Origin of the sequence: Rhizobium sp. ZW T2_16 (genome assembly GCF_044987325.1) — a bacterium.
Classification (GTDB): Bacteria; Pseudomonadota; Alphaproteobacteria; order Rhizobiales; family Rhizobiaceae; genus Neorhizobium; species Neorhizobium cellulosilyticum.
This window is the reverse complement of the sequence record NZ_JBJDRG010000008.1, coordinates 1-115343: the sequence shown is the minus strand read 5'-3', so window position 1 is coordinate 115343 and position 115343 is coordinate 1. Positions and strand designations below refer to the sequence as shown.

The 115343-nt window shown below is 58.5% G+C and carries 99 protein-coding genes, 1 tRNA gene and 1 pseudogene (1 of these 101 running past the window's edge); 44 read left to right on the top strand and 57 right to left on the bottom strand.

What is annotated here, in order from left to right; all coding sequences use genetic code 11:
* From ACI3K0_RS19520 to rplU, 7 genes are all read right to left on the bottom strand, one after another.
* Nucleotides 1-896, bottom strand: the 5' portion of a protein-coding gene (locus ACI3K0_RS19520; protein WP_404946005.1) for a glutamate-5-semialdehyde dehydrogenase. Its footprint begins 385 nt before the window's first position; only the first 896 of its 1281 coding nucleotides appear in the window; its start codon is at nucleotides 894-896; its stop codon lies beyond the left edge, outside the window.
* Entirely contained in the window at nucleotides 886-2070 is a 1185-nt protein-coding gene (gene proB, locus ACI3K0_RS19515; protein ID WP_404946004.1) for a glutamate 5-kinase, read from the bottom strand. The genes ACI3K0_RS19520 and proB overlap by 11 nt, the downstream gene beginning before the upstream one ends.
* Nucleotides 2067-3128 carry a GTPase ObgE gene (obgE, locus tag ACI3K0_RS19510; protein ID WP_183829543.1) on the bottom strand — a complete coding sequence of 354 codons (1062 nt, stop codon included), beginning with the start codon at nucleotides 3126-3128 and terminating at the stop codon, nucleotides 2067-2069. Before obgE ends, proB begins: the two co-directional genes overlap by 4 nt.
* Nucleotides 3129-3415: 287 nt before the next feature.
* Nucleotides 3416-4003, bottom strand: coding sequence for a GNAT family N-acetyltransferase; N-acetyltransferase (locus ACI3K0_RS19505; RefSeq protein ID WP_404946003.1), 588 nt, complete (start codon nucleotides 4001-4003; stop codon nucleotides 3416-3418).
* Nucleotides 4000-4647 (bottom strand): GNAT family N-acetyltransferase, encoded by a 648-nt coding sequence (locus ACI3K0_RS19500; protein ID WP_404946002.1) that lies wholly within the window; start codon nucleotides 4645-4647, stop codon nucleotides 4000-4002. Before ACI3K0_RS19500 ends, ACI3K0_RS19505 begins: the two co-directional genes overlap by 4 nt.
* A gap of 130 nt (nucleotides 4648-4777) precedes the next feature.
* Complete coding sequence (gene rpmA, locus ACI3K0_RS19495; RefSeq protein ID WP_148143781.1) at nucleotides 4778-5047, bottom strand: 50S ribosomal protein L27; 270 nt, start codon at nucleotides 5045-5047, stop codon at nucleotides 4778-4780.
* Between the two features lie 29 nt (nucleotides 5048-5076).
* Nucleotides 5077-5388, bottom strand: a complete 312-nt coding sequence (gene rplU, locus ACI3K0_RS19490) for a 50S ribosomal protein L21 (protein ID WP_148143782.1) — start codon at nucleotides 5386-5388, stop codon at nucleotides 5077-5079.
* Between the two features lie 316 nt (nucleotides 5389-5704).
* Here rplU and ACI3K0_RS19485 point away from each other — a divergent pair.
* A tRNA-Ser gene (locus ACI3K0_RS19485) sits at nucleotides 5705-5794 on the top strand.
* 243 nt (nucleotides 5795-6037) lie between these two features.
* Here the strand turns inward: ACI3K0_RS19485 and ACI3K0_RS19480 are convergent.
* From ACI3K0_RS19480 to ACI3K0_RS19465, 4 genes are all read right to left on the bottom strand, one after another.
* Nucleotides 6038-7099, bottom strand: a complete 1062-nt coding sequence (locus tag ACI3K0_RS19480) for a class I SAM-dependent methyltransferase (RefSeq protein WP_404946001.1) — start codon at nucleotides 7097-7099, stop codon at nucleotides 6038-6040.
* A gap of 168 nt (nucleotides 7100-7267) precedes the next feature.
* Nucleotides 7268-10693, bottom strand: coding sequence for an error-prone DNA polymerase (locus ACI3K0_RS19475; RefSeq protein ID WP_404946058.1), 3426 nt, complete (start codon nucleotides 10691-10693; stop codon nucleotides 7268-7270).
* Nucleotides 10693-12180: a Y-family DNA polymerase gene (locus ACI3K0_RS19470; RefSeq protein WP_404946057.1), complete on the bottom strand. Its 1488-nt coding sequence runs from the start codon at nucleotides 12178-12180 to the stop codon at nucleotides 10693-10695. The genes ACI3K0_RS19475 and ACI3K0_RS19470 overlap by 1 nt, the downstream gene beginning before the upstream one ends.
* On the bottom strand, nucleotides 12152-13069 hold the full coding sequence (locus ACI3K0_RS19465) for an ImuA family protein (RefSeq protein WP_404946000.1): 918 nt from the start codon (nucleotides 13067-13069) through the stop codon (nucleotides 12152-12154). Before ACI3K0_RS19465 ends, ACI3K0_RS19470 begins: the two co-directional genes overlap by 29 nt.
* 172 nt (nucleotides 13070-13241) lie before the next feature.
* On the opposite strand from ACI3K0_RS19465, the gene ACI3K0_RS19460 reads away from it, so the two are divergent.
* Entirely contained in the window at nucleotides 13242-13679 is a 438-nt protein-coding gene (locus tag ACI3K0_RS19460; RefSeq protein ID WP_206828410.1) for a metallopeptidase family protein, read from the top strand.
* An 11-nt stretch (nucleotides 13680-13690) separates the two neighbouring features.
* On the opposite strand, the gene ACI3K0_RS19455 is transcribed toward ACI3K0_RS19460, so the two are convergent.
* Nucleotides 13691-13897 carry a DUF1737 domain-containing protein gene (locus ACI3K0_RS19455; protein WP_148143787.1) on the bottom strand — a complete coding sequence of 69 codons (207 nt, stop codon included), beginning with the start codon at nucleotides 13895-13897 and terminating at the stop codon, nucleotides 13691-13693.
* The gene (locus tag ACI3K0_RS19450) at nucleotides 13894-14787 is read right to left on the bottom strand and encodes an HpcH/HpaI aldolase/citrate lyase family protein (RefSeq protein WP_404945999.1); all 894 of its coding nucleotides are present in this window, start codon (nucleotides 14785-14787) and stop codon (nucleotides 13894-13896) included. Before ACI3K0_RS19450 ends, ACI3K0_RS19455 begins: the two co-directional genes overlap by 4 nt.
* A gap of 106 nt (nucleotides 14788-14893) precedes the next feature.
* On the opposite strand from ACI3K0_RS19450, the gene ACI3K0_RS19445 reads away from it, so the two are divergent.
* From ACI3K0_RS19445 to leuB, 3 genes are all read left to right on the top strand, one after another.
* A complete protein-coding gene (locus ACI3K0_RS19445) occupies nucleotides 14894-15121 on the top strand; it encodes a hypothetical protein (RefSeq protein WP_206828407.1) in 228 nt (75 codons plus the stop codon).
* A gap of 122 nt (nucleotides 15122-15243) precedes the next feature.
* Complete coding sequence (leuD, locus tag ACI3K0_RS19440; protein ID WP_404945998.1) at nucleotides 15244-15849, top strand: 3-isopropylmalate dehydratase small subunit; 606 nt, start codon at nucleotides 15244-15246, stop codon at nucleotides 15847-15849.
* A 108-nt stretch (nucleotides 15850-15957) separates the two neighbouring features.
* Complete coding sequence (gene leuB, locus ACI3K0_RS19435) at nucleotides 15958-17067, top strand: 3-isopropylmalate dehydrogenase (protein WP_206828405.1); 1110 nt, start codon at nucleotides 15958-15960, stop codon at nucleotides 17065-17067.
* 65 nt (nucleotides 17068-17132) lie between these two features.
* Here leuB and ACI3K0_RS19430 read toward each other — a convergent pair whose 3' ends face one another.
* Entirely contained in the window at nucleotides 17133-18830 is a 1698-nt protein-coding gene (locus tag ACI3K0_RS19430) for an MFS transporter (protein WP_404945997.1), read from the bottom strand.
* Nucleotides 18831-18948: 118 nt separating this feature from the next.
* Here ACI3K0_RS19430 and ACI3K0_RS19425 point away from each other — a divergent pair, with 118 nt between their 5' ends.
* The 3 genes from ACI3K0_RS19425 (at nucleotide 18949) to ACI3K0_RS19415 (ending at nucleotide 21330) form a co-directional block, all read left to right on the top strand.
* A complete protein-coding gene (locus ACI3K0_RS19425) occupies nucleotides 18949-19188 on the top strand; it encodes a hypothetical protein (protein ID WP_404945996.1) in 240 nt (79 codons plus the stop codon).
* A gap of 111 nt (nucleotides 19189-19299) precedes the next feature.
* A complete protein-coding gene (locus ACI3K0_RS19420) occupies nucleotides 19300-20334 on the top strand; it encodes an aspartate-semialdehyde dehydrogenase (RefSeq protein ID WP_148143793.1) in 1035 nt (344 codons plus the stop codon).
* A gap of 186 nt (nucleotides 20335-20520) precedes the next feature.
* Entirely contained in the window at nucleotides 20521-21330 is an 810-nt protein-coding gene (locus ACI3K0_RS19415; protein ID WP_404945995.1) for a lytic transglycosylase domain-containing protein, read from the top strand.
* Between the two features lie 3 nt (nucleotides 21331-21333).
* Here ACI3K0_RS19415 and ACI3K0_RS19410 read toward each other — a convergent pair whose 3' ends face one another.
* Complete coding sequence (locus ACI3K0_RS19410) at nucleotides 21334-22017, bottom strand: carbonic anhydrase (protein ID WP_404945994.1); 684 nt, start codon at nucleotides 22015-22017, stop codon at nucleotides 21334-21336.
* A 298-nt stretch (nucleotides 22018-22315) separates the two neighbouring features.
* Between ACI3K0_RS19410 and ACI3K0_RS19405 the strand changes: the two genes are divergently transcribed.
* Together ACI3K0_RS19405 and ACI3K0_RS19400 are read left to right on the top strand one after the other, a co-directional pair.
* A complete protein-coding gene (locus tag ACI3K0_RS19405; RefSeq protein ID WP_404945993.1) occupies nucleotides 22316-27076 on the top strand; it encodes an NAD-glutamate dehydrogenase in 4761 nt (1586 codons plus the stop codon).
* 13 nt (nucleotides 27077-27089) lie between these two features.
* Nucleotides 27090-28469 (top strand): MFS transporter, encoded by a 1380-nt coding sequence (locus tag ACI3K0_RS19400; protein ID WP_404945992.1) that lies wholly within the window; start codon nucleotides 27090-27092, stop codon nucleotides 28467-28469.
* A 15-nt stretch (nucleotides 28470-28484) separates the two neighbouring features.
* On the opposite strand, the gene purH is transcribed toward ACI3K0_RS19400, so the two are convergent.
* The 4 genes from purH to htpX form a co-directional block, all read right to left on the bottom strand.
* Complete coding sequence (purH, locus tag ACI3K0_RS19395) at nucleotides 28485-30101, bottom strand: bifunctional phosphoribosylaminoimidazolecarboxamide formyltransferase/IMP cyclohydrolase (RefSeq protein ID WP_404945991.1); 1617 nt, start codon at nucleotides 30099-30101, stop codon at nucleotides 28485-28487.
* An 83-nt stretch (nucleotides 30102-30184) separates the two neighbouring features.
* Nucleotides 30185-31861: a heparinase II/III family protein gene (locus tag ACI3K0_RS19390; protein ID WP_404946056.1), complete on the bottom strand. Its 1677-nt coding sequence runs from the start codon at nucleotides 31859-31861 to the stop codon at nucleotides 30185-30187.
* Nucleotides 31862-31958: 97 nt separating this feature from the next.
* A complete protein-coding gene (locus ACI3K0_RS19385; protein ID WP_404946055.1) occupies nucleotides 31959-33356 on the bottom strand; it encodes an RsmB/NOP family class I SAM-dependent RNA methyltransferase in 1398 nt (465 codons plus the stop codon).
* Complete coding sequence (gene htpX, locus ACI3K0_RS19380; RefSeq protein WP_404945990.1) at nucleotides 33347-34324, bottom strand: zinc metalloprotease HtpX; 978 nt, start codon at nucleotides 34322-34324, stop codon at nucleotides 33347-33349. The genes ACI3K0_RS19385 and htpX overlap by 10 nt, the downstream gene beginning before the upstream one ends.
* A 135-nt stretch (nucleotides 34325-34459) precedes the next feature.
* Between htpX and ACI3K0_RS19375 the strand changes: the two genes are divergently transcribed.
* Both ACI3K0_RS19375 and ACI3K0_RS19370 read left to right on the top strand, forming a co-directional pair.
* A complete protein-coding gene (locus ACI3K0_RS19375) occupies nucleotides 34460-34678 on the top strand; it encodes a DUF1674 domain-containing protein (protein WP_148143801.1) in 219 nt (72 codons plus the stop codon).
* A gap of 67 nt (nucleotides 34679-34745) precedes the next feature.
* Nucleotides 34746-35189, top strand: a complete 444-nt coding sequence (locus ACI3K0_RS19370; protein ID WP_404945989.1) for a thermonuclease family protein — start codon at nucleotides 34746-34748, stop codon at nucleotides 35187-35189.
* Nucleotides 35190-35200: 11 nt separating this feature from the next.
* Here the strand turns inward: ACI3K0_RS19370 and acs are convergent, their stop codons facing one another.
* Nucleotides 35201-37156 carry an acetate--CoA ligase gene (acs, locus tag ACI3K0_RS19365; protein ID WP_404945988.1) on the bottom strand — a complete coding sequence of 652 codons (1956 nt, stop codon included), beginning with the start codon at nucleotides 37154-37156 and terminating at the stop codon, nucleotides 35201-35203.
* 252 nt (nucleotides 37157-37408) lie between these two features.
* On the opposite strand from acs, the gene ACI3K0_RS19360 reads away from it, so the two are divergent.
* Entirely contained in the window at nucleotides 37409-38122 is a 714-nt protein-coding gene (locus tag ACI3K0_RS19360) for a DUF1013 domain-containing protein (protein WP_112455192.1), read from the top strand.
* A 62-nt stretch (nucleotides 38123-38184) separates the two neighbouring features.
* Here ACI3K0_RS19360 and ACI3K0_RS19355 read toward each other — a convergent pair whose 3' ends face one another.
* Complete coding sequence (locus ACI3K0_RS19355; RefSeq protein ID WP_404945987.1) at nucleotides 38185-40119, bottom strand: AMP-binding protein; 1935 nt, start codon at nucleotides 40117-40119, stop codon at nucleotides 38185-38187.
* A gap of 87 nt (nucleotides 40120-40206) precedes the next feature.
* A complete protein-coding gene (locus tag ACI3K0_RS19350) occupies nucleotides 40207-40866 on the bottom strand; it encodes a YggS family pyridoxal phosphate-dependent enzyme (protein ID WP_183829790.1) in 660 nt (219 codons plus the stop codon).
* 181 nt (nucleotides 40867-41047) lie between these two features.
* On the opposite strand from ACI3K0_RS19350, the gene leuS reads away from it, so the two are divergent.
* From leuS to holA, 3 genes are read left to right on the top strand one after another with little or no spacing between them, the layout of a single operon-like run.
* Nucleotides 41048-43681: a leucine--tRNA ligase gene (gene leuS, locus ACI3K0_RS19345; RefSeq protein WP_183829787.1), complete on the top strand. Its 2634-nt coding sequence runs from the start codon at nucleotides 41048-41050 to the stop codon at nucleotides 43679-43681.
* Nucleotides 43671-44231, top strand: coding sequence for a hypothetical protein (locus tag ACI3K0_RS19340; RefSeq protein WP_246712531.1), 561 nt, complete (start codon nucleotides 43671-43673; stop codon nucleotides 44229-44231). Before leuS ends, ACI3K0_RS19340 begins: the two co-directional genes overlap by 11 nt.
* The gene (gene holA / locus ACI3K0_RS19335) at nucleotides 44219-45253 is read left to right on the top strand and encodes a DNA polymerase III subunit delta (protein WP_183829784.1); all 1035 of its coding nucleotides are present in this window, start codon (nucleotides 44219-44221) and stop codon (nucleotides 45251-45253) included. The genes ACI3K0_RS19340 and holA overlap by 13 nt, the downstream gene beginning before the upstream one ends.
* A 66-nt stretch (nucleotides 45254-45319) precedes the next feature.
* Here holA and ACI3K0_RS19330 read toward each other — a convergent pair whose 3' ends face one another.
* The 8 genes from ACI3K0_RS19330 to hemE form a co-directional block, all read right to left on the bottom strand.
* Nucleotides 45320-46198 carry a ParB/RepB/Spo0J family partition protein gene (locus ACI3K0_RS19330; RefSeq protein ID WP_183829781.1) on the bottom strand — a complete coding sequence of 293 codons (879 nt, stop codon included), beginning with the start codon at nucleotides 46196-46198 and terminating at the stop codon, nucleotides 45320-45322.
* 23 nt (nucleotides 46199-46221) lie between these two features.
* Nucleotides 46222-47016, bottom strand: a complete 795-nt coding sequence (locus tag ACI3K0_RS19325; protein WP_404945986.1) for a ParA family protein — start codon at nucleotides 47014-47016, stop codon at nucleotides 46222-46224.
* A gap of 18 nt (nucleotides 47017-47034) precedes the next feature.
* Nucleotides 47035-47637, bottom strand: a complete 603-nt coding sequence (gene rsmG / locus ACI3K0_RS19320) for a 16S rRNA (guanine(527)-N(7))-methyltransferase RsmG (RefSeq protein WP_404945985.1) — start codon at nucleotides 47635-47637, stop codon at nucleotides 47035-47037.
* Nucleotides 47634-49511 (bottom strand): tRNA uridine-5-carboxymethylaminomethyl(34) synthesis enzyme MnmG, encoded by a 1878-nt coding sequence (gene mnmG, locus ACI3K0_RS19315; RefSeq protein WP_404945984.1) that lies wholly within the window; start codon nucleotides 49509-49511, stop codon nucleotides 47634-47636. Before mnmG ends, rsmG begins: the two co-directional genes overlap by 4 nt.
* A gap of 24 nt (nucleotides 49512-49535) precedes the next feature.
* Nucleotides 49536-50831, bottom strand: a complete 1296-nt coding sequence (mnmE, locus tag ACI3K0_RS19310; protein WP_404946054.1) for a tRNA uridine-5-carboxymethylaminomethyl(34) synthesis GTPase MnmE — start codon at nucleotides 50829-50831, stop codon at nucleotides 49536-49538.
* A gap of 79 nt (nucleotides 50832-50910) precedes the next feature.
* Complete coding sequence (rho, locus tag ACI3K0_RS19305) at nucleotides 50911-52176, bottom strand: transcription termination factor Rho (protein WP_112506460.1); 1266 nt, start codon at nucleotides 52174-52176, stop codon at nucleotides 50911-50913.
* 179 nt (nucleotides 52177-52355) lie between these two features.
* Nucleotides 52356-52904: a protoporphyrinogen oxidase HemJ gene (gene hemJ, locus ACI3K0_RS19300; RefSeq protein ID WP_404945983.1), complete on the bottom strand. Its 549-nt coding sequence runs from the start codon at nucleotides 52902-52904 to the stop codon at nucleotides 52356-52358.
* Nucleotides 52904-53932 carry a uroporphyrinogen decarboxylase gene (hemE, locus tag ACI3K0_RS19295; protein WP_404945982.1) on the bottom strand — a complete coding sequence of 343 codons (1029 nt, stop codon included), beginning with the start codon at nucleotides 53930-53932 and terminating at the stop codon, nucleotides 52904-52906. Before hemE ends, hemJ begins: the two co-directional genes overlap by 1 nt.
* A gap of 404 nt (nucleotides 53933-54336) precedes the next feature.
* On the opposite strand from hemE, the gene ACI3K0_RS19290 reads away from it, so the two are divergent.
* The 5 genes from ACI3K0_RS19290 to dnaQ are packed head-to-tail and all read left to right on the top strand — an operon-like array spanning nucleotide 54337 to nucleotide 57946.
* Nucleotides 54337-55158, top strand: coding sequence for a pyruvate, water dikinase regulatory protein (locus tag ACI3K0_RS19290; protein ID WP_148143815.1), 822 nt, complete (start codon nucleotides 54337-54339; stop codon nucleotides 55156-55158).
* A gap of 48 nt (nucleotides 55159-55206) precedes the next feature.
* Nucleotides 55207-55794, top strand: coding sequence for a Maf-like protein (locus tag ACI3K0_RS19285; protein ID WP_394353696.1), 588 nt, complete (start codon nucleotides 55207-55209; stop codon nucleotides 55792-55794).
* Nucleotides 55787-56647 carry a shikimate dehydrogenase gene (locus ACI3K0_RS19280; RefSeq protein WP_183829766.1) on the top strand — a complete coding sequence of 287 codons (861 nt, stop codon included), beginning with the start codon at nucleotides 55787-55789 and terminating at the stop codon, nucleotides 56645-56647. Before ACI3K0_RS19285 ends, ACI3K0_RS19280 begins: the two co-directional genes overlap by 8 nt.
* Nucleotides 56644-57249: a dephospho-CoA kinase gene (gene coaE, locus ACI3K0_RS19275; protein ID WP_404945981.1), complete on the top strand. Its 606-nt coding sequence runs from the start codon at nucleotides 56644-56646 to the stop codon at nucleotides 57247-57249. The genes ACI3K0_RS19280 and coaE overlap by 4 nt, the downstream gene beginning before the upstream one ends.
* Nucleotides 57242-57946, top strand: a complete 705-nt coding sequence (gene dnaQ, locus ACI3K0_RS19270) for a DNA polymerase III subunit epsilon (RefSeq protein WP_404945980.1) — start codon at nucleotides 57242-57244, stop codon at nucleotides 57944-57946. Before coaE ends, dnaQ begins: the two co-directional genes overlap by 8 nt.
* A 110-nt stretch (nucleotides 57947-58056) precedes the next feature.
* Here dnaQ and secB read toward each other — a convergent pair whose 3' ends face one another.
* Nucleotides 58057-58533, bottom strand: a complete 477-nt coding sequence (gene secB, locus ACI3K0_RS19265) for a protein-export chaperone SecB (protein WP_148143820.1) — start codon at nucleotides 58531-58533, stop codon at nucleotides 58057-58059.
* Between the two features lie 82 nt (nucleotides 58534-58615).
* Complete coding sequence (locus ACI3K0_RS19260) at nucleotides 58616-59140, bottom strand: FxsA family protein (protein ID WP_183829756.1); 525 nt, start codon at nucleotides 59138-59140, stop codon at nucleotides 58616-58618.
* A gap of 120 nt (nucleotides 59141-59260) precedes the next feature.
* Between ACI3K0_RS19260 and ACI3K0_RS19255 the strand changes: the two genes are divergently transcribed.
* The 5 genes from ACI3K0_RS19255 (at nucleotide 59261) to gyrB (ending at nucleotide 64570) form a co-directional block, all read left to right on the top strand.
* Nucleotides 59261-59959 carry a Tim44/TimA family putative adaptor protein gene (locus ACI3K0_RS19255; protein WP_183829752.1) on the top strand — a complete coding sequence of 233 codons (699 nt, stop codon included), beginning with the start codon at nucleotides 59261-59263 and terminating at the stop codon, nucleotides 59957-59959.
* Nucleotides 59956-61080: a murein transglycosylase A gene (locus ACI3K0_RS19250; protein ID WP_404945979.1), complete on the top strand. Its 1125-nt coding sequence runs from the start codon at nucleotides 59956-59958 to the stop codon at nucleotides 61078-61080. The genes ACI3K0_RS19255 and ACI3K0_RS19250 overlap by 4 nt, the downstream gene beginning before the upstream one ends.
* A complete protein-coding gene (locus ACI3K0_RS19245) occupies nucleotides 61077-61640 on the top strand; it encodes a Smr/MutS family protein (protein ID WP_404945978.1) in 564 nt (187 codons plus the stop codon). Before ACI3K0_RS19250 ends, ACI3K0_RS19245 begins: the two co-directional genes overlap by 4 nt.
* Nucleotides 61637-61993, top strand: coding sequence for a helix-turn-helix domain-containing protein (locus tag ACI3K0_RS19240; protein WP_183829745.1), 357 nt, complete (start codon nucleotides 61637-61639; stop codon nucleotides 61991-61993). Before ACI3K0_RS19245 ends, ACI3K0_RS19240 begins: the two co-directional genes overlap by 4 nt.
* Nucleotides 61994-62134: 141 nt before the next feature.
* The gene (gene gyrB, locus ACI3K0_RS19235) at nucleotides 62135-64570 is read left to right on the top strand and encodes a DNA topoisomerase (ATP-hydrolyzing) subunit B (protein WP_404945977.1); all 2436 of its coding nucleotides are present in this window, start codon (nucleotides 62135-62137) and stop codon (nucleotides 64568-64570) included.
* A gap of 97 nt (nucleotides 64571-64667) precedes the next feature.
* Here the strand turns inward: gyrB and ACI3K0_RS19230 are convergent, their stop codons facing one another.
* Nucleotides 64668-65267, bottom strand: a complete 600-nt coding sequence (locus tag ACI3K0_RS19230; protein ID WP_183829740.1) for a nitroreductase family protein — start codon at nucleotides 65265-65267, stop codon at nucleotides 64668-64670.
* A 168-nt stretch (nucleotides 65268-65435) separates the two neighbouring features.
* Here ACI3K0_RS19230 and ACI3K0_RS19225 point away from each other — a divergent pair, with 168 nt between their 5' ends.
* The 3 genes from ACI3K0_RS19225 (at nucleotide 65436) to ACI3K0_RS19215 (ending at nucleotide 68148) form a co-directional block, all read left to right on the top strand.
* Complete coding sequence (locus ACI3K0_RS19225) at nucleotides 65436-66731, top strand: polyhydroxyalkanoate depolymerase (RefSeq protein ID WP_404946053.1); 1296 nt, start codon at nucleotides 65436-65438, stop codon at nucleotides 66729-66731.
* A 136-nt stretch (nucleotides 66732-66867) separates the two neighbouring features.
* Nucleotides 66868-67290: a DUF2852 domain-containing protein gene (locus ACI3K0_RS19220; RefSeq protein WP_404945976.1), complete on the top strand. Its 423-nt coding sequence runs from the start codon at nucleotides 66868-66870 to the stop codon at nucleotides 67288-67290.
* 96 nt (nucleotides 67291-67386) lie between these two features.
* A complete protein-coding gene (locus ACI3K0_RS19215) occupies nucleotides 67387-68148 on the top strand; it encodes a M48 family metallopeptidase (RefSeq protein WP_148143829.1) in 762 nt (253 codons plus the stop codon).
* A 522-nt stretch (nucleotides 68149-68670) separates the two neighbouring features.
* Here the strand turns inward: ACI3K0_RS19215 and ACI3K0_RS19210 are convergent.
* A pseudogene (locus ACI3K0_RS19210) lies at nucleotides 68671-69067 on the bottom strand (cell wall hydrolase); the annotation flags it as partial.
* Between the two features lie 458 nt (nucleotides 69068-69525).
* On the opposite strand from ACI3K0_RS19210, the gene ACI3K0_RS19205 reads away from it, so the two are divergent.
* From ACI3K0_RS19205 to ACI3K0_RS19185, 5 genes are all read left to right on the top strand, one after another.
* Nucleotides 69526-70182: a phosphoribosylanthranilate isomerase gene (locus tag ACI3K0_RS19205; protein ID WP_183829727.1), complete on the top strand. Its 657-nt coding sequence runs from the start codon at nucleotides 69526-69528 to the stop codon at nucleotides 70180-70182.
* An 11-nt stretch (nucleotides 70183-70193) separates the two neighbouring features.
* Nucleotides 70194-71414, top strand: a complete 1221-nt coding sequence (gene trpB / locus ACI3K0_RS19200) for a tryptophan synthase subunit beta (RefSeq protein WP_183829724.1) — start codon at nucleotides 70194-70196, stop codon at nucleotides 71412-71414.
* A gap of 2 nt (nucleotides 71415-71416) precedes the next feature.
* Nucleotides 71417-72256, top strand: a complete 840-nt coding sequence (gene trpA / locus ACI3K0_RS19195; RefSeq protein WP_183829721.1) for a tryptophan synthase subunit alpha — start codon at nucleotides 71417-71419, stop codon at nucleotides 72254-72256.
* A gap of 148 nt (nucleotides 72257-72404) precedes the next feature.
* Entirely contained in the window at nucleotides 72405-73301 is an 897-nt protein-coding gene (gene accD / locus ACI3K0_RS19190; protein WP_183829718.1) for an acetyl-CoA carboxylase, carboxyltransferase subunit beta, read from the top strand.
* A gap of 128 nt (nucleotides 73302-73429) precedes the next feature.
* Nucleotides 73430-74773: a bifunctional folylpolyglutamate synthase/dihydrofolate synthase gene (locus tag ACI3K0_RS19185; protein ID WP_404945975.1), complete on the top strand. Its 1344-nt coding sequence runs from the start codon at nucleotides 73430-73432 to the stop codon at nucleotides 74771-74773.
* Between the two features lie 697 nt (nucleotides 74774-75470).
* Here ACI3K0_RS19185 and trxA read toward each other — a convergent pair.
* From trxA to ACI3K0_RS19125, 12 genes are all read right to left on the bottom strand, one after another.
* Nucleotides 75471-75791 (bottom strand): thioredoxin, encoded by a 321-nt coding sequence (gene trxA / locus ACI3K0_RS19180; protein ID WP_148143837.1) that lies wholly within the window; start codon nucleotides 75789-75791, stop codon nucleotides 75471-75473.
* Nucleotides 75792-75863: 72 nt separating this feature from the next.
* A complete protein-coding gene (gene addA / locus ACI3K0_RS19175) occupies nucleotides 75864-79418 on the bottom strand; it encodes a double-strand break repair helicase AddA (RefSeq protein ID WP_404946052.1) in 3555 nt (1184 codons plus the stop codon).
* Nucleotides 79411-82608: a double-strand break repair protein AddB gene (gene addB / locus ACI3K0_RS19170; RefSeq protein WP_404945974.1), complete on the bottom strand. Its 3198-nt coding sequence runs from the start codon at nucleotides 82606-82608 to the stop codon at nucleotides 79411-79413. Before addB ends, addA begins: the two co-directional genes overlap by 8 nt.
* A 3-nt stretch (nucleotides 82609-82611) precedes the next feature.
* On the bottom strand, nucleotides 82612-83349 hold the full coding sequence (locus ACI3K0_RS19165; RefSeq protein WP_183829705.1) for a nucleotidyltransferase family protein: 738 nt from the start codon (nucleotides 83347-83349) through the stop codon (nucleotides 82612-82614).
* 14 nt (nucleotides 83350-83363) lie between these two features.
* Nucleotides 83364-84878: a tRNA (adenosine(37)-N6)-threonylcarbamoyltransferase complex ATPase subunit type 1 TsaE gene (tsaE, locus tag ACI3K0_RS19160; protein ID WP_183829702.1), complete on the bottom strand. Its 1515-nt coding sequence runs from the start codon at nucleotides 84876-84878 to the stop codon at nucleotides 83364-83366.
* Nucleotides 84875-87442, bottom strand: coding sequence for an ATP-binding protein (locus ACI3K0_RS19155; RefSeq protein WP_404945973.1), 2568 nt, complete (start codon nucleotides 87440-87442; stop codon nucleotides 84875-84877). Before ACI3K0_RS19155 ends, tsaE begins: the two co-directional genes overlap by 4 nt.
* A gap of 206 nt (nucleotides 87443-87648) precedes the next feature.
* Nucleotides 87649-89049, bottom strand: a complete 1401-nt coding sequence (gene ahcY, locus ACI3K0_RS19150) for an adenosylhomocysteinase (RefSeq protein ID WP_183829696.1) — start codon at nucleotides 89047-89049, stop codon at nucleotides 87649-87651.
* Nucleotides 89050-89192: 143 nt separating this feature from the next.
* The gene (locus ACI3K0_RS19145) at nucleotides 89193-89468 is read right to left on the bottom strand and encodes an HPr family phosphocarrier protein (RefSeq protein ID WP_183829693.1); all 276 of its coding nucleotides are present in this window, start codon (nucleotides 89466-89468) and stop codon (nucleotides 89193-89195) included.
* A gap of 13 nt (nucleotides 89469-89481) precedes the next feature.
* The gene (locus ACI3K0_RS19140) at nucleotides 89482-89883 is read right to left on the bottom strand and encodes a PTS sugar transporter subunit IIA (protein WP_112459233.1); all 402 of its coding nucleotides are present in this window, start codon (nucleotides 89881-89883) and stop codon (nucleotides 89482-89484) included.
* A gap of 124 nt (nucleotides 89884-90007) precedes the next feature.
* Complete coding sequence (locus ACI3K0_RS19135; RefSeq protein WP_183829690.1) at nucleotides 90008-90466, bottom strand: HPr kinase/phosphorylase; 459 nt, start codon at nucleotides 90464-90466, stop codon at nucleotides 90008-90010.
* Nucleotides 90463-92232, bottom strand: coding sequence for a sensor histidine kinase (locus ACI3K0_RS19130; RefSeq protein ID WP_183829799.1), 1770 nt, complete (start codon nucleotides 92230-92232; stop codon nucleotides 90463-90465). Before ACI3K0_RS19130 ends, ACI3K0_RS19135 begins: the two co-directional genes overlap by 4 nt.
* Nucleotides 92233-92319: 87 nt before the next feature.
* Nucleotides 92320-93039, bottom strand: coding sequence for a response regulator transcription factor (locus tag ACI3K0_RS19125; RefSeq protein WP_112511969.1), 720 nt, complete (start codon nucleotides 93037-93039; stop codon nucleotides 92320-92322).
* Nucleotides 93040-93392: 353 nt separating this feature from the next.
* Here ACI3K0_RS19125 and ACI3K0_RS19120 point away from each other — a divergent pair, with 353 nt between their 5' ends.
* The 4 genes from ACI3K0_RS19120 (at nucleotide 93393) to ACI3K0_RS19105 (ending at nucleotide 97404) form a co-directional block, all read left to right on the top strand.
* Nucleotides 93393-95003: a phosphoenolpyruvate carboxykinase gene (locus ACI3K0_RS19120; RefSeq protein ID WP_148143845.1), complete on the top strand. Its 1611-nt coding sequence runs from the start codon at nucleotides 93393-93395 to the stop codon at nucleotides 95001-95003.
* Nucleotides 95004-95105: 102 nt separating this feature from the next.
* Nucleotides 95106-95540: an alternative ribosome rescue aminoacyl-tRNA hydrolase ArfB gene (gene arfB / locus ACI3K0_RS19115; RefSeq protein WP_148143846.1), complete on the top strand. Its 435-nt coding sequence runs from the start codon at nucleotides 95106-95108 to the stop codon at nucleotides 95538-95540.
* A 14-nt stretch (nucleotides 95541-95554) separates the two neighbouring features.
* Nucleotides 95555-96163: an alpha-ketoglutarate-dependent dioxygenase AlkB gene (locus tag ACI3K0_RS19110; protein ID WP_148143847.1), complete on the top strand. Its 609-nt coding sequence runs from the start codon at nucleotides 95555-95557 to the stop codon at nucleotides 96161-96163.
* A 38-nt stretch (nucleotides 96164-96201) separates the two neighbouring features.
* On the top strand, nucleotides 96202-97404 hold the full coding sequence (locus ACI3K0_RS19105) for a glycosyltransferase family 87 protein (protein WP_404945972.1): 1203 nt from the start codon (nucleotides 96202-96204) through the stop codon (nucleotides 97402-97404).
* Here the strand turns inward: ACI3K0_RS19105 and coaA are convergent.
* Genes coaA through hisB form a run of 7 tightly spaced genes read right to left on the bottom strand, consistent with a single transcriptional unit; the run spans nucleotide 97391 to nucleotide 102044 of the window.
* Nucleotides 97391-98380, bottom strand: a complete 990-nt coding sequence (coaA, locus tag ACI3K0_RS19100) for a type I pantothenate kinase (protein WP_183829684.1) — start codon at nucleotides 98378-98380, stop codon at nucleotides 97391-97393. The two genes, ACI3K0_RS19105 and coaA, sit on opposite strands and share 14 nt — an antisense overlap.
* Nucleotides 98377-98700 (bottom strand): phosphoribosyl-ATP diphosphatase, encoded by a 324-nt coding sequence (locus ACI3K0_RS19095; RefSeq protein WP_183829681.1) that lies wholly within the window; start codon nucleotides 98698-98700, stop codon nucleotides 98377-98379. The genes coaA and ACI3K0_RS19095 overlap by 4 nt, the downstream gene beginning before the upstream one ends.
* A gap of 24 nt (nucleotides 98701-98724) precedes the next feature.
* Complete coding sequence (gene hisF, locus ACI3K0_RS19090) at nucleotides 98725-99501, bottom strand: imidazole glycerol phosphate synthase subunit HisF (RefSeq protein WP_183829678.1); 777 nt, start codon at nucleotides 99499-99501, stop codon at nucleotides 98725-98727.
* Nucleotides 99498-100241, bottom strand: coding sequence for a 1-(5-phosphoribosyl)-5-[(5-phosphoribosylamino)methylideneamino]imidazole-4-carboxamide isomerase (gene hisA, locus ACI3K0_RS19085; protein ID WP_183829675.1), 744 nt, complete (start codon nucleotides 100239-100241; stop codon nucleotides 99498-99500). The genes hisF and hisA overlap by 4 nt, the downstream gene beginning before the upstream one ends.
* Before the next feature lie 30 nt (nucleotides 100242-100271).
* Complete coding sequence (hisH, locus tag ACI3K0_RS19080) at nucleotides 100272-100922, bottom strand: imidazole glycerol phosphate synthase subunit HisH (RefSeq protein WP_183829672.1); 651 nt, start codon at nucleotides 100920-100922, stop codon at nucleotides 100272-100274.
* Nucleotides 100922-101416: a DUF2628 domain-containing protein gene (locus tag ACI3K0_RS19075; protein ID WP_183829669.1), complete on the bottom strand. Its 495-nt coding sequence runs from the start codon at nucleotides 101414-101416 to the stop codon at nucleotides 100922-100924. Before ACI3K0_RS19075 ends, hisH begins: the two co-directional genes overlap by 1 nt.
* 19 nt (nucleotides 101417-101435) lie before the next feature.
* Nucleotides 101436-102044, bottom strand: coding sequence for an imidazoleglycerol-phosphate dehydratase HisB (gene hisB, locus ACI3K0_RS19070; RefSeq protein WP_183829796.1), 609 nt, complete (start codon nucleotides 102042-102044; stop codon nucleotides 101436-101438).
* A gap of 225 nt (nucleotides 102045-102269) precedes the next feature.
* Between hisB and hslV the strand changes: the two genes are divergently transcribed.
* The 5 genes from hslV to ACI3K0_RS19045 all read left to right on the top strand — a co-directional run bounded on the left by hslV (nucleotide 102270) and on the right by ACI3K0_RS19045 (nucleotide 108862).
* On the top strand, nucleotides 102270-102797 hold the full coding sequence (gene hslV / locus ACI3K0_RS19065) for an ATP-dependent protease subunit HslV (RefSeq protein WP_139679091.1): 528 nt from the start codon (nucleotides 102270-102272) through the stop codon (nucleotides 102795-102797).
* Between the two features lie 75 nt (nucleotides 102798-102872).
* A complete protein-coding gene (gene hslU / locus ACI3K0_RS19060; RefSeq protein ID WP_183829666.1) occupies nucleotides 102873-104183 on the top strand; it encodes an ATP-dependent protease ATPase subunit HslU in 1311 nt (436 codons plus the stop codon).
* 205 nt (nucleotides 104184-104388) lie between these two features.
* On the top strand, nucleotides 104389-105324 hold the full coding sequence (locus ACI3K0_RS19055) for a DUF1402 family protein (protein WP_183829663.1): 936 nt from the start codon (nucleotides 104389-104391) through the stop codon (nucleotides 105322-105324).
* A 44-nt stretch (nucleotides 105325-105368) separates the two neighbouring features.
* Entirely contained in the window at nucleotides 105369-106766 is a 1398-nt protein-coding gene (locus tag ACI3K0_RS19050; protein ID WP_404945971.1) for a cytochrome P450, read from the top strand.
* Nucleotides 106767-106852: 86 nt separating this feature from the next.
* Nucleotides 106853-108862 (top strand): hydantoinase/oxoprolinase family protein, encoded by a 2010-nt coding sequence (locus ACI3K0_RS19045; RefSeq protein ID WP_183829657.1) that lies wholly within the window; start codon nucleotides 106853-106855, stop codon nucleotides 108860-108862.
* A gap of 163 nt (nucleotides 108863-109025) precedes the next feature.
* Here ACI3K0_RS19045 and ACI3K0_RS19040 read toward each other — a convergent pair whose 3' ends face one another.
* Entirely contained in the window at nucleotides 109026-109697 is a 672-nt protein-coding gene (locus ACI3K0_RS19040; protein ID WP_183829654.1) for a L,D-transpeptidase, read from the bottom strand.
* 187 nt (nucleotides 109698-109884) lie between these two features.
* Between ACI3K0_RS19040 and ACI3K0_RS19035 the strand changes: the two genes are divergently transcribed.
* Nucleotides 109885-110379 carry an MmcB family DNA repair protein gene (locus tag ACI3K0_RS19035; protein WP_183829651.1) on the top strand — a complete coding sequence of 165 codons (495 nt, stop codon included), beginning with the start codon at nucleotides 109885-109887 and terminating at the stop codon, nucleotides 110377-110379.
* A gap of 69 nt (nucleotides 110380-110448) precedes the next feature.
* Here ACI3K0_RS19035 and ACI3K0_RS19030 read toward each other — a convergent pair whose 3' ends face one another.
* From ACI3K0_RS19030 to hrpB, 3 genes are all read right to left on the bottom strand, one after another.
* Nucleotides 110449-111024, bottom strand: coding sequence for an ActR/PrrA/RegA family redox response regulator transcription factor (locus tag ACI3K0_RS19030; RefSeq protein WP_148143861.1), 576 nt, complete (start codon nucleotides 111022-111024; stop codon nucleotides 110449-110451).
* A gap of 63 nt (nucleotides 111025-111087) precedes the next feature.
* Nucleotides 111088-112389 (bottom strand): ActS/PrrB/RegB family redox-sensitive histidine kinase, encoded by a 1302-nt coding sequence (locus ACI3K0_RS19025; protein ID WP_183829648.1) that lies wholly within the window; start codon nucleotides 112387-112389, stop codon nucleotides 111088-111090.
* A gap of 101 nt (nucleotides 112390-112490) precedes the next feature.
* Entirely contained in the window at nucleotides 112491-114980 is a 2490-nt protein-coding gene (gene hrpB / locus ACI3K0_RS19020) for an ATP-dependent helicase HrpB (RefSeq protein ID WP_183829646.1), read from the bottom strand.
* Nucleotides 114981-115343 lie beyond the last annotated feature (363 nt).

The window sequence follows — 115343 nt, the reverse complement described above, 5'->3', positions numbered from 1 at the left end:
CCGCGGATCTCGCAGCCGGCGTCCTTCAATGCTTGCAGAAGCGGCACGAGATGCGTGCCGGCAACGGCCTTGTCGACCAGCAGCGTTTCGGCCGCGCCGCAGACGCCGGTGCGCCGCATCTTGGCATTAACGACGATCTTCTTCGCCATCTCAAGATCGGCGGATGTGTCGACATAGATATGGCAGAGGCCTTCCAGATGCGCAAAGACCGGCACGCGCGCCTCGTTCTGCACACGGGCGACAAGGCTCTTGCCGCCGCGCGGGACGATAACGTCTATTGCACCATCGAGACCGGACAGCATGGCGCCGACAGCCGCACGATCGGTCGTCGGCACGATCTGGATCGCATGCTCCGGAAGACCGGCAGCCTTCAGGCCAGCAACAAGGCAATCATGGATAGCCTGCGATGATTGCGCCGAATCCGAACCGCCGCGCAGGATCACCGCATTGCCGGCCTTCAGGCACAATGCGCCGGCGTCAGCCGTCACATTGGGACGGCTTTCATAAATCACGCCGATGACGCCGAGCGGCGTGCGGACACGCTCGATATTCAATCCGTTCGGACGATCCCAGGCGGCAATCACCTCTCCGACCGGATCCTTGAATTCGGCGATCTCGCGCAACGCCTGCGCCATTGCGGAAATACCCTTTTCCGTCAATGTCAGGCGATCGATGAAGGATGGCAGCAGGCCCTTGCCTTCCACCTCCTTCAGGTCTTCGGCATTTGCCGCAAGAATCCTGGGCATGGCCGCAACGATCGCATCCGCCATGGCATGCAGCGCCGTGTTCTTCGCCTGCGTTGACGCAATCGCGAGCTGACGCGCAGCCGACTTGGCGTTGCGGCCGATTTCGGCCATGACCTTGTGTATATCGACCGTCGAAACCTTATCCAGCATGGATAACCTCCTCCTTGCGGCCTGTCTTCGACCGAAGCCCACCCGTCATCACCAGGTCGCCGCGATGAACCATGGCGGCGCGGCCGGCATAACCCAATATCGCTTCGATCTCGGCAGATTTCCGCCCTGTGATCTGACGCGCCTCATCGGCATCGTAACTGACCAGACCGCGGGCAATCTCAAGCCCATCGGTACCGATGATGGCAACCGTATCGCCGCGGTGGAAATGACCTTCGATCCGGCTAACACCTGCGGGCAGCAGGCTTTTGCCCAGACCAAGCGCCTTTTCCGCACCATTATCGACATGCAGTTCGCCGGCCGGCTGCAATTGCCCGGCAATCCAGGTCTTGCGCGCGGTCACCGGCGCCTCGGACGGTGCAAACCACGAGGATCGCGTTCCCTGCTCGATTGCCTGCAGGGGGTGGTCCGTCTTGCCCGATGCAATGATCATCGCACAACCGGCGCCGGTCGCGATCTTGCCGGCATCAATCTTGGTACGCATGCCGCCGCGCGACAGTTCGGATGCGGCGCCGCCGGCCATCGCCTCGATTTCTGGCGTGATCGCCGCAATCGTGTCGAGGAACTTAGCCTCGGGATCGAGATGCGGAGGAGCGGTGTAAAGCCCGTCGATATCCGACAGAAGCACGAGCAGGTCGGCCCCCGTCATCGTCGCGACACGCGCAGCCAGCCTGTCATTGTCGCCATAGCGGATTTCCGATGTCGCGACGGTATCGTTTTCGTTGATGATCGGCACCGCGCCGATTTTCAGCAACTGCTTGATGGTCGCGCGGGCATTCAGATAACGGCGGCGCTCTTCCGTATCGCCCAAAGTCAGCAGGATCTGGCCGGCGACGATCGCATCACGCGACAGGCTTTCCGACCAGGCGCGGGCAAGCGCAATCTGACCGACAGCCGCGGCCGCCTGGCTTTCTTCGAGTTTCAGAGCACCAGCGGAAAAGTCGAGAACGGTGCGACCCAGGGCAATTGCGCCCGAAGACACGACGAGGACATCGACACCCGCCGCCTTCAACGCCGCGATATCGCTGCAGATGGAATCGAGCCAAGCGGATTTCAGCCCGGTCTTGCGATCGACAAGCAGCGCCGAGCCGATCTTGATGACGACCCGGCGATAGCTGGAAAGCGCCTTGCGGCTATTGGTACTGCCGCCGGTCATAGCTCCCCATCCTCGTCATAGTCCTGCACCGGTGCGGATTTGTCCGGCAGGGTCGTTTCGTCACCTTCGCTGGCTTCGAGAATGACGTCACGAAGGGCACGCAGGACTTCCGTCATGCCCTTGCCCGTCGCAGCCGAAATCAGGAACGGCGTCTGGCCGCAGGCCTTCTCCAGTTCCTTCGCCTTCTTCTTCAGTTCCTTTTCATCCAGGATATCGATCTGCGACAGTGCGACGATTTCCTGCTTGTCTGTCAGGCCGCCACCATAGGCCTCAAGTTCCGCCTTGACCGTCTTGTAGGACTGGCCGACCTTTTCTTCCATCGAAGAGACGAGATGAAGCAGCACGCGGGTGCGCTCAACATGGCCGAGGAAGCGGTCGCCGAGGCCGATCCCTTCATGCGCCCCTTCGATCAGGCCCGGAATATCGGCAAGCACAAATTCGCGCCCGTCGATCGCCGCAACGCCCAGATTGGGGTGGAGGGTCGTAAACGGATAATTGGCGATCTTAGGTCGAGCGCGGGTAACCGAAGCAAGGAAGGTCGACTTGCCGGCATTGGGAAGCCCCACGAGACCGGCATCGGCAATCAGCTTCAGCCGCAGCCAGACCGTCTTTTCCTCGCCTTCAAGACCTGGATTGGCCCAGTTCGGCGCCTGGTTGGTGGGGCTCTTGAAATGGGTATTGCCGAAACCACCATTGCCGCCCTTGGCCAGGCGGAACTTCTGGCCTTCCTTGATCATGTCCATGATCAAGGTTTCATTGTCTTCCTCGAAGATCTGCGTGCCGACAGGCACTTTCAACGTCACGCTTTCACCATTGGCGCCGGTGCGGTTACGGCCCATGCCATGGGTACCGATCTTGCCCTTGAAATGCTGCTGGAAGCGGAAATCGATCAGCGTGTTGAGACCGTTTACCGCCTCGACCCAGACGTCGCCGCCGCGTCCGCCATCGCCACCATCCGGCCCGCCGAACTCGACAAACTTTTCCCGCCGGAACGAGACTGCACCCGCGCCACCGTCACCGGAGCGAATATAGACTTTTGCTTCGTCGAGAAATTTCATCTTGCTGCCGTCAGTCTTGTGTTACGCAACGTCATCAGGGATTTCTGGACGCCTTCTTTAGCGTTTCGATACCGTTCGTTGCCTTTAAGGTCAAAGATTATCATGAAGTTCGTCAGCCATAAGCTGTAATGCGGCTCCAGCACGAGCGGGTCTGCGGCATGGAACGGATACCGCACGCCCCGATCAGGGTTTTCGATACCGCCAGCGGATCTCCCTGGCCAGATCAATCCCGTATCGCTTGAGACATGTTGATGGCCACCGGCAGACACCAATGGCCATCAGCATTTTTAGCAGGCCTGAGGCCGCACCAGATCGCCGGCCTCCAGCATCGTCTCGATATGCGGCGCCATGCGGTTGCGCGCAGTCGAGAAAACCTCTCCCGCATCGACAATCCTGAAACCGAGCTTTCGCTGCACATTGAGCGAAGCGAGGTTGTCGGCAAAGGCACCGGAATGCACCACGGCGTCCGGCATGCGCCGGAAGAAACGTTCCAGCACGGCGCCGGTAGCTTCTGTCATGTAGCCATGATCCCAGTAATACCGGTTCAACCAATATCCCAGGTGCCAGCCGTCTCTGCGCAATTCCATGCCGACGACGCCGATATGGACATCATCGCCCGTGGTGACTGCAAGGCTCCAATCCGGCATCAGCCCGGAGGTCTGACGTACCAGCCAATCGATCGCGTCATCTCGATGATAAGGCTGCGGCACGCGAGAAAGCATGCGGGCAACCTTGAAATCGGCAAGCGATGCCGCGATCGCATCCGCATCGCCGATCCGGTGAGGACGCAGGGTCAACCGGCGGGACTGGATGATCGGGCACGGCCCCGGTGCCAGCCGAACTTCGACAGATCTTTCGACTATTGCGGCATTCATCTCAGCTCTCCCCAGCTTCTCAACGAGATCCATGTCTTGCGATCCAGACGGAACCACTCAACCGGCACCATGGCGCCTTCCGCAAGGCAATCGATCATGCCGGATCCCTGAAACTGGAAGCCGCACTTCTGGATCACCCGCTTGGATGGAATATTGGTAACCCGGCAGCGCGCATCGATCTGGTCGATTTCGCTTCTGGTACGAAAGGCCATGTCGATCAGCGCATGCGCGGCTTCAGTGCCATAACCCTCGTTCCAATAGGGTTCGCCGAGCCAATAGCCGATTTCGAGCGTGCGCTCGTCCGACTGCGGCTCCAGCGCGCAGCAACCGAGGAAGGCGCCGTCATTTCCTCGCGTAATGGCATAGACGCATTTGCCAATCTCGCCGGCATTCGTGCGTCGCACGAAATCGGCTGCGTCTGTCGCCGTATAGGGATGCGGCATGCGCGACACCATCGTTGCGATGGCGGCATTGTTGGCGAGATGGGCAAGTGCGTCGATGTCTTCTTTGTGGGGTGCGCGGAGAACCAGTCTCGGCGACAGTAAGACGGGGCACTCGCTTCTCGACCGATCCTCGGACCGGTCCGGCCGCAGCCGTTCTTCCGGCGGCCGGGATTGGCTCGCCCTCAACAATTCGACTTGCATGGTTCAGTCTCCTCTGGGGGTAAAAAGAAAAAAGGAAGATGGAGTAGCGCCCCATCTTCCCTTTTCTTTGACTGAACCTTGAACGTTCAACCGGGTCGATGAGACGCCGGTTGCATAACGCTTGCCGGCTTTATTCTGCGGCTTCCGCTTTCGGCATTACGGACACGTATACGCGGCCGTTCGCCTTCGTACGGAAATTCACGTTGCCTGCGGTGAGTGCAAAAATCGTATGGTCCTTGCCGAGGCCAACATTGGCGCCCGGATGCCACTGCGTACCGCGCTGACGCACGATAATGTTGCCCGGAATGACGACTTCGCCACCGAACTTCTTCACGCCAAGGCGCTTGGACTGAGAATCGCGACCGTTACGCGACGAACCGCCAGCTTTTTTATGTGCCATGGGAGTTCTCCTTTACCTTCGAAACCTGATTAGCCGAGAATGTCGGTGATACGGACGACCGTGTGATGCTGGCGATGACCGCGAATACGCTTGGAATTCTGACGGCGACGCTTCTTGAAGGAAATGACCTTCTTGCCACGGTTATGCTCGACAACTTCGGCCTTGACCGTCGCGCCCGAAACAAAGGGTGCGCCGATCTTGGCATCGGCGCCAACGCCGACGACCAGGACTTCGTTGAATTCGACTACTGCACCAGCTTCGGCTTCCAGCTTTTCGATGGTCAGCACGTCGTTGGCGGCCACGCGGTACTGCTTACCGCCGGTCTTGATGACTGCGAACATTTTATATCCTTTCATGTTCGTTCCGGCTCTCTTCTCGATGAGAAGGGCCGTCTTTTTATCAGTCGGTCTTTAGCAGGAGGTCAGGAAAGAGATATCTTTTCAAAACTGATCTGCCGGTGAAATCGCGCGAAAACCACCAGGATTTCTCGCGATCGTCAGGCGCGGACGCATTTCCACACCTGAACGCAGGCGGGCTTACGCGAGCGACAAAAAACTGTCAAGGTAAAAGGATATGAAGACTTGCATTTCGCCCCTTGCCAGCCTGATTTTTCGCCGCTATGAGACAGCCCGCGCACATTGCGCCGACCAGCAAAGCGGAGAGGTGGCTGAGTGGTCGAAAGCACCGCACTCGAAATGCGGCGTGCCTGCGAGGGCACCGTGGGTTCGAATCCCACCCTCTCCGCCATATTCGCCATTGGATCGCGATCTCTGCTAGCCCTGTGAGTTTTTGTCTTTACCGGCTCACTGCTCGCAGAGGATAAACACGCTCGAACATTCGAGAATGTGGCTTGGCAGACAATGAATGGTTTCCCGCACTGTTTTGCTGGACGGATGGCGAAAACCGGCGTGTGTGATCAAGCGAAGCACGGAGGACACACCTTCAAAGGCTGCGCCCGATATCGCATGAGTTTGCAACAGCGAACAGAGCTTACGCTCTTACCTCAAATACCATGTTGAAGGGTGTTTCTGTCGCTCGGTGGAAATGCGTGAATCCTGCATCGAGCGCAACCCTGCGAAGCTGTAATTCGCCGGCCTGTGCGCCAAGCCCAAGTCCGACCTCCTGAGAAAGCGAGGCCGGCGTGCAGATCATCGTTGACGCTCCGTAATAGACACGACCCACCGGGTTGAGATTGTCCTTGAGGTGATCATGCGCGAAGGGTTCAACGATCATCCATGTTCCGCCCGTCGCAAGTGTTTCCCTGACATGCCGCCCTGCACCAACCGGATCTCCCATGTCGTGAAGGCAGTCGAACATCGCAATGAGGTCATAGTCACGACCCGGGAAAGCAGCAGCGGGTGACTGCTCGAAAGTTACCCGATCCGCCACTCCTGCACTCTCGGCGGTCGCTCTTGCCCTCTCGATCGATGGTCCATGGTAGTCGAACCCTATGAACCGCGAGGCCGGATATGCCTGCGCCATCAGAATGGTCGATGCGCCGTGGCCGCATCCGATGTCCGCAACACTGGCCCCAGCCTTGAGTTTTGCCTCTACGCCATTGAGAGCTGGGATCCAGTCGGCAACGAGGTAGCTGTTGTAACCGGGACGGAAAAAACGTTCAGTCCCTCGGAAGAGGCAATTGCTGTGCTCATGCCAACCGACCCCCTTACCCGTTCGAAACGCGTCGGCAATCTTCGGTTCATCCATCCACATGGATTGAACGACTTCGAACGCTCCGACGAAAAAGGCCGGGCTGTTTTCTTCGGCGAAAACCATGGCCTGTTCAGGTGACAGGCTGAAGCGATCCGTTCGCTCGTCGTAGCAGATATAATCGGCAGCAGCCTGGGCACTTAGCCACTCCCTCAGATATCGCTCCTTCACACCTGTTTTAGCCGCCAGTTCAGCCGCCTGGACAGACTCACCATCCGCCATTGCCCTGAAAATACCCACGTGGTCACCCAGCACGACCAGCGCTCCCGTCACGGCTGCACCGACATCACCAACAAGGCGGCTGACCAATGTGTCGAGTTTCTGCATATCCGGTTCACGCATCGAAGCCTCCCAGTTGCAAAGCGCCGATTTAAATTAGCACATCGACACATATAAATCCAATCAAACGCAGTCCATTCAGACTGCTCGGCACGTCTTCGAAAAAGGATTCTGGATCGGCCTTTTATTTCGCAAGATCTGTTACGTTGAGGAATGCGGCAATGAGAGAATTTAATGAAAATTTCGCCCTTTAGGCATGACTTGCGCCGGATCGGTCCCTTGTGGATCTATGGGATCGGAAATTTGCTTAAGGGGCAAGCCAATGGAATGCGCCTTGGGTTTCCACGATCCACCGCCGGAATTGATAGCCTCATCGGATTTTGGGTCTCCGAAACGTCTGGCTTCCTTCTGCAGCAGGCCCAGCATCGGCGTCATATCCTCGATATGTTCGACGACCGTATGAATGACCCCGCTCTGGCTTTGCAGCCTCCCCCGGATCTTCACCAATCGTGCGCCCATGACCACGGAACGATATTTTTCAAAAGTCTTCGGCCAGACAATCGCATTGGCAACACCCGTTTCATCTTCGAGCGTGATGAAGATTACACCTTTTGCCGATCCCGGGCGCTGTCTCACCAGCACGATGCCGCCGATCGTTACCCGCTGGCCATTTTGGATGTTGAGAAGATCAACGCTTGGCACAATGCCCATAGAGCGGAATTCCTCGCGCAGGAAGGAGACCGGATGAGCTTTGAGGGAAAGTGACAGATGACGATAATCTTCGATCACCTCTTCTCCCGGTAGCATCAAGGGCAAGTGAGCCTGAGGCTCCGGTCGAAGATCCGCAGGCCCGGCTATCTCAAACAAGTTAGAATTGTTGAGAGCGGCTTTCACATCCAGCCCCCTCACCGCCCATAATGCCTGACGGCGGCTCAAGCCGATCGAACCGAAACCATCGGCATTGGCAAGCCGCTCGAGGCTGGCCTTATCCAGTCCGGACCGGAGCCAGAGGTCATGAACGCTCCGGTAACCCTCATCGCGATTGGTAGTGAGCTTGTCGCGCATGTCATCTTCGCTCAAACCTTTGACCTGGCGAAAGCCGAGCCTTATTCCGTAGCGGGTCTTGATGACATCCCGCATGCTTGCATGACGCAGGTTTACCCTGGCCGGATCAAATGGTACCGCTTCCAGAGTGTAGTCCCATTCCGAGTGATTGATATCGACCGGAAAAACGCTCACGCCATGTTCACGCGCATCCCGGATCAGCTGCGCCGGGGCATAGAAGCCCATGGGCTGTGAATTCAGCAAAGCTGCACAGAAGACATCCGGATAATAGGTCTTGATCCACGAAGATGCATAGACGAGGAGAGCGAAGGATGCTGCATGACTTTCCGGAAATCCGTATTCGGCAAACCCCTTGATTTGCTCAAAGCACTGCTTCGCGAACTCCTCCCTGTAATCGTTTTTTCGCATGCCCGCGATAAAATCGCGTTCGAATTCACTGACACGTCCCGAACGTTTGAAGGTCGCCATTGATCGACGTAGCTGGTCAGCCTTCTCCGGCGGAAAACCGGCTGCCTTGATGGCGATTTGCATAGCCTGTTCCTGAAAGAGCGGCACGCCCAGCGTCCGTTCCAGAACCTCTTTCAACTCAGGTCGCTCATAGGGGATTTCTTTGCCGGCATTCCTCATCTCTCGGCGCTTCAGGTAAGGATGAACCATGTTACCCTGAATAGGACCGGGTCGAACGATCGCAACCTCGACGACAAGATCGTAGAATTTTTCGGGCCTGAGCCTGGGCAGCATGCTCATCTGCGCCCGGCTTTCGATCTGAAAGACACCGATCGTATCGGCCCTGCAGATCATTCGGTAAACATTTGGATCTTCGCCTTTTTGCAGAAGGCCCGCCAACGTTTCTTCACGATCGTAATGGTACTGCAAAAGCTCGAAAGCTTTTTTCAAACAGGTCAGCATGCCCAGTGCCAAGACATCGATCTTCAGAAGCTTCAGCGTATCGAGATCGTCCTTATCCCATTCGATCATGTAGCGGCCCGGCATTGCCGTTTTCATGATCGGCACCACCTCGTCGAGCCTGTCGCGGGTAATGAGAAAACCGCCGACATGCTGGGTCAGATGTCGCGGGAAGCCCATCAGTTCCCGTGCATGGGCAATGACCTTCTTCGTCAGGGGATCTTTGACATCGAGACCGGCTACCTTGGCGTCCCGCTCCGATAGCCCGTCCTCCGACCAGCCCCAGACCGTACTCGAAAGTGCGGCCTGAACATCTTCCGACAATCCGAAGGCCTTGGCGACCTCGCGGCCGGCCATTCTGGTCCGGTAACTCGTCACCGCAGCGGTCAGCCCGGCATGACGATAACCGTAATGGCTGTAGATATACTGGATGACCTCTTCGCGCCGACCATGCTCGAAGTCGACATCGATATCCGGCGGCTCGTTCCGCTCGGTTGAAATGAAGCGTTCAAAAAGCAGGGAAGTGATAGTCGGGTCAACTTCCGTGATCTCCAGACAGTAACAGACCGTGGAATTGGCGGCAGACCCCCGCCCCTGACACAGGATTTTCAGCTCATAACGCGCATGCCACACGATATGGCGGACAGTCAGGAAATAGGGTTCGTATTTCATCTCCTTGATGAGATCGAGTTCGTAACGGATCTGCCCGGAAACCTTTTCCGGTATCTTCTGCCCGTAACGGCGCGTTGCGCCCTCCCATGTCAGCCGCTCGAGCGTTTCCGAAACGGTTTCTCCCGGCACGCTTTCGTCAGGATAATTATGCTCCAGTGCCTTGAGTGAGAAACTAAGCTGGCCGAAAAATATAGCCGTGTTCTCCACCGCATCCGGATAGGCATGGAAGAGCCGCGCCATCTCGTATGCCGGCTTGAGATGCCGATCTCCATGCGGAGCAAGCCGAAAGCCCGCTTCCTGTATCGTCACATGATGACGAATTGCGGTCACCACATCCGCCAACGAGCGCCGATAGGAGAGGCTAAAGATCGGGAGGTTTGTCGCAATCAGCGGCACGCGGTTTTGCCGCGCGATCCGGGAAAAGGCAGCAAAAACGAAGGGATCGCGCCCGTCATAGGTTGGCGACAAAGCAAGGTAGATATTCTTGCGGAATCTTTTCCGATACGAACCAAGCCGCTCATCGAGATCCGCCAGATAGACCTTGTCTTCGGCGCGGGAAAAATCCGGCACGACCGCCAGCATCATCTCGTCACACCATTCCAGAAGATCCCATTCTTCCAGAATGCAGGCCCCCTTCTGCGCTCTCAGATTGCCGGTACTGAGGAGCCGGCAAAGATTGGCCCAGCCCTTCCGGTTCTTCGGATAGGCAAGAATATCCGGCGTAGCGTCTGCAAAACCTAGCCTGGTGCCGGGTTGAAACCGGCAGGGTTCGATGGCTTCGTCCTCAGCAACATCCCTGCCCTTTTCTTTCTGCCGCTCGAAAACTGCGGTCAGCTCCTTGAACTGGTTATAGGCTCGCACCACGCCGGCAACGGAATTGCGATCGGCAATTCCCAATCCGGAAAGGCCAAGCACGCTGGCGGACACGATCATCTCTTCAGGCCTCGCCGCCCCTTCAAGAAAGGAGAAATTCGTCTTGGCGCCGATCTCGAAAAATCTGGGTTCATCATCCATCATGCGAAGACCCCATGGATACGCCATGTCGGAGGCGGATCATCCCCGTAACGACCAAGCCGAAAAACCCAGAAAAGCCGTCCCAATTCGCTTTCGAGACGAAAATAATCGCGCTCCTTTGCGTTCTCGTCGTCGATCCACCATTCCGGTGAGATCCGCTCCGGCCCCTCGGCTCGGGTGACAATGTGCATCACATGCCGCCAGCGGAATTGCTGCGGCGGACCATCCGGGACAAGAGCGGCAAAAGCTTCGACCGGCTCTGGACTGCGCAAAAGCCGCAAGGGACGATCGGCCCGCGGCAGGAATTGCAGGTTTTCGCTGCACTGAGGCTGCCTTTCCAGTTCTGCAATCGCCGGAAGGAAGATTTCGGCACGTTCCGGAATGTGGCTTTGTTGATGCTGATAGACTTGGAGACAACCTGCGCCGAACCGGGCGGAAACCCTGTCGATGAAATCCGCAAGCGATGTCTCCCGCCACTCCTCTCCTGAAAAATCCGCTTGAAGCGCATCGAAAACATCATGTTGCAACACGTTGAGGCGCAACAGTTCGAAGCCGAAACCTGCATCCAGATCGTCATGAATGGCATTGAGGCGCTCTGAAAACAGGCCGGAAATCCGCTTCGGATCTCTCAACGGGCGCGAAGCGCCTGCCGAAATCCGAAACACGCGCCCGTCGACGCGGAAGAGAACAAGTTCGAACACCTTGCCGCCGGCACCGCGATTTTCCAGGCGCAATTTGAGAGAGGATGCAATCTCGGCTGTCATCCCGAGAATATCCTCCTCCGTCTGGATCGGCTCACCCAACCGGCGCTCGGCGGAAAGCGGCGCCACCGGGCGTCGTGGCGATATAGCTTCCTCGTTCGTTCCAAGTGCCTGATCGAGCCGCATCAGCAACTGCGCACCAAACCGGCGGGCAAGCGGCGCCCTTGGCATGGACATAAGATTTGCAACGCGTTTCAGACCAAGCTTCAAAAGTGAAGCAACCGTTTTTTCATCGAGACGAAGCGCGTGCACGGGCAAGGCGCCCAGCGCGGACGCCATACCCTCCCTTGCGATCACTCCGCCGTGCCCAAACCGGCTGATCGCGCTGGACAGGCCCGGCGTGCTCGAAATCGATTCACGCACGTCGAAACCCATCTGAAAAAGCCGGGCAAGAATATCTCGAAGGATCGCATCCTCTCCTCCGAAAAGATGGGTGCAGCCGGTAATATCGAGGAAGAGCCCGTCCTTTCCGTCCAGGGCAACAAGCGGTGTGTAACGATCGCACCAATCGGCAATCGCTTCCAGAAGGGCAAAATCGGCTCTTTCATCCTCGTCGAAGACATCGATGTCTGGATACATGGCCCGCGCTTCGGCAAGCCCCTGCCCTCGCTTCAGGCTGCGTGTCCGCGCCACTTCATCGATTGCAACCAGCCGCAATGCGTTATCGCGCCTGCCGGCACAGATGATCGGAGGATGGTCAGGACGCTCTTTCGAACGCCACGACATCCCCCAGAGCTTTCTGGCGATCCTGTCGGTCGGCAGATACCGAAAGTGAAGCGCCAGAATGCGCTGGCCACTTGTGGAAAGAAGATTTGCCTGGATTTCGGGCGAGTTGAAATTGGCGGTCATGAAGGTTCCACTCCAGACGAAAGCTGAGAGGGGCCGGATTTCGGCTCTTCTCCAGGGTGATGTTGAAAACTGGATGCCCGATGCTGCCGCTAAGCATGCTGCCATCCGAGAGGGGTCGCTCCAGAGCCGGAGCCGGCTCGACAAGAAGACGCACGGAAGCACTGCTGGCCTCCTCGCCCCCTGCATGCCGCAACAGGAAAAGCGGCCGCCCTGCCGCCTTTGCCCGGAGACTGAGCCTTCGGCTTTCAGCCAAGCCAAAGGATTTGGGATTTGCATGAACTTCAAGGATCGTCGCTATAAACGCCTTGCTTTCAAGCGCGCCTTCCGCAAGCCACAGGGCATCCTCCAGCCTGCGAGGCGATGCATGAAATATCGTCCGGGAATCGATGCCGAACTGCTTGATGCCTCTGGCATAAGGAATACCCATTTCGCCAGCGGTAAACCCGTCGGCAATCCATAACATCGGACCTGTAGGGGCTTTGCGCGCCTTCATCAGCCCGACAAGCGAAAGGGAAAAACCGGTTGCCGCGCCGGCATCGGAGAATGATCCGGAACGGATTTCGGTAATGCAATCGAGCGGCAGACCGCCGCTCAGCGCATCATCGAGAACCGGGATCCCGAAGAACAATCGCTCTTCAACACTCGATTGGGCGGCAAAATTCTCCATCTTCGCCGCCGCCATTGCCGGCAGGCTTCTGCCTTCCAATCTGGCGATCTGTTCGCGCAGGGCAAATAACTTCTCCTGCGCCGCGGCTGTATGGGCCATGGCGTCAGCTCTCCATCTTAAATGTTCACTTTATGTTCTTATAGATTCCAGAGCCCGGCAGGAGAGTCAATCATCACCGGACAGGAATCTTTTCCTCATTTGCTATAGCGATGATTCTTATCTCGAAAAAAAGGATCATCGGCCTTATATGTCTCTCACAAAGGGAGAACCAATGGCTCGCATTGACCAAACAGACGACTGGCAGGATCGCCATGCGCCAACGATAAGCACGTTCGAGTCGCTTGCGATCGATGCCTATGGTCATCTTCCGGAAGAATTCAGGGCCCTCACCACCAATCTCACCATTGAGATCGAAGATTTCCCGGACGATGACGTTTTCGAGGACATGGCGCTGGAAACGCCGTTCGATTTGCTTGGCCTTTTCGAAGGGCGTGGAATTTCCGAACGGTTTACCGTGGAAACGGGAGAGCTTCCAAACCGGATCCGGCTCTACCGCCGCCCGATCCTGGACTACTGGGCTGAAAACGAGGAAACCCTGGGTGATATCATCACCCATGTGCTGATCCATGAAATCGGCCACCACTTCGGTCTGAGCGACGAAGACATGGAGCGGATCGAGGCCAGCGCCGAGAATGCCACCCAGCGCTGACCCGCGGCATCCTATTGTTCGCCGAGCTTTATATCCGGATGATAATCCTTGCCCTCTACGGTCTTCGTCACCGCCTGACCGCACTGCATGATCCCCGTTGCAGCGTTGAAGGCATAGGTCGGCGAACCGTAAAGTTCCCATCCCTTGTTCAGGGCAGCCGTTACCTTGTGGCAGAATGAGGCATCGTCCGGAGCGGTCAGCAGTCGATAAAGTTTCATTGGGACTTCTTTCTTGCAAAAATCATGGCGGCCTGCGCCAGAAGTGTCTTAGCCTCCTCGAAGTGAAGGCGCTCGATCATTTTTCCATCAAGGTTGATAACGTTGAGGCCTTGCGCCTCCGGCCTTTCGAAAGCCGAAACGATCGCCTCCGCTTGGGCGATGGCCTGCGGATCCGGCCCGAAATGCCGGTTGGCAATGTCGATCTGCGCCGGGTGAATGAGCATTTTTCCTGAAAAGCCCATTGCCCTGCCCTGCGCACATTCGGTGGCAAAACCGGCATCGTCCCTGAAATCGTTGAACACGCTGTCGATCACATCGACGCCATAGGCACGGCCGGCAAGCACGATCTGCATCAGCCATGGCACGAGATAAGCCCGCCCCGGCTGAGGCAGAACCCCGGTCTCCTTACGCAGGTCATTCGAGCCGACCACAAGACATTTCGGGCCGTTCTCGGCCACCGCAATCGACGCGGCATTCAGAACACCTTTCGGGGTCTCGATCATCGCCCACAAAGCGATCGATCTCGCCGGAGCAAACCGGGTAAGCATATCGCCCACCGCAGCGATTTCGTCGGTATGTTCGACCTTGGGAAGAGCAACCGCATCCGGCAGGATCTGCGCAACCAGTTTCAGATCATCCTCCCCGAACCCGCTTTCGAGCGGATTGATGCGGACGATCCGTTCCTGTTGCGACTGGCATTGTTGCGAGAAAGCATTCGCGAGATTGTCGCGTGCTTCCGCCTTTTTCTCGGGCGCAACGGAATCTTCGAGGTCGTAGATCACGCCATCGCAATCAAGGCCCGGCGCTTTTTCCAAGGCACGCTTATTGTCGGCAGGAACGCTGAGAAGCGAACGACGAACCGGCGCAATATGATTTTTCAAGAACTCCATCGCCTTCTTTTGCCAATATTTTGCGATCCCGGCAATCAAACCCGCATGAGCCTCTTGCAAGCCGGGATGACAAGGCCCACATTTTCACACGAAGAAAGGTTTGGACATGCAAAACATTCGGTCCTTTTTCGTTATCGTCACGGCAATTGCCCTCCTCGCTGCAGCAGCTCTTTTGACTGCATCGCTGACGATTGCATTCATGGGAACGCTTGCCATTCTTTCCATAGGAAAGATGCTCTCGAACAAACTGAAACCTGTGCCGGTTCGTGCCAAGAGCAGGCAGAGTGAGATGCGCGTCTGGAACGACGGTCGCGGTACCATCATCGACATGTAAGTCCTTAAATCAGCCGGTCATGGGGCGCCGCCGAACGGCGTACCGATTGGTACTGAATCGGACTTCAAATTCTCCTGAAAATACTTTATGGCAGCGCTATAAAGTCTTCGTGGAGGCCGATCATGGAAAAATTCGAAAAGCTGACGGGCGTTGCCGCCCCCCTTCCGGTTGTCAATGTCGACACCGACATGATCATTCCGAAGGACTATCTAAAGACGATCAAGCGCACTGGTCTTGGAAAGGGCCTGTTCGCCGAGGCTCGTTATCGCGAGGATGGTTCCGAGAACCCTGATTTCGTATTGAATAAACCGGCTTATCGCGATGCCAAAATCATCGTTGCCGGCGACAATTTCGGCTGTGGTTCGTCCCGCGAACACGCTCCCTGGGCATTGCTGGATTTCGGCATCCGCTGCGTGATTTCCACCAGCTTCGCCGATATTTTCTATAATAACTGTTTCAAGAACGGCATCCTGCCGATCGTCGTCAGCCCCGAAGATCTGGAAAAGCTGATGGATGACGCAGAGCGTGGCTCGAATGCCATCCTGACGGTCGATCTCGAAGCCCAGGAAATCACCGGCCCGGATGGTGGCCGTCTTCATTTCGATATCGACGCCGGTCGTCGCCAGATCCTTCTCGAAGGACTGGATGACATTGCCTCGACGCTGAAAAGCGATGCTGCAATCGCGAGCTTCGAGACGAAGAACCGCAACGATCGTCCTTGGCTCTAATGGATAAGGCCCCTTGTCCTGCGGCAGGCTCGGATAAGGGGGGTTCCAGGCGCAGCAATGCTGCGTGAGGGATTGTGAGCCTGCAGAACCTGCAAGGACAGCAGACGAATGGCAAAGAACCTCTTCCTTCTTCCCGGTGACGGTATCGGCCCTGAAGCCATGGGCGAAGTGCGCAAGATCATCGCCTACATGAACGATGCAATGAAGGCCGATTTCTCGCTCGACGAAGGCCTTGTTGGCGGTAGCGCCTATGATGCACACGGTGTTGCTATTTCCGAAGAGGACATGGCCAAGGCAATGGCGGCGGATGCCGTTCTGTTCGGTGCCGTCGGCGGCCCGAAATGGGATACGGTTCCCTATGAGGTTCGCCCCGAAGCCGGCCTCCTGCGTCTGCGCAAGGATATGGAGCTTTTCGCCAACTTGCGCCCGGCAATCTGCTACCCGGCACTGGCCTCCGCTTCGTCGCTGAAACCGGAACTCGTCGAAGGCCTCGACATCCTCATCGTTCGCGAGCTGACCGGCGGCGTTTATTTCGGTGAGCCGAAAGAAATCATCGATCTCGGCAACGGCCAGAAACGCGGTATCGACACCCAGATTTACGACACTTACGAGATCGAACGTATCGCCGGTGTTGCCTTCGAGCTTGCCCGCACGCGCAAGAATACCGTTTGCTCGATGGAAAAGCGCAATGTCATGAAGTCCGGCGTTCTGTGGAACCAGGTCGTGACCGAAACCCACAAGCGCTCCTATTCGGACGTCAAGCTGGAGCATATGCTGGCCGATGCCGGCGGCATGCAGCTCGTGCGCGCGCCAAAACAGTTTGACGTCATCGTCACCGACAATCTCTTCGGCGACATGCTGTCGGATGTGGCCGCCATGCTGACCGGTTCGCTCGGCATGCTGCCTTCCGCCTCGCTTGGTGCAGCAGATGCCAAGACCGGCCAGCGCAAGGCCATGTATGAACCCGTGCACGGTTCGGCACCGGACATCGCCGGAAAGGGAATTGCGAACCCGATCGCGATGATCGCCTCCTTCGCCATGTGCCTGCGTTATTCGTTCAACATGATTGCGGAAGCCGATCATCTCGAAAAGGCGATCGCCACGGTTCTCGACAAGGGCATCCGCACCGGAGACATCATGGGGGAAGGTTGCCGCCAGGTCGGCACGACCGAGATGGGCGATGCCATTCTCAAGGAATTCCAGGCTCTTTCTGCCTGAACGGGCGAAATACAACTGGAAAGGGCCCGGCACATCGTGCCGGGCCTTTTTTCTGTCTGGTGGCCTCAATTCGCGAGATCGACGTCCCGTTTCTCGCGGACGAACAGGACGCCGATAACGACCGTCAAGAGCGCGAAGATAACCGGATACCAAAGACCTGCGAAGATATCGCCGGTAGAGGCGACGATCGCAAAGGAGGTGGCCGGCAGCAGGCCACCGAACCAGCCGTTACCAATGTGGTAAGGCAGCGACATCGCCGTATAGCGGATGCGGGTCGGGAAGAACTCGACAAGTGCAGCAGCGATCGGGCCGTAGACGATGGTCACGTAGATGACCATGACCGTCAGGATTGCGATGATTTTCAGCGACTGACCGTTGGCAAGCGCAGCGAAGAACCCGTCGACCTTGACCTTTGCCGGGTCATTGGCTGCCGGATAGCCGGCCGCCACCATGGCAGGACCGAGCGCTGCACTGAAAGCCGGAGCATCCGCGAAGACGATCGGGGTACCGCCGTTGATGATGAGCTGGGCCGGCGAACCGGCAGGTGCGCTCACCTGCGTATAGCGGAAGGCCTGCTGCGACATGGTTCGGCGCATCACGTCGCAAGGTGTCGTGAAGGTGCGAATCCCGACCGGGTCGAACAGCGAGCCGCAAGTAGCGGGATCAGCCGATACCTCTGCCTTCACTGTCTCGATAGCGTTGGCATAGGTCGGATTGGCAGCCGTTGTTAGCGCACTGAACAGCGGAAAGTAAGTCGCTGCCGCAAGGATGCAGCCCGCCAGGATCACCGGTTTGCGTCCGATCCGGTCAGAGAGCGAACCGAACACCAGGAAGAAGGGGGTAGCGATGATCAGCGCCCAGGCGATCAGCACGTTGGCAGTGAGAAGATCGACCTTCAGCACGGTCTGCAGGAAGAACAGGGCATAGAACTGCCCCGTATACCAGACGACCGCCTGACCGATCACGAGGCCGAACAGCGCGATTAGCACGATCTTGCCGTTGTTCCAGGTGCCGAAAGCTTCAGAAAGCGGCGCCTTCGACTGGGTTCCTTCTTCCTTCATCTTTTTGAAGAGCGGTGATTCATGCATCTGCAGACGAATGTAGATCGAGATGATCAGCAGGATGATCGACAGGAGGAAGGGAATGCGCCATCCGCCCTGAAGGCCGAACAAGATCGGCTGCGTCGTCTGGAATGCCTCCTCACCGAGATTCATGCGCAAGGTCACGATCACGAACAGTGACAGAAGCAGGCCCAATGTGGCCGTGGTCTGGATCCAGGCAGTGTAGAAACCGCGCCTGTTGCGCGGCGAATGCTCGGCAACATAGACCACCGCACCGCCATATTCGCCACCCAGCGCCAGGCCTTGAGCCATGCGAAGCAGCACAAGAATGATGGGGGCAATGACACCGATCTGGTCATAGCTCGGCAGAAGACCGACAGCGAAGGTCGATAGGCCCATGATCAGGATGGTGAGAAGAAATGTGTATTTTCGGCCAACCAGGTCACCGAGGCGACCGAAGACCAGGGCGCCGAACGGCCGGACCAGGAAGCCTGCGGCAAATGTCAGGAGTGCGAAAATCGCCTGCGTCGCCGGTGGGAATTGCGAGAAGAACTGCTTGCCGATAATCGCAGCCAGCGTTCCGTAAAGATAGAAATCGTACCACTCGAACACAGTACCGAGCGAGGAGGCGATGATCACCTTCCTCTCTTCGGGCGTCATCGGCTTTGTTCTGCTATCAGCCGCCGTTGCGACATTTGCCATTGTCGTCCTCCCACAAGGTGAAACCACGCGCCCTAGTAACTGTTTTGGCCTTTCCTCCTTTGCCAAAACAACCGTAACGCGATGCTCTCAGATTGACAGAAATCAGGACATCCGGTGAGTGATGCTTTGGGATTATGACTTTCGTCTAAAGAGCGGCTTTCAAGCGAGGCCGCATGGATGCTCCACGCAGCTTGACTCCATTCCAAAATGTTCTAAACACATGCGCGAACGGGAAAACGCCCAAATGATCGCCTGCGACTTTGACATCGCTGCATCTTGCCTGCCGGCTGATCAAGCCGGACAGCGTTTTTTCGCTTTCTCCAAAACCATGGCCAAAACGACGACGAAAACCGTCTGACGTCTCTGGCCGCCGCTCTCTCCCCGGTAAGGCCGGGGACAAGGAACACCGTGCCAAATGGCTCGGCTTCCCCCTCACAAGACCGAGGAGAGACAGAAAGAGAGCATAGACATGGGTTTCAAGATTGCAGTCGCCGGTGCTACCGGCAATGTCGGCCGGGAAATGCTGAACATCCTGGCAGAGCGCGGCTTTCCGGCTTCTGAGGTTGTTGCGCTGGCTTCTGCCCGTTCACAGGGCACCGAGGTCTCCTTCGGCGACAAGACGCTCAAGGTTTCCAACCTGGAAAACTACGATTTTTCGACGACCGACATCTGCCTGATGTCCGCTGGCGGCGATGTTTCCAAGAAGTGGTCGCCGAAGATCGGAGCGCAGGGCTGCGTCGTCATCGATAACTCGTCCGCATGGCGTTATGATGCCGAAGTGCCGCTCATCGTTCCAGAAGTAAACCCGGATGCGGTCTCTGGCTTCACCAAGAAGAACATCATCGCAAACCCGAATTGCTCGACTGCCCAGCTCGTCGTGGCACTGAAGCCGCTGCATGATTTCGCCAAGATCAAGCGCGTCGTCGTTTCCACCTACCAGTCGGTCTCCGGTGCCGGCAAGGAAGGCATGGACGAACTCTTCACCCAGACACGTGCCGTCTTCGTCGCCGATCCGATCGAATCGAAGAAGTTCACCAAGCGCATCGCCTTCAACGTCATCCCGCATATCGATGTCTTCATGGAAGATGGATATACGAAGGAAGAGTGGAAGGTTCTCGCTGAAACCAAGAAGATGCTCGATCCGAAGATCAAGGTAACCTGCACCGCAGTTCGCGTTCCGGTCTTCATCGGTCACTCCGAATCGGTCAACATCGAGTTCGAAAACGAGATCACTGCCGATCAGGCGCGTGACATCCTGCGCGAAGCACCAGGCTGCCTCGTCATCGACAAGCATGAGAATGGTGGCTACATCACACCGGTCGAATCCGCCGGCGAAGATGCGACCTACATCTCCCGTATTCGCGAGGATGCAACGGTTGAGAACGGCCTCAACATCTGGGTCGTCTCCGATAACCTGCGCAAGGGCGCTGCCTTGAACGCCATCCAGATCGCAGAATTGCTGGTCAACCGTGGCCTCATCAAGCCGCGCCAGGCTGCAGCCTGAAAAATCAGAAATTGTTAAGCATATCGATTTAGAAAATCCCGCCATTGGGCGGGGTTTTCTTTTCGTAAGGATGTCCTCACGAACTATTCATGGTGCCGGGGCGGTGTTTTCTTGCAACCGGCCGCGTTTGCAATGAATAGTGGGGTAGGGATGCACCGCCGCTGAACGGCAAACACGGATTAAAGCATGAAAAAGCTTCTACTCGCAGGACTGGCCTTCACTACATTGGCTATTGCAGGCCCAGCTGCTGCGCAGCAATGCGGCAATGATTCATCCGGCTTCGATCGCTGGGTGCAGGATTTCAAGAGCGTTGCTCCTTCAAACGGTATCAGCCCGGCTGTGCTTGATCGTGCATTCGCCAACGTTTCCTACAATCGCCCGACCATCAGCGCCGATCGCGGCCAGAAGAGCTTCAAGCTTTCCTTCGACGAATTCCTGAAAAAGCGTGGCGCCACGACCATCATCTCGCAAGGCAAGAAGATGAAGGCGGCCAATGCGGCGCTCTTCGACCGCCTCGAGCGCCGTTATGGCGTGCCCGCCGGTCCGATCATCGCCATCTGGGGCATGGAAACCGGCTTTGGCCGTTTCATGGGCAACCAGCACACACTGTCCGCCGTGGCAACGCTTGCATATGATTGCCGTCGCTCGGATTATTTCACCGAACAGCTCTATGCTGCGCTCAAGCTTGTCGCCCGCGGCGATCTGAGCACGACCGCCAAGGGCGCCGCCCATGGCGAAATCGGCCAGACCCAGTTCCTTCCACTCAGCGTCATTCGTTACGGTGCCGATGGTGATGGCGACGGCCATATCGATATGGTTGGCTCGCGTGCCGATGCGCTTGCATCCACCGCGAACTTCCTGAAGGGCCATGGCTGGGTGAACGGCGCCGGCTACCAGCCAGGCGAACCGAGCTTCGTAGCCATCCAGGGCTGGAATGCAGCAACGGTCTATCAGCGCGCCATTGCCTATATGGGCGCGCAGATCGACGGTAAATAAGCGTCAGGGGGCTGGCGCTTCGTCCTCCTGGGGGGGCGCCAGTTCTACTTCGAGATCCGGGCGCATGAAGTCGCCCTTCTCATTCATCACCCAAAGTTCTCCACTCGATATGTCGAACCAGGCGCCGTGAACCGAGAGTTCACCCTTTTCGGTCAACGTCTTGATGAACGGGAAACTCGCCAGATTGGCGATCGAATTGCGGATGGAGACCCGCTCGAGCGCCGTCTGACGCTCCGACGCCGTCATCAGGTCATTACTCTGGATCTGTGAGGCCGCGGGCCTGACAAGCCCGATCCACTTGCCTATGAAATCGCCGGGTGAAAGCGGCTCAAGCGTTGGATCTAGTGCCGCCTGGATACCGCCGCAGCGACCATGGCCCATGACCACGATATCGCGGATCTTCAGAACCTGAATGGCGTATTCGAGCGCCGCAGACGTGCCATGAAACTGGCTGTCCGGCTCATAGGGCGGCACCATGTTGGCGATGTTGCGAACCACGAAAAGCTCACCCGGACCACAGTCGAAAATCGTCTCCGGTGCGGCGCGGGAATCACAACAGGCAATCAGCAGCGTGTGAGGCTTCTGCCCGTTTTCGGCAAGAACACGGTAACGCTCGCGCTCATCGGTATAGCGTCCGCTCATGAAGTTGCGGTAACCCGCAAGCAGTTTGGCTGGGAAATAGGTCATGAGGGCTACGAATATTATGCCTTTGAAACAAGATCAACGGCCCGTTACGCGCAATCCGGTTCCTTACTCGCTTTGGCCTCATAGGCTTTTGAATTGGCCCTATCTGCAGATCCTATGAGGATATCAGGCGATGAAGGGCTATATTCATGATCATATGCTGAAAAAATCGATTTTATTGTCGTGGCAACAATTCTTTGCCAATTCCTGTCAAGATTGATGAGCAAAACAGTGCTAATTGCTCCGAAGTGGACGGATTCGCGCCGTTCCCTGCAGCATTCAGCCAGAAAAGGGAGAGATCATGGTCTGGAAGAATAGCCCCAAGCGCAGCAAGCAGATGGATGGGGCGCGATCATTCGCGAGCAAGGCCGGCAAGGACTTTCTCGATCCAGCCATTCTGTTCGGGCGCGCAAGCGACGATGATCTTTCAAGCTACACTCCGGAAATGCTCGGGATTGCCGCAGCGCACGCTGCAGCCCGCGTCAAGGCGTGGAACCGCGTCCGTGCCGATATCACAGTCACCCAGATACCCGGTGTCGAACCAGACGGGATACCCGTCTGGGTTTTGACAGTGATCGACCGGAACATGCCGTTCCTGTTCGATTCCGTCATGGGCGAGGTAACGGCCAGCCATCGTGGCCTCGTCATGGCCGTTCACCCGATCTTGACGATCGAACCGGGCAAGGAGCCGGTGCTGCGCAGCAATGACGAGCCGACCGACCCAGCACATCAGGTCAGCCTCATCCAGCTCCATATCGCTCAGTTGAACGAGGAACAGGCCAATCTTCTGATCGAGCGCATCCGCTTCATCCTCGATCAGGTGCATCTGTCGATCACCGACTGGTCCGCCATGCTCGACACTATGGATGGCGCCGCCAAGCAGCTTTTGAATGCCAAGCCCCGCAAGGGCGCCAATCGCGAAGAGGCACTGGCCTTCCTCGATTGGCTGCGTGACGACAATTTCACCTTCCTCGGCATGCGCGAATACGTCTATTCCGGCAAGGGATCCAAGGCGACCGTGGAACGCGGCAAGGGCAGGGGCCTCGGCATTCTGTCCGATCCGGACGTTCTGGTTCTGCGCCAGGGCAAGGACCAGGTAACGACCACGCCGGAGATTCTCGAATTCCTCGATGGGCCGCAATTCCTCATCGTCACCAAGGCGAATGTGAAATCCGTTGTCCATCGACGCGCCTATATGGACTATATCGGCGTCAAGCGGTTTGACGAAAACGGTCATGTCGTCGGCGAACTGCGGATCGTCGGCCTTTTCACCGCAACCGCCTATACCCAATCCGTCCGGGAAGTTCCGTTGCTGCGCGAAAAGGTCGAGGACATCGATCGGCATTTCGGTTTCGACCCCTACAGCCATTCCGGCCGCATGCTGGAAAACACTCTCGAATCCTACCCGCGCGATGATCTCTTCCAGATCGATACCGATCTTCTGGCGAAATTCTGCGAACAAATCATGGAATTGAGCGAGAGGCCGCGCGTGCGCACGCTTGCTCGTATCGACCATTTCGACCGCTTCGTCTCGACGATCGTTTACGTGCCGCGCGAGGACTATAATTCGCTGGTCCGGGAAAAGGTCGGCGCCTATCTGGCGCGCGTATTTGAGGGTCATGTATCGGCCTATTACCCCGCCTTCCCCGAAGGTGGTGTGGCGCGCGTCCACTTCATCATCGGACGCCGCGGCGGCAAGACGCCCCGTATAAGCCAGGCAAAGCTCGAGGAAGCGATCCGGCTGATCTCCACGCCCTGGGAAGAGCAGTTCTCGCTTCTGGCCGAAAACGGCCCCCGGCTTTCTGTAACCAATGCCTTCCAGGAAGCCTTCACGCCGGAAGAAACCTTTGCCGACCTGCCGGATATCGCCGCCTGCGCTTCCGGCGAAACCATCCGTATCGAATTCTACAAGCGCCCGACCGATGAGGCCAACAGCGTCTCGCTAAAAATCTTCCACGGCGATCACCACCTGTCGCTGTCGCGCCGTGTACCGCTTCTGGAAAACCTCGGCTTCCGGGTTGTGAGCGAGCAGACCTTCGAAATCCACGTCGGTCCGGACGCCAAACTGATCGTCCTGCATGACATGGAACTGCAGCTCCGCGATGGACGCGAGATCGACCTTTCGCAGGAAGGCCCGCTTCTTGAAGAGGCGTTTCTTCTGGCATTCGAGGGATCGGTCGACAATGACGGCTTCAACCGTCTTGTTCTGCTGGCCGGCCTCTCTGCCCGCGAAACCACGGTTCTGCGCGCCTATGCCCGCTATCTGCGACAGACCGGCATCGTTTATTCCCAGGCCTACATCGCCGATACGCTGGTCAAATATCCTGAAGCGGCAGCCACCATCTTCAAGCTTTTCCAGACCAGTTTCGACCCGGATCTCGCTGAAAAGGCGCGGACGAAGAAGCTGGTACAGCTTCATGGCGCCATCGAGATCAGCCTTTCGGCCGTGCCCAGCCTCGACGAGGACCGCACGCTGCGGCGCTTCGTCAACGCCATCGATTCGACGCTGCGCACCAACTATTTCCAGCGCGATGAAAACGGCGCACCAAAGAGAATGCTGGCCTTCAAGTTCGATCCCGAGCTTCTCGACGGCCTGCCGCAGCCTCGTCCCTTCCGCGAAATGTTCGCTTACGGCACCGAGGTCGAAGGCGTGCACCTGCGCTTCGGCAAGGTTGCTCGCGGCGGCCTGCGCTGGTCGGATCGTGGCGAGGATTACCGGACCGAAGTGCTTGGCCTGGTCAAGGCGCAACAGGTGAAGAACGCCGTCATCGTGCCGGTCGGCGCCAAGGGCGGTTTCTTCCCGAAAATGCTGCCCGCCGGTGGCTCGCGTGACGAAGTCTTCAATGCCGGCAAGGAAGCCTACAAGACCTATATCCGCACGCTTCTGTCGATCACCGATAACATCGTCGAAGGCGAGATCGTCGGACCGAAGGACACGATCCGCATCGATGGTGACGACCCCTATTTTGTCGTCGCCGCCGACAAGGGCACCGCAACCTTCTCCGACACCGCCAATGGGCTGGCGCAGGAAGCCGGCTTCTGGCTGGACGATGCATTCGCCTCCGGCGGATCGGCAGGTTACGATCACAAGAAGATGGGCATTACCGCCCGCGGTGCATGGGAAGCCGTCAAGCGGCATTTCCGTGAAATGGACGTCGACATCCAGACGACCCCCTTCAACGTCGTCGGCGTTGGCGACATGTCCGGTGACGTCTTCGGCAACGGCATGCTGCTCTCGCCAAAGATCCGCCTGATCGCCGCCTTCGATCACCGCGATATCTTCATCGATCCGGATCCGGATACACAAAAATCCTTCAAGGAGCGCAGTCGCATGTTCGCCCTGCCGCGCTCCAGCTGGCAGGATTATGATCGCAGCACGCTGTCCGATGGCGCGATGATCATCTCCCGCTCAGAAAAATCGGTAAAGCTGACCAAACAGGCGGCATCGGCGATCGGCCTCGACAAGACGACGGCCACGCCGTTCGAGATCATGACGGCGATCCTCAAGAGCGAAGCCGATCTCCTCTGGTTCGGCGGCATCGGCACCTATATCAGAGCGGCAGCCGAGACGGATACGGAAGTCGGCGATCGCGCCAATGACCCGATCCGCGTCACGGCGGGTGAAGTGCGCGCCAAGGTGATCGGCGAGGGCGCCAATCTCGGCGTCACCCAGAAGGGCCGCATTGCCTATTCGCTGGCGGGCGGGCGCTGCAATTCCGACGCGATCGACAATTCCGCCGGCGTCAATTCATCCGACGTCGAGGTCAACATCAAGATCGCGCTCAATGCCGCCATGCAGGACGCTCGCCTGCCGCGTGACAAGCGCAACAAGCTTCTGGCATCTATGACCGATGAAGTGGCGGAACTGGTTCTTCGCAACAACTACCTCCAGCCTCTGTCGATCTCACTGATCGAACGCAGAGGCATCGGCAACCGCGAACAGCTCTCCCGCCTGATGTCAGTGCTGGAAGGGCAGGGTAAGCTCAACCGCAAGGTCGAAACCCTGCCGGACGATGCGGAGCTGGCCGAGCGTTATGCGGCAGGCAAGCCGCTCTCCCGCCCGGAAATCGGCGTTCTGCTCTCCTATTCGAAGATCGTTCTCTTCGATGCGCTTCTCGAAAGCGTAATTCCTGACGACCCGTATTTTGCGGCGATTCTCAAGGCCTATTTCCCGGCCAAGATGCAGAAGCCATATGCCGGCGATATCGAAAACCATCGCCTGCATCGCGAAATCGTCGCGACCGCACTTGCAAACGAAGCGGTAAACCGCGGCGGTCCCGGCTTCATCCAGATGATGAGCGACATGACCGGCGCAACCGCAGCGAATGTCGTCAAGGCGATCTTCCTGATCCGAGACGGCTTCGACCTGCCGCGCCTCTGGGCCGAGGTCGATACGCTGGACAATCGCATCCCTGGCTCGGTTCAGAACGATCTGCATGCGCAGATCAACCGCATCATCACCATAGGCACCTATCTCGCCCTTCAGACGCAGATTAGCGCTGCACCGCTGACCGAGGCCGTTGCAAGGCTCAAGGCTGCGATCAAGGGCCTGCATGGCGCAATGACCGAGGAGGTAATTGCCGAAGCGGCGCCGCTTGCAGCTGAACTTGAGGCTCAGGGCGCTCCGGCAAGCCTGATCGCCGAGATCCGCACGCTGTCCGCTCTCGTCATCGCTCCGGAAATCATGCTGATTGTCGACCGAACCGGCGAGAGCATGGCGCGCGCCGCCGAAAGCTATTTCGGCGTCACCAAGACCTTCCGCGTCAACCGCCTGATCGTTGCCGGTGAGAGGATCAGCACGTCGGACCACTACGAGAGCCTGGCGCTTTCCCGCGGCCTGCAGCAGCTTGCCTCCGCGCGGCGCGATATTGTCATCACCGCGCTCACGGAACATCGGAAGGACAAGAAGCCGGTACAGGCTTGGATTGCCGCCGATCGCGTGCGTGTGAACCGCATAGGAGCCGAACTGATGGCACTCAGCGATAGCGGGGACCTGACCTTGCCCAAGATCTCCGTCGCGGCCGGCCTGCTTGGTGATTTGGCACACGGACGACTGGCGTAAAGCGAGGTAGCGGATGGGAGGTCACGACATCGATCAAGCGCCGGCGAAAACGAGCCGGCGCGGTATCTGGGGCTGGATGCTGTTCGACTGGGCGGCCCAGCCCTTCTTCACCGTTGTCACGACCTTCATCTTCGGCCCCTATTTCGTTGCGCGATTGACCGACGACCCGATCTCGGCCCAGGCGGCATGGAGCAACATGGCGACGATCTCTTCGATCGTTATCGCCATCCTGTCGCCTATCCTTGGCTCGATTGCCGATCAGTCCGGTGCCCGAAAACCCTGGATCTTAAGCTTTGCCGTCGTGAAGATTGCAAGCCTCATGATGTTGTGGTTCGCTGCACCCGGCTCCCCGCTGATCCTGCCGATCACCTTCATGATCCTGGCCTCGATAGCGGCGGAATTCTCCATCGTCTTCAACGATTCCATGATGCCCCGCCTCATCTCCAGGGATGAGGTCGGCAGGATCTCCAACATCGCCTGGGGCTTGGGTTATCTCGGCGGGATGATCGTGCTGATCGCCGTCGTGACGCTACTCGCGGCAAATCCAGAAACCGGCCTGACCCTGATCGGCATCCCCCCGCTTTTCGGTCTTGATCCGGCACTCGGCGAGGATGCGCGCATCACCGGCCCGATTGCGGCACTCTGGTATCTCGTTTTCATATTGCCGATGTTTCTCTTCACCCCCGACGCAAAGAAAGGATTGCCGTTTGGCACTGCCGTCCGCTTCGGCCTTCGCGAACTCGGCAGCACCCTGAAGGAGCTGAAACAGCGCCGCGGGATCGCGAAATTCCTTATCGCCCGGATGCTCTATCAGGATGGTGTCAACGGCCTTCTGATCCTCGGCGGCACCTTTGCAGCCGGTATGTTCGGTTGGGTTACCATCGAGATCGGCATTTACGGTATCATCCTGAATGTCGTCGCGATCTTCTCCTGTATCGCAGCCGGCCTTCTGGATCGCGCGCTCGGCTCCAAAACCGTGATCGTAACAAGCCTCGTCCTGCTGTTCATCGCGACGATTGGGATCGTCTCTACCCGCCCGGACTCGGTCCTGTTCGGCCTGATACCGCTTTCGCAGATAGATAGTGGAGGATGGTTCGGCACGGCGGCGGAAAAGGCCTATATACTGTTCGGCCTGTTGATCGGGATCGCCTTCGGCCCCGTCCAGGCCTCATCGAGATCCTATCTCGCGCGCTCCATCAGTCTTTCGGAGACTGGCCGTTATTTCGGCCTTTATGCGCTTTCAGGACGGGCGACGAGCTTTCTCGCCACCCTGTCCTTTTCGATTGTCACCTATGCGAGCGGTTCGGCTCATCTCGGCATGGCCATGCTGATCGTCTTTCTGGCGGCCGGATTGGTTCTTTTAGTCAGAACACCCTATCCGGCCGGCAGATAATGTGAGGCCGGCCAATCAGTGCCGGAAGTGGCGCATGCCGGTGAAGACCATGGCGACGTTATGCTCGTCGGCAGCGGCAATAACTTCCGCATCGCGCATCGAACCGCCCGGCTGGATGACGGCGGTAGCACCGGCCGAAATCGCCGAAAGCAGGCCGTCCGCGAACGGGAAGAAGGCTTCCGAAGCAACCGCCGAACCCTTGGTCATCGGCTCTGCCCAACCCATCGCCCCGGCCGCATCCTCAGCTTTCAGGCCGGCGATCCGGGCGGAATCGATACGGCTCATCTGGCCGGCGCCGATACCCGCCGTCTGGCCTTCCTTGGCATAGACGATAGCGTTCGACTTGACGTGCTTGGCAACCTTGTAGGCGAACTTCAGGTCTTCCATCTCGGTCGCCGTCGGCGCGCGCTTGGTGACGACCTTCAGCTCGACATCTTCGATCACGCCGCTGTCGCGGCTCTGGACGAGAAGGCCGCCGGCAACCGTCTTTGCGGTAATGCCGCGCGAACGCGGATCAGGCAGGCCGCCTGTCACGAGCAGGCGAAGGTTTGGCTTCTTGGCGATGATCGCCTTTGCCTCTTCGGAGACTTCCGGCGCGATGATGACTTCGGTGAACAGCTTGACTATCTCTCCCGCCGTCTCGCCATCGAGAAGCTGATTGAGCGCGATGATGCCGCCGAAGGCAGAGGTGCTGTCGCAGGCCAGTGCCCGCAGATAAGCGTCCTTCAGCGTCGAGCCGGTGGCAACGCCGCAGGGATTTGCGTGCTTGATGATCGCGCAGGCCGGACCCTGATCGGCGGCAAACTCACCGATCAGCTCGAAGGCGCCATCCGTGTCGTTGATATTGTTGTAGGAAAGCTGCTTGCCCTGCAGCAGCGTTGCGGTCGCAACACCCGGACGGTTCTCGCCCGTCACGTAGAAACCGGCGCTCTGATGCGGGTTTTCGCCATAACGCATGGCTTCCTTCAGCACGCCGCCGATCGTCCGGTAAGCCGGCGTCTCGATTTCGAGCGCTTCGGCAAACCAGTTTGAAATCGCCGTGTCATAGGCCGCAGTGCGGGCATAGGCCTTGGCGGCCAGCTTCTGGCGGAAGGCATATTCCGTCTCGCCACCATTGGCCTTCAGCGCCTCGATCAGCGGCGCATAGTCGGCCGGATCGGTAACGATCGCAACATAGGCGTGGTTCTTGGCCGAGGCACGGATCATTGCCGGGCCACCAATATCGATGTTTTCAACCGTCGTCGGATAGTCGCCACCGGCAGCGTGCACTTCCTCGAACGGGTAAAGATTGATCACGGCAAGATCGATGCCCTCGATGCCATGCTGCTTCATCGCCGCGACATGTTCTTCATCGTCACGGATCGACAGCAGGCCGCCATGAACATTCGGATGCAGCGTCTTCACGCGGCCGTCCATGATTTCCGGAAAGCCGGTCACTTCGGAAACATCGGTGACGGCAAGCCCGGCTGCCGCGATAGCCTTGTGCGTGCCGCCGGTTGACAGCAGCCTGACGCCCTGTTCGGTAAGCGCCTTCGCCAGTTCGATGATGCCGGTCTTGTCCGACACGGAAAGCAGAGCGGTGCGGATTTTCACGCGGTCAGGGGCGGGGATTTTTTTGGAAGCAACGGCCATCGGTCTCTCCTGAAAGAGCTTGCCACAGAGGGGCGGGAAGGGGATGGGCCGCGGTTAGCACAGCTGGCGCAAAGAAGAAACGCCTATTCGCTCCGCCGCAGCATCCAGCGGATCTCCCGAAGCCCCTGAAGCGGCACTTCGATCGCCAATTGCTGGCTTGGCCTCATGCCGGAAACATCGGCGAAGAAGACGTCCTCATCGATCAGCACATGCAGGCCCGGTGCCGCAAAAATCCAGGTCTCGCCATCGGGAGCGCCCAAAACGATGCTTTCGCCATCCCTGCGGAACAAATTGATCGCCGGATGAATGTGAAAGCGCACGATCGCCGTCAGGCTGTCCTTGCCTTGCCCCTCTTCAGGAATGAGCCGGTCGCATCCCTTGATCTTGTCGCCCGCAGCGCTGAGCGCGATCTCGCGCTCATGGGTATAACCGAAACTTTCGACGTAACCATCATGCCGGGCACGCAGCCAGTCATTGCCGTGCTTGTCGTCCCAGCGCTCGACATCGATCTTAGAAACACCCGGTATCAGGATAGAGCCGGCGAAGGACGAGTTGATCACCCGGCTGGACGAAGTCTCCTCGATGATGACGGTCGAGTGCGCTGCGGTGGAACGGGCAAGATGCTTGTAAAAGCGGTTCGCGAATTTCGGCGAGCCGGAATTGACGATGAAACGATTGCGACCCGATGACATTTCGAACGAGAGGCAACCGGCATGTGCACCCCTTGATGCCACGATCGAACTCGAACATCCTGTATCGACGATGATTATCGTATTGTCCGCGTTGAGCCGATGATAGTTCATCTGCGGCAAAGCCTTGAACGGCTTTCCGGCGGATTCGTCGTAACGCAGAACGGACATCAGCTCGCTGGCCGAGGTCGAGCCGGCACCGTTGAACAATGCGAGATCGCCATCCTGGTGGCGGAAGAAGCGCAAGGCCGGATACATCCGGTCGATCGCCGGAATGAGCTTCTGGGGTACGTCATGACCGAGGTTTATATAGGTCTGTCGAAGCGGCAGAAGATCGATGAGGATATCGAGGATTGCGCGCGGACTACGCGAAACATGTCCTCCATCGGCAAGAATCTGGCGATCGAGCTCGCGGTCGAGAAGCATTGCCTCCCGCTTTATCCCAGTGACGCGCGTCGGTACGGATAGGGATGCCATCGCCAGCGCTGTCCTGACCCTGAGTCGGCTTTCAGCATCCGGGCAGCTGCCGGCAATCTTCCGCAGATAGCTGATTTGATAGGCGAGGTTCTTCATGAACCGCCGATAGAAACCCGCTTCGGCTGCATGCAGGATAATCGTCGAATGAGACAGCCACGCAATCACCCGCGTCGCCACGACATTCGGCTCCCAGCCTATGCCCCGGCGCCGGCGGCCGTGGATATTTATCCAGTCCGACACGATATGCCGGGCATGCGCACAGCCCGCTTCCGTCCTGTCTGCCCTGATATGCCGAAGCCATCCAAAACCGTGCAGGCGCTCGGCAAAGGCCCGCGAAGGCAGTTCCAGCTCGAACGGCGAATCCCCGAGTGTTTCGAGCACCCGCCCGGCCAAAGGGAAACGCCCATCGAGAATTTCATGCGCAATGAAGGTATCGACCGGACGCAAGTCGGTCGGAGCAACGATCAGGCGTTCGGGAACCGACGTCAGCGGAGCAGACAAGGCGACGCGATAAGGCGCGATGCGGAGGCGCAAACGCCGCCGCATTTCCCTCATACCGGAAGCCAGAAGCCTTCGGCGATCGGCGAGCCGCATGGTCACTCTGGTTTCTCCGCCGGAATGGTTGTCGCTAGATCAGCTGAATCAATTTTAGATGGATGGCAAGTATGCTGCCGGTATGGTGAATAAAACCTTACTCGACACGCAACACGCTGGCAAAGAAACCATCCATGCCGCCGGCAAAACCATCCGAAGGCGGGATCATCGCCGGCGTCGTCCTGAAATCGCCCTGAGCCGTGATTGCGTTTTCAAGCCCAGGCCAGTTCACTGGGTCGACCGGCACCCGCTTCACGGACGGAGTATCGGCCAGAACCCGTTCGATCAGCTCTTCGCCCTCCAGCGGATCCAGCGAGCAGTTCGAAAAGACAATCATGCCGCCGCTTTTCACCAGAGTCACCGCATGTCGCAGCATCTTTTCCTGAAGCGCCGCTAGCTTTTCGATATCCTGCATGCCCTTGGTCCAGAGCACGTCCGGATGCCGGCGCGTCGTGCCAGTGGACGAGCAGGGCGCATCGAGAAGAATGCCGTCGAGCTTTTCTTCAGGCGAATATTTGAACAGGTCCCCTCCCACCAGCTCGGCACTCATGCCGAGACGGCCAAGGTTTTCCTTCAACCGCGCGAGACGGTTGGATGATTGTTCGACGGCCGTTACCACTGCACCGGCTGCAATCAGCTGGGCAGTCTTGCCGCCTGGCGCCGCGCAGAGATCCGCCACACACTTGCCCTTCAGATCCCCGAACAGCTTTGCCGGAATGCTGGCTGCAGCGTCCTGAACCCACCAATCGCCTTGGTCGAAACCTTCGAGCGCGGTCACCGATCCTTCGAATTCTCCAAGGCGGATACTGCCGGTCGGCAGGACCCTTGCCCCGAGCTTTTCCGCCCATGCCTGCGGATCACGCTTGACCGTCAGGTCGATAGCCGGCGGCGTAAGCTGCGCCTCGGCAATCCGGGTTGCTTCCGCTTCGCCATAGGCGCTCACGAGCCGTGCACGGAACCAGTCCGGCACCGGCGAAATGGAAGCGGTTGCCGCCAGAACCTCGTCCTTTTCGCGCGCCAGCCGACGCAAAACGGCATTGACGAGTTTGGCGAAACGGCGATTGCGCGGATCGCGATTGGCCTGTTCGACAGCAAGATCGACTGCGGCATGGGACGGCACATCCAGATGCAGGATCTGCGCGGTGGCAACGACCAGAACATGCTGGAGAGCACGCGCGCCTTCCGGCAGCGGCGTTTCGATCATCGAGGCAATGGCCGCTTCAACCCGCGGCAGGTGGCGAAGCGCAGTGGTCAGGATAGCGCGTGTCAGCGCCCGGTCGGCATCGTTCAGTGCCTTGTAGGCGGGATTGCCATGGGTCAGGTCCAGCATGCCATCGAGCGACGTCTTGCGATCGACGGCGGCTGCAAGCAGCTTCGCGGCCGTCGCCCGAACTTCGAACCCGGGTTTTCTCGGCTCGGAACCTGTACGATCAGGTGCCGGCTTCCTGGGCGAGTTTTTGTGCGGTTTCTTGTTTTTTGGCTCGTTCAAGACCAGGGACCTTTGCGCGGTTCATCCGATCCGCGGCCCCAGGGGTTGTTTGCACCTGAATTCGGCACGGAGCGCGCGGTGCGCTGGGGTCTACCAGCCGAAAACGATCCCGTCGACCCACCACCGCGAGACTCACTCGCCATTTGCTGAAGCGCAGCGATGCGGTTTTCGGTATTCGGGTGCGTCGAGAACAGATTGTCCATGCGCTCGCCGGAAAGCGGATTGATAATGAACATATGCGCCGTCGCCGGATTGCGCTCAGCCTCGTAATTCGGGATCGAATGCGCGGAACCGGCAATCTTGGCAAGCGCGGAAGCAAGCCACATCGGGTTACCGCAGATTTCTGCACCACGACGGTCGGCTGAATATTCGCGCGTACGGCTGATCGCCATCTGCACCAGCATGGCAGCGAAGGGTGCCACGATCATCGCAACGAGCACGCCGATGAACCCGAACGGGTTGTTGTTGTTCTCGCGATTGCCACTGAACAGGAACGCAAAATTGCCGAGCATGGAAATCGCACCTGCCAGCGTTGCGGTGATCGTCATGATCAGCGTGTCGCGGTTCTGCACATGCGCCAGCTCATGCGCCATGACACCAGCGACTTCCTCATGCGTCAGGCGCTGCAAAAGCCCGGTCGAGGCCGCGACGGCAGAGTTTTCCGGATTACGGCCCGTCGCAAAGGCATTCGGTTGCGGATTATCGTAGATATAAACCTTCGGCATTGGCAGGCCTGCATTGGCCGAAAGATCGCGGATCATCCGGTAGAATTCCGGAGCCGTGCGCTCGTCCACCTCTTGGGCGTGATAGGCGCGCAGCACCATCTTGTCGGAATTCCAATAGGAAAACAAGTTCATGCCGGCTGCGATCACCAATGCGATCATCATGCCGCCCTTGCCGCCGATCAGAAACCCGATCCCCATGAACAGTGCGGTCATGAAGGCCAGAAGCATGGCGGTGCGCATCACATTCATCGTCATCTCTCCGTTGCCGATTTCGTCCCTTACGCGATACGAATAATCGCCCAAGGGTTTTCTAGCGGTTATGAACGCCCTATCATGTGGTCAATTCGACCTGATTTTTCAATAAACCTTGCGGTGATGCGGGACATGCAAAGCGCGGACAACGACAACATGGAAAACATCTCTGAGGATGGTGCAGCGAAAAAGCCGCTTTCACCCGCGGCACAGCGCGCGCTGAAGGAAGCGGAAGAACGCCGCCAGGCAGAGGCCAAGGCCAATATGCCGGAAGAATTCGGCGGCCGCGGCGGCGCGGATCCAGCCCGCTTCGGCGACTGGGAAATCAACGGCCGCGCCATCGACTTCTAGATCGTGGTCCGGGACATAAGATAAAATTCCTATTGACTTCGAATTATGATCGGAATTTATTCCTTTCATGATCAGGGCGCTATTTTCCATCGCAGTCATTCTGTCGGTCTTCGTGGCCGGGGCGCAGGCACGCGACGAAATCTCCGGCCCGGTCTCTGCGGAAATTCTCCGGGTCATCGATGGAGACACTCTGCTGGTCGAAGCCCAGCCATGGCCGCAGCAGAAAATGGAAGTCTATGTCCGCATTCGCGGCATAGACGCACCTGAACTTAAATCGAAATGCGAAGCGGTGCGAGCAGCGGGGCAGGATGCCCGACAATCCCTCGAAAGCATGACCGCGCAATCACCCACCATCCAGCTGACGCGAATTGCCGGTGATAAATATTTCGGTCGCATCGTTGCCGATGTCATCCTGTCGGACGGTCATAGCGTGGCAGACGGCCTGCTGCTCGCCGGCCTTGTCCGCAGCTATGATGGCGGCCGCAAGCCAAGAGAGACTTGCGGCAGCTGAGGGTTCTCAAATCAAGCGTCGACCTTGTTCTGACGATTGGCGATCAGGTCATCCACCACTGCGGGGTCGGCAAGCGTCGATGTATCCCCAAGTGCTCCGAAATCGTCCTCGGCGATCTTGCGAAGGATACGGCGCATGATCTTGCCGGAACGGGTTTTCGGCAGGCCCGGCGAAAACTGGATCTTGTCTGGCGCCGCAATCGGACCGATCTCGTTGCGAACATGCTTGGTAAGCTCCTGCCGCAATTCATCAGTGCCGGCATTGCCGGCCATCAGAGTCACATAGCAATAGATGCCCTGACCCTTGATGCCATGCGGATAACCGACCACGGCCGCTTCCGATACGAGATGGTGCGAGACCAGCGCCGATTCCACTTCCGCCGTACCCAGACGATGGCCCGACACGTTAAGCACGTCATCGACGCGGCCGGTAATCCAGTAATAGCCATCCTCGTCGCGCCGGCAGCCGTCGCCGGTGAAATATTTCCCCTTGTAGGTGGAGAAATAGGTCTGAATGAAACGTTCGTGATCGCCGTAGACGGTGCGCATCTGACCCGGCCAGCTATCGGTGATGCAGAGGTTTCCATCGGCAGCCCCTTCGAGAACATTGCCCTCGTTATCGACGAGCTGCGGTTTCACCCCGAAGAACGGCTTGGTGGCCGATCCGGGTTTCAGGTCCGTGGCGCCGGGCAACGGCGTAATCATGTGACCGCCGGTTTCGGTCTGCCACCAGGTATCCACCACCGGGCAGCGCTTTTCGCCGACCACGTTGTAATACCATTCCCAGGCTTCCGGGTTGATCGGCTCGCCGACCGTGCCGAGCAGGCGAAGGCTTTCGCGCGACGAGCGCTTGACGAAATCGTCACCAGCCCCGATCAGTGATCGGATCGCAGTCGGTGCCGTGTAGAAGATGTTGACCTTATGCTTGTCGACGATTTCCCAGAACCGGCCCTGATCGGGAAAATTCGGCACGCCTTCGAACATCAGCGTCGTGGCGCAATTCGCCAGCGGCCCATAGACGAGATAGGAATGCCCAGTGACCCAGCCCACGTCGGCCGTGCACCAATAGATATCGCCATCCTGATAATCGAACGTATATTCATGGGTCATCGCCGCATAGACGAGATAACCGCCTGTCGTGTGCAGAACGCCTTTCGGCTTGCCGGTCGAACCGGACGTGTAGAGGATGAACAGCGGATCTTCCGCCCTCATCTTCACCGGCTCGCAATGCCCCTTCACGGTGGCGATTTCCTGATGGTACCAGATATCGCGGCCCGGCGCCCAGTTGGTCTTGCCGCCGGTACGGCGCACGACCAGAACCTTGTTCACCGTCACATACTGGCGCGCCGCGATATGGATCGCCTTGTCGGTATTCTCCTTCAGCGGCACCGGCTTTCCGCCTCGCACGCCCTCGTCGCAAGTGATCACGAATGTCGACTGGCAGTCGACGATGCGACCCGCCAGTGCCTCCGGTGAAAACCCGCCGAAGACGACCGAATGCACCGCGCCGATACGTGCGCAGGCCAGCATCGCATAGGCCGCTTCCGGGATCATCGGCATATAGATGGTAACGCGATCGCCCTTCTTGACTCCATGCTTCTTCAGCACGTTCGCCATGCGGCAGACCTGATCATAGAGCTGGTTATAGGTGATCTTCTTGTCGATATAGGGGTTGTCGCCTTCCCAGATGATCGCCGTGCGCTCACCATGGGTTTTCAGGTGGCGGTCAATGCAATTATAGGAAACGTTGGTCAGCCCGTCCTCGAACCACTTGATCGAAACCCGTCCCTTGAAGGACGTGTTCTTCACTTTCGTGTAGGGCTTGAACCAGTCGATCCGGCGGCCATGCTTGCCCCAGAACTTGTCCGGATCCTCGATGCTCTCCTCGTACCATTTTTCATATTTGTCCTTGTCGATGAGCGCTTTAGCCTTGGTGGACTTGAGAACCGGATAGACTTTTTCGGACATGTGATTCCTCCCTCACTTGCACCGTCGACCTGACATACGTCATCGGTGCGACATTTTGGCATTCATAGCAATTGGGGCGGAAGCGGCAATTAGACAAATGGCTGTGAGGGTCTGAAATGCGATCGACAAGGATCCTGTTTCAGAGAATTGCAATTCTGTCCTAATTCGATTATACGGCGATGAATTCCCGGAAATTGTGGTTGATACCCACGGCCCGCGACACCGGCGCGGACGGACAGAGGAACTATACCCATGGCTCAACAATTGCTTATGCCGAAGGCCACCGCAGTATGGCTTGTCGACAATACGGCCCTCTCCTTCGACCAGATCGCGCAGTTCTGCAAACTGCATCCGCTCGAGGTCAAGGCGATCGCTGATGGTGAAGCCGCTCAGGGTATCAAGGGCCTCGACCCGATCGCCACCGGCCAGCTTTCCCGCGACGAAATCGAGCGCGGCGAAAAGGACATCAATCACAAGCTGAAGCTTTCCGAGCCAAAAGTTCGCGTTCCGGAATCCAAGCGTCGCGGCCCGCGTTACACGCCGGTCTCGAAGCGCCAGGACCGCCCGAACGCCATTCTCTGGCTGGTTCGCAACCACCCGGAACTGAAGGACGCCCAGATTTCGCGTCTCGTCGGCACGACCAAGTCAACCATCGAACAGATCCGCGAGCGCACCCACTGGAACGCCGCGAACCTCGCTCCGATGGACCCGGTAACGCTCGGCCTCTGCTCGCAGATCGACCTCGACCTCGAAGTCGAAAAGGCTTCCAAGAACCGTCCGTTGCCAACCGCTGCCGAACTCGGCGCGTCCCTGCAGCCGGCATCCGAGACCGAAAACCTCGGCTTCGGCGATTACCGCAATGAGCGTGAGGAAGAGAAGGAAATCGACGCAGACGCCGTCTTCGCCAAGCTTTCCTCCCTCAAGTCCACCCGCACCGAAGAGGAAGACGAGGAAGATCGCTTCTAAGCGTTCGCCTCTCTCAAGGAATTCAAAAGCCCCGGATCATCTCCGGGGCTTTTCTTTTTGGCTCATCCGACCGGCGCCGCCGTGCTCTTTTCTTGATGAGCAAAGCCGTTCTTCCAAAGAGTTTCCCGAACCACATCCAGCGTCCCCGGATCCTCGATCGTCGCCGGCATGGTCCATGGCATGTCGTCGGCAATCTTCTGCATCGTGCCGCGAAGGATTTTGCCTGATCGGGTTTTGGGCAGTTTCGGCACCACCATCACCGTCTTGAAGGCGGCAACCGGCCCGATCTCGTTGCGGACCATGCCGGCCACCTCCGCGGCGATCTCGGAAGTTTCCCGTGAAACATGGTTCTTCAGCACCAGGAAACCGCAGGGGATCTGACCCTTGACCTTGTCCTTGACGCCGATGACCGCACACTCGGCGACATCCGGATGTCTTGCACAGACCTCTTCCATCGAGCCCGTGGACAGCCGGTGGCCGGCGCAATTGATGATATCGTCGGTGCGCGCCATCACGAAAATATAGCCGTCGTCATCGATAATCCCGGCATCTGCCGTCTTGTAGTAACCGGGAAACTCTTCGAGGCAGTTTTCGCGGAACCGCTCGTCGGCATTCCAGAATGTCGGCAGGCAGCCTGGGGGCAGGGGAAGTTTGAGGACGATATTGCCGAGTATGCCTTTTGGCACGGGCATGCCGGCATCATCGACCACATCGATTGCATATCCCGGCAGAACCCGCGTCGGCGAGCCGGGCTTGAACGGCATCAGGCCCAGCCCCACCGGGTTTGCAACGACAGGCCAGCCGGTTTCCGTCTGCCACCAGTGATCGATCACCGGTACCTTCAGCTTTTGCTCAGCCCATTTGAGCGTCTCCGGGTCGAGGCGCTCGCCGGCAAGAAACAGAGCCCGCAATCCCAGCAGATCATGGTTTTCGACCAGTTCGCCTTCGGGATCATCGCGACGGATCGCTCGAAATGCCGTCGGTGCGGTGAAAAAGACTTTGACATCATGCTCAGCAACGACGCGCCAGAATGTCCCGGCATCCGGTGTTCCAACCGGCTTCCCTTCGAAGATAACACTTGTATTGCCGTTCAGAAGCGGCGCGTAAACGATGTAGGAATGACCGACGACCCAGCCGATATCCGATGCTGCCCAGAATACCTCACCGGGTGAGACACCGAAAACATTCGGCATCGTCCATAACAGCGCCACCATATGCCCGCCATTGTCGCGCACCACACCCTTTGGCTGCCCGGTCGTGCCGGATGTGTAAAGAATGTAAAGCGGGTCCGTGGCGTTTACCGGCACGCAAGGCACGTCACGTCCCCGCGCTGCTTCGACCATTGCGGCAAAATCGAGTTCACCCCGTTCAGCATCGAGCGAAACAACGAGTTGGGGGCGCTGCAGTATGAGGCAATTGTCAGGCTTCACCGCTGCCAGTTCGATCGCCTTGTCGACCAGCGGCTTGTAGGCAACCACACGACCGGGCTCCAGCCCACAGCTTGCAGAAATAATTAGTTTCGCTTGCGAATCGTTCAGCCGCGCCGCCAGCTCCTGTGCCGCAAACCCGCCGAAAACGACGGAATGCACCGCGCCGAGACGGGCGCAGGCGAGCATGGAAAACACCGCTTCCGGCACCATCGGCATATAGATGACCACCCGATCACCCTTGCCAATGCCGAGATCTGCAAGCACTGCAGCAATCGCCTTCACTTCGGAAAGAACCTCCGCATAGGTGAAGCTTTTGCGCTCCCCGGTCATGGCGCTGTCGTAAATGAAGGCGGCCTGCTCACCGCGTCCGGCTGCGACATGCCGATCAAGGCAGTTGAAGCAGGTATTCGTCTCGGCCCCGACAAACCAGCGGCCATAGACACCCTGATCCGGGTCAAAAATGCTGTCCGGCGGCCTAAACCAGTCGATTGCCTTGGCGGCCTCCTCCCAGAACCCTTCCGGATCCCACTGCCACGCGCCATAAACGTCGAAATAGCGGCTTTGCATATGCACCTCCCGTTACATGAGCCGAGCCTGATAGAAGCAATCTAGGCTGGTCGGGAGGTGCCGGAAACCCCGACGAAGGGGGTAGGCCTATCGCGCGCCGAAAATGGCCGACCCGACGCGGACGCTCGTTGCACCGAACTCGACGGCCGTCTCGAAATCACCGGACATGCCCATCGAGAGTTTTTCGACGCCGCATTCCCTGGCGAGTTTTTCAAGCAGCGCGAAATGAGGGCCTGGATTTTCTTCCGCCGGCGGAATGCACATCAGGCCTTCGATGGAAAGCCCGAGATCCTTGCGGCAGAATTCGACAAAGGCTTTCGTTTCCTTCGGCGCAATACCCGCCTTCTGCGGTTCGAGCCCGGTATTGACCTGCACATAGAGTTTTGGCGTTTTGCCCTGCTTCGTCATCTCTTCCGCCAGCGCCCGGGCGATTTTCTCGCGATCGACCGTCTCGATCACGTCGAACAGCGCAATCGCGTCGGCAGCCTTGTTGGATTGCAGCGGCCCGATCAAATGCAGTTCGATACCAGCGGTCTCGGCCTTCAGATCCGGCCATTTGCCTTGGCTTTCCTGCACCCGGTTTTCGCCGAACACACGCTGGCCTGCAGCAATCACGGGACGGATCGCGTCGGCATCGAAGGTTTTGGACACGGCGACCAGCGTCGCGGAACCTGCCGGACGTTTGGCATATTTCTCCGCCTTGGCGATCTTGCCCTTCACGTCCTGCAACCGTTCTTCGATGTCCATTGCCCGCATCCTTTTCCGCATTTCTTGTGAGATCAGCGATTAAAGCCCATATGAGGCTCTGCCAAGGGCATTCCGCATCAAAGTTTGACGCCCCGCAAGCCTCAAAAACTTGACGCTTGCGGCCATTCATGGTGAAGGTCTGCCCGTATCTTTTATCTTGATTTCCCGGAATATCATCCAGATGGCGACTGAACGTTACAACCCGCGCGATGCTGAACCCCGTTGGCAGCAGAAATGGAACGAGGCGAAGGTTTTCGAAACCGACAACGCCGACCCGCGGGAAAAATATTACGTCCTCGAGATGTTCCCTTATCCGTCCGGCCGCATCCACATGGGCCATGTGCGCAACTACGCGATGGGCGACGTGGTTGCTCGCTACAAGCGCGCCCGCGGTTTCAACGTTCTGCACCCGATGGGCTGGGACGCGTTCGGCATGCCGGCGGAAAACGCCGCGCGGGACAACAAGACTCATCCGAAATCCTGGACCTACCAGAACATCGAATCGATGAAGAAGCAGCTGAAGGCAATGGGCCTGTCGCTGGACTGGTCCCGTGAATTCGCCACCTGCGACGTCGAATATTACCAGCAGCAGCAGCACCTCTTCCTCGACATGATGGAAAAGGGCCTGGTCTATCGCAAGCAGTCGAAGGTCAACTGGGACCCGGTCGACCAGACGGTTCTGGCCAACGAGCAGGTGATCGACGGCCGCGGCTGGCGCTCCGGTGCGCTGGTCGAACAGCGCGAGCTGGTTCAGTGGTTTTTCAAGATCACCGATTTCAGCCAGGACCTGCTGGACGAGCTGGATCATCTCGATCAATGGCCTGAAAAGGTCCGCCTGATGCAGAAGAACTGGATCGGCCGTTCCGAAGGCATGGCCGTGCGCTGGGAAATCGTATCTTCCACCGCTCCCGCCGGCGAAACCGAAGTCACCGTCTACACAACCCGCCCTGACACATTGTTCGGGGCATCCTTCTTGGCGATCGCTGCCGACCATCCGCTGGCCAAGGCCGCAGCGGTAAGGAATCCGGCTATCGAATCCTTCGCTGAAGAATGCCGCCGTCAGGGCACCTCGCTCGCAGCGCTCGAAACGGCCGAGAAGAAGGGCATCGACACCGGCATCCGCGTGAAACATCCGCTCGATCCTTCTTGGGAACTGCCGGTCTATGTCGCGAACTTCGTTCTGATGGAATACGGCACGGGCGCTATCTTCGGCTGCCCGTCGGGTGACCAGCGCGACCTGGATTTTGCTCGCAGATACGATCTCCCGGTCGTCCCGGTCGTCATGCCGGCCGATGGCGATGCAGCAACGTTCGAGGTTGGCGAAACTGCTTATGTCGATGACGGCGTGATGATCAATTCGCGCTTCCTCGACGGCCAGACGACGGAAGAAGCCTTCCAGATTGTCGCTGACAAGCTGTCGCAGCAAGTGCTGGCAGACGCGCCCCAGGGCGAGCGCAAAGTCAATTTCCGCCTGCGTGACTGGGGTATTTCCCGCCAGCGCTACTGGGGCTGCCCGATCCCGGTCATCCATTGCGAGGTATGCGGCGTAGTTCCTGTGCCGAAGAAGGACCTGCCGGTGCAATTGCCCGACGACGTAACCTTCGACCTGCCGGGCAACCCACTCGACCGTCACGCCACCTGGCGCCACGTCTCTTGCCCGCAATGCGGACACGATGCCCGTCGCGAGACGGACACGATGGACACGTTCGTCGATTCCAGCTGGTATTTCACCCGCTTCACCGCTCCGTGGCTGAACGAGCCGACCGATCCGAAGGTTGCCAACCACTGGCTGCCGGTCGATCAGTATATCGGCGGCATCGAACACGCGATCCTGCACCTGCTCTATTCCCGCTTCTTCACCCGCGCCATGCGCGAGACCGGCCATGTCGCGGTCAAGGAGCCCTTCAAGGGCCTCTTCACCCAGGGCATGGTCGTGCATGAAACCTATCGCTTGGGCGCGGAAGGCCAGAAGGGCGAATGGATCGCCCCGGCCGACATCAAGATTGAGGAAACCGACGGCAAGCGCACGGCAACGCTGTTGAGGAACGGCGAAGAAGTTACCATCGGCTCGATCGAGAAGATGTCGAAGTCCAAGAAGAATGTCGTCGATCCCGACGATATCATAGCATCTTACGGCGCTGACACGGCCCGCTTCTTCGTACTCTCCGACAGCCCGCCCGATCGCGACGTGATCTGGTCGGAAGCAGGCGTTGAAGGCGCGCATCGCTTCACCCAGCGCCTCTGGCGTCTGATCTCGGAAGCCGCCGACAATCTGAAGACCGTTTCACCGGCTCCTGCCAAGGACGGTGACGGCCTGGCGATCTCACAGCTTGCCCACAAAACACTGCAGGCGGTTCAGGGTGATCTGGACAAGCTCTCCTTCAACAAGGCCGTGGCGCGCATCTATGAGCTCGTAAACGCCCTTGCAGCCCCACTGACCGATGTTGCTGCGGGCAAGGGTGACGAGGCCTATCGCGCTGCCGTTCGCAACGCTGCGGAAATCCTGATCCAGATCGTCGCACCGATGACACCACATCTGGCCGAGGAATGCTGGACCGTACTTGGCAATGGCGAAATGGTATCGAAAACGGCTTGGCCGAACTTCGATGAAGCGCTGGTTGTCGAGAACGATGTCACACTGCCTGTCCAGATCAATGGCAAGAAGCGTGGCGAATTGACAATCGCGCGCGACGCGGATCAAAGTACTGTTGAAGCTGCAGTTTTGGCGCTGGACGTGGTGAAAGCTGCGCTCGAAGGCCGCGCGCCGAAGAAGATCATCGTTGTCCCACAGAGGATCGTGAACATTGTTGCCTGACCGCTCATCTTTGCCACGTCGTAGCGCCCTCCTTCTGGGGCTGGCGCTCTGCGCTGGCCTGGCAGGCTGCCAGGTTCGGCCGCTTTATTCGCAGGCCGGTGGCACGGCCCCCAAGCTCGCATCCGTGGGCTTTTCCGAGCCGAAGAACCGCGTTGAGCAGGTCGTTCGCAACGAGTTGGTGTTCCTGGCTGCCGGCGGTGCCGGCGAGCCTCTGAATCCGGCTTATACTGTCACCCTGCATGTTTCCAGCACGGCATCGAACGTTCTCGACGATGACGGACTGGCGGAGGCCAGCGTTCCCGTTGCCGGCCGTGTCCAGGTAACCGGCTCCTACACGCTGACCCGTAGCGTCGACGGCCAAGTTCTCAAGCGCAGTGAACATTCCAGTGTTGCGCTGATCGACGTGTCTCGCCAGAGCTTCGCCAAACTGCGCGCCATCAGGGATGGTGAAAACCGCGCAGCGCGCGAACTGGCAGAGTTCATCCGCGCGGATGTCGCGATCGTCCTTGCCAAAGAGCCACCGCTGCAGCAACCCGCATGGCAGAAATAAAGTCGCACGAGTTCGATCGCTTTGTTGAAAAGGGCGCCGAGCTCTATCGCTTCTACGTCATCTACGGACCAGATCGCGGACTTGTATCGGAACGGGCAAACCTCATTGCCAAGCGCAGTGGAGTTTCACTCGATGATCCCTTCGCGCTCCTGAAGCTCGACGTTTCCGACCTTCAAGGCGATCCTGGACGGCTTCTGGACGAAGTCAATGCAATGGGACTTTTCGGCGGCGAGAAGCTCATATGGCTGCGCGGCGTGAACAATGAGAAGCCTGTCCTGGATGCCGTCCAGACCATTCTGGGGCAGGGCGCGCCTGCCAATACGCTCCTCATCGAGGCAGGCGACCTGAAAAAGGGAAGCGGTCTCAGAAAGATCGTCGAGCCGTCCCGGGCTGTCGCCGTGATACCGTGTTACGCCGACGATGCCCGCGCACTCAACGCGCTTATCGATACCGAACTGGCAAGTGATTCACTAACGATCACCAGCGAAGCTCGGCGACAGCTGATTGACCAGCTGGGTGGTGATCGCGTGGCCTCGCGCAACGAGATCCGCAAGCTTGCGCTTTACTGCCGAGGAATGGACAGGATCGAGGAACACCATGTCGATGAGATCATCGGGGATGCCAGCAGTGTGTCCGCAGACGACGCTGTCGATGCGATATTGACCGGCGACCTTCCGGCCTTTCATCGCGCATTCCAGAAGATCCTCACCTCCAAGACACCGCTATTCCTTATCCTGCAATCGTGCCTGAAGCAGTTTCAATTGCTTGATGCGATGAAGATCGAGATGGAGGAGAAGCGAACGCCGGCCGGCCAGGTTATGGCAACCCTCGGCCGCCATATCCATTTCAAGCGCAAACCCGTCTTTGAGAAAGCTCTCAGGGTATGGAGGCCCGAAGCCGCCAGCCGCGAAGCCTCACGCATCCAGTCCGCCATACTGATGTCCCGTCAAAGACAAAGTCTTGAGCCGAGCATTGTATTTCATGCTCTTCTAGGCGCCGCACTTCAAGCATCAAAACAGTAAAAAGCTGCGCAAAAACAAGGCTTTGCGCAGCTTATACGGAAGACAACCAAACTATCTCTGCGTGCCTCAGCGACGCTCCAGCAGGCGGCAGATTTCTTCAAGCTGCTCAAGAGTCTTGTAGGAGATCCTGATCTGACCCGGGCCACCCCTGTGGTTGATCTTCACCTCCAGCCCAAGGGAATCCGTCAACGTCCGCTCCAGGGCAACCGTATCCGAATCTTTTTCCGGCTTCGTCGCAGTCTGCGGTTCCGACTGCGAACGGATATCGTTCTGCGCCAGACGCTCTGCATCACGTACAGACATGCCCTTTGCGACAACCGCCTTTGCAAGCGCCGTCGGGTCGGATGTCGGGATCAGCGCGCGGGCATGACCGGCAGAGAGCGTGCCGGATGACAGCATGTCTCGAACGGGCGAGGGCAGCTTCAGAAGACGCAGGCTGTTCGCTACATGGCTTCGGCTCTTGCCGATAATGTCGCCCAGATCGTTTTGCGTATATCCGTGCTCGGCGATAAGCTGCTCATAGCCCAGCGCTTCTTCCAGCGGATTGAGATCGGACCGCTGAACGTTTTCAACGATTGCGATTTCGAGCGCGGTCCTGTCATCGACGTTGCGCACGATAACCGGCACTTCCACCAGACCGGCAAGCTGGGAAGCACGCCAGCGGCGTTCACCCGCGATGATCTCGAACTGGCCGTCTGGCAGCGTCCGCGTGACGATCGGCTGAACTATCCCGTGCTGACGGATCGAACTTGCCAGATCCTGCAATTCGCTTTCGTCGAAATGACGGCGCGGGTTGCGCGGGTTGCGCGTGATGTTCTCGATCGGCACCATCCGGTCAGGACTGACATTGACCGGCGCATTGCCCGTCGGCATAGGCTGATCCATCTCGCCGATCAGCGCCGCCAGACCGCGCCCCAGGCGGCGCTTCGATACATCGTCGTTCATACGCTTTACCCTATCTACTACGTCTATGCCGCGACTTTGCGCATTCTCTCGCGCTGGATGACTTCCGAGGCGAGCTGCAGATATGCCTGACTGCCTGCGCATTTCAGATCATAAAGGATAGCCGGCTTACCATATGACGGTGCCTCCGACACGCGAACATTGCGAGGGATCAGCGTCTGATAGACCTTCTCTCCGAGATAGGTGCGGACATCGTTGACAACCTGCTGTGCGAGATTGTTGCGGGCATCGAACATGGTCAAAACGATACCCTGAATATCAAGCCCCGGATTGACGGTACGACGAACCTGATCAACGGTCTCAAGCAACTGACTCAAGCCCTCAAGCGCGAAAAATTCGCACTGTAGAGGAACAAGGACTGAGTCTGCCGCAGCCATCGCGTTCATCGTCAACAGATTGAACGAAGGCGGGCAATCAAGCAGAATGTAATTGAATTTCTCTGCACCACTTGAAACCAGAGCTTTTTTCAGCCGGAACGCCCGGTCCTGCGCCTGGGAAATTTCCATCTCAAAGCCAAGCAAGTCCATCGTCGACGGTACAATCGACAGGTTGGGAACGGCAGTTTTAACCGCAGCTTCACCAACCGAGGCCTCGCCGACAAGAATATCGTAGGACGACACCTTGCGGTCACGGCGATCGATGCCGAGGCCAGTACTTGCATTCCCTTGGGGATCCAAATCAACAATCAGAACGTTCTGGCCAATAGCGGCCAGTGCAGTCGCAAGATTTATGGCCGTCGTCGTTTTACCGACGCCGCCTTTTTGATTTGCAATTGTGATGATACGACGCTTATCAAACATCTGGCACCCGCTTTACGGTTATGTCCGCTGCAGATTGCCGATCTCTAGGATAACCGAATCCGCTTGGATTGAACTCTGGTGTTTTACCAAATCAAAGCGCCACCGACCATGCGCTTTCTTCAATTCGGATTCATAATCTCGACCTTTATGGAAGAAAGCTGTTGATGGCCTGTCGAGAAGCCATGGCGAAGCATATCCCAAAAGCTTGTCGAGGTCAGCCAGCGCACGAGCGGAAACGAAATCACATTGAGGAATAAGTGTATGAGCGTCTTCGATACGTACCGAATGAATAGTGCCCCTGGCACCGGTTGAAGCGAGAGCGACGCGCAAGAACGCCGCCTTTTTCTGGTTGCTTTCAACAAGATGCACCCAGCCATCCTGATGCTCAGACAACAGAATCGCGGTGATAATACCAGGAAATCCGCCACCTGAACCGAGATCGACCCACGTTCCCACTCTGTCAGCCAGGCTGAATATTTGCGCACTATCAGCTATATGACGCTGCCACATATCCTCTTGCGTCGAAGGAGCGACAAGATTGATTGTCTTGGCCCATTTTTGAAACAAATCGGCAAATTGCTGAAGCCGATCTTGCGTTTCACGTGAAACATCGGAAATCAAGATGCCTGCCTCATATTTCTTTCTGCTTTCCTCACCAATGCCAGAAGCAACGTAACAGCAGCCGGCGTCATTCCTTCAATCTTTGCCGCCTGCGCTATGGTACGAGGCTGAGCACGGCTCAGCTTCAATTTCAGCTCGTTGGACAGACCTGATACAGTGTCAAAATCGAAATGATCGGGGATTGCCAATGCCTCGTCTCGTTGGGCAGAGCGTATGTCATTCGCCTGCCGCTCCATATAGACGGCATAACCCGCTTCAATCTCGAGAGCCTGGGCAACCTTGGGCGACAGTCCCGACAGCTCTCCCCAGATGCGCGCCAGGCGGTCAATTTCCATATCGGGATGGGACAATATCTCATAAGCGCTTCGGCGCTGACCATCCTTGTTAAGATGCAATCCATGTTGCGCCGCCTCATTCGGCGTGAGGCTGAGCGACCGAAGCTGATCCCGCCCGGAATTGAGTGCCTCCACATAAGCCGAGAACCTCTCCGCCCGATCCTTGCCAACTAGGCCAAGTTCAATTCCGAGGCCTGTCAGACGCATATCGGCATTATCCGCGCGAAGCGAAAGTCGGAACTCGGCTCTTGAAGTAAACATGCGGTATGGCTCGGTCACGCCACGATTGATGAGATCGTCGATCATCACGCCAATATAGGAGTCAGTCCGGCTGAAAATATGCGGTTGAAACCCTTGAGAACGTCTCGCCGCATTCAGTCCACCGACAAGACCCTGGGCGCCGGCTTCTTCATAACCCGTCGTGCCATTGATCTGCCCGACCAGAAACAGGCCCTTCACCGACTTCGTCTCAAGCCATGGCTGCAACTCTCTCGGATCTATATGGTCGTATTCGATCGCATAGGCCGGGCGCAGGATCGTCACCTGTTCCAACCCAGGAATGGTGCGTACGAAAGCTTGCTGGATATCCTCAGGCAATGAGGTCGAAATGCCGTTTGGATAAACCGTAAAATCGTCGAGACCTTCCGGCTCAAGGAAGATCTGGTGGCCGTCGCGTTCGCCAAATCGGACGATCTTATCCTCAATCGAAGGGCAGTAACGCGGGCCGACGCCTTCGATCTGCCCAGAATACATAGCCGACAAATGAATATTATCGGCAATGATCCTATGGGTCTCAGGTGTCGTTCTGGTGACGCCACATGCGATCTGGGGATTGGTGATCCGGTCGGTCATGAAAGAGAATGGGGTCGGAACATCGTCAGCTTCCTGACGATCAATCGACGCCCAGTCGATCGTGCGTCCATCAAGCCGAGCAGGGGTTCCGGTTTTCAAGCGGCCAAGTGCAAATCCTTGTCGCTTCAATGTCTCCGAAAGACCAACCGACGGCGCCTCTCCGGTACGACCGGCCGGGATCTTCTTCTGACCGATATGGATCAACCCCCGCAGGAAGGTACCCGTAGCAAGGACAACTGAAGCGCAGGAAATACGACGCCCGTCCGCAAGCAGAAGAGCTTTTACAGCACCATCCTGCCCTATCTCGATATCGAATGCATCTCCTTCGACGACAGTCAGATTGGCGTGATTTTCGATCTCGCGCTGCATCGCCTCGCGATAAAGCCGGCGGTCAGCCTGTGTGCGCGGTCCTCGTACGGCCGGGCCCTTCTTGCGGTTGAGAAGACGAAACTGGATGCCTGCAGCGTCAGCAACGCGTCCCATCAATCCATCAAGCGCATCGATTTCGCGGACGAGATGACCTTTGCCCAATCCGCCAATCGCCGGGTTGCAGGACATCACGCCGATCGTTTCGCGCTTGTGTGTTACCAGTGCCACGGAGGCTCCAACGCGGCCAGCTGCACTTGCAGCTTCGCATCCTGCATGCCCGCCACCAACGACGACCACATCAAAGGTCAATTCAGCCATGGAAGCCTCTATGTTTCACGTGAATCATTTGCCAATGCAGAATTTTGAGAAGATCACATCGAGGAGATCTTCGACATCGACGCGACCGGTAATCCTGCCGAGCTCATCTCCGGCCACCCGCAACGCATCGGCCTTCAACTCAAGTCGAGGCTCATCTAATGCATTTTCGATGAATTTGGAAGCCAAGGCAATATGTTCGCGATGCCTGTCATTGCTCGCCGGCAGCCCGCCATTCCAGCTATCCCGTGCCCTATCGACGATAGCTCGATGGAGCTCGTCCAGACCTTCACCGGTTACAGACGAAATACGTATTGCCTCGACTTTATCCCTCTTGGAGAGATCCGCTTTCGTTTCCACTTCGAGATACGGAACACCGTAATCTTTGTACACGATATCTGTAGTGGATCCCGCTTCCCTAAGATACAGGATCATATCTGCCGAGCGAGCGGCCGACTTGGCACGTTCGATACCTTCGCGCTCGACGACGTCTTCTGCTTCTCTAATACCCGCCGTGTCGTGAAGTCGAACCAGATAACCTTCCATGTCCAGCTCTACCGTCAGCACATCGCGCGTGGTCCCCGCTATATCGGTCACGATTGCGACCTCGCGTTTTGCCATCGCGTTCAGCAGGCTAGACTTGCCGGCATTCGGAGCCCCGATAATCGCTACCTTGAACCCATTGCGAATAATCTCGGCGGATTTCGCCGAGACCGACGCAACGGACATCTCAGCCACGAGCGCAGCGAGATCACCGCCTATCGTATCCGCAACAGAGCCCGGTACATCGTCCTCGTCCGCGAAGTCGAGTTCCGCCTCGATCATCGCTCTCGCATGGGTCAGACGTTCCGCCCACCCACCATATTGGGCTGATAGGGCGCCCATTCCGGTCTGAAGCGCCAGTTTTCGTTGCATCTCGGTTTCAGCGGATACCAGATCGGACAAGCCTTCGACTTCTACCAGGTCGAGCCGCCCGTGTTCAAAAGCGCGGCGGGCAAATTCACCGGCTTCGGCAGACCGCAAACCCAGTTCCTTCAGTGTCCCCGCAACAGCGTTTACTACCGCACGGCTTCCATGAACCTGCAATTCGGCACAATCCTCACCGGTAAAGGAGTGCGGCGCTTCAAAATATAGGACCAGGCCCTGATCGAGCATCTCACCGTTTCGGTTGCGAATCGTTCGGAGGCTTGCCTGTCGTGGCAGAGGGGCCGAGCCGGCAATCTCGTTTATTACTGCTTTCGTCGCCGGACCACTTATGCGTATGACCGCAACGCCGGCCGGCGGCTGACCGCTGGAAAGCGCGAAGATTGTTGCCTGTATCATGTCTTCGTTCCATATCCACAAAAGACAAAGGCGCCCGATATCGGGCGCCTGCAAAGTCATCGAAGAATCCGGCTAAGGATTACGTGTTCATCGAGTCGAAGAAGTCCGCATTGTTCTTCGTCTGCTTCAGCTTATCGATCAGGAACTCGATCGCATCGGTCGTTCCCATCGGAGCGAGGATACGGCGAAGAACGAAGATCTTCTGCAGATCCTGGCGCGGAACCAGAAGGTCTTCCTTACGCGTACCGGATTTGAGAATATCCATGGCCGGGAAGATACGCTTGTCGGCGACCTTGCGGTCAAGCACGATTTCCGAGTTACCCGTACCCTTGAATTCTTCGAAGATGACTTCATCCATGCGGCTACCTGTATCGATCAGCGCAGTCGCGATGATCGTCAGCGAACCGCCTTCCTCGATATTACGGGCTGCACCAAAGAAGCGCTTCGGCCGCTGCAGCGCGTTTGCATCCACACCACCGGTCAGAACCTTGCCGGAAGACGGCACGACCGTGTTGTAGGCGCGGCCGAGACGGGTGATCGAATCGAGCAGAATGACGACGTCACGACCATGTTCGACCAGGCGCTTGGCCTTTTCGATGACCATTTCAGCGACCTGCACGTGGCGAACTGCCGGTTCGTCGAAGGTCGAGGAAACGACTTCGCCCTTCACCGAGCGCTGCATGTCCGTCACTTCTTCCGGACGTTCGTCGATGAGAAGAACGATCAGATAGCATTCCGGATGATTGGCGGTAATCGAATGGGCAATGTTCTGCAGAAGAACCGTCTTACCGGTACGCGGCGGCGCAACGATCAGGCCACGCTGGCCCTTGCCGAGCGGTGCGACGAGATCGATGACGCGCGCTGAATTATCCTTCGACGTCGGGATATCGAGTTCCATCTTGAACCGCTCATTCGGATAAAGCGGTGTCAGGTTGTCGAAGTGAACCTTGTGACGGATCTTTTCAGGATCGTCGAAATTGATCGTGTTGACTTTCAGCAGCGCGAAATAGCGTTCGCCTTCCTTCGGGCCGCGGATCGGTCCTTCAACGGTATCGCCCGTCTTCAGGGAAAACCGGCGGATCTGCGATGGCGAAATGTAGATATCGTCCGGACCAGGCAGATAGTTCGCATTTGCGGAACGCAGAAAGCCAAAACCGTCCTGAAGAACCTCGACCACGCCTTCACCGATGATTTCAACATCCTGGCTGGCAAGAACCTTGAGAATTGCAAACATCAACTCCTGCTTGCGCATCGTGCTGGCATTTTCGACCTCCAGCGACTCTGCGAAGGTCAGCAAATCAGTCGGAGATTTGCTCTTAAGTTCTTGAAGCTTCATTTCAGCCATGAAGAGGGGACCACTTGAGAAAATATAAGGGAATTGGGCGTGTCGGTGGAATTCGCTTCCGCGGATGAAGTCCGGGGACAACGTCGGTTACACGCATGCCACGATATGGAGGTGTCGCGAAAATAGCGATTCCCTCCGCGTGCCGCAAGAGGCTTATTCAGAAAAAGGCAAGCCCTTTCTCAGAACGGCTTTACGATAACGAGGATTACGATCGCAATCATCAGCACGGTCGGCACTTCATTCCATATCCGCCAATGCCTTGCGGCACGTCTGGGCTTGTCTGCGGCAAAATCGCGAACCGCGCGACCAAACAGCACATGAACCCAGGTAAGCGCCACGACCATGGCAATCTTCCCGTGAAGCCAGCCACCCTGAAATCCGTAAACGTCCCAGGCAAGATAAAGCCCCAGCATCCAGCTTACCATCATCGCCGGATTCATGATGACCCTCAGCAACCGCCTTTCCATCATCTTGAAAGTTTCCGATCGCTCGGAACCGATCGGTGCATCCGTGTGATAGATGAACAGCCGCGGCAGATAGAGAAGCCCTGCCATCCATGACATCACGGCGATGACATGAAATGCTTTCACATACAGGATGAAATCATCCGGCCGTAAAACGTAGGTCAGACCCAGGATGAGGAGAAATATCGCAAGTGCGATGAAGGCACGCGTCTTGGCCTTGCCGCCCGCACCTTCGTTTCCGGCTTCCTCGCGGTGCGGCGCCATCAACCCAACCCTCTGACGCGATTGACCAGTTTCGCGACATTGTCCGGATCAGCTTCCGGCGTGATGCCGTGGCCGAGATTGAAGATCAGCGGCCCATTTCCCAGAACCTGCAGGATCGCGTCGATACCGTCCTCAAGCGATTGGCCTCCGGCCACGACCCGCATCGGATCGAGATTACCCTGGACAGGCCCATCTTTCTGCAGTTCCGCCGCAAACGACAGCGGCACGCTCCAGTCCAGCCCGATCGCATCTGCCCCGGTCTTTTGCCGGTATTGGCGCAGGTTCATTCCGGCGCCCTTGGCAAAGGCGATGATGCGTGCATTCGGCCGCTTGCTGCGCACGATCTCGATCATCCGTGCAACCGGCTTCACTGCAAAGGCTTCGAATTCCGCTTCGCCGAGAACACCGGCCCATGAATCAAAGATCTGCACCGCATCCGCACCGGCATCGATCTGGGCAATCAGATATTCGGCGGAAATTTCAGCAAGAAACGCCAGCAGATGTTCAAGCGCCTGCCGGTTGCGATAACCGAAGAGACGGGCAGGGGCCTGATCGGGCGTGCCGTGGCCGGCAATCATGTAGGTCGCGACGGTCCAGGGAGCACCGCAGAAGCCGAGAAGGGCAGTTTCCGAAGGCAATTCCTGCCTCAGCCGCTTTACTGTCTCCAGGACGGGAGACAGATGCGCAAGAGTGCCATCCGCTTTAAGCGAATAGATGCTGGCCTCATCGATCGGATCCATCTGTGGCCCTTCGCCGGGCGTAAACCGCACGTTCCTGTCCAGAGCATCGGGAATGACCAGGATGTCGGAAAAGAGAATGGCCGCATCGAACGAATAACGCCTGATCGGCTGGAGCGTGACCTCGACAGCCAGATCAGGCGTGTAACAGAGATCGAGGAACCCACCGGCCTTCTGCCGCGTTGCACGATACTCGGGAAGATAACGTCCAGCCTGTCTCATAAGCCAGAGCGGAGGGGGCGTCACCGTTTTCCCCTCCAACACGTCGACGATCTTCCTTTTCACCGGCACCAGCATCTATCCCTTATAAAAAGAATCCAATTTCTATTGGTTTCTATTTCTTAGAGTCGGTGTGTATCAAGGATTAAAGTCAAACCCCAGATTAACCGAAATTTTGCCAATATCCGCCGAGCGATATAAAAAGCATTTCTCGGAATTTTTGAATTCTGGGAAAAATCATAAATTCAATAAAAGATTCAATAATATGACCGGCGTGTTGGGTAGTTTTTATCTGTAGACAACATGTGGATAAGTTTGGCAGATATGACAATTATCCACGCAAATCACATCCTCGCGTTCCATCAATCCAACTGATCGCAGATTGTGGAAAAAGTGGCGGTTTTCCCGAGGCCTGTCCCTCCCGCCTCTGAACATGGTCGCCTGTCCCAAGTTATCAACATACGGTAGAGAATAACGTGGAGAACCGGAAAAACTTCTTCCACTTGCATTTGGTTTCTGACTCCACCGGCGAGACTCTGATCTCTGCCGGACGGGCTGTCGCAGCCCAATTCCAGAACAGCTATGCGCTTGAGCACGTCTATCCGCTGATTAGGAACCGCAAACAGCTGGTGGCAGTGCTTGACGCTGTCGATGCGGAACCCGGTATCGTCCTCTATACGATCGTAGACCAGGATCTGGCATCGCTGATCGACCTTCGCTGCCGCGAAATGGGCGTTCCTTCCGTGAATGTGCTGGAGCCGGTTCTAGCTGTTTTCCAGACCTATCTGGGTGCGCCGTCGCGTCGTCGTGTTGGAGCGCAGCATGCTTTGAACGAGGAATATTTTGCCAGGATCGAGGCGCTGAACTTCACCATGGACCACGACGACGGCCAGATGCCCGAGACCTATGATGAAGCTGACGTTGTCCTGATCGGCATCAGCCGAACCTCCAAGACGCCGACCAGCATCTATCTGGCAAATCGCGGGATCAAGACGGCAAACATCCCGATTGTGCCGGGAGTCGAGTTGCCGGACGCTCTTTATAGTGCCACTCGTCCACTGATCGTTGGCCTGATCGCCACCACCGACCGGATCTCCCAAATCCGGGAAAACCGGGAACTCGGCAATTCTCAGGGGCTTGATCGGAACACCTACACCGATCGCGCCAGCATCAATGAAGAGCTTAAATATGCCCGGGCCCTTTGCGGGCGAAACAATTGGCCGATTATCGATGTTTCCCGCCGTTCGATCGAGGAGACTGCCGCGGCGATTCTTGCCCTGCGACCAAGGCTCAGGTAATCCCGAACTGTTTTTCGCCCGAACTGTTTGTCGGAGATGATACCTGAAGTGACACTTGTCCTTGCCTCCTCAAGTCCCTTTCGCCGAATGCTGCTCGAAAATGCCGGCCTGACATTCGAATCGCGCACCGCCGATATCGATGAACGACAGATAGAGGCCTCTGAAAAACACACTGGCCCCGAAGTTGTTGCCGGGATCTTGGCCAGGGCGAAGGCGCAGGATGTATCGCGTTATTTTCCTGATGCGCTCGTAATCGGCTCCGACCAAACGATGTCGCTTGGAGATCGCGTCTATCACAAGGCAAAGAGCCGCGCCGAGGCCCGCGATAACCTGCTCTCCCTCTCAGATCGGACGCACAGGCTTAACAGTGCTGTGGCCATTGTAAAAAACGGAACTGTGGTCTGGGAGCATGTTGCCTATGCCGAGCTGACAGTCCGCGAACTGACCGAGGGGTATGTCGAGCGGTATCTCGATAGAATTGGCGACAAGGCATTTTCGAGTGTCGGCGGCTACCAGCTGGAAGGAGAGGGCATCCATCTCTTTTCCGCCATTCAGGGTGACTATTTCACCATTCTCGGCCTCCCCATGCTTCCGCTTCTGGAAGAACTCCGTCGCCTGGGAGCGATTGATGGCTGATAGACGCGAAAATTCACCGCCTGCTGCATTTGTGACCGGCTGGCCGATCAAGCACTCCCGCTCTCCGATTATTCATAGGCACTGGCTGAAACAATACGGCTTGCCGGGCAGCTATGATGCGGTCGCTGTTTCCGAAAAGGATTTCGCCGCTTTTATAGAGGGGGTGAAAAACGGTAGCCTGGGCTTCTCCGGCGGCAATGTCACGATCCCGCACAAGGAAACGGCTTTCGCTCTCAGCGACCGGCCGGATGAGCTGGCGAAGGAACTCGGTGCAGCCAATACGCTCTGGCTGCAGGACGGTCAGCTTCATGGGACGAATACGGATGGATACGGTTTTGCAGCCAATCTCGACGGGCATCATCCGGGCTGGGACAAGGTCGATCGCGCCGTTATTCTCGGTGCGGGCGGAGCTAGCCGTGCCGTCGTTCAGGCTGTCCGTGATCGTGGCATCAACGAAATCCACATCGTCAATCGTACCATGTCACGTGCGAAGGAGCTTGCCGATCGTTTCGGTCCGAAAATTCATGCGCATGGATTACCCGCCCTGGAAGAGGTCATGGCTGGTGCCGGCTTGTTTGTGAACACGACATCGCTTGGCATGGATGGAGCAGAATCCGTTTCCTTCGACTTTTCGGGTCTGAAGTCAGGTGGAATGGTGACGGATATCGTTTACGTCCCGCTTGAAACGCCTATTCTTCGGCAGGCGCGCGAGCAGGGTTATCCGACGACCGATGGATTGGGGATGCTGCTGCATCAGGCGGTGCCCGGTTTCGAAAGATGGTTTGGTCGTCGCCCGGTGGTCGACAGTGCTCTACGACAACTCATCATTCAGGATATTCAGGCGGCGGCATGATTGTTATCGGATTGACCGGATCGATCGGCATGGGAAAGACGACCACTGCCGGCATGTTCAGGGATGCGGGTATCCCGGTCAACGATTCCGATGCTGTCGTGCATGACCTTTATAGAACGGATGCAGTTAAAGCGGTAGGCGAAGCTTTTCCCGGCTCAATTCGTGAAGGCGCCATCGACAGGGTGGAACTGGCCCGGCAACTTTCACTCGATCCCGGTGGTTTTAGCCGGCTTGAAGCAGTTGTGCACCCGCTGGTGAGAGACAGGGAAAAGCAGTTTCTCGCAAGGCAGAGATTGGCAGGCGCTGATCTCGTCCTCCTCGACATTCCTCTGCTTTTCGAAACCGGCGCTGAGAAACGCGTCGATGTGGTTGTGGTCGCGACCTGTGATCCACAGATACAGCGGCAGCGCGTTCTTGCCAGACCAGGCATGACGGAAGAAAAGTTCAAGCTCATCCTGAACCGTCAGATGCCTGATTCGCAGAAACGCGATCGTGCGGATTTTCTGGTCGATACGGGCTGCGGCCTCGACCAGGCAAAAAAGCGAGTAGAGCAGATCATCAATCTTCTACGGTCGGGCATACGGAGTGAAAAACATGCGTGACATCATTTTCGATACGGAAACGACTGGGCTTGAATCCAAGCAGGATCGCATCATCGAAATCGGTGGTGTCGAGCTGATCAACAATTTCCCGAGCGGAAAGACGATCCACATCTTCATCAATCCGGGTGATCGTAAGGTTCATCCCGATGCTTTGGCTGTCCATGGCATCACGGACGAGTTCTTGAAAGACAAGCCGAGCTTCGCTGAAGTCGCACAGCAGATCGTGGACTTTTTCGAAGGGGCACGATGGATCGCCCATAACGCCAACTTCGATATGGGTTTCATCAACGCGGAATTCGAGCGGATAGGTCTGCCGCCTGTACCTTCCGATCAGGTTGTCGATACGCTGGCCATGGCGCGTCGCAAACACCCAATGGGTCCGAACTCACTCGACGCCCTTTGCCGTCGTTACGGGATCGATAACACCCACCGTACAAAACACGGCGCATTGCTGGACTCCGAACTACTGGCCGAAGTTTATATCGAAATGAATGGTGGCCGACAGGCCGCCTTGGGACTGGTCGCCTCAGATCAGGTGGTAGAAGTCGCCGAGGCTGAAGAGACGGTGTTCATCACGGACCAGGTGCGCCCGCGCGCACTTGCGAACCGGTTGAGTGCAAAGGATTTGGAGCACCATGCATCAATGATCGCCTCTATGAAAGGCAAAGCGATCTGGCTGAAATATCGTCAGGAATAGGGTCGTTCCAGCAAAAGCGCAAAATGGTCTTGTGCCGGGAACTGCGTGAGACGTAGCGATTGAGCAATAAAAAAGCCCGGAACTTCCGGGCTTTTCCGATTTTTGTCTGATCAGCTGTTGAGCGGCTGAACCTTGGCGCGGGCCTGTTCTTCGGCCATGCGCTGCGAAAACATCTGGGCAAAATCGATTGGATCGATCATCAGCGGCGGGAAACCGCCATTGCGGGTCACATCTGCGATGATCTGACGCGCGAACGGGAACAGCAGGCGCGGGCATTCGATGAACAGAACCGGCAGCATGTGTTCCTGCGGAAAACCGGTGATGCGGAAGACGCCGCCATAAACCAATTCGGCTGCGAACACGACCTTGTCGCCTTCCTTGGCTTCGGCGTTCAGCGAAAGAACGACGTCGAAATCGGTATCCGACAGCGGGTTGGCGTTGACGTTCACGCCGATATTGATGGCCGGCGCGTTGTCACGCGCCTGAAGCGACCGGGGTGCACCTGGATTTTCGAAGGAAAGGTCCTTGGTGTACTGGGCAAGAATGTTGAGCGAAGGGCTCGCCGACTGCGTGTTTTCGTCTGCCATGGGATATCCTCAGGACTGATGCGTTGAGGCCGCATAACATCTAGGCATTTTGCTTACAACCCGTTGTGGCTCTGGCTTATGGTCACGGATCGCGGTCAATGCCTTTTGACCACGGAGAAGATGGGTTCGGATCCGTGTTCCGATGAAAATCCTCTTCCTCGAGATCGACGACCTTGCCGGCTGCATTCGGATTTTCGCGCGCGCCGCCGGCCGGATGGCTGAAACCGCCACGGCTGCTGCGGGGGCCGACCACCACGACACGCTTTCCGATCGCCGACCAGAGAAGCCGCCGCACAAACGGAATGAACAGTGCGATGCCGATAATGTCGGTGACGAAGCCGGGCAGAAGCAGAAGGATGCCGGCAACGACGATCATCGCCCCGTCGATAACGGAACTTGCCGGGATTTGCCCCTGCTGGCTTTGCTCCGAAAGCTTCTTCAAAAGATGCAGGCCCTGTTGCCGCATCATGAAGGCGCCGAGCAATCCGGTACCGATGACGAGGCCAAGTGTCCACCACAGGCCGAGCGCACGCCCGACCACGACAAATCCGGCGATTTCGGCCAAAGGCCAGGCAAGCAGCACGCTAAGAGCAATAAATGGGCGCATGATCCATTGAATGTTGTACGAGGTCGTTTCGAAGGCTCACACCTTCGCTATTTGAAGATGGCTTAATGCAGACTATATGATGATGTGAATTCAACTTTTAAACGGTAATTGCGGGTTAATATGGGTTCCAACGACTTCATTACACTCTTTTTCCTTGTTGCGGCGGTCCTGATTTTCCTGCAACTGCGCAGTGTGCTCGGCCGCCGGACGGGAAACGAGAAGCCGCCGGAGACATATGTCTCGCGCGAAGCGCTTAAAACCCCTGCCGCTGCGGATGACGGTAAGGTCGTAACTTTGCCGCGTCGCGAAGCCGGCGAAGAGGATCAGCGTCTGGCGGAGGTCGATGCTCTCGTAAAGCCCGGCAGCGAGTTGAACGAGTCGCTGAAGTCGCTGATAAGGGCCGATGTGTCCTTCCAGCCGAAGGAATTCCTAAACGGCGCTAAGATGGCCTATGAGATGATCGTCATGGCGTTTGCCGATGGCGACCGGAAGACCCTGAAGGGCCTTCTCTCTAAGGAAGTCTTTGAAGGTTTCGATTCCGCTATCCGCGAACGCGAGGCCCGCGGCGAAGTGGTGAAGTCCACTTTCGTCGGCATCGACAAGGCGGCCTTCACCCAAGCCGCTGTCAAGCAGTCGGAAGCTCAGGTCACGGTTCGCATCGTCAGCCAGCTGATTTCGGCTACCTTCGACAAGGAAGGCAAGCTGATCGACGGTGACCAGGAGGCCGTTGCCGAAGTGACCGATATCTGGACCTTTGCAAGGGATGTCCGCTCCAAGGATCCGAACTGGAAACTGATCGCGACCGAATCCGAACAATGAGCCCGACTTCGCCTGGATACCGCCTGTCTTCCGTATCCTTCGGCGACCTTCCCGGTTGGGAAAGGGACGATCCCCGCGCCTTGTTTGATGCGATGGCGCGGTGTCTTACCCATATTCGCGACGTGAAGCCCTATCGGACCGGCGTTCTTGGCCTCACCGCCGATGACTTGATGCCGCTTCTGGCTGCAGCTGGCATACTATCGTCTGATATGACGCAAGCGCAGGCGCGCGCGTTTTTCGAAGAGAGTTGCATTCCCTTCCGTATCGAGCGCGATGACGCCCAGCCGGGTCTGGTGACCGCCTTTTACGAGCCGGAAGTCGATGTCTCGGCAAAACCAGACGAGACGTTCGCCCATCCCTTCTATTTCCGTCCTGACGATCTCATCGATCTTGACGAAACCAACCGGCCTACCGAAATGGACTCCGGCTACATGTTCGGTCATGCGACTGCTTCCGGTGTGACCGAATATCCGGATCGTAAGGAAATCGATCGAGGTTTTCTCGCCGGGCGCGGCCTTGAAATTGCTTGGGCACGGTCGAAGGTTGACGTCTTTTTCGCCCATGTCCAGGGCGCAGCCCGCCTTCGTTATCCGGATGGCGACATTCGCCGTATCACCTATGCCGCAAAGGCTGGTCATCCATTTTCTCCGATCGGAAAGCTCCTGATCGATCTCGGGGAAATCCCGCGCGAAAAAATCTCGATGCAGAGCATCCGTAAATGGCTAGCCGAGAATCCGGCTAAGGTTGATGAAATCCTTTGGCATAACCGGTCCTATATCTTCTTCCGCGATGCCGATGTTTCCGACGACACACTCGGTCCCGTCGCCGCGGCCAAGGTGCCGCTCATCGCCGGGCGCTCCCTTGCTGTGGATCGTATGATCCATACATTCGGTTATCCCTTCTTCATTCATGCTCCGACGCTGCTTCATCTCAATGACGGTCAACCCTTTGCCAGGCTGATGCTGGCACTCGATACCGGATCGGCTATTGTCGGCCCAAGCCGCGGCGATATCTTTACTGGTTCAGGTTATGAAGCGGGAGAACGCGCCGGAACTGTCAGGAACGAAGCCGATTTCTATATCCTGATTCCCAAGGCGGCGGCTGGCAGGTTTGGAGCATGAACAGCGGACGTAAACTCAATTCCGAGGAACGGATACTGTGGGGCAAGGTGGCAAAATCCACCCGCGCCTTCAAGGAGCGCTGGACCGATCTTGCCGCCTTCGAGGCCGAAGAAGTCGCCCACGCGGCAGAGGTCGAGAAATCGAAACCCGCATCGCCTCGAGAAGTGCCGGAACAGCTGGCAGAACAGGTTCGCACCGCTAAGAAGCCGGCCGGCTATCACTATCCGCTCGAAAAGCCGACGAAGAAAAAACTCGCCAAAGGAAGGCTTGCGATCGAGGCGCGCCTCGATCTCCACGGCCTTTTCCAGGGTGAGGCGCATGACCTTTTGCTCGATTTCATCTATCGGGCGCATGAACGGGGCTTGCGCCATGTTCTCGTCATCACTGGCAAGGGCAGTTCGATGGGCAGTGAAGGCGCCCTTCGCCGCGCAGTCCCGCTCTGGTTCTCCAAGGCCGAGTTTCGTTTCCTGATTTCGTCCTATGAATGGGCAGCCCGCCATCACGGCGGCGACGGTGCCCTTTATGTAAGGCTTACGCGTGCAGAAAGGCCGGACCGTTGACGCCGTTCGGCCAGGCGATGCGCGAACTCCGCCAGCGCAGGGGCGTTACCCAGCGCGCCCTGGCGCAGGCCATAGGCGTCACGCCAGCCTATCTTTCCGCGCTCGAACATGGCCATCGCGGCCGCCCGACCTTCGAGCTTTTGCAGCGTATTGCCGGCTATTTCAACATCATCTGGGACGAGGCGGACGATCTCTTCCGCCTGGCGGATGCATCCGATCCCAGGGTTGTTATCGATACCGCAGGCCTGCCGCCGGAATACACGCTTCTGGCCAATCAGCTGTCGAAACGGATTAGCACTTTGACGCCAGAGATGGTAGAAGAGATCAACAGGCTCTTGAAGAGCCCGCAATAGTCATTTTTCTCGGGAAGAACCACGGCTTTCCTGCCATAATGGTGTGCTCAACCTTTAGAAGCCGCCCGCGATTTCCTATATTGAAAACGGAAAAAGCGGTGATTCGCGCGTCACCGAGAAGAACCAACTGGAAGAAGCTGAATGACCGATCTACCCGCCAGCGAAAATGGTGCGAGTGCAGAATATGGTGCCGATTCGATCAAGGTGCTGAAGGGCCTAGATGCCGTTCGCAAGCGCCCCGGCATGTATATCGGTGATACGGATGACGGCTCCGGTCTTCATCACATGGTCTACGAAGTCGTCGACAATGCGATCGATGAGGCCCTGGCCGGCCATGCCGATATCGTCACCGTCACGCTCAATTCCGATGGCTCCGTCACCGTGACCGACAACGGTCGCGGTATCCCGACGGACATCCACAGGGAAGAGGGGGTCTCGGCGGCGGAAGTCATCATGACTCAGCTCCATGCCGGCGGCAAATTCGACCAGAATTCCTATAAGGTTTCAGGCGGTCTGCATGGCGTTGGCGTCTCGGTCGTCAATGCGTTGTCGGTCTGGCTTAAGCTTAAGATCCGCCGCAACGGCAAGGTCCATGAAATTCGCTTCACCCATGGTGTCGCCGATGCGCCGCTGAAAGTAATCGGTGATTACGAGGGACGTTCAGGCACGGAAGTCACCTTCCTCGCCAGCCCTGAAACCTTCACCATGACCGAGTTCGATTACAACACACTCGAACACCGCCTGCGCGAACTCGCCTTCCTGAATTCGGGTGTCCGAATTCGGCTCACGGATCGCCGCAAGCCGGACGTGAAGGAAGAAGAGATGGTCTATGACGGTGGCCTCGAGGCCTTCGTCAGCTACCTCGATCGTTCGAAGAAACCGCTCGTTGAAAAGCCTGTTGCCATCAAGGGCGAGAAGGATGGGATGACGGTGGAAGTGGCCATGTGGTGGAACGACAGTTACCACGAGAATGTTCTCTGCTTTACCAACAATATTCCGCAGCGTGACGGCGGAACCCATATGGCGGGTTTCCGGGGAGCACTTACCCGGCAGATTACATCCTATGCGGAAACCTCGGGCATCATGAAGCGTGAAAAGGTTTCGCTGACAGGTGACGACTGCCGCGAAGGACTGACGGCAGTGCTGTCGGTTAAGGTACCAGATCCGAAATTCTCGTCGCAGACCAAGGACAAGCTGGTTTCCTCGGAAGTTCGTCCTGTTGTCGAAAGCCTTGTCAACGAGGCGCTCAGTTCTTGGCTGGAAGAACACCCTGCAGAAGCCAAGGTTCTCGTAGGCAAGGTCGTAGAAGCCGCCGTTGCTCGTGAAGCCGCCCGCAAGGCGCGCGAGCTCACCCGCCGCAAGGGCGTTCTTGATATCGCTTCCCTGCCGGGCAAGCTGGCTGACTGCTCCGAGCGTGATCCATCCAAGTCCGAAGTCTTCCTCGTCGAGGGTGATAGTGCAGGTGGCTCCGCCAAGCAGGGTCGCTCGCGTGAAAACCAGGCTATCCTTCCGCTGCGCGGTAAGATCCTCAATGTTGAACGTGCCCGCTTCGACAAGATGCTCTCCAGCCAGGAAATCGGTACGCTGATCACCGCGCTCGGCACCTCGATCGGCAAGGACGAATTCAACGCCGACAAGCTGCGTTACCATAAGATCATCATCATGACGGACGCTGATGTCGACGGAGCGCATATTCGCACGCTGCTCTTGACCTTCTTCTTCCGCCAGATGCCAGAACTGATCGAGCGCGGCCACATCTACATCGCCCAGCCGCCGCTCTATAAGGTCGCGCGCGGCAAGTCCGTTCAGTACCTGAAGAACGAGGCGGCGCTTGAGGAATACCTCATCAGCATGGGTATCGAGGAAGCAAGGTTGATCGTCGGTTCCGGTGAGGTTCGTGTCGGCGAAGACATGCGCGAAGTGATCCACGATGCACAGCGCCTGCGCTCGCTCGTCGACGGTCTTCATTCCCGCTATAACCGTTCGATCATCGAGCAGGCGGCAATTGCTGGCGCGCTCAATCCGGACCTTACCGACAACCGCGAACGTGCCCAGCAGACCGCCGACCTCGTCGCACAGCGACTGGACATGATTGCGGAAGAGACGGAACGCGGCTGGACCGGTCACGTGACGGACGAGGGTGGCCTGCGTTTTGAGCGCATGGTACGCGGCGTTCGCGAAGTGGCCTTCATCGATAACGCGCTGATCGGCTCGGCCGACGCTCGCCATATCGATCAGCTGTCGGGCCGTCTGCAGGAAATCTACTCGACCTCGCCGATCCTTGCCCGCAAGGATGGCCAGCTGGAAATCTCCGGTCCCCGTGCGCTTCTCGATGCTATCTTCGCCGCCGGCCGGAAGGGCCTGTCGATGCAGCGCTACAAGGGTCTTGGAGAAATGAATGCCGAGCAGCTGTGGGAAACCACGCTCGACCCGAATGTTCGCTCTCTGCTGCAGGTCAAGGTGAACGATGCGACCGATGCCGACGGCCTCTTTTCCCGTCTTATGGGCGACGAAGTCGAGCCGCGTCGCGAGTTCATCCAGGACAACGCATTGAGCGTCGCCAACCTCGATATCTGAGGCATTTGCTCAGTCCAAAGCTGAAACGGGACCGACAGGCCCCGTTTTCGCATCCGGCTAAGGATTCACGCGAAACCTTGCACAGTCAGGCTTTTGATCACGGTTCGCCGGAGAACTTCCCCTCGAAGGCGATCTCCGAAACGGCCTTTCGTCCGCTCGGTATCTCGCGCTCCCTCAGGTCTTCCGGCAATGTCTCCTTCGCGGCCATGCGGCCAAGCGCGGCTGCAGCTTCCACTCTGAAACCCTCGGGCAGTTCGAGCACGTCCACAGATTTTTCCTTGTCGAACCCCTCCATTCCATGCGCGTGATAGCCGAGCTTCATGGCCTGGCAGATTACTGAGAACCAGGCTGCGCCCGTATCGTAGGAATGCGTATAGGCGGGCTTGTGCTCGCCGTTTGATGAAACCCGGTAGCATTTCGAAACGATAATCATCAGGGCAGCGGCATTCTTTGCCCAACGCTGGTTGCCGGGAACGAGAAGATCAAGGATCGCCTCGAATGCCGGCGTGCCGCGAAGACCATAGATGAAGCGCCAGGGCTGATTGTTGCCGGACGAGGGCGCCCAATGCGCCGCGTCGAGAATGGTCAGCATCTGTTCGCGATCCATCGTCTCGTCAGTAAAAGCGCGCGGCGACCAGCGATCGAGAAAATACGCGTCGATGGGAAATTCGGATGTGCGGGAATTGCTGCTGGTCATCGAGGTCTCCTTGTCATGTTGCCCAACATATGCCTCACCGGCTCTTTGGCAATCACCCTCGCGCAGGTGACAATCGACCCCACATCCGTCATAGATGGGTGAGGGGAGGGAGGCGTTCTACGGAGCGCGCAAGGAGAGGAGTGCACCGCCATGAAAGGCAGCGCGATCATGTTCTATCAGCTGTATGAATTGAACCACGCTGCGCTCGCGCCGTTTCGCGCCGGTGCGGAAGCACTTCGCTATGTCTCTAGCAATCCGCTCAACCCCATGTCGCAAACCGTGCTCGGCCGTACGTTGACGGCAAGCCTCGAAGTTTTCGAGCGGGCCACGCGACGCTATGCCAAGCCGGATTTCGGCCTGAACGAAACCACCGTGAATGGCGAAACGGTCGCAGTGGAAGAAGAGATCATTTGGTCTAAACCCTTCTGTCAGCTGCTGCATTTCAAGCGCGATCTTCCGCCGGCCCATCAGCCGGATCCGAAAATCCTGTTGGTCGCGCCTATGTCCGGACATTATGCGACACTGCTGCGTGGAACGGTCGAAGCGCTGCTTCCTCATGCGGAGATTTACATCACCGATTGGGTCGATGCGCGGGTCGTGCCTGTCACGGAAGGCGGGTTCGATCTTAACGATTACATCGATTACGTTATCGAGATGCTGCAGGAGATAGGCCCTGGCGCACATGTCGCCGGCGTCTGTCAGCCGTCGGTACCCGTGCTCGCAGCCGTCGCGATCATGGAAACGCGAAAGGACCCGATGCTGCCTGCCTCGATGATCCTCATGGGTGGCCCGATCGATACCCGCATCAACCCGACGGCGGTCAACAAGCTGGCAAACGAGCATCCGCTCGAGTGGTTCAAGGATAACGTCATCATGACGGTACCCTTTCCGCAACCCGGTTTCATGCGTCCTGTCTATCCCGGCTTCCTGCAGCTCTCGGGTTTTATGTCGATGAACCTCGACCGCCATGTGATGGCACATCGCGAATTCTTCGATCACCTCGTCAAGAATGACGGCGAGTCGGCGGAGCGACACCGGGACTTCTACGACGAATACCTCGCCGTGATGGACCTGACCGAGGAGTTCTATCTCCAGACCGTAGATACCGTCTTCATCCGCCATTCTTTGCCGAAAGGCGAGATGATGCATCGCGATGTCCCGGTTGACACCGGTGTCATTCGCAACGTTGCATTGATGACGGTCGAAGGCGAGAATGACGATATCTCCGGCTTGGGCCAGACCAATGCCGCCCATGCGATATGCCCGAATATCCCTGACAGCATGCGCCTTCATTACATGCAGCCGGATGTCGGTCATTACGGCGTTTTCAATGGTTCCCGTTTCCGCCAGGAGATCGCGCCGCGGATCATCGAATTCACCCGGCTGCATTCCGGAACCCGGCCAAGCGATGCGGCGCCTAAGCCTACGCGTAGCGGCAGGAAAAGCGCGCCGAAGCCGGAATAGATCGAATTCCACTATCGATTTCCGCATTTTAGCGGATTTAATCTTTGCTCTTCTTGAAGCGCGATCCGGGGCTCACCAAATCGATTCCCGTCGGGCTGGCATCTGGCCTCCCGCTCTAACCCTAAGGGTGTGACCTATGAACCAGTCTGCATTGATACGTCCGGAGTGGACGCCGGCCACCATTGCTCTCATGGTGCTCGGTTTCATAGTTTTCTGGCCACTCGGCCTTGCTATGCTCGCCTATATCATTTTCGGGGATCGGCTTCGTGGCTTCAAGCGCGATGCCAATGATCGCGCTGACAAATGGTTCGCCGGGTGCCGCAAGGCAAGCCGCCGTTACAACACGCATTTTTCGACCGGCAATGTCGCTTTCGACGACTGGCGCAAGGCCGAACTGGATCGCCTGGACGAAGAACGCCGCAAGCTTGATGAGATGCGGGAAGAGTTCGATACCTATGCGCGCGAGCTTCGCCGCGCCAAGGATCAGGAAGAGTTCGACCGCTTCATGCGCGACCGCAAAAATCGTCCTTCGGGCGATCAGCCGGTGGTCGATGTCTGACCCCAAAGTCGGCTCTGATGTGATGAAGGCCGGTGCTCTTCGGAGCGCCGGCTTTTTTGATGGGCAGAATCCCGGTGAATCGGGTAAGGAATAGTCATGTTCGCGCTCTTGAAGAAGCCGGTTCGCCGGTCACCCAAACCACTGCAGACGGTCAAGCGCACGCTTGCTGTGGGGGATCGCGCCATGCCATTGACCATCAAGGAGAACAGTCGCGCGACCCGTATCACGCTCAGGATCGAGCCGGGCGGCAGGGCGCTCAATCTCACCATCCCCGTGGGCCTGAAACATTACGAGGTGGATGACTTTCTGTCTCGCCACGAGGGCTGGCTGAAAACCAAGCTCGCCAAATTCTCCCTCGACAACCCGATCCGGCCGGGTGGCACCATTTCCATCCGCGGCGTCCAGCACCGGATCGAACATACCGGATCCTTGCGCGGCATCACCCAGGCGCTGGTTATCGATGGCGAACCGGTACTCAAGGTAAGCGGGCTTGAGGAACATATGGGCCGAAGGATCTCGACCTTTCTCAAGAAGGAAGCGCGCCACGATCTCGAAGCGCTGGCCCGCCGTCACGCCGCTGCCATCCGCAAGCCGATTGCCTCAGTGTCAATGAAGGATACGCGTAGCCGCTGGGGCTCATGTTCCTGGGACGGCAATCTCAGCTTCTCGTGGCGCATCGTCATGGCGCCGCCGCTGATCATCGATTACCTCGCAGCTCACGAGGTCGCACATCTGAAAGAGATGAACCACGGCCCGAAATTCTGGGCGCTCTGCGGAGATCTGTGCCCGCGTATGGACGAGGCACGCCGCTGGCTGAAGCTGCACGGTTCGCAGCTTCACGCGATAGATTTCAGTTGAAGGAAGTGAACTACAGGGCCGAGGAATAATCCTCGGTTTACTGCCAGTTGCTTGTCCGGATGGACCAGTTTTCCTGGCTCAAACCTGGGGTCGGATCAGCCATCGCCATCCCGGCTCCAGGACGCTTCTGCACATTCGGACGTGCAGCCGGGACCGGAACCTTCGCGACGTTCTCAAGGCTGGCCTGATAGGCATGGGCAGGGGTATAGGAAGCGTTCTGCGGCACCGCATAGGCGGTATCGAATGCCTCTTCCATGCTGGACCGAGCAACCGCTGCCGTAATCACCGGCGCAAGCGGCGGGTTGTTCGAGGCGACGGCCGGCTGTGCCGAACCGTTATGTCCGCTCTTTTCCGGCATTGCAGCAGCCTGGGACGTGACGGCAGGTGCCGAAACCGCGGCCACCTGCGTGCTCGCAGCGGCAGCACTTGCAGCCTCGGCAATGATCGACGACGACAGGGCTGGGTTCTGCTCGGGATCGTTCGACGCATAGGCGAGAATGTAGCTGTTGGCCGGCTTCGGAGCCGCCGTCTGCAGATTGCCGTCCTCGTCACGCTTTTCGTAGAACACGTTGCCGCCGGCAGCGGCTACATAATGCATGTTGTTGTATGGGAAGCTGTATCCCTCTGTATGGAAGAACATAGCGTTCTTCACGTCGGGATGGCGCGCGCCCTTCAACACTGCATCTGCCGCCGTGTTGAGATCCGGCGCGGTAGCCTCGTCCATCTTGCGGGTCATCACGCCCGGAGCAAACTGGTTTTTCTGTGCCACGACGCCGCAAATCGTCTCCGGGTAGATGCCGGAGGTCAGGCGGTTCATGATCACGCTTCCAACGGCCAGAAAGCCATTTTCGCTCGTCCGCCTGGATTCGAAATACATCGCACGCTTCAGGCATTCACGATCTTTATTGGTGTAGCTATATACGGCCTTTTGTGAGCCAGTTTGTGCTGACGCCAATTTGGTCGTTTTGTCTTTAGCGTCCACTGACGACACGGTCTGCGTGCTGGTGCATGCAGAGAGCAGCCCCCCAGCCGTCAGACATAAAGCTGCCCGCCAGGCAACTGTCGTAATCCTCGTCATGGTACCCCGCCAAAAAATTTCAAAAATCATCTGGTTGAGGAATAACCTACCTCAATTCATACAGTTTATCAATTATCTTTCATGACAGGCCAAACCTCGGAAATTCCATTCCTTTTTCGATTTTGGCTGCAACAAACTTTCATGAGCGAAAACTGATATTTCACACATTCATCAAGCGTGAGCATGTTACGATTCGTATATGAGACATCACGGTTAATTCTTCGTATCCGGCAATCCGCCGCTGTCCATCCATGTAAAAGATTCTCGACTCCGCAGGCATTTCGTGTCACTCCGCGATCATGAAACTCGACATCAAGATTTGTGGTTTGTCGACGGCGGATGCCGTGGATCGCGCCGTTGAGCGCGGCGCAACCCATATCGGCTTCATCTTCTTCGAAAAGAGCCCGCGTAACATCGCGCCCGAGATCGCCGGTGAGTTGGCCGACCGGGTCCGCAGCAGGGCAAAGATCGTCGCCGTTACCGTGGATGCGAATGACGAAGACTTGGACGATATAGTCTCGCTTCTGCACCCGGATATTCTCCAGCTTCACGGACATGAGACGCCGGAACGCATCCTGCATATCAAGGCGCTCTATGGCCTGCCGGTAATGAAAGTGTTTTCGGTAAGGGAAGCCACGGATCTGCATCGGGTCGACCCCTTCATCGGCGTCGCCGACCGCTTCCTCTTCGATGCGAAGGCACCGAAAGGATCGGATCTTCCGGGCGGTAACGGTGTCTCCTTCGACTGGAACCTGATGGCTTCGCTTGACGAAGGCGTGAATTACATGCTTTCCGGGGGCCTGAATAAGGATAATGTCGCTGATGCGATCGCGTCCACGCGCGCAACGGGTATCGATGTATCGTCCGGAGTGGAAAGCGCCCCGGGCCTCAAAGACGTTGGAATGATCGATGCGTTTTTTGATGCTGTCGCCGATGCGAAAGCCAATAAGCGCTGAAGGAGCATAGAGTGAACGATACGCCTAAACCCAATTCCTTCCGCTCCGGCCCCGATGAGGACGGCCGTTTCGGCATTTTCGGTGGCCGCTTTGTCGCGGAAACACTGATGCCGCTGATCCTGGATCTTCAGGCCGAATGGGAAAAGGCGAAGAACGATCCGGAGTTCCAGAAGGAACTGGCTGATTTAGGCACCCATTATATCGGTCGCCCAAGCCCACTCTATTATGCCGAGCGTCTGACTGAACATCTCGGCGGCGCAAAGATTTATTTCAAGCGCGAAGAGCTGAACCATACCGGCTCCCACAAGATCAACAACTGCATCGGCCAGATTCTGCTGGCCAAGCGCATGGGCAAGACCCGTATCATCGCCGAAACCGGTGCCGGCCAGCACGGCGTGGCCTCGGCCACCGTCGCTGCCCGTTTCGGCCTCCCTTGTGTCGTCTATATGGGCGCCACCGATGTTGAGCGCCAGGCCCCGAACGTCTTCCGCATGAAACTGCTTGGCGCCGAGGTGAAGGCCGTCACGGCCGGTTCCGGCACGCTGAAAGATGCCATGAACGAGGCGCTGCGTGACTGGGTCACCAATGTCGACGACACCTATTACCTGATCGGCACTGCCGCCGGCCCGCATCCCTATCCGGAAATGGTCCGCGATTTCCAGGCCGTCATTGGCCAGGAAGCCCGTGAGCAGATCCTGGAAGCCGAAGGCCGCCTGCCGGATGTCGTCATCGCTGCCGTTGGCGGCGGTTCTAACGCCATCGGCCTTTTCCATCCCTTCCTCGATGACGAAGGCGTCAAGATCGTCGGCGTCGAAGCCGGTGGCCATGGCCTCGACGGCAACGAACACTGCGCCTCGATCACCGCAGGCTCTCCGGGCGTGCTGCATGGCAACCGCACCTATCTCTTGCAGGACAAGGACGGCCAGATCCTCGAAGGCCATTCGATCTCTGCCGGCCTCGATTATCCGGGCATAGGCCCTGAGCATTCCTGGCTGAACGATATCGGCCGCGCCGAATATGTGCCGGTCATGGATGACGAAGCGCTCGAAGCCTTCCAACTCCTGACGAAACTCGAAGGCATCATCCCGGCGCTAGAGCCCAGCCATGCCATCGCCGAAGTGATCAAGCGTGCGCCGAAGATGGGCAAGGACCAGATCATCCTGATGAACCTGTCCGGCCGCGGCGACAAGGACATTTTCACCGTCGGCAAGTTGCTTGGAGTGGGGCTGTAATCATGACTTCCAGAATGGACACACGCTTCGCCAAGTTGAAGGCCGAAGGTCGCCCCGCTCTTGTCACCTATTTCATGGGCGGCGATCCGGATTATGCAACCTCGCTCGGCATTATGAAGGCTTTGCCGGAAGCCGGCGCCGATGTGATCGAACTCGGCATGCCGTTTTCCGATCCGATGGCGGATGGCCCGACCATCCAGCTCGCCGGCCAGCGCGCCTTGAAGGGTGGCCAGACGCTGGCAAAGACGCTTGATCTCGCCCGCGATTTCCGCAAGAGCGACGATGAAACCCCGATCGTCATGATGGGCTATTACAACCCGATCTATATCTACGGCGTCGACAGGTTCGTCGATGACGCGATCGCAGCCGGCATCGATGGCCTGATCATCGTTGATCTGCCGCCGGAAATGGATGACGAGCTCTGCATCCCGGCGCTCGCCAAGGGCATCAACTTCATCCGCCTGACGACCCCGACCACGGACGAGAAGCGTCTGCCGACCGTGCTCAACAATACGTCCGGCTTCGTCTATTACGTTTCGATGAACGGCATTACCGGTTCGGCTTTGCCCGATCCGTCGCTGATCTCCGGCGCCGTCGCCCGTATCAAAGACCACACGGATCTGCCGGTCTGCGTTGGCTTCGGCGTCAAGACCGCCGATCATGCCAAGGCAATCGGTGCCGCAGCAGATGGCGTTGTCGTCGGCACGGCGATTGTCGCCCAGGTCGCCGGCAGCCTCACCAAGGATGGTGCTGCTACCGCCGACACGGTTTCCGCCGTTTCCACTTTCGTTCGCGGTCTTTCAACCGGCGTGCGTTCCGCGCGCCTTGTTGCTGCCGAATAACTGGCCCACATAAGGCATGCCTCTCGAAAGTCGCCACCGGTCTCGAGAGCGAGGCATGTCTGAAAATTGAAGATCTGAGGCGTGGCACGCGATTTTAAGGATCGCGATACGCTTCAGTCCTGACACTGTTTTATCGGAGTACCCCCAAGTGAACTGGATCACCAATTACGTTCGACCGCGCATCAATTCCATGCTGGGTCGTCGCGAAGTTCCGGAAAACCTCTGGATCAAGTGCCCTGAAACCGGCGAAATGGTCTTCCACAAGGACCTCGAAGAGAACAAGTGGGTCATTCCTGCCTCCGGCTTCCACATGAAAATGCCTGCCAAGGCGCGCCTCAGGGACCTGTTTGACGGCGGCGAGTTTGAAGCCCTGCCGCAGCCCAAGGTCGCCCAGGATCCGCTGAAGTTCCGCGATTCCAAGAAATATGCCGACCGCCTCAAGGACAGCCGCCTGAAGACCGAGCAGGAAGATACGATCCTGTCGGGCCTCGGCACCGTCCAGGGCGTCAAGCTGGTTGCCGTCGTGCATGAGTTCAACTTCATCGGTGGCTCGCTCGGCATGGCAGCCGGCGAGGCGATCGTGAAGGCTGCCGAGCGTGCGCTGAAGGAAAAATGCGCCCTGATCATCTTCCCGGCGTCGGGCGGTGCCCGCATGCAGGAAGGCATTCTTTCGCTCATGCAGCTGCCGCGCACCACGGTTGCCGTCGATATGCTGAAGGAAGCCGGCCTTCCTTACATCTGCGTGCTGACCAACCCGACCACCGGCGGCGTTACCGCGTCCTACGCGATGCTGGGTGATGTCCATATTGCCGAGCCGGGCGCTGAAATCGGTTTTGCCGGCAAGCGCGTCATCGAACAGACCCTGCGTGAAAAGCTGCCGGAGGGTTTCCAAACCTCTGAATACCTGCTTGAACACGGCATGGTCGATATGGTGGTCAAGCGGCACGATATTCCCGAGACGCTTGCCCGCATCATCCGCATGCTGATGAAGCAGCCGGTGCAGGAAGCGCTTCCAGCACCCGCACCGGTCGCTGCGACCGCCTGACTTGAGGCAATTCCGGCAACCGGTTTTGTCGGAATTGCGTTGAAACCAAAAAACTGGGTGGCCGTACCCTCGGACAGGGTGAGACTGCTCGAAAAGACGACCAAAGCCGGAGCTACGGGATGTCGACCATGAACCAGCCCGTCGCAAGCGAAGCCGCTCAGGAAATCGAGCGGCTGATGACCCTTCATCCGAAAGGGTTTGATCTGTCGCTTGAACGTATCACCCGCCTCCTTGAGGTGCTCGGCAATCCGCAGCTGAAACTGCCGCCGGTCATCCATGTCGCCGGCACCAACGGCAAGGGTTCCTGCACCGCCTTCTGCCGCGCGCTGCTGGAGGCAGGCGGCCATTCGGTCCACGTTCACACATCCCCCCATCTGGTAAATTGGCACGAGCGTTTCCGCATCGGCGTCAAGGGCGGTCGCGGACAATTGGTGGATGACGCGCTGCTTGCAGATGCCTTGCGCCGTGTCGCAGCCGCCAATGACGGCCAAACGATCACCGTCTTCGAGATCCTCACTGCTGCCACCTTCCTGCTGTTCTCCGAACAGCCCGCGGATGCGGTCATTCTGGAAGTCGGGCTGGGCGGACGGTTCGATGCCACCAATGTCATCGCCAATCCTGCCGTCTCGGTGATCATGCCGATCGCGCTCGATCACCAGGCTTATCTGGGAGATCGTGTCGAATTGATCGCCGCCGAGAAGGCCGGCATCATGAAACGCCGGCGTCCGGTGGTTGTGGGTCACCAGGAATTTGAAGCCGCCCGCGAAGTTCTGATCTCGACGGCGGATCGCCTTGGCTGTCCACTCTCGGTCTATGGTCAGGATTTTTCCGCCCATGAGGAATTCGGCCGCCTGATCTATCAGGACGAGGATGGTCTGCATGATCTGCCTTTGCCGCGCCTGCCGGGCCGGCATCAATACGCCAATGCCGCAGCCGCCATCCGCGCTGTCAAGGCAGCCGGTTTTGCCGTTACCGACCAGATGATGGAAAAGGCGATGGTGAGCGTCGAATGGCCGGCGCGCCTGCAGCGGATCACCGAGGGCAAGCTTCTGGAATTCGCGCCCAAGGGTGCTGAGATCTGGCTCGATGGCGGACATAATCCCGCTGGCGGCGAAGTCATTGCAGAGGCGATCGCGGCTTTCGAGGAGCGTCAGCCGCGCCCGCTTTATCTCATCACCGGCATGATCAACACCAAGGATCCGGTCGGTTATTTCCGCGCCTTTGCCGATCTCGCGGAACATGTCTTTACCGTTCGCATCCGCGACAGCGAAGCCGGCCTTGATCCGGTGGTCTTGGCCCATTCCGCTTTCGATGCGGGACTGGTCGCCGAACCGTCCGCCTCGGTCGCCGAAGCGCTTCAGGAAATTACCCTCCGCCAGATCCCCGATCGCCCACCACCCCGCATCCTCATTGGCGGTTCCCTCTATTTTGCGGGTAATGTTCTGGCAGATAACGGCACTCCGCCGACGTGATGTAGGGGCCTACGGATGGCCCTCACCCAAGGGGCAGCTTGCTTCCACCTTGCCCCGTAAATGGGGAGAGGGGACTTGTTATGCTGAAGTTCAGCGCGAGACGGAGAGGGGCAACTTGCGTCCTTCTCTCTGTCAAAAAGGGGAGAAGATTCCGGCAGGTGGATGAGGGGCTGGCACTGTCACCAGCGTCGCCACAAGCGGGGACGAGATCCCAATCCCGCTCCAACAATCCCAATCATTTAACTGGTTTTTCATCCCCGCCCTCGCGCCGCGTGCCTAGAATGTGCTCGTTCCGCTTCGGCTACACCGGTCCGCATAACCGGCGAGGCGGAACCGGTGATCGGATGTTCCACCCTTATGCAGGCGGACCATCCGGAGCTGCGCAGAAAATGGTCTGCCCCTGAATAAGGCGTGCGTGTGTCGCACACATACCGGCCTGCAGTTCGATGAGGACATAAGCCCGACCGCCGCAGACGGACCGGAGTTGCGCGGAAAAACACACAGAACGGGACACGCCGAGTGTCACATATAAAAATTCAATTCGAGGCACCCGACGTGTCCCGGCCAAAACAAGAAATATCCAGATCGCCAAGGGCGGACTGTGTCCATTCGGAAGCCAGCTTCAAAATAGGCAAACAAAAAACCCGGCTAATTTCCCAGCCGGGTTTTGGATTCACGTGAAACACTTTTTTAAGTGTTATGCAGCGCCGGAAATCCAGGCGGCAAGCGCGGTCTTCGGAGCAGCGCCAACCTTGATGTCAGCCACTTCGCCGCCCTTGAACATGGCAAGCGTCGGGATCGAGCGAACGCCGAACTGGGCAGCCAGTTCCGGGTTTTCGTCGATGTTCAGCTTGGCGACCTTCACCTTGCCGGAAAGTTCGGTTGCGATCTCTTCAAGGCTCGGAGCGATCATCTTGCACGGGCCGCACCATTCAGCCCAGAAATCCACGACGACCGGCTCGGCGGAGTTGAGAACTTCGGCCTGAAAATTGTTGGTATCGACCTTAACGGTAGCCATAGGGCTCTCCTTTACGATTCTTCGTTGCTGCAAATGTGAGATCGGCATTGATCATTTTCAATCTCCGTCATGTCACTTTGTCTTGAGCTCTGCAAGCGAGCGCGACATCAGCTCGACAGGTAATGTCATGACTGTTGCCGTCTCGGTATAGACCAGCACACAGTCGACTTGCTTGCCGGGATAAAGCGGCTTCATGATCTCGCGATAGATGGCAAGCTGCGCCCGATGCGTCAGCGGCACGGCCTCGACGTCCGCCGGTGGCTTGCGGTTGGTCTTGTAGTCGAGAATGATCACCCGATCGTCCATCTCCACCAGCCGGTCGATCCGCCCTGAAATCGCATAATCCTGCCCCTCCAGATGAAGCGTCCCCATGATCGACACTTCCGCCTGGCTGCGGGCCGAAAAGACCGGCGCAAGGCCGGAGTGTGAAAGCACCGAAATGACGCTCTCGACCAGCTTTTCCCGCTCGGCCTTGGGCCAGAACCGTGCAGCCCGCTCGGCATAGCGGTTGGCGGCAGTTTCACGCTCCACGTCGGAAAACTCCGTCAGCATCTGCAGCATGCGGTGAACCAGCTTACCCTTCTGCAGCGCAAGGCTTGCCGTTGCCTTGTCGCCGAACAGGGGAGAGGTGACGATCAGGTCGTCCGCATCGTCATCGATCATCACGCCGGCGCCCGATGGGCTGAGTGGTCGCGGCAAAATCTTCTGTGGGGGCAGGGGGCGTGACAGATCGCCCGGCAGGCCCGGTCTCTCCGCCGCCTTGTGTTCTTCGCGCTCCGCCCGCTCGACACTTCCGCCGGTAACCGGCAGCCGCCATTTCAACCCGCTCCATTCGCCATCCGGCCCGTTGAACGTGGTGGCGCTGCAATGCTGCTCGTCCAGCGAAAGCGCCCGCGAGATCATCGCCTGCCAGCTGTCCGGATTGTCACGCACGCCGCGATAGCCGCAGACGATCAGCCGGTCGGCCGCGCGTGTCATGCCGACATAAAGCAGCCGCCGATATTCCTCTTCGGAAAGCGTCTTCAGCCGCTCCTCATCGGCACCAGTCAGCGCGTTCGAAAGCGTCTTTCCCGGCAGCCATGCCGGAACATCGCCCTGCGCGGTTTTCAAGAACCGGAATTTCGGCACATGCGAGGAAATGAAGGATTTCGAATTGCTGTCGACCAGAAACACCACCGGCGCCTCGAGCCCCTTGGAGGCATGTACGGTCATGATCCGCACCTCGTTGCGCCCGCCATCCTGCTCGCGTTTGACCTCCGGGCTTTCAAGCTCCAGTGTCGAAACGAAAGCCTGAAGTCCGGGCAGGCCGGATGTTTCATGGTCCAGCGCGAAGGTCAGGAACTCATCGAGAATATCGCCGGCCTCCGTGCCGAGCCGCCCGAGAAACTTTCGCCGCCCGCCATATTGCCCCAAAATCCGCGCATAAAGATCATGCGGGCTGAGCAGCCGGGAAAGCGCAAGCAGATGCTGCAACCGTTCCGCAGCATCGCGAAATCGCAGCGGCTGTTCCTCGGCAAGCGCGAGAAGCCGCATCCAGGCGCTGGTATTTTCCGCCCGCAGCGCCGCGACCTCGAACACATCTTCTTCGGAAAGATCGAACAGCGGGCTCTTCAGAAGCGCCGCCAGCGAAAGATCATCCTGCGGCAAAAGCATGAAACGCCCGAGCGCGAGCAGATCCTGCACCGCGATATGGCTGGTCAGTCGAAGCCGGTCGGCACCGGCAACCGGAATGTTGTCGCGCCGCTTCAACGCCCGTGTCAGCGCATTGACGAAGGCATCGCGCTTGCGCACCAGAACCAGAATGTCACCCGGCTCGATCCGACGTTCCACACCTTTCTCGATCACCGTTTCATGGCCGATCATCTCACCGATCCGGTCGGCGATCCGCGCTGCAAGGATGGCAGCCGGTGCCTTGTCCGGCGTCGAATCGAAAGGCGCTGTCCAGTCCTCTTCCTGCTCGGACACTTCCGGCGCAACTACATCCCACAGATCGACCGCGCCGGCATGGCCCATTCGATTGGACCGGTGCTGCACCGCGTCGCCGATCGCCGAAAGCCCCTTGGCGTTCTCCTCCAGCGAAAACACCTGGTCGACGGCGGAGAGAACATCTGCCGTGGAGCGGAAGGAGAGCGGCAGGCGGATCGCGTGAAACGGCTGGCCGCTGCCGCTCACCTGCTTCTGTGTCGCGCTGCGCTCCTCGGCAAACCGTTCCGGACGCGCACCCTGAAACGAATAGATCGACTGTTTCTCGTCACCCACGGCAAAGATGGTCCGCAGCGTTTCGCGGGCGCTGGCGCCGGAATAGAAATCCTCCGCCAGCGACTTGATCACCGTCCACTGGATCGGGCTGGTATCCTGCGCCTCGTCGACCAGGATATGATCGATGCCCTGGTCAAGCTTGTAATGCACCCAGGCACCGACCCCGTCGCGGGTCAGAAGATCGGCGGTCCGCGCAATCAGATCCTCGAAGTCGAGCAGGCTACGCCTTCTCTTCAGCTCCTCGTAATCCTCGGTCAGCCGCGCCGCCAGCGTCAGTGCGGCCTTGGTTGCCGAAAACATCCGGATCAGCCGCAACCGGTCGCGGCAGGCAAACACATGGCTCCGCGCCGCATCGATCGCCGCCGCGAGCTCCGGCGCTGGCTTCAGCATCGTTTTGGCAACCAGAGAACTGTCGGCCTTGACCGTGCCCTTGGCGGTCAGAAAGATCGATTCCAGATAGTCGGCCCGCTTGAACGCATCCAGCTCCTTCATCACCACCCGCAGGCCATAGGCGACATCGGTCACCTTGGATCCACCACTCTGGTCGGCCAGCGACAGATAGAGATCGAGGGTAAGGCCCGACAGGCCGGGAAGCGGCCAGTAACTGCCAGCGATACTCTCTTCCGTATCACCCGCATCAAGCCCCAGCATTCGTTTAAGCTCAGGCCCTATCCCATCATGGCGCTCGGCATTCGCCGTGAAACGCCGGATCGCCGTCCGGTTGGCCACGATGTCGGAAAGCAGGGCTTCCAGCCCGAACTCGTCACCGAGATCGAGAACATGGGCAAAAGCTTCCGCCAGATCAGCATCATCCTCGGCAGACGTTGCAGTCAGAAGCGAACGCCGTGCTTCCGCCAGAAGCGCCGAAGCGGCCCGGTCGTCGAGCACGGAAAAATGCCCGGCGACATTGGCTTCCAGCGGAAACTGATGGAGCAGCGCTTCGCAGAATGCGTGGATCGTCTGGATCTTCAGCCCGCCTGGCGTCTCCAGCGCCTTGGCGAACAGCCGCCGCGCCTCGGCCAGCTTGGCGGAATCCGGCTCATGACCTTCGATGCCGGTTATCCGCTTGCGCAACTCCTCGTCGGAAAGCACCGTCCATTCTGACAGCCGCTGAAAAACCCGGTTCGACATTTCCGATGCCGCGGCCTTGGTATAGGTGAGGCACAGAATGGAAGAGGGGCGGCAGCCGGCCAACAGCAACCTGATCACGCGCTGGGTCAGGACATGCGTCTTGCCCGAACCGGCGTTGGCCGAAACCCAGGCCGAGCTTGCCGGATCCGAAGCTCGCGATTGCTGCACCGTCGTCCAGTCGATCCACTGCTTCGGCTCGTCGCCGGCCGGCAATTCATCGGTGAGGATCTCACTCATCGGCTTCACCCTCTCCGTCATCATCCGCCGTCGACCATTCGGCAACCCGGGCGAGGTGGTCGTATTCGCCACCAAAATCGCCCTGCGCAAAGGGCACCAGCCGCGAGGCAAAGCCGGCATCGCCGCTTCGCAGTTTCAGCACGAACCTGGTCAACTGATCGATCGAATCCTGCGCCAGGTCGATTGCCGATTTCGGCTGTTTCTTCGCACTGGCGGAAGAACCTTCATTGTTCACCCGCTCGGACCTGAACCGGTCCCCGGGCCGCAACCGCACATAAAGAAGATCGCCGGGCTGCTGAACACCCATCACTTTGAAGGCCCCCGCCTGAAGTGCCGCCGCCTCCAGCGCAAGCTGTGGATCGAGCAGCGCACGGGCCTGCGAAACCGAAGGGCTCAAACCCGTCTTGTAGTCGATAATGTCGGCGGTCCCCGAGCGCATCAGATCGATCCGGTCGGCAATACCGGTCACCCTTATCCCGGCCGTCTCGACCTCGAAACCGGCTCCGGCTTCCGTCACCGTGCTGCGCACCTCCGGCGCCCGTTTTTCTTCCCAATCAAGAAATGCCTTCGCCACTTCGACAAAACGCGGCCGCCAGACCCGGTCGATATGCGGCGGCAATTGCTCGGCATCGAACAGCTCCTGTGTGATCCGCATCATGGATTCACGTGAAACATTGCTGCCCGGCTTGTGGCCCTGCCGCGTATAGCGGTCGATGATCGCGTGATAGAGTGTGCCGCGCTGCGACGCGCCGGGGTCTTCGTTGAACGGCGAAAGCGGATCGAGTTTCAGGATGCGGCGGGCGTAGACGGAGTAAGGATCGCGCCGCAACCGGCCGACCTCGCTGAAGGAATATTTGACCGGCTGCAGCTCCGCCGGTGGTCTCGGGGCAGGGCGCTTTGCCGGCTTCTGGTCTGCGCCCGCGTCGATCAGCGAGGCCCAATGACGATAGTCTTCGCCGCGCGCTTTCAACCCGTCGGCAAAAGTCTTGCCCCCCAGCGCCAGCAATCGCTGCAGCCAGCGGGAAGCAACTGTCGGCGTCGCACCCTGGCGCAGCGAGCGCGAAAAGATCAGGTTGCGGGTGCCGCAGGCCATTTCGAAATCATGCGCCAGCTGGCCAATCCGTCGTTCCGGCGGCTCCAGCCCCATATCGGTCTTCATCGAGCGGGACAGGAACGGATTGTTGACCGTCTGCCCCGGCCACGATCCTTCGTTCAATCCGCCGAGGATCATCGTGTCGACGCTCTGCAATCGTGCCTCAAGCGTACCGAAGATGAATACCCGCGGATGTGCAAGCGAGCGGGGTTTCACGGCCCCGCCCGTCGTCAACGCCATGACGATATCGATCCATTGCGGACCATCGGCATCGATCTGCCCGTCGGTTTCCATCACTTCGGCAAGCAGGCCCGAAAGCTGCTCACCCGCCTCGCCGGACCAGAGCGCCGCAAGATCGCCGCGCTCGTCGATCGCAATTGCCTCCAGCGCCTTGCCGGTGCGGCTCGCCCATTCGGAAAGCGGCAACTTTGCCGTCAGCCCGCGACCGTCAGCGCGCCGGTGAACGAAAGAGCTCACCAGAGGTTCGACCGCCTGCGTGATCCGCCGAGCAACATCCCGCGCCATCTCGATCGCTTCTTCCGGCAACGAATCGATCCAGTGCGGCGTGTGCCGGTCCTCGGCATGCGCTGCCAGTTGGGTCTCCAGAAGCGGTTCGAGCGTCGAAATATCCATCTCGCCGACACCGCCACGCAGTGCGAGAACTTCCAGTGCGTCGATCGCGGTCTTGAGCTCGGCAACCGGCAGGCCAAGCCGCATCAGCGGATGTTTCATCAGGCCGACAATCGCAACCGGATCGCCCGGCCGAAGTGCCGCCTCCAGAAGCAGCTGGGTCAGCGTTCCCTGCGGTGTGCCGGAAAGCGCCGAACCGGCCGAATCGTCGGCAAGGATGCCGAACCGGGCAAGCTCCGCCGTCACCCGCCGGCCAAGCGCACGGTCCGGTGTGATCAGCGCCGCCTGCGCGGCATTGCCATTGCGGCCGGGCTTCTGCAGCGCGAGCCGAAGCGCGATGGCAATCGCAACCGCTTCCTCCCGCTCGTTGGCAGCCTCGATCAGGGAGACATCGGCAAATGCCGCACGAAGCGCCTCGATATCTGCATCGTCGCGCCACTCACTCCAACGGTCGGTCGCCTTGGCCGGCACCAGCGCCTGCGAGATGGCGGCCGCCCGGAACGCCAGATCGACCGGAACCTCTCCGATGATCCCGACGTCGTCCCGCACGGCACCGATCTTCTTCAACAGCTTGGAAAGCCCGAATTGCGAATGGCTGCGGCTGGCGGGGTCGGGCTTGCCGTCAAAGGTTTCCTCTTCGACGGTTGCCCATTGGTCATCCGGCATGGATGTGTCGAGGCCTGGAAGCACCACCGTTCCATTCGGCAAGCGAGAGATTGCCGCGATCAGCTCTGCCGCCGCCGGCACCGAACCCGTCGATCCTGCAACGATCACTGGGCCCTTATGGTCCCGTTCTCCGATCCGCCGCGCCTCGCTGCGCAGAATTGCAGCGCGATGTTTGGCAGGGGAGGAGCGCTTCAACTCTTCCAGCCGGAGAGGCCAGAAGGCACTGGCGATCTTCAGAAACTCGGCGGTCAGCTGCCACCAGAGCGCATGTTCGCCGGTCTGCAGATTGTCGAGGTCCGCCCAGTCGCGTTCTTCCGTCTCGATAGCGTCGAGCAATTCGGCGAGCGCTCGGGCAAGCCAGATCGCATCGGCCGGGCTTGCCGGCGCCACGAGCGGCGATTCCGAATGCACGTCGAGCACGATCTTTGGCAGCTGGTTGCGCCAGGCAAGGATCAGTCGGCCAAGTTCGAGCAGTCGGGATGTCCCGCCGATCGGCAGCGCCATGTCCATTTCTTCCGGCGCTACGAGATCGAAAAAGCCGCTGTCGTCGTCTGTTTCGCCAAGCGGCCGGATCACCGGCAGGATGGCCGCCCGACCGCCGAGCAGATCGACGAATTCCGAGCGCAGCACACGGGCGGAGCGCCGCGTCGGTACGAAGATGGTCACATCGGCGAGCGATAATGGATCGGCAGGATCGTAGCGAAATTCCTCGTTCAGCCGCCCGTTGCAAAGTGCGGCGGCGAGCGTCTTCAGGAATGGCACACCTGACGGGATCGAGAAAATTCGCCGTTTAGCCGGCATGGGTCACACCTTTCCGGAATGGCGGGCAATCACAGCCTCGGCCTCTGGAAGCGCTTGCGGCGTTCCCACCGTAATCCATTCGCCATCCATGACGAGGCCGAAAAGCCGGCCCCTGGCGATCGCCCTGTCGAAATAGATGTTGAGGTTGAAGGCGTCATCCGGCGCGTCCTCGAGCAGCGAGGAATGCAGCACGATCGCGCCGGCATAGACCACCGGGTTACCGCCATCGACATACCGGCTCAGCCGCCCGTCCGGATCGAGTTGGAAATCCCGCTTGCCGTTATGACCGGTCGTGCGTTCCAGCGGCACGCAGAGCAGTGCCATATCCATCCGCTCGGGATCGAAGAATCCGGCTAATTTCTGCAGGTTGTTGGGGGTGCCCTGCTTCTCGCCGATCCAGAACAGATCGGCATTCATCACATAGGTGATGCCGGGAGGAAGCAGCGCGAGACCCTTCTTGAGGCCCCCGCCGGAATTCATCAGCTTGGCGCGCTCGTCGGAAATGAGGATCTCGAGCCGTGGATAGGCTAAAAGATGCGCCTCCATACGGTCGGCAAAATGATGCACGTTGACGACGGCGCTGGTCACCCCGGCATCCGCCAGCGCATCGAGCCCGTAGTCGATCATCGGTTTTCCGGCGACCGGCACCAGCGGTTTTGGCATCGTGTCGGTGATCGGCCTCAGGCGCGTGCCAAGCCCGGCGGCAAGCACGACGGCCTGCGTGAGTGGAACCAAAGTCATCATCGAAGCCGTATTTATGATTCGGAAAAGTCTATTCCAGCCCGTGCGCACCAATCGCGCAAGGGGGCGAGCGCCTCATGGCTAAGCGCCGTGGAAAGATGACGCAATGTGCGCGGCATGTGCTGAAGATATTGCGGCTTGCCGTCACGCTCTTTCAATCGCACCCACAGACCGCCAAGCTTGCAGTTCCGCTGCGCCGCCATGATCGCCCAGGATTTGAGAAAGCCGGCTTCATCGAAATCACCCAGTGATCGACGCAGCGTCAGATAGTCGATCATCATCTGGTCGGCCAGCGCCTTCGGAATATCGACACGCGCGTCCTGCACGATCGAGGCAAGATCATAGGCAGTCGGCCCGATCATCGCATCCTGGAAATCGATCAGCCCAACCCGGCGCACACCGGCTTGCTCTGGCTGCCAGATGATGTTGGGCGAATGGAAATCACGCAGCAGCAGGTTCTTTTCCGCGCTCTGAAGTTTGCCGATCAGCCCGTCCCAGATCGCAAGATAATCCTGTCGCTCTTGCTCGCTCGGCTGTTCACCGCGTTTCCACGGCAGATACCAGTCGAGCAGCAGCCGGGCCTCCATCTTCATCGCGGTCGGATCGAAATCCGGCATGTGATGGATCGGGCCGCCTTCGATCGGCAGTTCCTGCTGCATCGCGTGGCCGTGCAGATAACCGAGGCAGACGACGCTTTCGCGATAACGATCCTCGATCGGCCTGCCACCTTCATCCAGCACGCCTTCCTGGCCGAGATCTTCGATGAGCAATATGCCCTGGTCGTAATCGACCTGCAGCACTTCCGGTGCCGTCAGGCCGATGCCGCGCAAATATTGCGAGATCGCCACGAAAGGATAGGCATCCTTCGCAATATGGGCGACCTTGGGATAGGGCTTTCCGTCCAGAACCGGCGGACCTTCCGGCCGCTTGGGCCAGTCCATCAACACCAGTGTTTCGCCGGTCGCGGTCGTCACACTTTCATAGGCCCGCATCGACGCGTCGCCGGTCAGAAACCTGCGGCTCGCACCGGCATAGCCGCGTGAATCGAGAAATTCGCGGATCGCCAGCACGCGGCTTATGCGCGAAAGGGCAGGGCCCCGCGCCGTGATCGTCACCCGGCGTCCCGTGCCCTCATGCGCAAGCTTCATCACGATCCGATCGGTGGGCAGAAGATCGCCGGCCATTTCCGGCCATTCGACCAGGCAGATGCCGGATGACAGTGCTTCGTCGAAACCGAGTTCGTCGAGTTCGCAGGAATCACCCAGCCGGTAGAGATCGAAATGCGCGATCGGAATGCGCAGCTCGTCATAGGATTGCACGAGCGTGAAGGTCGGGCTCGGCACTTCCAGATCGACGTCATCGGCCACCGCACGGATCAGCGCCCGAGCAAAAGTCGATTTACCGGCGCCGAGATCGCCCGAAAGCGCCACGCAATCGCCCGGCTTCAGCGCCAGTGCCAGATCCTCGCCGAACTCTATCGTATCCCGCTCACCGGCAAGGATCAGCGTCAGCGACTGGCCGTCACTCATTCGGCCGCGACCGAGTGGAATGAAGCATTGGTCGGAATGCGGCAGGTGACGGTCGTGCCTTCACCGGCCCGGCTATCGATCGAGACATCGCCATTATGCAGGTGGACGAAGCTTTCGACGATCGAAAGGCCAAGGCCCGCACCGCTGCGCTTGCCATCCTTGGCCTGCGCCTTGAAGCGGTCGAACACGGTCTTCAGCATGTCCGGAGGAATGCCGGGGCCGCGATCGCGCACCGAGAAGAACACGTTTGCCGCATCGCGCCAGCAATTCAGCGTGATCGTCGAGTTCTCCGGCGAGAAATTCGTCGCATTGGTCAGAAGCTTGATCAGGATCTGCTTCAGCCGCTGCTGGTCCGCCACGATCGTGCCCATTCCGGCGGGCGCGATGATTTCCAGCGTCATGTTGTTTTCCTGCAGCCGGTCGGCGATCTGCATCGCCACATCGTCCAGCAGGTCCTCGATCGCCAGCTCGGAATAGTTCAGTTCCATGATGCCCGCATCGACGGTCGCGAGATCGAGAATGTCGTTGACGATGGTCAGCAGCACCGACGACGAGGTGGAGATATGGTCGATATATTCGGCCTGCCGCTCGTTCAGCGTGCCGATGCCAGGCGTCTTCAGGAGATCGGTAAAGCCGATGATATTGGTCAGCGGCGAACGCAGCTCGTAGGAAACGTGCTGCACGAAATCGTTCTTCAGCTCGTCGGCCTTGCGCAGCGCCTCGTTCTTTTCCTTCAGCGCCGTTTCGGCCTGCACGCTGGCCGTCTTGTCGACAAAGGTCAGCATAGTTTGTGCATTCGGCAGAGGTGTGACCGCGTAATCGAGGATCAGTCCGGTATAAAGCTGGAACTTGCCGTCGAGTGTTGGTCTCTCGTCATCGAAAGCGGTAAGCGCCTGCGCAAACCTGCGCCAGCCGTCCGGTTCGGCATAGGAGGCGGCACATGCAGCCTCGATCGTCTTGATATGGGTGCCGGGTTCCGCCTGTTCGGCGGTAATGCCCCAGAGAGCACGGAAGGCCGGGTTCGACAGCCGGATGCGGCCATCGGGACCAAACACCGCCACGCCTTCGGTCAGGTGATCGATCGTCTCGCCCTGAACCCGAACCAGCGTATTGTAGCGTGCCTCGAGATCCACCTGTTCGGTGAGGTTTTCGAATACCCAGGTCGCGCCGCCCTGCGGGTGTGCGGTGGCGATGACGCGCAGCGTCTGGCCGTTCGGCAGATGCCAGGTATCCGTCTTGGTATCAAGCGACTGGTAGACGGCGAGCGCCGTGTCCTTCCAGTTCCGCCAGTTCAGCTGTTCCGGCAGTTTGCCGTTCGTGCGCAGCCGATCCAGCAGCTCGCTGTTATCCGGCTTCGATTCCAGGAACGGCAGATCCAGATCCCAGAGCTGCATGAAGGCCTGATTGTAGAACTGCAGGCGGCGCTGGCTGTCGAAGATCGCCACCGGTGTTGCCAGATGATCGAGCGTTTCGGCATGACTTTTCAGCGTCCGCTTCAGCTCCTCGCGCACGGCCTCTGCCTCGGACACGTCGATCGCCATGCCGGCCGAACCGTCGGTCGTCACCACATCGACGACATCCAGCACGGTGCGATTACCATGAACGACGGTCGAAAGTCGGTCATGGTAAGGCGATGTGACGGTGGCCTTGGCCCGGATCATCTCGCGGCTGACCGTGCCGAGCAGTTCGCGGCCTTCTTCCACGGCGCGTGCAGAGCTTATCGCATCGACGGCCTCGCCATAGGCGTGATTGACCCAGGCAAGCTTGCCCTGTGCATCACGGCGCCAGACCGGCTGTTCGATCGTATCCAGCAGGGATTCGAACATCGAGATCGAGCTTCCCAGCCGATCGCGCTCGATCTTCAGTTCGGCAAGTTCCGCCCGCAGATTGTTGAGTGCGAGGAAACGCACGAAAGCCTTGCCGCCCGAAACTCGGCCCTGAACCTCAAGCACTTCGTCTCTGGCGGTCTCGATCACCATGTCGAAGCTGCGTGCATTGCTTCTAAGCTCGTCGATCGCCTTTTCGAGTTCCGCAGCGGAACCCGGACGAAGCCAGCGGCCGAAAGCGAGGAACTCATTATCCGCCTGCGGAGCGCCTGTCTCGACAGGCAGATGGCCCAGGAGTTCTGCTTTGAATGCGCCGCTTTCCCAGACCACGATGCGCCGGTTCTTGTCGGCGATCAGCGCCTCGTATTTAGAAATCCGCTGCTGCGCTTCAGATAGCGCGCCGCGCATTTCTTCGGTCTCGACTTCCATATTGCCGCGCTGGCGCACCAGCCAGACGGTCGAAAGCAGCGCAGCACCCAGCGCACCGATGACGACCGAGGAAACGATGACCTGCGCCGAGGAGAACAGCTGCACAGCCGTTTCCTCCTGCGCAAAGGCAGCAGTCGGCAATGCGACCAGCGCCGTCCCTGAAAGAAGGGAACGGGCGATCCGCTTAAGCCGGATATAGGTTTTTCTGCCGTATCCGCCATTCGCGAAATACGGGTTTCCAAAAGCGCGCATGCGCAAGCCAGAAACTGGATCGGCCTGCTTTGACAGGCTCGTTTTTTTTACCGCCATGACCGGTGTGTCTCCGTCCAATTGCCGCTCATCGACAAGACATACCACTTCGCACCTTGCCCGAAGCCGAATGGCCGAGAGGTCGAATCAAGTCCCAAAACAATACGTGTTCGGCGGATAGGCGGGAAGGGATGAAGGCAAAAAAGAAGCCGCAGGCGTTTGTCAAGGCTGCGGCTACAAGATGTTGTGGATTAACCGGCTAGCTATTAGTAGCGGTAGTGGTCAGCCTTGAATGGGCCCTGGGCCGGAACGCCGATATAGGCGGCCTGCTCATCGGAAAGCACCGAAAGCTTCACGCCGAGCTTGTCGAGATGCAGGCGAGCGACCTTCTCGTCGAGATGCTTCGGCAGGATGTAGACCTCGTTCTTGTACTCGCCCTGCTTGGTGAACAGTTCGATCTGGGCCAGCGTCTGGTTGGTGAACGAAGCGGACATGACGAAGGACGGGTGACCGGTCGCGTTGCCGAGGTTCAAGAGACGGCCTTCCGAAAGAAGGATCATCCGGTTGCCCTTCGGGAACTCGATGATATCGACCTGCGGCTTGACGTTGGTCCACTTGAGGTTCTTCAGAGCAGCGACCTGGATCTCGTTGTCGAAGTGACCGATATTGCCGACGATCGCCATGTCCTTCATCTCGCGCATATGCTCGATGCGGATGACGTCCTTGTTGCCGGTCGTGGTGATGAAGATATCGGCAGACGATACGACGTCTTCGAGCGTGACGACCTCAAAGCCGTCCATGGCGGCCTGCAATGCGCAGATCGGGTCGACTTCGGTAACCTTGACGCGGGCGCCGGCACCCTGAAGCGAAGCGGCAGAACCCTTGCCCACGTCGCCGTAACCGCAGACGACTGCAACCTTGCCGGCCATCATCACATCGGTGCCGCGGCGAATGCCGTCGACCAGCGATTCCTTGCAGCCATACTTGTTGTCGAACTTCGACTTGGTGACCGAGTCGTTGACGTTGATCGCCGGGAAGGGCAGCAGGCCCTTCTTGGAGAGTTCGTAGAGACGGTGAACGCCTGTCGTGGTTTCTTCGGTGACGCCCTTGATTGCGTCGCGCTGCTTGGTGAACCAGCCCGGCGAAGCCTTGAGGCGCTTGTTGATCTGCGCGAACAGGATCTCTTCTTCTTCCGAACCCGGATTGGACAGAACATCCTCGCCGGCTTCGGCGCGGGCGCCGAGCAGGATGTACATGGTGGCGTCACCGCCATCATCGAGGATCATGTTGGAGCTACCGCCATCGGTCCACTGGAAGATCTTGTCGGTATATTCCCAGTATTCGGTCAGCGACTCGCCCTTGACCGCGAAGACCGGAATGCCGGCTGCAGCGATTGCGGCTGCGGCATGGTCCTGGGTCGAGAAGATGTTGCAGGAGGCCCAGCGGATATCGGCACCGAGTTCCTTCAGCGTCTCGATAAGTACGGCCGTCTGGATCGTCATGTGCAGCGAACCGGAGATGCGGGCACCCTTGAGCGGCTTCGAAGCGCCGAACTCGCTGCGGCAGGACATCAGGCCCGGCATTTCCGTCTCGGCAATGTCCAGTTCCTTGCGGCCGTAAGCGGCAAGGTTGATATCCGCGACGATGTAGTCCTTTTCAGTGCTCATAAAGCTCTCCGATAACGTTGCATGGCGCGCAGCAGGAAAACGGGGACCCCGCTGGCTCAAACTCCCATGCGGTGTAGCAGGCTTCCCGGCCGCTTGCAACGTTGATATAAAGAGGTCTTTATATGTTTATGTGGTGCCGCTAATCAGGCTTCTTCGCCGAATTTGTTGGCGATCAGCGCTTCCAGCGCATCGAGCGCTTCTCCAGCCTGAACACCTTCGGCCGCGACGTCGATGCAACAGCCCGTGCTGGCGGCAAGCATCATCAGCCCCATGATCGAGGTGCCGCCGACGCTCATGCCGTCCTTTGAAACGGTCACCTGCGCATCAAAACCTTCGACCATCTGGACGAATTTGGCGGATGCCCGGGCATGCAGCCCGCGCTTGTTGACGATCACGAATTGGCGGGAGGGGGCAGACATTGAGCTCAGGGCCTCACTTGCCGCTCAGCACGCGGCTGGCAACGTTGATGTATTTGCGCCCGGCCTCGGATGCTTCCGCCAGAGCCTTCTCCATATTGTCCTCGCCGCGTATGCCTGCAAGCTTGATCAGCATGGGCAGGTTGACGCCGGCGATCACTTCGGTCGTGCCGCTTTCCATGACGGAGATCGAAAGATTGGATGGCGTACCGCCAAACATGTCGGTCAGGATGATGACGCCCTTGCCTGCATTGGCTCGCGCGACCGCATCGACGATATCCTGTCGCCGCTGATCCATGTCATCCTCGGGACCGATACAGACGGTTTCGATGAATTTCTGGGGTCCGACGACATGCTCCACCGCATGTCTAAACTCCTCAGCCAGCTTGCCATGGGTGACAAGCACCAGTCCGATCATGAAAATACGCCCCCTGATTTCAAAGCTCGCGGCCCATATCGTAACGCACTGGTGCCGTAAAGCGGCGGGATGCCATCTTCGCCAACTGGAAATGAAGTTCAAGTCAAAAAATCGGGCGCAGCGCTCACCAAAAAGGCGTTTCCTGCCTCCAAGCGGGCAACAGCCCCCCGATAACGGCAAGTGGATCGGCCACATTATTGGCCATTTTGACAAGTGGCAGACTGCCGATATCGCCGATTTGCCAGGATTCGTTTTCGGGCGGAAGCCGTTCGGCTTCGGAGACCGGCACAAGCTGGATGGCAAGGTCAAGCGGGGCGGAGCCGACATGATCCATTCTGACGATGCCGCTGCCGCGTAATTCCATCAGCCCGCTTATGCTCGGCGGACAGGTCGCAACGATCCGCTCCTGCTGTTGGGTCAGGAAAACCTGGTCATCCGAGATCAGCGCCGAAAAAGCCTTGGCACGGCGGGCTATGGCAAGACAGGTAAACGCCATCATCGATTTGCCGACACCCGATGGGCCGATGAAGATCAGACCGCGTTCACCCACCACAATGGCTGTGCCGTGGACGTTCCGGGTCATGCTGCATTCCCCGCAGGAAGAGAAAGGGTGAAACGTGCTCCGATCGTCTCTTGCGCCTTTCCGTGCAGGTTTTCCGCCTTCAGGCTGCCGCCATGCGCCTCGGCGATCTGGCGGCTGATGGAAAGTCCAAGACCCGAATTCTGGCCGAAGCTCTCGCCGTCCGGTCGGTCCGTATAGAAACGCTCGAAGATCCGGTCGATATTTTCTGCCTGGATGCCGGGACCATTGTCATCGACCGTGATGACCACCTTTTCCTTGTTGCGGGTGAGGCGGATGAAAAGCCGGCCGCCTTTCTCGGGCACGAAGGAGCGAGCATTTTCGATCAGGTTGGTGACGATCTGCCCGAGACGCAGGTCGTGGCCGTTGACCACATAGATATGCCGATCGCCGCCCTTGTGATCGATGGCAAGATCGATCTCGACCGGTTTGCGCCCGCTGCGGATCTGCCGGGAAATATCGACCAGATTGCTCAGCAGTGTCTCCATGTCGACCGGCGCCGAATCCGTGCGAGCAAGTTCCGCATCCAGACGAGATGCATCGGAAATATCGCTGATGAGACGATCCAGCCGGCGCACGTCATGGAAGATGATTTCCGTCAGCCGTCGTTTCGAATCCTCGGATTTCGCCAGCGGTAGTGTTTCGACAGCGCTGCGCAGCGAGGTCAGCGGGTTCTTCAATTCGTGGCTGACATCGGCGGCAAAGCTCTCGATTGCGTCAATGCGGTCGTAAAGCGCATTGGTCATGTCACGCACTGCGATGGACAGGTTGCCGATTTCATCCTGGCGATAGGAGAAGTCCGGAATCTCCTCACGCTGCTTGGCACCGCGGCGCACCCGGATGGCGGCCGCAGAAAGGCGGCGCAGCGGATTTGCGATCGTTGACGACAGAAGCAGCGACAGCACGATATTAACGAGCGTCGCCACGCCGAAGACGCGCATGATGGCAAGACGTTCGGCGTGAACGATCTTGTCGATATCGCCGGCCTGTGTCGACAGAAGCAAAACGCCGAGAACCGCCCGGAAGCGCTGGACAGGAACCGCGACGGAAACGATCAGTTCGCCGCGCTCGGTAATACGCACCAGCGCGCCGCGAACACCGGTCAGCGCATTCATCACTTCCGGATAGATCGAGCCATCGCCGCCCGGCGCTTCCTTGTAGATCGGCAGGTTGCCAGGCTGGAGCAGCCGGTTGAACATGCCCGACATCCACTCGCTCCAGGTCTGCGTCTCGTTCTCGACCGGTGGCAGATCGTAGCGAAGAACCTGTCCGCGGGAATAGAGATGCCGCGAATCGAGTAGCAGGTTGGCATCCGCATCGAACAGGCGGGCGCGTGTTCTGGTGGGAGAAATCAGTCGTCGAAGTACTGGCGCAACGCGCTCCGGATCTATCGGAAAATCGAGATCCTCATCGTTCGGCACCGGCGTGATGCTTTGCCCGGCTTGCAGTTCCAGCAGCTTTTCGGGGTCGATAGTGATCGAATTCGTGTCGACGGAGGCGGATGCCGAAATTGCGGCTGAAATGATCTCGCCCTGGGTCAGAAGGCTTTCTACGCGGGCGTCGATCAGCCCCTCGCGGAATTGGTTCAGGTAGAGGATGCCGGCCACGAGAACGACAGTCGCGGCGATATTGAAGAATAGGATACGCCGTGTAAGGCTCGAAAACACGGCATGGCCAAACAGTCGCCGGATGATGGTGAAGACATGCGGCCAGTGCCGGCGCGCCTTGGGCTTCGCCGGTGCCGTCTCCGTTTCGTGGTTTTCGAGCAGTCTGTCTGCCACGTCTTATCCTTCCACCGGGCCAGTCTATCGCTGACCCGGTCGTGGCTTCAAGTTAACCTGTTGTAACGCGACGCGTCAGGCTGCTTCGCGGAAGCGATAGCCGACACCGTAAAGCGTTTCGATCATGTCGAAATCCGTGTCAACCATCTTGAACTTCTTGCGCAGTCGCTTGATGTGGCTGTCGATCGTGCGGTCGTCGACATAGACCTGCTCATCATAGGCTGCATCCATCAGCGCATCGCGGCTCTTCACAACGCCGGGGCGTTGGGCCAGCGAGTGCAGAATAAGGAACTCCGTGACCGTAAGCGTCACGGGCTCGCCTTTCCAGGTGCAGGTATGCCGCTCTTGGTCCATTGCCAGTTGCCCGCGCTCCAAAGTACGGGCGGCGATCTGGTCGGCCGTGGGCTTCATGCCCGGCGCCTGAAGATCACGGCTTCCGGCGCGGCGCAAAATGGCCTTCACCCGCTCCACCAGAAGGCGCTGCGAGAACGGCTTGGTGATGAAATCGTCGGCGCCCATCTTGAGACCGAACAATTCATCGATTTCCTCATCCTTCGAGGTGAGGAAGATAACCGGAAGGTCCGATTTCTGCCGCAGGCGGCGCAGAAGCTCCATGCCGTCCATGCGTGGCATCTTGATGTCGAAAATGGCAAGCTGCGGTGGGCGGGCGACCAGACCGTCCAGCGCCGATGCGCCGTCCGTATAAGTCTCGACCTTGTAGCCCTCCGCCTCGAGCGCGATCGACACCGAAGTCAGAATATTTCGGTCATCGTCTACGAGCGCGATTGTCTGCATACCGTCCATCTCCATTGCCATTTCGTGCGCATCTCCAGGTAATGACTTCTCGCCAACCCCTAGCCCTCGCCATGCGCTTCATGAGGAGAAAGGTGGAACAAATTGTGGCAAAGTTAAAGGGTGGCGATTTGCTTTCCTGTTCGATGGCGCGTCTCAATGCCTCAAAACTGCCTATTATCAAGCGCATTAAAACGTTCGGCTAACCGATTTAAAAAGAAATAAATTTCTTTAAATCGATTAAATAATTGATTTCGTTGATATATTCTATTGCTCTCGCTTGCCGTTTTGAAAAACAGCAACTAGGTTCACGCCTCAATACCAATCCCGTCAATTGTAACCTGAGGTGAGCGCGTATGGAGCAGCTTGGACTTTATAACCCGGCAAATGGCGTAGCAGCGATCGGCCTCGATAAGGTTTCTCGCGTCAACTACAACCTGTCTGAGGTCGAGCTTTACGAAGAAGCCATTCGCCGCGGCGAGGCCGATCTGACCGCCGATGGCGCGTTGCGCGCTGTCACTGGCCAGCACACCGGCCGCTCGCCGAAGGACAAGTTCGTCGTGCGCGATGCCGTGACCGAAGACAAGATCTGGTGGGATAATAACAAGCCCATGTCTCCGGAGCATTTTGCCGTTCTGAAGGCCGATATGCTCGCCCATGCAGCAGGCAGGGAGCTTTTCGTCCAGGACCTGATCGGCGGAGCCGATGCCGATAACGCGCTTCCCACGCGTGTCGTCACTGAATACGCATGGCATGCGCTGTTCATCCGCAATCTTCTGATCCGCCCGAAGCGCGATACCCTCGGCTCCTTCGAACAGAAGCTGACCATAATCAACCTGCCGAGCTTCCGGGCTGATCCGGAGCGTCACGGTTGCCGTTCGGAGACCGTGATTGCCTGCGATCTCGCCAACGGCCTCGTCCTCATCGGCGGCACATCCTATGCCGGTGAGAACAAGAAGTCGGTATTCACTGTCCTCAACTACCTTTTGCCTGCCAAGGGCGTCATGCCCATGCATTGCTCGGCTAATGTCGGCGCCGAAGGCGATACCGCCGTGTTCTTCGGCCTTTCCGGCACCGGCAAGACGACGCTTTCTGCCGATCCGGCCCGCACGCTGATCGGCGATGACGAGCATGGCTGGGGCGAAAACGGAGTCTTCAACTTCGAAGGCGGCTGCTATGCCAAGGCGATCAAGCTTTCGGCCGAAGCCGAGCCTGAAATCTATGCCGCGACCCGCCGTTTCGGCACCGTGCTCGAAAATGTCGTGCTCGACGAGAACCGCGTGCCGAATTTCGACGACAATTCGCTGACGGAAAACACCCGCAGCGCCTATCCGCTGCATTTCATTCCGAACGCTTCGGAAACCGGCCTTGCGCCGCACCCGAAGACGATCATCATGCTGACGGCGGATGCCTTCGGCGTCATGCCGCCGATAGCCAGGCTGACGCCGGAACAGGCCATGTACCACTTCCTCTCCGGTTATACCGCCAAGGTCGCCGGTACGGAAAAGGGCGTAACCGAGCCGGAAGCGACCTTCTCCACCTGCTTCGGCGCTCCGTTCATGCCGCGTCATCCGGCCGAATACGGCAACCTGTTGAAGGAGTTGATCGCCAAGCACGGGGTCGATTGCTGGCTGGTCAATACCGGCTGGACCGGTGGCGCCTACGGCACCGGCCGCCGCATGCCGATCAAGGCCACCCGTGCGCTGCTGACGTCTGCCCTGAACGGCAGCCTGAAGAATGCCGAATTCCGCACCGACGCCAATTTCGGCTTCGCGGTTCCGGTTTCGGTCGATGGCGTCGAAACCGCGATCCTCGATCCGCGCTCGACCTGGGCCGACAGCCTTGCCTATGACAACCAAGCGGCAAAGCTGGTTTCGATGTTCATCAAGAACTTCGAAAAGTTCGAGGCTCACGTCGATGCCAAGGTCAAGGATGCCGCGCCTGGATTGCTGATCGCCGCCGAGTAAGCGCAAAACGTGTGATTCACGTGGAACCGTAGGTCGGGTAACACCTGACCGGCGGTTTTCTTTTGTCCACGTTTGTGGGAAAGATGCGCGCCGGAGAATATCATGGCCAGCAATCCCCTCATCATCAACAGCCGCATCACCATCGCCGCATGGGAACTGACCGAACAGTTCGTGCTGGCAGGCGGTCCCGGTGGCCAGAACGTCAACAAGGTCTCGACTGCCGTTCAGCTGTTCTTCGACCTCGTGAACTCTCCGTCGCTTCCGGATCGCGTGAAGACGAATGCCTTGAAGCTTGCCGGGAAACGGGTGTCGAAGGATGGCGTGTTGATGATAGAGGCAAGCCGCTCCCGTAGTCAGGAGCGTAACCGCGAAGATGCACGCGAAAGGCTGAAGGAACTGATCCTCGAAGCCGCCAAGCCGCCGCCGCCCGTCCGCAAGGCGACGAAACCGACGAAGGGTTCGGTGGAACGACGGCTGAAGGCGAAATCCGGCCGTTCGGATGTGAAGAAAATGCGCGGCAAGCCAACTGGCGACTGAACAGGGAGACGGATATGGCGACCTTGCTGAACGGAATTCGCCATCTGCCTGGCTATCTGGATCGTCCCGCACAGGAAAATCTGGTCGAGATCATCCGCCGGATCGTTACCGAAGCACCCCTTTATACGCCTGCCATGCCCGGTACCGGCAAGCCGATGTCGGTCAGGATGACCAATTGCGGGCAGCTAGGCTGGGTGACGGACAAGGAGCGCGGTTATCGATATCAACCCACCCACCCCCAGACGGGAAGACCCTGGCCAGCCATTCCTCCTGAATTGATGGCGTTATGGCAGAAACTGGCCGGATATTCGAAACCGCCCGAAGCCTGTCTGGTGAATTTCTATACTGACGACGCGAAGATGGGCCTGCATCAGGACAAGGATGAAAACGAGCTTGCCGCGCCCGTTCTGTCGATTTCGCTCGGCAATAGCTGCCTCTTTCGCGTCGGCGGTCTGGAGCGGAAGGATCCGACCAGTTCCTTCAAGCTGCAGAGTGGCGATATCGTGCTGCTCGGCGGGGAGGGCAGGCTCGCCTTCCATGGCGTGGACCGCCTCTATCCGGGAACTTCTACGCTGCTGAAAAACGGCGGGCGGATCAATCTGACGTTAAGGCGAGTGACCTAGTTTGGACGCCGGGCAATACCGGCAAGGGTAAAGACGTTGTGCGCGACAGGCAGGATCTTCAGTTTGCGGCGGTGATCGCTGGTTGCGGCATTCTTGTCGGCTTCGTCTATCACCTTCAACTATGGACATTCCGCCCTGATGGCTACTCGGTTCTTTCCGAGCGGCTAGCCTATTGGGATTTTACCAATCTCTGGTCGGGAGGACGGCTCGCAACCGAAGGCCGGGTGGATGCTATATTCGATGTCGAGGCCTATCGTTTGGCGCTGCGCGGATGGTTTGGCTCCGGCCTGCCGGATCAGGAGTGGAGTTATCCGCCGTCGATACTGTTGATCGGCGTTCCCCTGTCGCTTTTGCCATTGCCATTGGCCTACGGCATCTGGACGGTGGCAACATTGGCTTGTCTCTATCTGGCCGTGAAGAACCTGAGGCTTCCAGCCATTGTGACACTGGCGTTGCTTTTCTCGCCTGCCGCGGTGATGAACTCGATTTTCGGCCAGAACGGCGCTCTCACAGCTGCACTTCTCATCGGCACTTTGCTTCTCCTGCCCCACCGGCCCGTTTTGGCGGGCATTCTGGCCGGCCTGCTTACGATCAAGCCGCATCTCGGTTTGTTGTTGCCATTCTGTTTTCTGGCAGCAGGGCAATACCGGGCCATCATGGCGGCGATCCTCACCACGATCGTGCTCATCGTCCTGACGGGCCTGCTATTTGGTTTCGAGGTATGGACCGGCTTTTTCAAAGAGACCGGACCTCTCATGCGGAAAATCATGGAGGCGGACTATCCGCAACCCTATCACAAAAATGCCCTGACGGCCTTCATTCTGGGCCGATGGCTGGGGTTTGGTATCGCGGGGGCCTATTTTCTACAGGCTCTCGTAACCTTGTTGGCGATTATAGCCTCAGTTCGGATCTGGCGACCCGAGTTCATGATGGACAATCGCCTGCGCGCCCTTCTGACAGGCGTTCTGGCAATTCTCGCCACACCCTACGCATATTCCTACGATGCAATACCCTATTGCCTTGCCGTGGCCTGTTTTTTCCTCGCCGATCGGCGTTTGCCACGCTGGCCGATCGCGGTGGCGTATCTTTGGCCGCTTTTCCTGCATGTCCTCAATGGCCAGGGCATCGGCATAGGGATCTTGCCGCCGGCCGTTTTCGCAGGCGCGATGGTCAGACTGGCAATAGTGGACGACAGGTCGACAAGAAAACGCACGAATCTAGCGCTCTCTAAAGCTTCCTGAGCGAGACCGTCTCGATGAAATGATTGCGGCTCTTGCGCAGGATGATGTCGGCGCGGGGACGGGTTGGGATAATGTTCTGGCGAAGGTTTTTGAGGTTGATGTTTTCCCAAAGCCCTTCGGCGACGGCCAATGCCGCATCCGTGTCGATCGCCGCATATTTCTTGAAGAACGATGTCGGATCGCGGAAAGCGGTCTCGCGCAACTTCATGAAGCGCTGCACATACCACTGATGGATTTGCTCTTCGTCCGCATCGATATAGATCGAGAAGTCGAAGAAATCCGAAACGATCGGCACGATCTTGCCGTCCGCCGGCAGCGGCCGCGATTGCAGCACGTTGATGCCTTCGAAGATCAGGATGTCCGGTCGGTCAACAAGCGTATGCGCGTCGGGCAGGACATCATAGGTCAGGTGCGAATATTGCGGCGCCCTGACATTCGGCTCGCCGGCCTTGATCGCCGAAAGAAACCGCAGAATCTGGCCGACGTCATAGCTTTCCGGAAAACCCTTGCGCTGCATCAGGCCGTCGCGCTGAAGCACGGCGTTCGGATAGAGAAAGCCGTCCGTGGTGATCAGGTCCACCTTCGGGCTCGATGGCCAGCGCGCTAGCAGTTCCTTCAGCACACGTGCCGTCGTCGATTTGCCGACTGCAACCGATCCGGCAATGCCGATGATGAAAGGCGTCTTGGAAACGTCGGGCAGGCTCAAAAACCGGTTTCGCTGCCGAAACAGTTGCTGCGACGCCTCGACATGGGTCGACAGAAGGCGCGACAACGACAGATAGATCTGCCGAACCTCATCAATATTGATCGGATCGTCCAGCGAGCGCAGGCGCGCGATTTCATCGGATGTCAGCGTCAGTGGCGTATCGGCGCGAAACTTGGCCCACTCGTTCGCTGTAAAGTGATGATAAGGAGAATAATACTCTGTCATCGGGCTGACTTCCGACACTTCGACGGGCTGCGGTGCGCTACTCATGACTTGGGCCGGCTCGCCTTTTCCTGCAGTCCAGATTGCGCGGTCCTGCGTTGAAGTTCGTCCAGCACATCCTGCAATGGAATCCCTGCAATATTCAATACGACTAACAGATGATAGAGCAGGTCGGCGCTTTCGGAGGCGAGGTCCTTTTTGTCTTGGGCAAGCGCGGCAATTACCGTCTCCACCGCCTCCTCGCCAAGCTTCTTGGCGGCTTTGGTCTGGCCCGCCGCGGCAAGTTTCGCTGTCCAGGATTCGTCCGGCGAAGCTTTCGCCCGTGCCGCGACGATCTTTTCGAGATCGCTGAGAGTGAATTCGCTCAAGTCTTTGTCCTCCGGTCCCGAAACTCAGTCGAGACGCATGGCGATGCCGTGATCAGCCATATAGCGTTTTGCCTCTCCGACCGTATAGGTGCCGAAGTGGAAAATCGATGCGGCGAGAACCGCCGTCGCATGACCTTGTTTGACGCCAGCCACGAGATCGTCGAGATCCCCGACGCCGCCCGATGCAATCACTGGCACGCGCACCGAGTCCGCAATCGCGCGGGTCAGCTCCAGATCGTAGCCGACCTTGGTGCCGTCACGGTCCATCGAGGTGACCAGCAACTCTCCGGTCCCGCGCTCGACCATGCGCCGGGCAAAATCGACGGCGTCGATCCCCGTCGGGTTACGGCCGCCATGGGTGAAGATTTCCCAACGGTTCGCTTCGCCCGCTGCTGAAACCTTCTTGGCATCGATCGACACGACGATGCACTGGTTGCCGAACTTGTCGGCGGCCTCAGCGACGAAATCGGGATTGTTCACCGCTGCCGAATTAATCGACACCTTGTCGGCCCCGGCCAGCAGCAGCTTGCGAATATCGCTAACCGCGCGCACGCCGCCACCGACGGTAAGCGGCATGAAGCAATGGTCTGCCGTGCGCGCCACGACATCGAATATCGTCTCGCGATTGTCGGAAGAGGCGGTGATGTCGAGAAAGCAGAGCTCGTCCGCACCGGCCAGATCATAGGCCTTGGCCGCTTCTACGGGATCGCCGGCATCGACCAGATCGAGAAAGTTGACGCCCTTGACGACGCGGCCGTCCTTCACGTCGAGGCAGGGGATGACGCGGGCTTTGAGGGTCATGCTGCACGACCTTTCGCGGCGCGGATCAGCGCCAGTGCTTCGGTGGGATCGATACGGCCGTCATAAAGCGCGCGACCGGAAATCGCACCTTCGAGGCGGGCCGCATCCGGCTCGAGCATCCGGCTGATATCGTCGAGCGAGGCAAGCCCGCCCGAGGCGATAACCGGAATGGAAACGGAATTCGCAAGTTCCAGCGTCGAAGCCCAGTTGATGCCGGCCAGAATGCCATCGCGGTCGATATCGGTATAGATGATCGCGGACACGCCGGCGCCTTCGAATTTCTTCGCAAGCTCGATGACGCCGAGTTCGGACGCTTCCGCCCAGCCTTCGACCGCCACCTTGCCGCCCTTGGCGTCGATGCCGACGGCGACCTTGCCCGGAAACTGTTTGCAGGCCTCGATGACCAGCGCCGGATCACGCACGGCAACGGTGCCGAGGATCACCCGCTCCAAGCCTCTGGAAAGCCAGCTTTCGATATGATCGAGCGTGCGGATACCGCCGCCGAGCTGCACCGGGTTCTTCGTCGCTTTCAGGATTGCATCGACTGCCGCGCCATTGACGCTCTCGCCGGCAAAGGCGCCGTTGAGATCGACCACATGCAGCCACTCGAACCCCTGGTCCTCGAAGGCTTTCGCCTGGGCGCCGGGGTCCGGATTATAGACGGTCGCCTGCTCCATGTCGCCGAGCTTGAGGCGCACGCACTGACCGTCCTTGAGATCGATAGCCGGGAAAAGGATCATCTTCTTGGTCCTTGGATAGATGCGCGAGCCTTACGGCTTCCAGCGCAGGAAGTTGGAAATCAGGGCGAGGCCGAGCTTCTGGCTCTTTTCCGGGTGAAACTGCGAACCCGCCATGTTGTCGCGCCCGACGAATGCCGTCATCGCCCCGCCATATTCGGTCGTGGCGATCACTTCGGCCGGATTGGTCGCGGCAAGATGGTAGGAATGGACGAAATAGGCATGCAACCCGTCCGGCCCGGTGGGAATGCCATCGAACAGCGGGTGAGGCGTGGCAAGTTCCAGCGTATTCCAGCCGATCTGCGGGATCTTCAGGCCCGGATCGGACGGCGTCATCTCGACGACATCGCCCTTGATCCAGCCAAGCCCCTCGGTCGTGGTCTTTTCCAAGCCACGGGATGACATCAGTTGCATGCCGACACAAATACCGAGAAAGGGTCGTGCCTTGGTTTCGACCGCTTCGACAAGCGCTTCGTTCATGCCCGAAACGGCCTTGAGACCGGCGCGGCAATCCGCATAGGCGCCGACACCCGGCAGCACGACGCGGTCGGCAGCGGCAACGATATCCGGCTTGTCGGTCAGCTCGATTGCAGCATCTATGCCGGCTTCGCGGGCCGCGCGTTCGAATGCCTTGGTGGCCGAGCGCAGGTTGCCCGAGCCGTAGTCAATTATTGCGACGCGCATCAGCGTCCTCCGTGATCGAAAAGTCCGAGAGCCGGACCCTGCCAACCCGAAACGGCCGGCTGTTTTGTCTTATCCCAGTTTGCTTGGGCCCAGTCCGCAGAAGAGGGCAGGGGCTGCGTCTCTTTTGGCGGCAGGGCGGAAAAATAGATCTCTTCCGCGGTCTCTCTGTCCGTCGCGCCGATCACACTTTCGAGTGTCCAGCCGCGGCGGATAAGGGAGTTGGCGTAGTGGTTGCGCCCCTCAAGCGCGACAAAGACATGTGTCGCTAAGCCGAGCAGCACTCCGCCAAGCCAGAAGCCCTGGGTGCCCATCAGCAAGGCTCCGGCGACCTGCAGCACAAGCGCGAAAATTCCCGCAAGCCAGAGCCGATGCCAGATCAGCCAGATCCAGGAAAAAACGAGCGCCATCCAGGAAAACCCGTCGGGCAGGAAAAGCGTCGAGCGGTGATCCCTGTCGGGACCATTCGGCGGTATCAGAACGAGATAGCTTCTCAAGGATGATCTCCCGGAAGCGTCAGGCAAGCGTTCCCTTGGTGGACGGAACGCGGTTGGCCTGTCGCGGATCAATTTCGGTCGCGGTGCGCAGAACGCGCGCCACGGATTTGAAGCAGGTCTCGGCGATATGATGGTTGTTGGCGCCGTAATGGTTGAGGATATGCAGGGTGATCCCGGCATTCTGCGCCAGCGCTTGGAAGAATTCGCGGACCAGTTCCGTATCGAATGTGCCGATCTTCGGTGCCGAAAACGCAACGTTCCAGACGAGGAAAGGCCGGCCCGACACGTCGATCGCAGCCTTGGTCATCGTCTCGTCCATGGCGAGATCGAGCGAGGCATAACGGGTGATGCCGCGACGGTCGCCGAGCGCCTTGGAAATCGCCTGGCCGATCGCAATCCCGGTGTCTTCCACCGTGTGATGGTCGTCGATATGCAGGTCGCCTTTGACGTCGATCTCCATGTCGATCAGCGAATGTCGCGCCAGCTGGTCGAGCATATGGTCGAAAAAGCCGACGCCCGTCGAAATCTTGGCCACGCCGGTGCCGTCCAGATTGACGGAAACGGAAACGGAGGTTTCGTTGGTCTTGCGGGAAACGCTTCCCACGCGTGCGGCTGCGGTTTCGCCCATCAGGGTCTGCTCCATGCTTTTCTCGCCGCTCCTTATCAGCCGTAAGGTGAAATATCCAGCCAAAGCACGGGCCTTTGCGACACCTTGTCGATCGAAAGCAGCGAGATTGTATTCGTCACTCGGTCACTTACATAGGTGTCAACACGATCCCGGCAAAGCCAGAGCGGTTTGGCGGGATTTCTTCGGTCCAAAAGCCCGCTTTCAAAGGGGCAGACAGGTGTATTGATGACAACGATTATTACAGTCAGGAAGGGCGGCAAGGTCGTCATGGCCGGTGACGGTCAGGTGAGCCTCGGCCAGACCGTGATGAAGGGCAATGCCCGCAAAGTGCGCCGCATCGGCAAGGGCGGTGATGTGATCGCCGGTTTCGCCGGCGCCACGGCAGATGCCTTCACGCTTCTCGACCGTCTCGAAAAGAAGCTCGAACAATATCCCGGCCAGCTTATGCGCGCCGCAGTCGAACTCGCCAAGGACTGGCGCACCGACAAATATCTTCGCAATCTTGAAGCCATGATGCTGGTCGCTGACAAGTCCACGACGCTGGCAATCACCGGTAACGGTGACGTTCTTGAGCCCGAACATGGCACGATCGCCATCGGCTCCGGCGGCAATTACGCCTTCGCTGCGGCCCGGGCGTTGATGGACAGCGAAAAGTCGGCCGAAGACGTGGCGCGCCAGGCGCTCGATATCGCTGCCGATATCTGCGTTTATACCAACCACAATCTCGTCGTCGAAACGCTCGACGCCGAGTAATTCAATCAATTCCCAAAAGGGTCCCGCGGACCGGGCCGCATTGGCCGGCCGCAACGGGAAAGCCGAGAGGATCACATGACCAATTTCTCCCCCCGCGAAATCGTTTCCGAACTCGATCGCCACATCATCGGCCAGCATGATGCCAAGCGCGCCGTTGCAATTGCGCTGCGTAACCGCTGGCGTCGTCACCAGCTCGACGAGAGCCTGCGCGATGAAGTCATGCCGAAGAACATCCTGATGATCGGCCCGACCGGTGTCGGCAAGACGGAAATCTCCCGTCGTCTCGCTAAGCTCGCCGGCGCGCCGTTCATCAAGGTCGAGGCGACAAAATTCACCGAAGTCGGTTATGTCGGCCGCGACGTCGAACAGATCATCCGTGATCTTGTCGAGATCGGCATCGGCCTCGTGCGTGAAAAGAAGCGCTCCGAGGTTCAGGCCAAGGCGCATCAGAGCGCCGAGGAACGCGTGCTTGACGCGCTGGTCGGCTCCACCGCATCGCCGGCAACCCGCGACAGTTTCCGCAAGAAGCTCCGCGCCGGTGAACTGGACGACAAGGAAATCGAGGTCGAAGTGGCCGATAGCGGCTCCGGCATGCCCGGTGGTTTCGAAATCCCCGGCATGCCCGGCGCGAATATCGGCGTGCTGAACCTGTCGGAAATGTTCGGCAAGGCCATGGGCGGCCGCACCAAGAAGGTCAAGACGACCGTCGCCAAGTCCTATGGCGAGCTGATCCGCGACGAATCCGACAAGCTGATCGACAATGAGGTAATTCAGCGCGAGGCGGTTCGTGCGGTCGAAAACGACGGCATTGTCTTTCTGGACGAGATCGACAAGATCGCCGCGCGTGACGGCGGCATGGGTGCCGGTGTTTCACGTGAAGGCGTGCAGCGCGATCTTCTGCCGCTCGTCGAAGGCACGACGGTTTCGACCAAGTATGGCCCGGTGAAGACCGATCACATCCTCTTCATCGCGTCCGGCGCCTTCCATGTCGCCAAGCCGTCTGATCTTCTGCCGGAACTCCAGGGCCGCTTGCCGATCCGCGTCGAGCTTCGTCCGCTGACCAAGGAGGATTTCCGCCGCATCCTGACGGAAACCGAGGCCAGCCTCATCCGCCAGTACAAGGCGCTGATGGGAACGGAAGACCTGACGCTGGAATTCACCGATGACGCGATCGACGCACTTGCCGATGTCGCGGTTCATCTGAACTCGACGGTTGAAAACATCGGCGCCCGCCGCCTGCAGACGGTGATGGAGCGCGTGCTGGATGAAATCTCCTTCACCGCTCCGGATCAGGGCGGCACGTCGGTGAAGATCGATGCCGAATATGTCCGTAAGCATGTGGGCGATCTGGCGGCCGATACCGACCTGTCGCGCTACATTCTCTAAGCCGCTCAAGTGGCAGCCGGGCAACGCCTGGCTGCCACACTCAAGCAACTTGACGCCTTTTTGAACGTCTTTATCTCGACATTCCAATATGTCTTAACGTATGGGTGACGCGCTTTCGCGAAGACGCGAGCGGCTTGCCAGATCGACCTGTCACAGTTTCTGGAGCCGGCAGTGGCGCAGATAAAACGCTGGGACACGGAAAATCTTGAAACGCACCCTTATTGCATTGCTGTTGACCGTCGCCTGGGCGGCTTCCTCGACCGGTCCGGTGATGGCCATGACCATCGTGCCGGAAGGCAATCGCAATGCCGTGCAGCCCAAGATCCCCGGCGCTTCCGTGCGCCGTACCCGCGCTGGCCGCACCACTTTCGACGACAAATACGACAAGATCCGTGAGCTTCTGGCGACCGACAAGACGCTGATCGGCAAGATCAAGTCCACCGCGGCCGCCTATGGCATCGATCCGATCCACATGGTCGGCGCGATCGTCGGCGAGCACACCTATAATGTCGACGCCTATGACAGGCTGCAGAGCTATTACGTCAAGGCGGCCGCTTACGCAGGAAACGCTTTCCGCTTCGCCTATGACGGCGAAACCATCTCCGAATTCCTGATGCACCCGCAGTTTTCCGCCTGTGAGGACAAATCCGGTTCCTACGCGCTGTGGAATTGCCGTGAAGCAGTATGGGAGAAATCGTTCCGCGGCAAAAAGGTCGATGGAAAGGCCTATCCCGACAACCGTTTCAGCGCGGTTTTCTTCCAGCCCTTTTATGCCGGCCAGACCTTTGGCCTCGGCCAGGTCAATCCGCTGACGGCGATGATGTTGTCCGACATGGTGTCGCGCACGTCCGGTTATTCGAAGCTGGATGAAAACGACGCCGCGGAAGTCTATGAAGCGATCATGGATCCCGACAAGTCGCTTGCCTATATGGCGGCCAATATCCGCCGCTCGATAGACGACTACAAGTCGATCGCCGATGTCGATATTTCCAAAAATCCCGGCATCACCTCGACGCTCTACAATACCGGAGGCTCGGCTCAGCGTGCAGCTGCGCTGAAGGCCCGCGGCGGTCTGCCGGAAGAGAATTATTACGGCTGGCTCGTCAACGACAAGATCACCGAGTTGAAATCGCTGCTCTAAGTCCTGATATTGGTTTAATCAGGAACGGAACAGGAGGGTTGCCTTTGGACATGCGCCCCGACCCCTTTGTGCCGCCGGCACCCATACCGCGCACCGTCCCGCCATCACGGCTGGAGATCATTCGCACGGTCATGCGCAACCCGCTGGAGCTGTGGGGTGTGCCGTCCTACACGCTGCCCTGGATCAAGACGAAATTCTTCAAGGAACGCACGCTGATCGTCAACGATCCCGGGCTGATTCGCCACGTCCTTGTCGATAACGCCTCAAACTACGAGATGTCGGAAATCCGCCAGCTTATCCTGCGGCCGATCCTGCGTGATGGATTGCTGACGGCGGAAGGCCCGGTCTGGAAACGTTCGCGCAAGGCCATGGCGCCGGTTTTCACGCCCCGTCATTCTCGCGGTTTTGCCGGCCAGATGCTGGCGAAGTCGGAAGAATACGCAGGGAAATATGCGACAGTCGGCACGGAGGGAGCGATCCACGATATCTCCGTCGACATGACGGAACTCGCCTATTCGATTCTGTCGGAAACCCTGTTCTCGGGCCAGATCGTCACCGAGAGCAACAGTTTTTCCGATGATGTCGACAGCCTGCTCCACCGCATGGGCCGCGTCGACCCGATGGATCTCTTGCGCGCACCGGCCTGGGTGCCGCGCCTGACCCGCATCGGCGGCCGCAAGGTGCTCGAAAAATTCCGCAAGATCGTCGCCGACACGATGCGGGAGCGGCAGAAGCGCATGCGCCAGACGCCGGACGCGGTGCCGCAGGATTTCCTGACTCTGCTCCTGCAGCTCGAAGGTCCGAACGGCCTCTCGCTGGATGAGATCGAGGACAATATCCTAACCTTCATCGGCGCCGGCCATGAAACGACGGCCCGCGCGCTCGCCTGGACGCTCTACTGCGTCGCTCATTCGCCGCATGTGCGCGAAGCAATGGAAAAGGAGATAGACCAGGTTCTTGGCTCCGGTGCCGAGCCGGTTGAATGGCTGGAACTGATGCCCTGGGTCCGCGCCTCCTTCGAGGAAGCGCTCAGGCTTTATCCGCCGGCCCCGTCACTGAATCGCGCGGCGATCGCCGACGACAAATGGACGAGCCCGAGCGGCGAAAGCATCGAGATCGAAGCGGGCGTCACCATCCTCGTCATGCCCTGGACCCTGCATCGCCACGAACTCTACTGGGAAAAGCCGCGCGCCTTCATGCCCGAGCGTTTTCTGCCGGAAAATCGCGGCAGGATCGGCCGTTTCCAGTATCTGCCTTTCGGCGCCGGCCCGCGCACCTGTATCGGCGCAACCTTCGCCATGCAGGAAGCGGTGATTGCGCTTGCCGTGCTGATGAAGCGCTACCGTTTCGATGCGCTGCCCGGTACTGACATCTGGCCGGTGCAGAAACTGACGACCCAGCCGCAGAATGGCATGCCGATGCGTGTAAGCATCAGGTCCTGACCGCGACAGAACATGTCTTTCCCGGTCGATTGAACCTGTCGCGCCATGCTTTATTGATTGCTTCATAAGGATTTGGGAATTCTTGCGTGGCTTCACCTCTTCTTCTCGGCATCGATACCGGCGGCACCTACACGGATGCGGTTCTTTTCCGCGAGGATGAGGGGGTGATCGCCAAGGCGAAATCGCTCACCACTCGGCATGATCTTTCCGAAGGAATCTCGGGTGCTGTCGAAGCGGTACTGGCAAGGAGTGGTATCCCGGCCGCGGAAATCGCCATGGTCTCGCTGTCCACGACGCTTGCGACCAATGCTTTGGTCGAAGGGCAGGGGGGTCGGGCAGCGCTTGTCATGATCGGCTTCGGCCCGGAAGATATCGCCCGAGGGGGGCTCTCGGAAGCGCTCGGTACCGATCCGGTGATCTTCCTGCCTGGCGGCCACGATGTCCACGGCAACGAAACGCCGTTAGAGATGACGATGCTGGAAGAGGCTCTCCCGACACTTGGCCCGAAGGTTTCGTCCTTCGCCGTAGCCGGATATTTTGCCGTCCGGAATCCGGCTCATGAAATCAGCGTTAGGGATCGGATCCGCGAACTGAGCCACAAGCCCGTCACCTGCAGCCACGAGCTTTCCTCGAAACTGGGTGGACCGCGGCGCGCCTTGACGACGCTGCTCAATGCCCGCCTGGTGTCTATCATCGACCGACTGATCGGTTCGACCGAAGATTTTCTCGAAAAATCTGGCATCCATGCGCCCCTCATGGTCGTGCGAGGCGACGGCGCGTTGATGTCCGCTGGCGAGGCACGGCTACGCCCGATCGAGACCATTCTCTCCGGTCCGGCGGCAAGCCTTGTGGGTGCTCGTTATCTCACCGGGCTGGATGAGGCAGTTGTGTCAGACATCGGTGGCACCACGACGGATGTGGCGATAATTCAGGGCGGCAAGCCGAAGCTTGCGCTTGATGGCGCGAATGTCGGCGGTCACAAGACGATGGTGGAGGCGGTCGCGTTGCGCACTTTCGGCCTCGGCGGTGATTCGGAAGTGCATATCGATGACCGTGGGCTAGAGGCAAAAATCACGCTCGGTCCTCGACGTATTCTACCTCTCAGCCTTCTGGTGGCCACCTATGGCGATAGCGTTCTGTCGGCTATCGATATGCAGCTACGTGCCACCCACACTGGTCGCCACGATGGCCGTTTCGCCGTCCGGATCGCTTTGAACGAAGCCTTGGTTGGGAGCCTTCAACCGCAGGAACAGGCGCTTCTTGCGCGGATTGGCTCGGCACCCGTGGCATTGAACGCATTGCTCACAATGAACTCCCAGAAATCGGTTCTCGACCGGCTTGTGGGCCGCGGGCTCGTATACTTGAGCGGCATCACACCATCTGACGCACTGCATGTTCTTGGCCGCCAAGGCCAGTGGAATGCCGATGCAGCACGATTGGGGCTGCAGCTTGCAGCCCGGAAGAAGACCGGCGCGGGACGCGAGATCGCCACGTCACCAGAAGATTTGGCCGGCAAAATCGTCGCGAGGCTGACCCGGCAATCTTCCGAGATCTTGCTTTCGGCCTGCCTTGCGGAAGACGGTGCCGAATCAGTCAACCCATCGGTCTCGCTTGCGGTTGATCGGGCATTGAAGCGCGTCCCGGGTATCGCCCGGTTTTCCATTTCGCTTGACCGTCCGCTTGTCGGTCTAGGCGCGTCGGCACCGGTCTATTATCCTGCAATTGCCGATATGCTTGGAGCCGAATCGATCATTCCTTCTGATGCGGATGTTGCCAACGCCATCGGCGCTGTCGTCGGCCATATAAGGGTTACGGCGACGGTCACCATCACTTCGCCGGAAGAAGGTGTCTATATTGTAACCGGTGCCGGTGAGACAACCACGATAATCGGGGAAGCGAGTGCGCTAGAAGCCGCTGAGGAGCGGGCAGTCATTGCAGCGCGGCGCAAGGCCGGACAGGAAGAAGCCCAGGGCATCCTGATTTCCATCGAAAAGGAGATTATGGCACCGGAAGTTGAAGGCGGACGAAAACTCGTTGAAGCGCGCATCGTTGCCACTGCAACGGGCCGCCCGCGGATGGCACATCCACAATCCTGACCGAACCGCCGTGGGCTTTCCGCGCCTTGATACCCGTAATCCCGCAGGCAAAGCTACGGCACAGGAAAGGGTGACGGCCGGTAGATTCAGGCTCACGTCCTGGCAGCAAAAAAGCCGCCGGGAATGCCCTCGGCGGCTTTTTGATTTCGGTATCCCGTCAGTCCTACTGGACCACGACGACTTTGGTTGCCTTGCCCGGACGCACCCGGCTGTAAAGGTCGATAACGTCCTGGTTCATCAGGCGAATGCAGCCGGATGAAGCCGCCGTGCCGATCGAGGCCCATTCCGGCGTGCCGTGAAGGCGAAACAGCGTGTCCTGGCCCTTTTCGTTGAACAGATACATGGCGCGTGCGCCAAGCGGGTTGTTCAGGCCTGGACCCATGCCGTTTTCGACGTATCTGGCGACATCCGGCTTGCGGGCTGCCATTTCCTTCGGCGGATGCCATGTCGGCCATTCCTGCTTCCAGGCAACATAGGCCGTGCCCGACCATGCAAAACCAGCCTTGCCGACGCCGATGCCGTAGCGCACAGCACGGCCGCCCGGCAGGATGTAGTAGAGATGGCGTTCACGGGTATTGACGATAACCGTACCCGGCTTTTCCGCAGTTTCGTAATTCACGATCTGGCGGACGAACTCCTGCTTGACCCGGTTGATCGGAATGGCCGGCAGGGTATAGCCTGCATCGGTCACCGATCCGTAGGAATCGGTGAAGATCTGGGCCGTCTCGATGCGAACCGGTGCATCTGTCTTGGCTGTTTCGGACGTGGTCGAGCAGCCGGCCAGGGCGGCGGTTGCCAACAGGCCGAGTGCGAGCATGCTGTTGCGAAAGCGCATGGATATCTCTTGGTGAAACTATCGATTGAAATGGCGTCAAGCCGCCGTCGAAACCGTTATTTTCCATTCGATTGCGGTTGGCAAGTTGCGCAAGCGCTCAGCGCGTCGGCAGCAGTCGAATTGAAAAGCCCATTGTCTTTTTGCAACATTCACAATGCTGCCCACCTGTAATGGCTAAGGAACAGGCATGACGATATTGAATGTTGTGAACGACAACCCTCTGATCGATGGCCGTCAGTCGCCTCGCGCGATGATGGTCCGCAAGGGCGCGCAAATCCTGCTTCACGATATGAAGCATGCTGTTCTGCCCGAACTGGTCTTGCCGAATGGCAGAAGGGCCGACCTGATCACCGTATCCGATAAGGGAGAAATCTGGATTGTCGAGATAAAGACCTCGATCGAGGATTTCCGTATCGACCGCAAGTGGCCGGAATATCGGACTTATTGCGACCGGCTGATCTTTGCAACGCACAGGGATGTCCCGTTCGAAATTTTCCCTGAAGACTGCGGCCTGATGGTGTCGGATGGTTATGGGGCGCATCTCTTGCGTGACGCATCCCAACACAAGCTTGCGCCGGCGACCCGCAAGGCGTTGATGCTCGATTTTTCGCGTACAGCGGCGCACCGCCTGATGATGGCGGAATGGTCTACCGGCAAGAGCTTCGACGACATAGAGACGTAGTCAAGGGCATGGCCTGCCTCTCTGCCGCAATTACATAAATCCCGCAGCCCGCAAGTCGCGGCGGGCGCCTTATTTCGGTGCCCGCTTTGCCAGGATGCGCTGCAATGTGCGGCGATGCATGTTGAGGCGTCGTGCCGTTTCCGAAACGTTGCGTTCGCACATTTCGTAGACGCGCTGGATATGTTCCCAACGCACGCGATCTGCCGACATCGGATTTTCCGGCAGGTCAGCCTTTTCTCCGGGACGCTGCGTCAAGGCGTTGAACACATCATCCGCATCGGCAGGCTTGGAAAGATAGTCGACGGCACCAAGTTTGACCGCAGTGACGGCAGTCGCAATGTTTCCGTATCCGGTCAGTACGATGACGCGTGTATCCTGACGGAACTGCCTGATGGTTTCGATGACGTCGAGGCCGTTGCCGTCGCCCAGCCGAAGATCCACCACGGCGTATTTCGGTGCCCGCTGGCGCACTTTGGCAATGCCTTCGGCGACTGTTTCCGCGGCCTCAACGGTAAAGCCTCGTGTTTCCATGGCTCGTGCCAGGCGACGCAGAAACGGTCCATCGTCGTCAACGATCAACAGTGAAGGGTCGGAACCAATAAAGTCCTCATTCTGAGGATTGGATTGCTGCAGTGTTGTTTCCATCTTCATTCTCCGGGATCGATGGACCCCAATTATCATATAGAACGCGATAAAATTGGAGCTAGATCAAATTGGCTTGTCCATAATTGATCTTGGCCATTCTATTCGAATGCGTGCACCGACCTGTCCGTCGCCGCGATTGCTGAAGCGGATCGATGCGCCTGATCGCTCTAGCAGGGTTTTGGCGATGAAGAGCCCCAAACCCAGTCCGCCGGCATGCTCACTCCGCTCGCGTGTCCGGGATGTCATATAAGGCTCGCCGATACGCGAGAGGATAACGGCAGAATAGCCTGGACCATCGTCCTCGATCATGATCGCCACCCGCTGGTCATCGTATTCCACCGAGATGACCACCTCATTCTTTGCATAATCGACCGCATTTTCAATCAGATTGCCAAGCCCATAGAGAATTCCTGCGTTTCTCACGCCTATGGGTTCATGGCCACCGTCGGTTTTCTGCACCAGTCTGATGTCTATGTCGAACTGACGGTGCGGAGCGATCACCTCTTCCATCATCGACGATAGAGGCAGGCGCCGCAAATGCTCCTCGCCCTCCGCTGGCAGTGAGGTCAAGCGACGCAGGATATCGCGGCATCGCTCGCTCTGGCTGCGCAACAGTTGCACATCCTCCTTGAAGCGCTCGTCCTGCCCCAGCTCTCGCTCCATTTCCTTGGCGACGACGCTGATCGTTGCAAGCGGTGTTCCCAGTTCATGGGCCGCAGCAGCGGCCAGACCATCCAGCTGACCGAGATGTTTTTCCCGCTCCAGAATCATTTCCGTCGCCACCAGAGCGTCGGCAAGCAGGCTGGCCTCATGGGAAACGCGGTAAGCGTAGAAAGCCGCAAAAACCATCATCGAGGCGATCGAGAACCATACCCCGAGCTGCATGATCGGCTGGATACGCAAATGCTCTCCCTCATACCACGGGACCGGGTAAGGAGAGAGTGACAAAACCGTCGTGCACACAAGCGCGAAGACAAGCAGCACGAGCGAATGACGCAATGGCTGTGATGCAAAGGCTATGATGACCGGCACGCAGATCAGCGGTGCAAAGGGATTGCCCAGCCCGCCGGTGATAAACAATAGTGCGCCCATTTGCAGGAGGTCGAAGCAGAGCAAGGCGAGCGCTGATTTCGGTCCAAGCCGGTGGGTGGCCGGAAACCAAGCGGATAAAATGAGATTTGCGACCGCAAGGGCTGCGATCAATATGGTTGCCTGGGCGATAGGCATCGGAAAGTCGAGTACGCCCCAGATGATCAGGACCGTTATTGTCTGCCCCGCCACGGCCAGCCACCTCAGCCTGACGAGGGTTTGTAGGCGGATGCTGCGGCTTACATGGCCGATCTTGCTGTCCTGCGATGAAGTCATGTCTGTACTATGCAATATTGTTTCGGACATTGTTTATATGTGCCTTAAAGTGGTCAAACCTCTTAAAATCGACCCAGTATTTCATGGTACGTGACATCCTGTCACGTACCTTTGGGTTTTGCGCGGCTTGTCGGAGCGGCATCGACCGGATTTTCCGGCCATGGGTGTCTGGGATATCGGCCACGCATTTCCGCCCGAACATCTTTCCATGACCCGGACCAGAAGCCGGGCAGATCGCGTGTCGTCTGGATCGGCCTGTGTGCCGGCGATGTCAATTCAAGAAGCAGCGGCAGTTTGCCGTTCGCGATCGCGGGATGATTTTTCAATCCGAACAGCTCCTGGACACGGATTGTCAGCACCGGTTCTGCGCCATCATACTGGATAGGATGGCGTTGGCCGGTCGGCGCCTCGAAATGGGTCGGCGCAAGCCGGTTCATAGTGTGCAGCAACTCGTGTGGTACCAGCGAACGCAACCCATCCGAAAGGCTCGCCGCCGATATCGAAGTAAGTGCGGACGCATGGCCTTGATAGGGGACGAACCATTCATCAAGGCGGGCTATAAGCGCATCGTCGCTGACATCCGGCCATGGCTCGCCAAGCGATCGATGAAGGAACCCCAGCCTTTCCCTGAATTGTAGGGTCTCCTTCGAAAACGGCAGGCTGTGCAATCCGAACTGCCGTACGCCGTCGGCCAGCGCCCGTGCCGCCTGTTCCCCGGTCGGTTTGGGTAAGGGTTTTTCGCTAAATACGATTGCTCCGAGCCGGGTGGTTTGGCGCGCACGAACCTGACGGCTGGCGGGGTCGAAAAAACATTCTTCTGCGGACCGGATTGCACCGCCCATCTCCGCTTCCACCTCGGAACGAGATATTTCCGCGGCGCTGAGAATGCGTGGCCGCGCAGCCTTCCCGCTCACGTCGGAAATCACCAACATGGAGGCCCCGGCAAGTCGCTCGGTCTCCGGCAGTTCCGCTCCTCGGCCGTTGGCCATGATGAACCGGCCCTTGCCGCCGCGCTGCAGCGCGATCCGGTCGGGATAAGCATGGAGAAGAAGCGGGCCTGCTGACCCGCTTGTCTGTTGTGCTCCCTTGTTTGGCAGACTGTCGGCTATCCGGTTGGCCAGACCCCGGCTGGCTTGGGCCCGCTCGCTGCGGTCAGCCCGGAACCGCCGCAGCCGTTCATCGAGATCGATATCGTTTCCTCCAAGTCCCTGTTCGGTCAGGAGAACGGCGAGATGGCTCGCCTCGAGCCCGCGTCCTTCCTCGTCCGCATTGATGACCATCGCCGCCAGCCGAGGCGGCAAGGCCAGCTGACGGATAAGATGACCTCTCGGCGTTAGCCGGCCGGTGTCGTCCAATGCGCCGAGAAGGAGAAGCAGGCCTTTTGCCTCGGAAAGCGCAGGTCCGGGCGGTTGATCCAGAAAGGCGAGCGTTGTCGGATCAACCACGCCCCAATGAGCAAGGTCGAGCACGAGACTTGAGAGATCGCTCGCGAGTATTTGCGGCGGCGTGAAATCCGGCAGTGCAGCGGTCTGGCCCGCGTGCCAGAGCCTGATGGCGATACCCGGCATGGTTCGCCCGGCGCGTCCGGCCCGCTGGTCGGCCGAAGCCTGTGATACCCGTACCGTCTCCAGCCGGGTCATTCCGGTGGAAGGCTCGAAGACCGGCAGACGCTGCAATCCGCTGTCGATGACGATCCGCACACCGTCGATCGTGATAGATGTCTCTGCAATCGATGTGGCGAGCACGATCTTGCGCTTGCCAGGCGCTGCCGGCTTGATTGCCAGATCCTGCTCGTGTTGTGTCAGATTGCCATAAAGTGGCGCAATCGCGGTGTCTGCATCGAACCGGCCCTGCAGCCGCTCGGTTACCCTTCTGATTTCCGCCTGTCCCGGTAGAAAGGCAAGGATGGAGCCATCTTCGTCGCGATGTGCGCTTTCGATCGCACGCGTGACTGCGTCCTCGACACGCTCCTGCTGGCTTCTTTCATTATAACGGACCTCGACCGGAAAACTCCGTCCTTTGCTTTTGATCACCGGAGGGTCGTTCAGCAATGCCGCGATGCGATCCGTATCGAGGGTTGCCGACATTACGATTATACGCAGGTCTTCTCGAAGCGCCGACTGTGTGTCGAGCGCCAGCGCCAGTCCGAGATCGGCATCGAGCGAGCGTTCGTGGAATTCGTCGAAGATCACCGCGGAAACGCCGGCAAGTTCCGGATCGTCAAGGATCATTCGGGAAAATACCCCTTCCGTGACGACCTCGATCCGTGTCGCCTGCGAGATCCGCGTGTCGAGGCGCATTCTGTAACCGATCGTCTGCCCGACACTCTCTCCCTTGAGCGCCGCCATGCGCGAAGCGGCAGCTCGCGCCGCCAGCCGCCGCGGCTCAAGCAGGATGACCTTTCCCGTGCACCATGGCTCTTTGATCAGGGTAAGCGGCACCATGGTCGTTTTGCCTGCACCCGGTGGGGCGGAAAGGACTGCACAAGAGCTCCGGCGGAGCGCCACGGTTAGATCGCCCAGCACCTCTATAATAGGGAGTGGCGCATGCGTGCTGCTATCAGATCTGTCCTCTTGGGGTTTCTTTTCCATATATATGTGAGCTCTCGGTATTTTCGGGCGTCTAAAGACCCATCAGGTCGGTGGCGTCCTGATGAGGTTTTGCAATGCCATAGCAGCGCGAAACGCACGAGTGAACAAGAGCGCCGTTTCGACTGCTGAAAATCTATGCATGCCCGCAATTTAAGCCATGAGCATCTGCTCGCATGGCATTGGAGAAAAATGACATTTTTTTAAAAATGGCTGTTGACTCAATCGGGTCGTCGGATCTATAACCCGCTCACTGACGAGGGCGGCGGCGCTGCTAGCGACGAAGCTTCTCGTTCTAAAGAAAACCACTAAAGATTGGCATTTGCTGATTGGGACCGGGCTCCGGTTAGGTCTCGAAGAACTGAT

Bases quoted from the DNA above. Each gene is read 5' to 3' on its own strand.
- proB (WP_404946004.1), bottom strand. From the start codon at position 2,070: ATGACCGGCGGCAGTACCAATAGCCGCAAGGCGCTTTCCAGCTATCGC.
- obgE (WP_183829543.1), bottom strand. From the start codon at position 3,128: ATGAAATTTCTCGACGAAGCAAAAGTCTATATTCGCTCCGGTGACGGT.
- ACI3K0_RS19505 (WP_404946003.1), bottom strand. From the start codon at position 4,003: ATGAATGCCGCAATAGTCGAAAGATCTGTCGAAGTTCGGCTGGCACCG.
- ACI3K0_RS19500 (WP_404946002.1), bottom strand. From the start codon at position 4,647: ATGCAAGTCGAATTGTTGAGGGCGAGCCAATCCCGGCCGCCGGAAGAA.
- rpmA (WP_148143781.1), bottom strand. From the start codon at position 5,047: ATGGCACATAAAAAAGCTGGCGGTTCGTCGCGTAACGGTCGCGATTCT.
- rplU (WP_148143782.1), bottom strand. From the start codon at position 5,388: ATGTTCGCAGTCATCAAGACCGGCGGTAAGCAGTACCGCGTGGCCGCC.
- ACI3K0_RS19480 (WP_404946001.1), bottom strand. From the start codon at position 7,099: ATGCGTGAACCGGATATGCAGAAACTCGACACATTGGTCAGCCGCCTT.
- ACI3K0_RS19475 (WP_404946058.1), bottom strand. From the start codon at position 10,693: ATGGATGATGAACCCAGATTTTTCGAGATCGGCGCCAAGACGAATTTC.
- ACI3K0_RS19470 (WP_404946057.1), bottom strand. From the start codon at position 12,180: ATGTCGTGGCGTTCGAAAGAGCGTCCTGACCATCCTCCGATCATCTGT.
- ACI3K0_RS19465 (WP_404946000.1), bottom strand. From the start codon at position 13,069: ATGGCCCATACAGCCGCGGCGCAGGAGAAGTTATTTGCCCTGCGCGAA.
- ACI3K0_RS19460 (WP_206828410.1), top strand. From the start codon at position 13,242: ATGGCTCGCATTGACCAAACAGACGACTGGCAGGATCGCCATGCGCCA.
- ACI3K0_RS19455 (WP_148143787.1), bottom strand. From the start codon at position 13,897: ATGAAACTTTATCGACTGCTGACCGCTCCGGACGATGCCTCATTCTGC.
- ACI3K0_RS19450 (WP_404945999.1), bottom strand. From the start codon at position 14,787: ATGGAGTTCTTGAAAAATCATATTGCGCCGGTTCGTCGTTCGCTTCTC.
- ACI3K0_RS19445 (WP_206828407.1), top strand. From the start codon at position 14,894: ATGCAAAACATTCGGTCCTTTTTCGTTATCGTCACGGCAATTGCCCTC.
- leuD (WP_404945998.1), top strand. From the start codon at position 15,244: ATGGAAAAATTCGAAAAGCTGACGGGCGTTGCCGCCCCCCTTCCGGTT.
- leuB (WP_206828405.1), top strand. From the start codon at position 15,958: ATGGCAAAGAACCTCTTCCTTCTTCCCGGTGACGGTATCGGCCCTGAA.
- ACI3K0_RS19430 (WP_404945997.1), bottom strand. From the start codon at position 18,830: ATGGCAAATGTCGCAACGGCGGCTGATAGCAGAACAAAGCCGATGACG.
- ACI3K0_RS19420 (WP_148143793.1), top strand. From the start codon at position 19,300: ATGGGTTTCAAGATTGCAGTCGCCGGTGCTACCGGCAATGTCGGCCGG.
- ACI3K0_RS19415 (WP_404945995.1), top strand. From the start codon at position 20,521: ATGAAAAAGCTTCTACTCGCAGGACTGGCCTTCACTACATTGGCTATT.
- ACI3K0_RS19410 (WP_404945994.1), bottom strand. From the start codon at position 22,017: ATGACCTATTTCCCAGCCAAACTGCTTGCGGGTTACCGCAACTTCATG.
- ACI3K0_RS19405 (WP_404945993.1), top strand. From the start codon at position 22,316: ATGGTCTGGAAGAATAGCCCCAAGCGCAGCAAGCAGATGGATGGGGCG.
- ACI3K0_RS19400 (WP_404945992.1), top strand. From the start codon at position 27,090: ATGGGAGGTCACGACATCGATCAAGCGCCGGCGAAAACGAGCCGGCGC.
- purH (WP_404945991.1), bottom strand. From the start codon at position 30,101: ATGGCCGTTGCTTCCAAAAAAATCCCCGCCCCTGACCGCGTGAAAATC.
- ACI3K0_RS19390 (WP_404946056.1), bottom strand. From the start codon at position 31,861: ATGCGGCTCGCCGATCGCCGAAGGCTTCTGGCTTCCGGTATGAGGGAA.
- htpX (WP_404945990.1), bottom strand. From the start codon at position 34,324: ATGAATGTGATGCGCACCGCCATGCTTCTGGCCTTCATGACCGCACTG.
- ACI3K0_RS19375 (WP_148143801.1), top strand. From the start codon at position 34,460: ATGCAAAGCGCGGACAACGACAACATGGAAAACATCTCTGAGGATGGT.
- ACI3K0_RS19370 (WP_404945989.1), top strand. From the start codon at position 34,746: ATGATCAGGGCGCTATTTTCCATCGCAGTCATTCTGTCGGTCTTCGTG.
- acs (WP_404945988.1), bottom strand. From the start codon at position 37,156: ATGTCCGAAAAAGTCTATCCGGTTCTCAAGTCCACCAAGGCTAAAGCG.
- ACI3K0_RS19360 (WP_112455192.1), top strand. From the start codon at position 37,409: ATGGCTCAACAATTGCTTATGCCGAAGGCCACCGCAGTATGGCTTGTC.
- ACI3K0_RS19355 (WP_404945987.1), bottom strand. From the start codon at position 40,119: ATGCAAAGCCGCTATTTCGACGTTTATGGCGCGTGGCAGTGGGATCCG.
- ACI3K0_RS19350 (WP_183829790.1), bottom strand. From the start codon at position 40,866: ATGGACATCGAAGAACGGTTGCAGGACGTGAAGGGCAAGATCGCCAAG.
- leuS (WP_183829787.1), top strand. From the start codon at position 41,048: ATGGCGACTGAACGTTACAACCCGCGCGATGCTGAACCCCGTTGGCAG.
- holA (WP_183829784.1), top strand. From the start codon at position 44,219: ATGGCAGAAATAAAGTCGCACGAGTTCGATCGCTTTGTTGAAAAGGGC.
- ACI3K0_RS19330 (WP_183829781.1), bottom strand. From the start codon at position 46,198: ATGAACGACGATGTATCGAAGCGCCGCCTGGGGCGCGGTCTGGCGGCG.
- ACI3K0_RS19325 (WP_404945986.1), bottom strand. From the start codon at position 47,016: ATGTTTGATAAGCGTCGTATCATCACAATTGCAAATCAAAAAGGCGGC.
- mnmG (WP_404945984.1), bottom strand. From the start codon at position 49,511: ATGGCTGAATTGACCTTTGATGTGGTCGTCGTTGGTGGCGGGCATGCA.
- mnmE (WP_404946054.1), bottom strand. From the start codon at position 50,831: ATGATACAGGCAACAATCTTCGCGCTTTCCAGCGGTCAGCCGCCGGCC.
- rho (WP_112506460.1), bottom strand. From the start codon at position 52,176: ATGGCTGAAATGAAGCTTCAAGAACTTAAGAGCAAATCTCCGACTGAT.
- hemJ (WP_404945983.1), bottom strand. From the start codon at position 52,904: ATGGCGCCGCACCGCGAGGAAGCCGGAAACGAAGGTGCGGGCGGCAAG.
- ACI3K0_RS19280 (WP_183829766.1), top strand. From the start codon at position 55,787: ATGGCTGATAGACGCGAAAATTCACCGCCTGCTGCATTTGTGACCGGC.
- coaE (WP_404945981.1), top strand. From the start codon at position 56,644: ATGATTGTTATCGGATTGACCGGATCGATCGGCATGGGAAAGACGACC.
- dnaQ (WP_404945980.1), top strand. From the start codon at position 57,242: ATGCGTGACATCATTTTCGATACGGAAACGACTGGGCTTGAATCCAAG.
- secB (WP_148143820.1), bottom strand. From the start codon at position 58,533: ATGGCAGACGAAAACACGCAGTCGGCGAGCCCTTCGCTCAACATTCTT.
- ACI3K0_RS19260 (WP_183829756.1), bottom strand. From the start codon at position 59,140: ATGCGCCCATTTATTGCTCTTAGCGTGCTGCTTGCCTGGCCTTTGGCC.
- ACI3K0_RS19255 (WP_183829752.1), top strand. From the start codon at position 59,261: ATGGGTTCCAACGACTTCATTACACTCTTTTTCCTTGTTGCGGCGGTC.
- ACI3K0_RS19250 (WP_404945979.1), top strand. From the start codon at position 59,956: ATGAGCCCGACTTCGCCTGGATACCGCCTGTCTTCCGTATCCTTCGGC.
- ACI3K0_RS19245 (WP_404945978.1), top strand. From the start codon at position 61,077: ATGAACAGCGGACGTAAACTCAATTCCGAGGAACGGATACTGTGGGGC.
- gyrB (WP_404945977.1), top strand. From the start codon at position 62,135: ATGACCGATCTACCCGCCAGCGAAAATGGTGCGAGTGCAGAATATGGT.
- ACI3K0_RS19230 (WP_183829740.1), bottom strand. From the start codon at position 65,267: ATGACCAGCAGCAATTCCCGCACATCCGAATTTCCCATCGACGCGTAT.
- ACI3K0_RS19225 (WP_404946053.1), top strand. From the start codon at position 65,436: ATGTTCTATCAGCTGTATGAATTGAACCACGCTGCGCTCGCGCCGTTT.
- ACI3K0_RS19220 (WP_404945976.1), top strand. From the start codon at position 66,868: ATGAACCAGTCTGCATTGATACGTCCGGAGTGGACGCCGGCCACCATT.
- ACI3K0_RS19215 (WP_148143829.1), top strand. From the start codon at position 67,387: ATGTTCGCGCTCTTGAAGAAGCCGGTTCGCCGGTCACCCAAACCACTG.
- ACI3K0_RS19205 (WP_183829727.1), top strand. From the start codon at position 69,526: ATGAAACTCGACATCAAGATTTGTGGTTTGTCGACGGCGGATGCCGTG.
- trpA (WP_183829721.1), top strand. From the start codon at position 71,417: ATGACTTCCAGAATGGACACACGCTTCGCCAAGTTGAAGGCCGAAGGT.
- ACI3K0_RS19185 (WP_404945975.1), top strand. From the start codon at position 73,430: ATGAACCAGCCCGTCGCAAGCGAAGCCGCTCAGGAAATCGAGCGGCTG.
- trxA (WP_148143837.1), bottom strand. From the start codon at position 75,791: ATGGCTACCGTTAAGGTCGATACCAACAATTTTCAGGCCGAAGTTCTC.
- addA (WP_404946052.1), bottom strand. From the start codon at position 79,418: ATGAGTGAGATCCTCACCGATGAATTGCCGGCCGGCGACGAGCCGAAG.
- addB (WP_404945974.1), bottom strand. From the start codon at position 82,608: ATGCCGGCTAAACGGCGAATTTTCTCGATCCCGTCAGGTGTGCCATTC.
- ACI3K0_RS19165 (WP_183829705.1), bottom strand. From the start codon at position 83,349: ATGACTTTGGTTCCACTCACGCAGGCCGTCGTGCTTGCCGCCGGGCTT.
- tsaE (WP_183829702.1), bottom strand. From the start codon at position 84,878: ATGAGTGACGGCCAGTCGCTGACGCTGATCCTTGCCGGTGAGCGGGAT.
- ACI3K0_RS19155 (WP_404945973.1), bottom strand. From the start codon at position 87,442: ATGGCGGTAAAAAAAACGAGCCTGTCAAAGCAGGCCGATCCAGTTTCT.
- ahcY (WP_183829696.1), bottom strand. From the start codon at position 89,049: ATGAGCACTGAAAAGGACTACATCGTCGCGGATATCAACCTTGCCGCT.
- ACI3K0_RS19145 (WP_183829693.1), bottom strand. From the start codon at position 89,468: ATGTCTGCCCCCTCCCGCCAATTCGTGATCGTCAACAAGCGCGGGCTG.
- ACI3K0_RS19140 (WP_112459233.1), bottom strand. From the start codon at position 89,883: ATGATCGGACTGGTGCTTGTCACCCATGGCAAGCTGGCTGAGGAGTTT.
- ACI3K0_RS19135 (WP_183829690.1), bottom strand. From the start codon at position 90,466: ATGACCCGGAACGTCCACGGCACAGCCATTGTGGTGGGTGAACGCGGT.
- ACI3K0_RS19125 (WP_112511969.1), bottom strand. From the start codon at position 93,039: ATGCAGACAATCGCGCTCGTAGACGATGACCGAAATATTCTGACTTCG.
- ACI3K0_RS19120 (WP_148143845.1), top strand. From the start codon at position 93,393: ATGGAGCAGCTTGGACTTTATAACCCGGCAAATGGCGTAGCAGCGATC.
- arfB (WP_148143846.1), top strand. From the start codon at position 95,106: ATGGCCAGCAATCCCCTCATCATCAACAGCCGCATCACCATCGCCGCA.
- ACI3K0_RS19110 (WP_148143847.1), top strand. From the start codon at position 95,555: ATGGCGACCTTGCTGAACGGAATTCGCCATCTGCCTGGCTATCTGGAT.
- coaA (WP_183829684.1), bottom strand. From the start codon at position 98,380: ATGAGTAGCGCACCGCAGCCCGTCGAAGTGTCGGAAGTCAGCCCGATG.
- hisF (WP_183829678.1), bottom strand. From the start codon at position 99,501: ATGACCCTCAAAGCCCGCGTCATCCCCTGCCTCGACGTGAAGGACGGC.
- hisA (WP_183829675.1), bottom strand. From the start codon at position 100,241: ATGATCCTTTTCCCGGCTATCGATCTCAAGGACGGTCAGTGCGTGCGC.
- hisH (WP_183829672.1), bottom strand. From the start codon at position 100,922: ATGCGCGTCGCAATAATTGACTACGGCTCGGGCAACCTGCGCTCGGCC.
- hisB (WP_183829796.1), bottom strand. From the start codon at position 102,044: ATGGGCGAAACCGCAGCCGCACGCGTGGGAAGCGTTTCCCGCAAGACC.
- hslV (WP_139679091.1), top strand. From the start codon at position 102,270: ATGACAACGATTATTACAGTCAGGAAGGGCGGCAAGGTCGTCATGGCC.
- hslU (WP_183829666.1), top strand. From the start codon at position 102,873: ATGACCAATTTCTCCCCCCGCGAAATCGTTTCCGAACTCGATCGCCAC.
- ACI3K0_RS19040 (WP_183829654.1), bottom strand. From the start codon at position 109,697: ATGCGCTTTCGCAACAGCATGCTCGCACTCGGCCTGTTGGCAACCGCC.
- ACI3K0_RS19035 (WP_183829651.1), top strand. From the start codon at position 109,885: ATGACGATATTGAATGTTGTGAACGACAACCCTCTGATCGATGGCCGT.
- ACI3K0_RS19030 (WP_148143861.1), bottom strand. From the start codon at position 111,024: ATGGAAACAACACTGCAGCAATCCAATCCTCAGAATGAGGACTTTATT.
- ACI3K0_RS19025 (WP_183829648.1), bottom strand. From the start codon at position 112,389: ATGACTTCATCGCAGGACAGCAAGATCGGCCATGTAAGCCGCAGCATC.
- hrpB (WP_183829646.1), bottom strand. From the start codon at position 114,980: ATGGAAAAGAAACCCCAAGAGGACAGATCTGATAGCAGCACGCATGCG.